The organism is Flavobacterium sp. CSZ, assembly GCF_015350725.1.
Classification (GTDB): Bacteria; Bacteroidota; Bacteroidia; order Flavobacteriales; family Flavobacteriaceae; genus Flavobacterium.
In genome coordinates this window covers 173,014-288,356 of record NZ_JADKPQ010000005.1, presented here as the reverse complement: position 1 = coordinate 288,356, position 115,343 = coordinate 173,014, and the positions used below count along the sequence as shown (strand labels likewise).

At 34.8% G+C, this 115,343-nt stretch carries 99 protein-coding genes, 2 tRNA genes and 2 riboswitches (2 of these 103 only partly in view); of the genes, 54 read left to right on the top strand and 47 right to left on the bottom strand.

Annotation, left to right across the window (positions count from 1 at the left end; genetic code table 11):
- The 6 genes in view from IRZ78_RS08275 to IRZ78_RS08250 are tightly spaced (at most 34 nt apart) and all read right to left on the bottom strand, a layout consistent with a single transcriptional unit that may run on beyond the window.
- On the bottom strand, window positions 1-1,089 hold the 5' portion of the coding sequence (locus IRZ78_RS08275; protein ID WP_194616065.1) for a quinol:cytochrome C oxidoreductase. 306 nt of this gene lie to the left of the window's left edge; only the first 1,089 of its 1,395 coding nucleotides appear in the window; the start codon lies at window positions 1,087-1,089; its stop codon lies off the left edge, out of view.
- 27 nt (window positions 1,090-1,116) lie between these two features.
- Window positions 1,117-1,662 (bottom strand): cytochrome c, encoded by a 546-nt coding sequence (locus IRZ78_RS08270; RefSeq protein ID WP_065448004.1) that lies wholly within the window; start codon window positions 1,660-1,662, stop codon window positions 1,117-1,119.
- Between the two features lie 8 nt (window positions 1,663-1,670).
- Window positions 1,671-2,195, bottom strand: a complete 525-nt coding sequence (locus IRZ78_RS08265; RefSeq protein WP_056245298.1) for a DUF3341 domain-containing protein — start codon at window positions 2,193-2,195, stop codon at window positions 1,671-1,673.
- On the bottom strand, window positions 2,188-3,588 hold the full coding sequence (gene nrfD / locus IRZ78_RS08260; RefSeq protein ID WP_055096849.1) for an NrfD/PsrC family molybdoenzyme membrane anchor subunit: 1,401 nt from the start codon (window positions 3,586-3,588) through the stop codon (window positions 2,188-2,190). Before nrfD ends, IRZ78_RS08265 begins: the two co-directional genes overlap by 8 nt.
- A 34-nt stretch (window positions 3,589-3,622) precedes the next feature.
- Window positions 3,623-6,688 carry a TAT-variant-translocated molybdopterin oxidoreductase gene (locus IRZ78_RS08255; RefSeq protein ID WP_194616064.1) on the bottom strand — a complete coding sequence of 1,022 codons (3,066 nt, stop codon included), beginning with the start codon at window positions 6,686-6,688 and terminating at the stop codon, window positions 3,623-3,625.
- Between the two features lie 32 nt (window positions 6,689-6,720).
- On the bottom strand, window positions 6,721-8,052 hold the full coding sequence (locus tag IRZ78_RS08250) for a c-type cytochrome (RefSeq protein ID WP_194616063.1): 1,332 nt from the start codon (window positions 8,050-8,052) through the stop codon (window positions 6,721-6,723).
- 219 nt (window positions 8,053-8,271) lie between these two features.
- On the opposite strand from IRZ78_RS08250, the gene IRZ78_RS08245 reads away from it, so the two are divergent.
- Window positions 8,272-8,661, top strand: a complete 390-nt coding sequence (locus IRZ78_RS08245; RefSeq protein ID WP_194616062.1) for an SPOR domain-containing protein — start codon at window positions 8,272-8,274, stop codon at window positions 8,659-8,661.
- Between the two features lie 288 nt (window positions 8,662-8,949).
- Here IRZ78_RS08245 and IRZ78_RS08240 read toward each other — a convergent pair whose 3' ends face one another.
- From IRZ78_RS08240 to rimP, 4 genes are all read right to left on the bottom strand, one after another.
- Entirely contained in the window at window positions 8,950-9,459 is a 510-nt protein-coding gene (locus IRZ78_RS08240) for a DUF4920 domain-containing protein (protein ID WP_194616061.1), read from the bottom strand.
- A gap of 155 nt (window positions 9,460-9,614) precedes the next feature.
- Window positions 9,615-12,500, bottom strand: a complete 2,886-nt coding sequence (gene infB / locus IRZ78_RS08235) for a translation initiation factor IF-2 (protein WP_194616060.1) — start codon at window positions 12,498-12,500, stop codon at window positions 9,615-9,617.
- Between the two features lie 48 nt (window positions 12,501-12,548).
- On the bottom strand, window positions 12,549-13,796 hold the full coding sequence (nusA, locus tag IRZ78_RS08230; RefSeq protein WP_041516381.1) for a transcription termination factor NusA: 1,248 nt from the start codon (window positions 13,794-13,796) through the stop codon (window positions 12,549-12,551).
- Window positions 13,797-13,809: 13 nt separating this feature from the next.
- Window positions 13,810-14,274 carry a ribosome assembly cofactor RimP gene (rimP, locus tag IRZ78_RS08225; protein ID WP_194616059.1) on the bottom strand — a complete coding sequence of 155 codons (465 nt, stop codon included), beginning with the start codon at window positions 14,272-14,274 and terminating at the stop codon, window positions 13,810-13,812.
- Between the two features lie 175 nt (window positions 14,275-14,449).
- Here rimP and IRZ78_RS08220 point away from each other — a divergent pair, with 175 nt between their 5' ends.
- The 3 genes from IRZ78_RS08220 to IRZ78_RS08210 all read left to right on the top strand — a co-directional run bounded on the left by IRZ78_RS08220 (window position 14,450) and on the right by IRZ78_RS08210 (window position 17,746).
- Window positions 14,450-15,274: a universal stress protein gene (locus IRZ78_RS08220; protein WP_194616058.1), complete on the top strand. Its 825-nt coding sequence runs from the start codon at window positions 14,450-14,452 to the stop codon at window positions 15,272-15,274.
- A gap of 185 nt (window positions 15,275-15,459) precedes the next feature.
- Entirely contained in the window at window positions 15,460-16,875 is a 1,416-nt protein-coding gene (locus tag IRZ78_RS08215) for an aldehyde dehydrogenase family protein (RefSeq protein WP_194616057.1), read from the top strand.
- Between the two features lie 64 nt (window positions 16,876-16,939).
- On the top strand, window positions 16,940-17,746 hold the full coding sequence (locus IRZ78_RS08210) for an AraC family transcriptional regulator (RefSeq protein ID WP_194616056.1): 807 nt from the start codon (window positions 16,940-16,942) through the stop codon (window positions 17,744-17,746).
- A 290-nt stretch (window positions 17,747-18,036) separates the two neighbouring features.
- On the opposite strand, the gene IRZ78_RS08205 is transcribed toward IRZ78_RS08210, so the two are convergent.
- Both IRZ78_RS08205 and IRZ78_RS08200 read right to left on the bottom strand, forming a co-directional pair.
- Window positions 18,037-18,107: transfer RNA gene (locus tag IRZ78_RS08205), tRNA-Gln, on the bottom strand.
- 96 nt (window positions 18,108-18,203) lie between these two features.
- A tRNA-Gln gene (locus IRZ78_RS08200) sits at window positions 18,204-18,274 on the bottom strand.
- A 245-nt stretch (window positions 18,275-18,519) separates the two neighbouring features.
- Between IRZ78_RS08200 and IRZ78_RS08195 the strand changes: the two genes are divergently transcribed.
- A complete protein-coding gene (locus IRZ78_RS08195) occupies window positions 18,520-21,798 on the top strand; it encodes a DUF2723 domain-containing protein (RefSeq protein WP_194616055.1) in 3,279 nt (1,092 codons plus the stop codon).
- A 95-nt stretch (window positions 21,799-21,893) separates the two neighbouring features.
- Window positions 21,894-22,529, top strand: coding sequence for a polysaccharide deacetylase family protein (locus tag IRZ78_RS08190; RefSeq protein ID WP_194616054.1), 636 nt, complete (start codon window positions 21,894-21,896; stop codon window positions 22,527-22,529).
- 25 nt (window positions 22,530-22,554) lie between these two features.
- On the opposite strand, the gene IRZ78_RS08185 is transcribed toward IRZ78_RS08190, so the two are convergent.
- The 7 genes from IRZ78_RS08185 to IRZ78_RS08155 form a co-directional block, all read right to left on the bottom strand.
- A complete protein-coding gene (locus IRZ78_RS08185; RefSeq protein ID WP_026728605.1) occupies window positions 22,555-22,857 on the bottom strand; it encodes a thioredoxin family protein in 303 nt (100 codons plus the stop codon).
- 74 nt (window positions 22,858-22,931) lie between these two features.
- Window positions 22,932-24,167, bottom strand: coding sequence for a metallophosphoesterase (locus IRZ78_RS08180; protein WP_194616053.1), 1,236 nt, complete (start codon window positions 24,165-24,167; stop codon window positions 22,932-22,934).
- 172 nt (window positions 24,168-24,339) lie between these two features.
- On the bottom strand, window positions 24,340-24,528 hold the full coding sequence (locus IRZ78_RS08175; protein WP_065448131.1) for a hypothetical protein: 189 nt from the start codon (window positions 24,526-24,528) through the stop codon (window positions 24,340-24,342).
- Between the two features lie 106 nt (window positions 24,529-24,634).
- A complete protein-coding gene (locus IRZ78_RS08170) occupies window positions 24,635-25,972 on the bottom strand; it encodes a HAMP domain-containing sensor histidine kinase (protein WP_229029125.1) in 1,338 nt (445 codons plus the stop codon).
- 10 nt (window positions 25,973-25,982) lie between these two features.
- Window positions 25,983-26,657, bottom strand: a complete 675-nt coding sequence (locus tag IRZ78_RS08165) for a response regulator transcription factor (RefSeq protein WP_194616052.1) — start codon at window positions 26,655-26,657, stop codon at window positions 25,983-25,985.
- 189 nt (window positions 26,658-26,846) lie between these two features.
- On the bottom strand, window positions 26,847-27,029 hold the full coding sequence (locus IRZ78_RS08160; protein ID WP_194616051.1) for a hypothetical protein: 183 nt from the start codon (window positions 27,027-27,029) through the stop codon (window positions 26,847-26,849).
- Between the two features lie 50 nt (window positions 27,030-27,079).
- Window positions 27,080-27,277: a hypothetical protein gene (locus IRZ78_RS08155; RefSeq protein WP_194616050.1), complete on the bottom strand. Its 198-nt coding sequence runs from the start codon at window positions 27,275-27,277 to the stop codon at window positions 27,080-27,082.
- A 327-nt stretch (window positions 27,278-27,604) separates the two neighbouring features.
- Between IRZ78_RS08155 and polA the strand changes: the two genes are divergently transcribed.
- Window positions 27,605-30,451, top strand: a complete 2,847-nt coding sequence (gene polA / locus IRZ78_RS08150) for a DNA polymerase I (RefSeq protein ID WP_194616049.1) — start codon at window positions 27,605-27,607, stop codon at window positions 30,449-30,451.
- A gap of 290 nt (window positions 30,452-30,741) precedes the next feature.
- On the opposite strand, the gene IRZ78_RS08145 is transcribed toward polA, so the two are convergent.
- Complete coding sequence (locus IRZ78_RS08145) at window positions 30,742-31,767, bottom strand: LacI family DNA-binding transcriptional regulator (RefSeq protein ID WP_194616048.1); 1,026 nt, start codon at window positions 31,765-31,767, stop codon at window positions 30,742-30,744.
- 195 nt (window positions 31,768-31,962) lie between these two features.
- Here IRZ78_RS08145 and IRZ78_RS08140 point away from each other — a divergent pair, with 195 nt between their 5' ends.
- The 6 genes from IRZ78_RS08140 to tsf all read left to right on the top strand — a co-directional run bounded on the left by IRZ78_RS08140 (window position 31,963) and on the right by tsf (window position 36,650).
- Window positions 31,963-32,709, top strand: a complete 747-nt coding sequence (locus IRZ78_RS08140; protein WP_194616047.1) for a ferritin-like domain-containing protein — start codon at window positions 31,963-31,965, stop codon at window positions 32,707-32,709.
- Window positions 32,710-32,735: 26 nt separating this feature from the next.
- Window positions 32,736-33,548 (top strand): ferritin-like domain-containing protein, encoded by an 813-nt coding sequence (locus tag IRZ78_RS08135; protein WP_194616046.1) that lies wholly within the window; start codon window positions 32,736-32,738, stop codon window positions 33,546-33,548.
- Between the two features lie 193 nt (window positions 33,549-33,741).
- Window positions 33,742-34,197, top strand: coding sequence for a 50S ribosomal protein L13 (gene rplM / locus IRZ78_RS08130; RefSeq protein ID WP_007808911.1), 456 nt, complete (start codon window positions 33,742-33,744; stop codon window positions 34,195-34,197).
- On the top strand, window positions 34,197-34,583 hold the full coding sequence (gene rpsI / locus IRZ78_RS08125; protein WP_099710716.1) for a 30S ribosomal protein S9: 387 nt from the start codon (window positions 34,197-34,199) through the stop codon (window positions 34,581-34,583). The genes rplM and rpsI overlap by 1 nt, the downstream gene beginning before the upstream one ends.
- 176 nt (window positions 34,584-34,759) lie before the next feature.
- Complete coding sequence (gene rpsB, locus IRZ78_RS08120; RefSeq protein ID WP_194616045.1) at window positions 34,760-35,551, top strand: 30S ribosomal protein S2; 792 nt, start codon at window positions 34,760-34,762, stop codon at window positions 35,549-35,551.
- 136 nt (window positions 35,552-35,687) lie between these two features.
- Window positions 35,688-36,650, top strand: coding sequence for a translation elongation factor Ts (gene tsf / locus IRZ78_RS08115; protein ID WP_173964136.1), 963 nt, complete (start codon window positions 35,688-35,690; stop codon window positions 36,648-36,650).
- A gap of 453 nt (window positions 36,651-37,103) precedes the next feature.
- Here tsf and IRZ78_RS08110 read toward each other — a convergent pair whose 3' ends face one another.
- Window positions 37,104-39,221 carry a M3 family metallopeptidase gene (locus tag IRZ78_RS08110; protein ID WP_194616044.1) on the bottom strand — a complete coding sequence of 706 codons (2,118 nt, stop codon included), beginning with the start codon at window positions 39,219-39,221 and terminating at the stop codon, window positions 37,104-37,106.
- Between the two features lie 175 nt (window positions 39,222-39,396).
- Here IRZ78_RS08110 and IRZ78_RS08105 point away from each other — a divergent pair, with 175 nt between their 5' ends.
- From IRZ78_RS08105 to IRZ78_RS08055, 11 genes are all read left to right on the top strand, one after another.
- Window positions 39,397-40,059 (top strand): queuosine precursor transporter, encoded by a 663-nt coding sequence (locus IRZ78_RS08105; protein WP_194616072.1) that lies wholly within the window; start codon window positions 39,397-39,399, stop codon window positions 40,057-40,059.
- Window positions 40,060-40,073: 14 nt separating this feature from the next.
- Window positions 40,074-40,751 carry a hypothetical protein gene (locus tag IRZ78_RS08100; RefSeq protein ID WP_194616043.1) on the top strand — a complete coding sequence of 226 codons (678 nt, stop codon included), beginning with the start codon at window positions 40,074-40,076 and terminating at the stop codon, window positions 40,749-40,751.
- Window positions 40,751-41,323 (top strand): DNA-3-methyladenine glycosylase I, encoded by a 573-nt coding sequence (locus IRZ78_RS08095; protein ID WP_194616042.1) that lies wholly within the window; start codon window positions 40,751-40,753, stop codon window positions 41,321-41,323. The genes IRZ78_RS08100 and IRZ78_RS08095 overlap by 1 nt, the downstream gene beginning before the upstream one ends.
- A 109-nt stretch (window positions 41,324-41,432) precedes the next feature.
- Window positions 41,433-41,530, top strand: a riboswitch (TPP riboswitch).
- A 65-nt stretch (window positions 41,531-41,595) separates the two neighbouring features.
- On the top strand, window positions 41,596-41,802 hold the full coding sequence (gene thiS / locus IRZ78_RS08090; RefSeq protein WP_194616041.1) for a sulfur carrier protein ThiS: 207 nt from the start codon (window positions 41,596-41,598) through the stop codon (window positions 41,800-41,802).
- A gap of 261 nt (window positions 41,803-42,063) precedes the next feature.
- Window positions 42,064-43,887, top strand: coding sequence for a phosphomethylpyrimidine synthase ThiC (gene thiC, locus IRZ78_RS08085; RefSeq protein WP_194616040.1), 1,824 nt, complete (start codon window positions 42,064-42,066; stop codon window positions 43,885-43,887).
- 43 nt (window positions 43,888-43,930) lie between these two features.
- Window positions 43,931-44,521, top strand: coding sequence for a thiamine phosphate synthase (locus tag IRZ78_RS08080; protein WP_194616039.1), 591 nt, complete (start codon window positions 43,931-43,933; stop codon window positions 44,519-44,521).
- Entirely contained in the window at window positions 44,488-45,243 is a 756-nt protein-coding gene (locus IRZ78_RS08075) for a hydroxymethylpyrimidine/phosphomethylpyrimidine kinase (RefSeq protein ID WP_194616038.1), read from the top strand. The genes IRZ78_RS08080 and IRZ78_RS08075 overlap by 34 nt, the downstream gene beginning before the upstream one ends.
- Window positions 45,233-45,871, top strand: a complete 639-nt coding sequence (locus tag IRZ78_RS08070) for a thiamine phosphate synthase (RefSeq protein ID WP_194616037.1) — start codon at window positions 45,233-45,235, stop codon at window positions 45,869-45,871. The genes IRZ78_RS08075 and IRZ78_RS08070 overlap by 11 nt, the downstream gene beginning before the upstream one ends.
- Entirely contained in the window at window positions 45,852-46,628 is a 777-nt protein-coding gene (locus IRZ78_RS08065) for a thiazole synthase (RefSeq protein WP_305069340.1), read from the top strand. Before IRZ78_RS08070 ends, IRZ78_RS08065 begins: the two co-directional genes overlap by 20 nt.
- 120 nt (window positions 46,629-46,748) lie before the next feature.
- On the top strand, window positions 46,749-47,861 hold the full coding sequence (gene thiH / locus IRZ78_RS08060; RefSeq protein WP_194616036.1) for a 2-iminoacetate synthase ThiH: 1,113 nt from the start codon (window positions 46,749-46,751) through the stop codon (window positions 47,859-47,861).
- Window positions 47,862-47,931: 70 nt separating this feature from the next.
- On the top strand, window positions 47,932-48,642 hold the full coding sequence (locus IRZ78_RS08055) for a HesA/MoeB/ThiF family protein (RefSeq protein ID WP_194616035.1): 711 nt from the start codon (window positions 47,932-47,934) through the stop codon (window positions 48,640-48,642).
- Here IRZ78_RS08055 and IRZ78_RS08050 read toward each other — a convergent pair.
- The 4 genes from IRZ78_RS08050 to IRZ78_RS08035 all read right to left on the bottom strand — a co-directional run bounded on the left by IRZ78_RS08050 (window position 48,639) and on the right by IRZ78_RS08035 (window position 51,526).
- Window positions 48,639-49,433, bottom strand: coding sequence for an MOSC N-terminal beta barrel domain-containing protein (locus IRZ78_RS08050; RefSeq protein ID WP_194616034.1), 795 nt, complete (start codon window positions 49,431-49,433; stop codon window positions 48,639-48,641). The genes IRZ78_RS08055 and IRZ78_RS08050 overlap by 4 nt on opposite strands.
- Complete coding sequence (aat, locus tag IRZ78_RS08045) at window positions 49,433-50,074, bottom strand: leucyl/phenylalanyl-tRNA--protein transferase (RefSeq protein WP_194616033.1); 642 nt, start codon at window positions 50,072-50,074, stop codon at window positions 49,433-49,435. Before aat ends, IRZ78_RS08050 begins: the two co-directional genes overlap by 1 nt.
- Window positions 50,075-50,247: 173 nt before the next feature.
- The gene (locus IRZ78_RS08040; protein WP_121322382.1) at window positions 50,248-50,619 is read right to left on the bottom strand and encodes a DUF3127 domain-containing protein; all 372 of its coding nucleotides are present in this window, start codon (window positions 50,617-50,619) and stop codon (window positions 50,248-50,250) included.
- Between the two features lie 31 nt (window positions 50,620-50,650).
- Window positions 50,651-51,526: a flavin reductase family protein gene (locus IRZ78_RS08035; protein ID WP_194616032.1), complete on the bottom strand. Its 876-nt coding sequence runs from the start codon at window positions 51,524-51,526 to the stop codon at window positions 50,651-50,653.
- 161 nt (window positions 51,527-51,687) lie between these two features.
- Here IRZ78_RS08035 and IRZ78_RS08030 point away from each other — a divergent pair, with 161 nt between their 5' ends.
- On the top strand, window positions 51,688-52,836 hold the full coding sequence (locus IRZ78_RS08030) for a HAMP domain-containing sensor histidine kinase (RefSeq protein ID WP_194616031.1): 1,149 nt from the start codon (window positions 51,688-51,690) through the stop codon (window positions 52,834-52,836).
- On the opposite strand, the gene IRZ78_RS08025 is transcribed toward IRZ78_RS08030, so the two are convergent.
- From IRZ78_RS08025 to greA, 3 genes are all read right to left on the bottom strand, one after another.
- Window positions 52,833-53,984: a transglutaminase domain-containing protein gene (locus IRZ78_RS08025; protein WP_194616030.1), complete on the bottom strand. Its 1,152-nt coding sequence runs from the start codon at window positions 53,982-53,984 to the stop codon at window positions 52,833-52,835. The genes IRZ78_RS08030 and IRZ78_RS08025 overlap by 4 nt on opposite strands.
- 73 nt (window positions 53,985-54,057) lie before the next feature.
- Window positions 54,058-54,447 (bottom strand): HIT family protein, encoded by a 390-nt coding sequence (locus tag IRZ78_RS08020; RefSeq protein WP_194616029.1) that lies wholly within the window; start codon window positions 54,445-54,447, stop codon window positions 54,058-54,060.
- A 73-nt stretch (window positions 54,448-54,520) separates the two neighbouring features.
- Window positions 54,521-54,997, bottom strand: a complete 477-nt coding sequence (greA, locus tag IRZ78_RS08015) for a transcription elongation factor GreA (protein WP_065448058.1) — start codon at window positions 54,995-54,997, stop codon at window positions 54,521-54,523.
- 155 nt (window positions 54,998-55,152) lie between these two features.
- On the opposite strand from greA, the gene IRZ78_RS08010 reads away from it, so the two are divergent.
- The gene (locus IRZ78_RS08010) at window positions 55,153-55,566 is read left to right on the top strand and encodes a hypothetical protein (RefSeq protein WP_194616028.1); all 414 of its coding nucleotides are present in this window, start codon (window positions 55,153-55,155) and stop codon (window positions 55,564-55,566) included.
- Window positions 55,567-55,619: 53 nt separating this feature from the next.
- Here the strand turns inward: IRZ78_RS08010 and IRZ78_RS08005 are convergent, their stop codons facing one another.
- The 5 genes from IRZ78_RS08005 to IRZ78_RS07985 form a co-directional block, all read right to left on the bottom strand.
- Window positions 55,620-57,809: a TonB-dependent receptor gene (locus IRZ78_RS08005; RefSeq protein ID WP_194616027.1), complete on the bottom strand. Its 2,190-nt coding sequence runs from the start codon at window positions 57,807-57,809 to the stop codon at window positions 55,620-55,622.
- 80 nt (window positions 57,810-57,889) lie between these two features.
- Window positions 57,890-57,984, bottom strand: a riboswitch (TPP riboswitch).
- Window positions 57,985-58,136: 152 nt separating this feature from the next.
- On the bottom strand, window positions 58,137-58,541 hold the full coding sequence (arfB, locus tag IRZ78_RS08000; RefSeq protein WP_194616026.1) for an alternative ribosome rescue aminoacyl-tRNA hydrolase ArfB: 405 nt from the start codon (window positions 58,539-58,541) through the stop codon (window positions 58,137-58,139).
- A complete protein-coding gene (locus IRZ78_RS07995) occupies window positions 58,541-60,655 on the bottom strand; it encodes a DUF4301 family protein (RefSeq protein WP_194616025.1) in 2,115 nt (704 codons plus the stop codon). The genes arfB and IRZ78_RS07995 overlap by 1 nt, the downstream gene beginning before the upstream one ends.
- Window positions 60,616-61,239, bottom strand: coding sequence for a nicotinamide riboside transporter PnuC (gene pnuC / locus IRZ78_RS07990; protein ID WP_194616024.1), 624 nt, complete (start codon window positions 61,237-61,239; stop codon window positions 60,616-60,618). The genes IRZ78_RS07995 and pnuC overlap by 40 nt, the downstream gene beginning before the upstream one ends.
- A gap of 28 nt (window positions 61,240-61,267) precedes the next feature.
- Window positions 61,268-61,996: a geranylgeranylglyceryl/heptaprenylglyceryl phosphate synthase gene (locus tag IRZ78_RS07985; RefSeq protein WP_194616023.1), complete on the bottom strand. Its 729-nt coding sequence runs from the start codon at window positions 61,994-61,996 to the stop codon at window positions 61,268-61,270.
- An 82-nt stretch (window positions 61,997-62,078) separates the two neighbouring features.
- On the opposite strand from IRZ78_RS07985, the gene IRZ78_RS07980 reads away from it, so the two are divergent.
- The 3 genes from IRZ78_RS07980 to IRZ78_RS07970 all read left to right on the top strand — a co-directional run bounded on the left by IRZ78_RS07980 (window position 62,079) and on the right by IRZ78_RS07970 (window position 63,456).
- Window positions 62,079-62,675, top strand: a complete 597-nt coding sequence (locus IRZ78_RS07980) for a Crp/Fnr family transcriptional regulator (protein WP_194616022.1) — start codon at window positions 62,079-62,081, stop codon at window positions 62,673-62,675.
- A gap of 80 nt (window positions 62,676-62,755) precedes the next feature.
- Entirely contained in the window at window positions 62,756-63,043 is a 288-nt protein-coding gene (locus IRZ78_RS07975; protein ID WP_194616021.1) for a hypothetical protein, read from the top strand.
- Window positions 63,040-63,456, top strand: a complete 417-nt coding sequence (locus IRZ78_RS07970) for a group III truncated hemoglobin (protein ID WP_194616020.1) — start codon at window positions 63,040-63,042, stop codon at window positions 63,454-63,456. Before IRZ78_RS07975 ends, IRZ78_RS07970 begins: the two co-directional genes overlap by 4 nt.
- A 101-nt stretch (window positions 63,457-63,557) precedes the next feature.
- Here IRZ78_RS07970 and IRZ78_RS07965 read toward each other — a convergent pair whose 3' ends face one another.
- Window positions 63,558-64,208, bottom strand: coding sequence for a 4'-phosphopantetheinyl transferase superfamily protein (locus IRZ78_RS07965; RefSeq protein ID WP_194616019.1), 651 nt, complete (start codon window positions 64,206-64,208; stop codon window positions 63,558-63,560).
- Window positions 64,209-64,528: 320 nt separating this feature from the next.
- Between IRZ78_RS07965 and ahcY the strand changes: the two genes are divergently transcribed.
- The 12 genes from ahcY (at window position 64,529) to IRZ78_RS07905 (ending at window position 75,014) form a co-directional block, all read left to right on the top strand.
- Window positions 64,529-65,845, top strand: coding sequence for an adenosylhomocysteinase (gene ahcY, locus IRZ78_RS07960; protein WP_065448069.1), 1,317 nt, complete (start codon window positions 64,529-64,531; stop codon window positions 65,843-65,845).
- 233 nt (window positions 65,846-66,078) lie between these two features.
- A complete protein-coding gene (locus IRZ78_RS07955; RefSeq protein ID WP_194616018.1) occupies window positions 66,079-68,397 on the top strand; it encodes a patatin-like phospholipase family protein in 2,319 nt (772 codons plus the stop codon).
- Between the two features lie 280 nt (window positions 68,398-68,677).
- Window positions 68,678-69,253, top strand: coding sequence for a hypothetical protein (locus tag IRZ78_RS07950; RefSeq protein WP_194616017.1), 576 nt, complete (start codon window positions 68,678-68,680; stop codon window positions 69,251-69,253).
- Window positions 69,254-69,257: 4 nt separating this feature from the next.
- Complete coding sequence (locus IRZ78_RS07945; RefSeq protein ID WP_194616016.1) at window positions 69,258-69,542, top strand: hypothetical protein; 285 nt, start codon at window positions 69,258-69,260, stop codon at window positions 69,540-69,542.
- Between the two features lie 6 nt (window positions 69,543-69,548).
- Window positions 69,549-70,187, top strand: a complete 639-nt coding sequence (locus IRZ78_RS07940) for a hypothetical protein (RefSeq protein ID WP_194616015.1) — start codon at window positions 69,549-69,551, stop codon at window positions 70,185-70,187.
- A gap of 90 nt (window positions 70,188-70,277) precedes the next feature.
- The gene (locus tag IRZ78_RS07935) at window positions 70,278-71,120 is read left to right on the top strand and encodes a hypothetical protein (protein WP_194616014.1); all 843 of its coding nucleotides are present in this window, start codon (window positions 70,278-70,280) and stop codon (window positions 71,118-71,120) included.
- A gap of 91 nt (window positions 71,121-71,211) precedes the next feature.
- Entirely contained in the window at window positions 71,212-71,544 is a 333-nt protein-coding gene (locus IRZ78_RS07930; protein WP_194616013.1) for an SMR family transporter, read from the top strand.
- Between the two features lie 109 nt (window positions 71,545-71,653).
- On the top strand, window positions 71,654-72,118 hold the full coding sequence (locus tag IRZ78_RS07925) for a GNAT family N-acetyltransferase (protein ID WP_194616012.1): 465 nt from the start codon (window positions 71,654-71,656) through the stop codon (window positions 72,116-72,118).
- A gap of 132 nt (window positions 72,119-72,250) precedes the next feature.
- Window positions 72,251-73,096 carry a methylated-DNA--[protein]-cysteine S-methyltransferase gene (locus tag IRZ78_RS07920; protein ID WP_194616011.1) on the top strand — a complete coding sequence of 282 codons (846 nt, stop codon included), beginning with the start codon at window positions 72,251-72,253 and terminating at the stop codon, window positions 73,094-73,096.
- Between the two features lie 81 nt (window positions 73,097-73,177).
- Window positions 73,178-73,891: a 2OG-Fe(II) oxygenase gene (locus IRZ78_RS07915; protein ID WP_194616010.1), complete on the top strand. Its 714-nt coding sequence runs from the start codon at window positions 73,178-73,180 to the stop codon at window positions 73,889-73,891.
- Between the two features lie 279 nt (window positions 73,892-74,170).
- On the top strand, window positions 74,171-74,416 hold the full coding sequence (locus IRZ78_RS07910; RefSeq protein WP_194616009.1) for an Ada metal-binding domain-containing protein: 246 nt from the start codon (window positions 74,171-74,173) through the stop codon (window positions 74,414-74,416).
- Entirely contained in the window at window positions 74,403-75,014 is a 612-nt protein-coding gene (locus IRZ78_RS07905; RefSeq protein ID WP_194616008.1) for an alpha-ketoglutarate-dependent dioxygenase AlkB, read from the top strand. Before IRZ78_RS07910 ends, IRZ78_RS07905 begins: the two co-directional genes overlap by 14 nt.
- Before the next feature lie 94 nt (window positions 75,015-75,108).
- Here the strand turns inward: IRZ78_RS07905 and IRZ78_RS07900 are convergent, their stop codons facing one another.
- Window positions 75,109-75,864, bottom strand: a complete 756-nt coding sequence (locus tag IRZ78_RS07900; RefSeq protein ID WP_194616007.1) for an NUDIX domain-containing protein — start codon at window positions 75,862-75,864, stop codon at window positions 75,109-75,111.
- Window positions 75,865-76,249: 385 nt separating this feature from the next.
- Here IRZ78_RS07900 and IRZ78_RS07895 point away from each other — a divergent pair, with 385 nt between their 5' ends.
- On the top strand, window positions 76,250-76,468 hold the full coding sequence (locus tag IRZ78_RS07895; protein ID WP_228520404.1) for a hypothetical protein: 219 nt from the start codon (window positions 76,250-76,252) through the stop codon (window positions 76,466-76,468).
- A gap of 363 nt (window positions 76,469-76,831) precedes the next feature.
- Window positions 76,832-78,853 carry a DUF3857 domain-containing protein gene (locus IRZ78_RS07890; protein ID WP_194616005.1) on the top strand — a complete coding sequence of 674 codons (2,022 nt, stop codon included), beginning with the start codon at window positions 76,832-76,834 and terminating at the stop codon, window positions 78,851-78,853.
- Window positions 78,854-78,905: 52 nt separating this feature from the next.
- Here IRZ78_RS07890 and IRZ78_RS07885 read toward each other — a convergent pair whose 3' ends face one another.
- From IRZ78_RS07885 to IRZ78_RS07845, 9 genes are all read right to left on the bottom strand, one after another.
- Window positions 78,906-81,131: a glycoside hydrolase family 3 N-terminal domain-containing protein gene (locus IRZ78_RS07885; RefSeq protein WP_194616004.1), complete on the bottom strand. Its 2,226-nt coding sequence runs from the start codon at window positions 81,129-81,131 to the stop codon at window positions 78,906-78,908.
- Window positions 81,132-81,145: 14 nt separating this feature from the next.
- Window positions 81,146-82,570 carry a glycoside hydrolase family 30 beta sandwich domain-containing protein gene (locus IRZ78_RS07880; protein ID WP_194616003.1) on the bottom strand — a complete coding sequence of 475 codons (1,425 nt, stop codon included), beginning with the start codon at window positions 82,568-82,570 and terminating at the stop codon, window positions 81,146-81,148.
- Between the two features lies 1 nt (window position 82,571).
- On the bottom strand, window positions 82,572-83,411 hold the full coding sequence (locus IRZ78_RS07875; RefSeq protein ID WP_194616002.1) for an endonuclease/exonuclease/phosphatase family protein: 840 nt from the start codon (window positions 83,409-83,411) through the stop codon (window positions 82,572-82,574).
- Between the two features lie 203 nt (window positions 83,412-83,614).
- Window positions 83,615-85,087: a glycoside hydrolase family 30 beta sandwich domain-containing protein gene (locus tag IRZ78_RS07870; RefSeq protein ID WP_194616001.1), complete on the bottom strand. Its 1,473-nt coding sequence runs from the start codon at window positions 85,085-85,087 to the stop codon at window positions 83,615-83,617.
- Window positions 85,088-85,109: 22 nt separating this feature from the next.
- A complete protein-coding gene (locus tag IRZ78_RS07865) occupies window positions 85,110-86,576 on the bottom strand; it encodes a glycoside hydrolase family 30 protein (protein WP_194616000.1) in 1,467 nt (488 codons plus the stop codon).
- Between the two features lie 88 nt (window positions 86,577-86,664).
- On the bottom strand, window positions 86,665-88,119 hold the full coding sequence (locus tag IRZ78_RS07860) for a glycoside hydrolase family 30 protein (protein ID WP_194615999.1): 1,455 nt from the start codon (window positions 88,117-88,119) through the stop codon (window positions 86,665-86,667).
- A gap of 150 nt (window positions 88,120-88,269) precedes the next feature.
- Window positions 88,270-89,160: a hypothetical protein gene (locus tag IRZ78_RS07855; RefSeq protein ID WP_194615998.1), complete on the bottom strand. Its 891-nt coding sequence runs from the start codon at window positions 89,158-89,160 to the stop codon at window positions 88,270-88,272.
- An 11-nt stretch (window positions 89,161-89,171) separates the two neighbouring features.
- Entirely contained in the window at window positions 89,172-90,692 is a 1,521-nt protein-coding gene (locus IRZ78_RS07850; protein ID WP_194615997.1) for a RagB/SusD family nutrient uptake outer membrane protein, read from the bottom strand.
- Between the two features lie 15 nt (window positions 90,693-90,707).
- A complete protein-coding gene (locus IRZ78_RS07845; protein WP_194615996.1) occupies window positions 90,708-93,869 on the bottom strand; it encodes a TonB-dependent receptor in 3,162 nt (1,053 codons plus the stop codon).
- 345 nt (window positions 93,870-94,214) lie between these two features.
- On the opposite strand from IRZ78_RS07845, the gene IRZ78_RS07840 reads away from it, so the two are divergent.
- Window positions 94,215-97,085, top strand: coding sequence for a triple tyrosine motif-containing protein (locus IRZ78_RS07840; RefSeq protein ID WP_194615995.1), 2,871 nt, complete (start codon window positions 94,215-94,217; stop codon window positions 97,083-97,085).
- Window positions 97,086-97,122: 37 nt separating this feature from the next.
- On the opposite strand, the gene murF is transcribed toward IRZ78_RS07840, so the two are convergent.
- Together murF and gldJ are read right to left on the bottom strand one after the other, a co-directional pair.
- Complete coding sequence (murF, locus tag IRZ78_RS07835; protein WP_194615994.1) at window positions 97,123-98,409, bottom strand: UDP-N-acetylmuramoyl-tripeptide--D-alanyl-D-alanine ligase; 1,287 nt, start codon at window positions 98,407-98,409, stop codon at window positions 97,123-97,125.
- A 109-nt stretch (window positions 98,410-98,518) separates the two neighbouring features.
- Window positions 98,519-100,204 carry a gliding motility lipoprotein GldJ gene (gldJ, locus tag IRZ78_RS07830; RefSeq protein ID WP_194615993.1) on the bottom strand — a complete coding sequence of 562 codons (1,686 nt, stop codon included), beginning with the start codon at window positions 100,202-100,204 and terminating at the stop codon, window positions 98,519-98,521.
- Window positions 100,205-100,417: 213 nt separating this feature from the next.
- Here gldJ and porU point away from each other — a divergent pair, with 213 nt between their 5' ends.
- The 8 genes from porU (at window position 100,418) to IRZ78_RS07790 (ending at window position 112,769) form a co-directional block, all read left to right on the top strand.
- On the top strand, window positions 100,418-104,257 hold the full coding sequence (gene porU, locus IRZ78_RS07825; RefSeq protein WP_194615992.1) for a type IX secretion system sortase PorU: 3,840 nt from the start codon (window positions 100,418-100,420) through the stop codon (window positions 104,255-104,257).
- 40 nt (window positions 104,258-104,297) lie between these two features.
- Window positions 104,298-105,503: a type IX secretion system outer membrane channel protein PorV gene (gene porV, locus IRZ78_RS07820; protein ID WP_194615991.1), complete on the top strand. Its 1,206-nt coding sequence runs from the start codon at window positions 104,298-104,300 to the stop codon at window positions 105,501-105,503.
- Between the two features lie 77 nt (window positions 105,504-105,580).
- Window positions 105,581-106,063, top strand: a complete 483-nt coding sequence (cdd, locus tag IRZ78_RS07815; RefSeq protein WP_194615990.1) for a cytidine deaminase — start codon at window positions 105,581-105,583, stop codon at window positions 106,061-106,063.
- 158 nt (window positions 106,064-106,221) lie between these two features.
- Complete coding sequence (gene pdhA / locus IRZ78_RS07810) at window positions 106,222-107,220, top strand: pyruvate dehydrogenase (acetyl-transferring) E1 component subunit alpha (protein WP_173969782.1); 999 nt, start codon at window positions 106,222-106,224, stop codon at window positions 107,218-107,220.
- 6 nt (window positions 107,221-107,226) lie between these two features.
- Entirely contained in the window at window positions 107,227-108,864 is a 1,638-nt protein-coding gene (locus tag IRZ78_RS07805; protein WP_194615989.1) for a pyruvate dehydrogenase complex dihydrolipoamide acetyltransferase, read from the top strand.
- A 114-nt stretch (window positions 108,865-108,978) separates the two neighbouring features.
- Entirely contained in the window at window positions 108,979-110,826 is a 1,848-nt protein-coding gene (locus tag IRZ78_RS07800; protein ID WP_194615988.1) for a hydrolase/aminopeptidase, read from the top strand.
- Between the two features lie 432 nt (window positions 110,827-111,258).
- The gene (locus IRZ78_RS07795) at window positions 111,259-111,810 is read left to right on the top strand and encodes a carboxymuconolactone decarboxylase family protein (RefSeq protein ID WP_194615987.1); all 552 of its coding nucleotides are present in this window, start codon (window positions 111,259-111,261) and stop codon (window positions 111,808-111,810) included.
- An 80-nt stretch (window positions 111,811-111,890) separates the two neighbouring features.
- Window positions 111,891-112,769 carry a helix-turn-helix domain-containing protein gene (locus IRZ78_RS07790; protein ID WP_194615986.1) on the top strand — a complete coding sequence of 293 codons (879 nt, stop codon included), beginning with the start codon at window positions 111,891-111,893 and terminating at the stop codon, window positions 112,767-112,769.
- Here the strand turns inward: IRZ78_RS07790 and IRZ78_RS07785 are convergent.
- Window positions 112,766-114,010, bottom strand: coding sequence for a glycosyltransferase (locus IRZ78_RS07785; RefSeq protein WP_194615985.1), 1,245 nt, complete (start codon window positions 114,008-114,010; stop codon window positions 112,766-112,768). The genes IRZ78_RS07790 and IRZ78_RS07785 overlap by 4 nt on opposite strands.
- Window positions 114,011-114,124: 114 nt before the next feature.
- Between IRZ78_RS07785 and IRZ78_RS07780 the strand changes: the two genes are divergently transcribed.
- The gene (locus tag IRZ78_RS07780; RefSeq protein ID WP_065448101.1) at window positions 114,125-114,706 is read left to right on the top strand and encodes a tRNA-(ms[2]io[6]A)-hydroxylase; all 582 of its coding nucleotides are present in this window, start codon (window positions 114,125-114,127) and stop codon (window positions 114,704-114,706) included.
- A 40-nt stretch (window positions 114,707-114,746) separates the two neighbouring features.
- A protein-coding gene (locus tag IRZ78_RS07775) for an AsmA-like C-terminal region-containing protein (RefSeq protein WP_194615984.1) crosses the window boundary here: on the top strand, window positions 114,747-115,343 show its 5' portion. The gene runs 2,166 nt beyond the window's last position; the window shows 597 of its 2,763 coding nt (coding positions 1-597); it begins with the start codon at window positions 114,747-114,749; the stop codon falls past the right edge of the window.

The window sequence follows — 115,343 nt, the reverse complement described above, 5'->3', positions numbered from 1 at the left end:
GAATGGCAGATTGTATAATTGAATTCTTGTTACAAAATATGTTACCTCTTCAGGAATATTAGCATACCATATTAACATGAATTGAGAGAACCATAAATAAGTCCAGAAAACACTGATACCAAACATAAATTTTGCTAAATCGTGAATATGGCTTGTATTTACATATTCTAAATATCCTTTAGATTTTAAATATACAGTAACTAATGCGATTGCAGTAATACCACTTACAAAGAAAGATGCGAATACATACCATCCAAATAAAGTACTGAACCAGTGTGGATCGATTGACATAATCCAGTCCCAAGACATGATAGACTCAGAAACGATAAAGAATACTAAAAAACCAGCGGTTAACTTAAAGTTCTTTTTGTAGTATAGATCATCATTTGCTTCATCCTGAGCTAAACAATTTTTTCTAGATTGGTAACGGTACAAATTCCATCCTACTAAAAAGATAGCAGCTCTAATAATCCAGAAAGTAAAGTTTAAATAACCTGCTTTTCCTGCAATAATTTTATCATAGTTTGCACTTGTTGGATCCGTAACACCTTCACCTAACCATACAAATATGTGATTAAAGTGTAATCCACAAAGAATTAAAATAATAAAGAAAATAAGAGAACCTATTGGTAAATAAGCTGTTATTCCCTGCATAACTCTAAACAAAACCGGAGACCAACCTGCCTGAGCAACTTGTTGAATAGCATAAAATGCTAAAGTTCCCATAGAAAGAAGCAAGAAGAAAATACATGCAACATATAAAGCTGACCAAGGCTTATTTTGCAATTGGTGCAATACATGTGTTAAATGTTTTTCGTGCTCATCAGTAGCGTTAACCTTTGCATGCTCGCCACCTTTGTGCGAATCATGTGAAGCTTCAGCAGCTTCGTGATGTCCGGCTTCTTGATGTGAAGTTTCTGCTGTTGCTTCATGTGCAGCACCATGAGATCCATGTGCGTCTGCAGCTAGAATTTTCTCAACTTCTTGAATATCTTTAGGAGCAGTTAAAAAACCATATCCAATTCCTAATATACCAAGGGCCATTAGGATGATAGAAAAAGTTTTTAATTTACTTGAAAATGTATACATATCTATTACGATCAGTTTGTTCAACAATTATAATTGGCTTTTTAGTTTTAGAACATAGTCAGCAACTAACCAACGTTCGTGGGCACTTAATTGATTTGCATGTGAACCCATTGCATTTAAACCATAAGTTTCAACGTGAAAGATACTTCCTTCAGTGATTTCTCTGTCTTTATAGCTAGGTACTCCAAGAAATTTTTCTCTTTCAACCAATTTACCTTTACCGTTTCCAGTTGCACCATGACAACTGATACAGTAAATTTCGAAAAGTTCTTTTCCTTTTCCGGAATTTCTTTCGATAGAATCCAAAGGTGATTTTAAATTAGCTTTAGCCAATTCATAACCAGCAGTTGAATTTTCATATTCATAAGGCTCAAAACCTCTATTGATACTTCCTTCTGCAGGAAGTTGTCCTTCTTTTCCACCCTTAAATATTTTTGCCTCCGAATATGGCTCATATGCCAAAGATTCATACATATTAGGGAAATACTGATAGTTTGGTGCCGAAGTATTGTGGCATGATGAAACTAAAATAGTTATACCAACTAAAAGTGTTATTTTATATATCCTTTTCATAGCTACAATTAATTCTTTTCAATTACTTTAACTTCAACAGCTCCTGTACCTTCAAAGAAAGAAACTAGTTCTGCTTCGTTATCATTTACGGCAACTTCCATTAAAAAATGGTCATCTGTTGTTCTTACATCAGGATTCTCAGCTTGTTTGAATGGCCATAATCTACTTCTCATATAAAAAGTAATAACCATTAAGTGAGCAGCAAAAAATACTGTCATTTCAAACATAATCGGAACAAATGCTGGCATGTTCTGAATGAAGCTAAAACTTGGTTTACCTCCAATATCTTGTGGCCAGTCATGAATCATGATATAACTCATCATGGTTGTTGCAACAGAAATACCAACACATCCGTATAAGAAAGCACAAATTGCTAATCTTGTTGGTGCTAAACCCATAGCTTTATCCAATCCGTGAACTGGGAATGGAGTAAAAACCTCTTCAATATGATGATGAGCAGCTCTGGTTTTCTTTACTGCATCCATCAAAATATCATCGTCATTATAAATGGCGTATATTACTTTATTACTCATGATGTGTATCTTTATTTGCTCTTTCTCTAATGTAATTATCTCCTGTTCCTTTCAAAATTGTTTTAACCTCTGCCTGAGCAATTACAGGGAATGTTCTAGAGTATAATAAAAACAATACGAAGAAGAAACCAATCGTTCCGATGAAAATTCCAATATCAACAAATGTTGGTGAGAACATTGTCCAAGAAGATGGAAGGTAATCTCTATGTAAAGAAGTAACAATAATTACGAATCTTTCAAACCACATTCCGATGTTTACTACAATCGAAATAATAAATGAAAACATGATACTTGTTCTTAATTTCTTGAACCACATAAATTGTGGAGAGAAAACGTTACAAGTCATCATCGACCAATATGCCCACCAGTAAGGTCCGGTAGCTCTGTTCAAGAACGCATATTGCTCATATTCTACACCTGAATACCAAGCTACGAATAACTCAGTGATATATGCTACCCCTACGATAGAACCTGTAATCATAATTACAATGTTCATTAACTCGATATGTTGTAGTGTAATATACGCCTCAAGGTTAGAAACTTTTCTCATAACGATCAACAAGGTATTTACCATTGCAAATCCTGAGAATACCGCTCCCGCAACGAAGTACGGAGGGAAGATTGTTGTATGCCATCCCGGGATTACAGAAGTAGCAAAGTCCATCGATACAATCGTGTGTACAGAAAGTACAAGAGGAGTAGCCAAACCAGCTAATACTAAAGATACTTCTTCAAAACGCTGCCAGTCTTTAGCTCTACCACTCCATCCAAAACTTAGGATAGAATATACTCGTTTATTAAAAGGTGTTATTGCTCTATCACGTAGCATTGCAAAGTCAGGTAATAAACCAGTCCACCAGAAAACCAATGATACTGAAAGGTAGGTTGAAATCGCGAAAACGTCCCAAAGCAATGGTGAGTTAAAGTTTACCCATAATGATCCAAATTGATTTGGAATAGGTAAAACCCAGTATGCTAACCATGGACGTCCCATGTGAATAATTGGAAATAAACCTGCCTGAACTACCGAGAAGATAGTCATAGCTTCTGCAGAACGGTTAATTGCCATTCTCCAACGTTGACGGAAAAGTAATAATACCGCAGAAATTAATGTTCCGGCGTGACCAATACCAACCCACCAAACGAAGTTCGTGATATCCCAGGCCCAACCAACTGTTTTATTTAATCCCCATGTTCCAATACCGGTAGATACGGTGTAAATAATACAACCTAACCCCCAAAGGAAGGCTATTAATGCGATTGAAAATACAATCCACCAATGTTTGTTTGCTGGCCCTTCAACAGGGGCAGCTACATCTACAGTTACATCGTGATAAGATTTATCACCTATAACTAAAGGTTTTCTAATGGGTGCTTCGTAGTGAGACGACATAATCCTTTATATGTTTCTTAATTAATAATTTATTCTAAGTATTTCTAACTTTAACATGGTAAACCACATTAGGTTTTGTTCCAACATGCTCTAATAAGTGGTATGATCTATCATCAGCCGCCAATTTAGCAACTTTACTTTCAGCATCATTAACATCACCAAATATCATTGCTCCAGAAGAACAAGCATTTGAACAAGCTGTTTGGAATTCTCCATCAGCAACCGGACGACCTTCATTTTTTGCTTTCAATTTAGTCGCCTGTGTCATTTGAATACACATAGAACATTTTTCCATAACTCCACGAGAACGAACGTTTACGTCTGGGTTTAATACCATACGACCTAAATCATCATTCATGTGGTAATCGAATTCACTGTTTTTGTTGTACAAGAACCAGTTGAAACGACGTACTTTATACGGACAGTTGTTTGCACAATAACGAGTACCAACACATCTGTTGTATGCCATGTGGTTTTGACCTTCACGACCGTGAGATGTTGCAGCAACCGGACAAACTGTCTCACATGGTGCGTGATTACAGTGTTGACACATTACTGGTTGGAAAGAAACTTGTGGATTATCTCCAGGTTTTTCCATTTCGTTAAATGTAGACAATGAACTAGATAAACCAGCTATATTATCTTTTCTTTCGTTATCTCCTTCAAAAGTACTTTCAGAAGAGTAATATCTGTCAATACGCAACCAGTGCATATCACGACTTCTTCTTACCTCTGCTTTACCTACAACTGGCACGTTGTTTTCCGCGTGACAAGCAATAACACATGCTCCACAACCTGTACAAGCGTTTAAGTCAATAGAAAGGTTAAAGTGATGTCCTGTAGTACGATCAAATGATTCCCACAAATCAACAGTTGTAGCTTTTACTTCTTCGTGATCTAAAGATACCATTGGTTGTTCGTTCCAGTGTTCAGCATCTTTAGTATTAAAAATCTCAAGAGAAGTTTCTTTAATAATATCTCCTCTACCCATTAATGTTTTCTGTCCCTGAACACAAGCAAACTCATGAACACCATTTGCTTTCGCAATAGTAACAGATTGAACACTATTGAAGTTTTTATATAATGAGTAAGCATTTAAACCTACTACCATTTCTTCTTTTAAAGCAGCCTTACGACCGTAACCTAATGCTAAACCAACTGTACCAACAGCTTGTCCTGGCTGCACAATTACAGGAACGTTCTCTAATTTTAAACCATCAGCAGTAGTAATTGTAGCATAACTTCCGTTTAAACCTCCGTTTGCAACAATTTCATTTGATAAGTTATATTTTTTAGCATCAGCATTCGAAACTGTAACATAGTTATCCCAAGAAACTCTTGTGATTGGATCAGGAAACTCTTGCAACCAAGGATTGTTTGCTTGTTGACCGTCACCCATACCTGTTTTAGTATACAATACTAATTCGAAATCTCCAGCAGATTTTGATTTTGCAACAGCACTTGCAGCAGCAGCATAATCAACAGATCCAGCAGATAAAGCAGATGAACCAATAACAAAAACACCATCATGTAAAACTTTGTTCCAAGATGAACCTACGATAATTGAAGCTGAATTAGCTTTGATATAATCATAGAAATTTCCAGGAGTTCCGTTTAATGATAATAAAACGTCTTGAAATTGTTTTGTGTTAAAGATAGGACGAATAGTTGGCTGAGTCAAACTATAAGTTCCTTTTGTAATTACAACATCTCCCCAAGCCTCTAAATAATGAGGTGCCGGAGCAGCAATTGTAGTTATAGATGCCGTTTCATCTTCTTTTAAAGAAAACGCAACTGACGTTTTTACTTTTTTCAATCCAGATACAAAAGAAGCTGAATCAGCTAAAGTATAAACCGGATTAATTCCGCTCATGATTAAAGTATGAACACTTCCAGCATTCATATCTTTTACCAATTGAGACACAACCGCATTAGATCCTTTTCTAATTTGTCTTGTACCTGCAGTATTAAAAGCTTCACTCGCCAATACCTGATTGATCGCTAAAACTAATAATTGAGCATTTTTATCTTCAAGACCTGAAACTAATACTCCTTTAGCACCAGCAAGTTTTAACTGTTGAGCAGCTTTAACTACTTCTGGTTTAAACTTAGCATCTAAAGAATTAGCTACAGAAGATCCTGTAATTATATTATAAATTTGAACTAAAGCTTGTTTTTGATCAGCACTACTCATAGGAATACGCTTATCAGCAGCAGCTCCAGACAATGTCATGTTTGATTCTAACTGAAAGTGACGAGACATTTTCTTAGATCCAGTAGGCCCGGCAGGAATTCTTCCCTGAGCATATCCTGAATCATATCCACCACCTTGCCAGTCTCCTAAGAAATCAGCACCAACAGAAACGATTAAAGAAGCTTTTGAAAAATCATAATCAACAAGCGCTCTTTCTCCGTAAACTGTTTCGAATGCATCCAACGCTTCTGATGAAGAAACTGCATCATAAACAACATGTTTTGCATTAGGATTTTTAGCAATGAATTCACCAATTAATTTTTCAGTAGATGGACTCGCCAAAGTATTTGTCAACAATACCACTTGTCCGCCTTTTGCTTTTGCTTCAGCAAGACTTGATTTTATTCTCAAATCAACAGCAGACCAGCTACCATTTTTTCCGTCCAATTTAGGCTCTTTCAAACGCATACTGTCATACAATGACAGGATAGACGCATGAATTCTAGCATTGGCTGAAAACTTAGATCCAGAAATAGTATTGTTATCAATTTTAATTGGACGACCCTCACGAGTTTTTACTAATAAGTTAGCAAAATCAAAACCATCAAAAACAGTAGTTGCATAATAATCTGCAACACCAGGAATGATTTGTTCTGGTTGTAAAACATATGGTATAGACTTGTGAACAGGACCTTCGCAGGCAGCAAGCGTAACCGCTGCAGTACTAAATCCTACGTACTTTAAAAAGTCACGACGTGAAGTTCCAGATGAAGCTAAAGCATCTGCATTTCCTAAGAATTCTTCAGTAGGAATTTCTTCAACAAATTCGTTATTTCTAAGCGCCTCAACAATAGAACTATTCTCTAGTTCTTCAACACTTTTCCAGTATTTTTTGTTTGATGACATTGTATATAAATATTAAAATCTTAATAATTCGATTAATAGTGGCATTTACCGCATTCTAAACCTCCCATTTGCGCTGCAGTCAATTTTTCTACACCGTATTTTTTAGAAAGTTCAGCATGAATTTTATCATAGTAAGCATTACCTTCCATCTTAACATCAGTTTTTCTATGGCAATCAATACACCATCCCATTGTTAATTTAGAATATTGCTTCATGATCTCAAATTCCTGCACTGGACCGTGACAAGTTTGACATTCAACTCCTGCAACATTAACGTGTTGTGAGTGGTTGAAGTAAACAAAATCAGGAAGATTATGAATACGAACCCATTTTACAGGCTGCGTTTTTCCAGTATACTCCTGTTTAGCTTTATCCCAGCCAACAGCATCGTATAATTTTTGGATTTGAGCATCGTAAAATGCTTTGCTGTACTCAGGAGTAGCAGTAGTTTCAGCAACTTCAGAAATATTTTTATGACAGTTCATACAAACATTCAAAGATGGAATACCAGCACTTTTACTCACACGAGCAGCAGAGTGACAATATTTACAATTGATTTCGTTATCACCAGCGTGAATTTTATGAGAATAGTGAATTGGCTGAATTGGCTCATAATTTTGATCAACACCTACTTGCATTAAGTACGCATACACAAAATAACCACTTGCCAAAAGCAAGAATATAGAAGTAACTAAAACCAGGAATTGGTTTTTAGCAAAAGCTTTCCAGATTGGAGTCCTAGCTTCTTTTGGAGCAACTACAATACCATTATTACTTGCTACTTTCGTTAACACTTTGTTCACCATGAACAACATAACTACCAAGATAGCCATTACAAGAGCAAGAGCTCCTAAAATAATGTTATTTGAAATTCCGCCACCTTCAACATTAGTTCCAGGAGGAGTAGCCGCACCAGGAGCACCTGCAGCAGGCTCAGCTTTCACTTCAGAAGTATAAGCAATAATGTTGTCAATATCACCTGTTGATAATTGAGGAAAAGAAGTCATTACTGACTTGTTGTGCTCTTCAAATAATTTAACAGCAACAGGATCCCCTGATTTAATCATTTCAGAGCTGTTATGCACCCACTTGTAAATCCATGCCATATCATGTTTGGCAGCAACCCCTCTTAGGGCCGGACCTGTTGACTTAGCATCTAATTTGTGACATGCAGCGCAATTTGCATTAAAAAGTTCTTTCCCTTTTACTGGATCACCACCTGCAGCAGCAGCCGGAGCAGCAGCTTCAGGCGCCGCCGGAGCAGCAGCTTCTTGAGCAAATGAAGTTAGGGAGAAAATTAACGTTAGCGATAAGCTAAGTAATAATTTTCTTGAGATCGAATTATGGTTACCCACCTTTTTCATATAGTATAATAATTATCTACTAATTTTTGGTATGATTTTTTCTATAACAAATCAACGAAAAACTAATACCTTCTTTTAAAACTTGCACAAAAATACGACTTATGAACTATTCTCAAAACCTTAAAATACTCTTAAATATCAATTTATATCAATTCTAAATAATATTAAAATTTTATATACAAACTTTAAATAGTAATTTCGCATAAAAACCATCACATTATGAGAATTTTAACCCCTTCAAAAAGAGTTTTCTTAACATTAACAATGATCACTTTAGCATATAATATTCATGCTCAAGACCAAAATTTAATAGTAAATCAAGATCCTAAATTTGAGCAATTATTGAGTGATAAAAGAAAAATTAACACGTCAATAAATACAAATGACACTTACAAAATTCAAATCTTTAGCGGCAAAAGCGAAGAAGCAAAGAAAACGTTATCGGATTTTAAAAGAGAATTTAACACTATAGACGGAACAATAATTTTCAATACACCAAATTATAAGGTAATGGTAGGGAATTTTAAAACGCGAATAGAAGCAGAACGCAATTTGGCAGAGATCAAAAAAAGATATAAAAGCGTTTTTTTAATCAAACCTGGCAAGTAAAAAGCAATTATCAAACACACAAAAAGCGAGATTTTATCTCGCTTTTTTATTTGCCTAATGGCAAACAAACACACCTTTTTATCAGAAAAAAACTGAAGCAAATATTCTACATACACTGTATAGATAAAATTAACTCAAATATTCCCCACACGAGTTAAAACACCCCAGGTAACCTTGCTGTGATATCTAGTAAATTCACGTTCAAAAATTAAAAAAAAAAGTTCTCTAAACCCAAGTTTTACCAATAAAAAAAGCTCCAATTTTCATTGAAGCTTTAAATATAACTGACTAGTTCACCACTTTTATTCCATTTGCCAAGAATCTTATTTCTTCTTTCGGAACCGTAATGGCATCTATCTCTGATTTCGCTTTTTTAGCATCTTTAGCATAATGCTTAAGCTCCTCTACAGACGTTATTTCTTTCTCGGCATTACCTTCTAAGACAACATTTTTTCCTTTTAATGCAGTAGGCACAAAAAAGGCGTAATCTTTCATTTTTACAAAAAAGGAAGTCCCATCCTCTGTTTTAAGAGTCACCCAACATCCTTTTTTCGGGCAAACATCGGTCACCATTCCTTTTACAGTAACATTTTCCGCCTTTTTCTCTTGCTGTAATTTACCTTCTAATTCCTTAACTGAAATCGCCTTTACTTCAGCTATTTTAGACACATCAGCGCCATAATAATCCCCAACTACAGCATTACCTGATGGCGGTCCTTTTTTCTCTACAGCTTCCTGAGAAAAAGACTGACTCGAAATACTTATAAAAATAACAACAGTGTACAATAATCGTTTCATATAAAAATAGTTTTATCAAAAATAACATTAAAATTTGAAACAATTCAAACACTTCTTTTTAATTATAAATTAACCCGGAATATCATTTCACAAAAAAAACAACCACAAAAAAAGTCCCAATTTTCATTGGGACTTTAAAATATAATTATTGAATATTATTTCAATTTCTTTTTGATTGCAACTTCATGGTATGCTTCAATAACATCTCTTTCTTCGATATCATTATAACCTTTGATCTGAATACCACAATCGTATCCTTTAGAAACTTCTTTAACATCATCTTTGAAACGTTTCAATGCAACAAGCTCTCCTGTATGCACCACTACTCCTTCTCTGATAACTCTAATTTTAGAACTTCTCATGATTTTACCATCCATCACCATACAACCAGCGATTGAACCTACTTTAGAAATTTTGAAGATCTCACGGATCTCAGCAGTTCCTAAAATCTCTTCTTTCATCTCTGGAGCTAACATTCCTTCCATCGCATCCTTCAAGTCATCGATAGCAGCGTAGATAATAGAGTAGTAACGGATATCGATTTCTTCTTTATCTGCAAGTTGTCTGGCATTTCCAGCAGGACGAACGTTAAATCCGATAATGATCGCATCAGAAGCAGAAGCCAACATAACGTCAGTTTCAGTAATTGCTCCAACACCTTTATGGATAATATTAATTTGAACTTCTTCTGTAGAAAGTTTAGAGAACGAATCTGATAATGCTTCAACAGATCCATCAACGTCTCCTTTAAGGATCACGTTTAATTCTTTAAACTGACCAAGTGCAATACGACGACCAATTTCATCAAGTGTAATATGACGTTGTGTACGTACAGATTGTTCACGCATTAATTGAGAACGTTTCGATGCAATTTGTTTTGCTTCTTTTTCATCTTCAAATACATTGAACTTATCACCTGCAGTTGCAGCACCATCTAAACCTAACACTGATACCGGAGTCGAAGGACCTGCTTCAAGAACAGTATGCCCTCTTTCATCATGCATAGCTTTAATCTTACCATGATGTTTACCCGCCAACATATAATCTCCAATTTTCAATGTTCCTTGTTGAACTAAAATTGTAGAAACATATCCTTTTCCTTTATCAAGGAAAGCCTCAACTACAGTTCCCTGAGCCGCTTTATTTGGATTTGCTTTTAAGTCTAAGATTTCAGCTTCTAATAAAACTTTTTCTAATAACTCTTTTACTCCTGTTCCTACTTTTGCAGAAATATCATGTGACTGAATTTTTCCACCCCAATCTTCAACAAGTAAATTCATACTAGCCAAACGCTCTTTAATTTTTTCAACATTAGCATTTGGTTTATCAATTTTATTGATAGCAAATATAATTGGTACTCCCGCAGCTTGTGCGTGAGAAATTGCTTCTTTTGTTTGTGGCATGATATCATCATCCGCAGCAACAACGATAATAGCAATATCGGTAACCTGAGCTCCACGTGCACGCATCGCGGTAAACGCCTCGTGACCCGGTGTATCTAAGAATGCGATTTTTTGACCATTGTCTAAAGTTACTCCATAAGCTCCAATGTGCTGTGTAATACCTCCAGACTCACCTGCGATAACATTTTCTTTACGGATATAATCCAGTAAAGATGTTTTACCGTGATCGACGTGACCCATTACAGTAACAATCGGTGCTCTAACTACTAAATCTTCTTCTTTATCTTCGATTACTTCAATAGCATCTTCGATATCAACTGTAATAAACTCAACTTCGTAACCAAATTCATCTGCTACAATAGTTAATGTTTCAGCATCTAAACGTTGGTTCATGGTAACCATGATTCCAAGAGACATACAAGTTCCAATTACTTTAGTAATCGGCACATCCATCATGATCGCAATTTCACCTACAGTAACAAACTCAGTAACTTTAATAGTTTTACTTCCTTCGTCAATTGCTCTTTGCTCTTCATCAGATTTCTGACGGTGCGTATCTCTTTTATCTCTTCTGTATTTAGCAGCTTTTGATTTTCCACCTTTACCCTGAAGCTTTTCAAGAGTCTCTCTAATTTGGTTTTTTACTTCCTCTTCAGTAGGCTCAACTTTAGCAACAATTGCAGGACGGTTTCCTTTTACAAAACCTGGTCTTGCACTTCTGTTTGCATTAAAACCTCCACCACCAGTATTTGGTGTAATTTTATTAGGATTTGGAGTTCCCGGCGCATGACCTGTAGCAGGTTTTGGCGCACCCGGAGTTCCCGGTTTAGGAGCAATTCTTTTACGCTTATTTTTATTAGCGTTATTTCCGGCTCCCGGAGCTCCTGGTTTATTAGGAGTTATCTTTGGATCTTCTTTCTTTTTCTTAGGCTTATTAAATTGAGATAAATCAATTGTCTGACCTGTAAGAGTAGTTCCAGATAATTTTTGATATTGTGTAGTGATAGTTTCCTCCGCAGTTGCAGGGTCAGTTGAAACAACTGGTTCCTGAGCTACTTTTGAAGTTTCTGCTTTCACTTCTTTAACTTCTTTTTTCTCTGTAATAATAGGCTTTTCTACCTTTTTCTCTTCAGAAACAACAGGAACCACTGGCTCAGGCTGTACAATTTCTTTCTGAACAGGTTTTTCTGGTTGAGTTGGAGCAACAACAACTTTTGGTTCTTCTACCTTAACTGGTTCTTCAGCAGGAGGAGAAACAACAGTAGGTTTCTTCGGATTTAAATCAATTTTACCAACCTGCACAGGTCCGGTTACAACAGCTCTCGCTTTTATAATCTCTTGTTGCTTTTGGCGTTCCTCGTCTTGTCTGCGTTTGTCTTCAATTTCCTTTTCACGTTCTACACGCAAAGCTTCTTTTTCTTTTCTTTTCTCTTCACCAACTTCTTTAGAAGCTTCTTTATTCCCCTTATCGCCCGCAAATTGGCTTTGTAGGATATTAAATTCGCTATCAGAAATTTTCGCATTTGGATTTGCATCAATAGCAATCCCCTTATCTTTTAGATAATCAACAGCTCTTTCTAACGAAATATTTAATTCCCTTAAAACCTTGTTTATTCTTATTACTCTCTCTTCAGACATATAACCTTTTTATTATTACCTTTTTCGTTGTGTTGTTAGAGCAGATAACTAGCTATCAAACTCTTCTTTTAGTATTTTCATAACATCAAGAATCGTTTCCTCTTCTAAATCTGTTCTTCTTACTAAATCTTCTACTTCTTGCTTCAAGATACTTCTAGCTGTATCTAAACCAATTTTTGCAAATTCTTCGATAACCCAGCCTTCAATTTCATCTGAAAACTCAGTTAATTCAACGTCATCATCTTCGCCACTAGCAACATCACCTTCTCTGATAACATCTAGCTCGTAGCCAGTTAGCTGACCCGCTAATTTTATATTATGACCACCTCTACCAATTGCTTTAGAAACTTCTTCTAATTTCAAGAAAACTTCAGCTCTTTTATTTTCTTCATCAATTTTGATTGAAGAAACTTTTGCAGGGCTTAATGCTCTTGTAATAAACAATTGAATATTACTTGTATAGTTGATTACGTCGATATTTTCGTTTCCTAACTCACGAACAATTCCGTGAATACGAGATCCTTTCATACCCACACAAGCTCCAACAGGATCAATTCTATCATCATAAGAATCTACCGCTACTTTTGCCTTTTCACCTGGAATACGCACTACATTTTTAACGGTAATCAAACCGTCAAATACTTCAGGAATTTCTTGTTCAAATAATTTCTCCAAAAACTTCTCAGAAGTTCTCGACATGATAATTTGAGGTTTATTTCCTTTTAATTCAACGCTTTCAATGATTCCACGAACGTTATCTCCTTTACGAAAAAAGTCAGATGGAATTTGTTTTTCTTTTGGAAGCACAATTTCATTCCCTTCATCATCGACCAAAATTACAACTCTTGGGCGAACATGGTGCACTTCGGCAGTATAAATATCACCAATAATATCTTTAAATTGTTTATAAAGATTAGTATTATCGTGTTCGTGAATTTTAGATATAAGATTTTGGCGTAAAGCTAAAATAGCTCTTCTTCCTAAATCAATCAATTTAACCTCTTCAGAAACTTCTTCTCCAATTTCAAAATCCGCTTCGATCATTCTTGCTTCAGTCAAAGTAATTTCTTCGTTCTCAAAATCAAGATCTTCGTCAGCAACAATTACTCTTCGTCTCCATATCTCCATATCTCCTTTATCAGGATTTATGATAATATCGAAGTTATCATCAGAACCGTATTTTTTCTTTAATGCATTTCTAAACACGTCCTCTAAAATTGCCATAAGCGTTACACGATCAATAAGTTTATTATCTTTAAACTCTGAGAATGAATCGATTAATGCTAAATTTTCCATGCGAATTCTTTAATTAAAATGTTACTGTAACAATTGCCTCTTTAATTTCTGTATAAGGTATTTGTTGCTCTTTTTGAACTGTTTCTTTTCCTTTTCCTACTTTTTTCGGTTCTCTTGCCTTCCAAGACAAAATTATAAAAACATCGTTAGCTTCTACTAATTCTGCTTCAATTTTTTCATTATTTGTAGTAACAATCAATGTTCTACCAATATTTTTCATGTATTGTCTTGTCATTTTCAATGGCGATCCTACTCCAACCGATGCTACTTCAAGCGAAAAATCCTGTTCTTCACGATCCAGATTATTCTCGATTGCACGACTAATGTCAATACAATCCTGCAACGCCACTCCATTATCCCCGTCTAAACCTACACTAATCTTGAAAGAGTCTGAGATAGCCAGATCAATCAAAAAGATTGAGGGCTTTTCTAAAAGAGCCTCTGCTATTAATCCGTTTACTTTTTCTTTAAATGTCATAATTTTATAAAAAGAGGGGACACTTAGTCCCCTCATTATTTAGATTTTAATAAATAACGGTGCAAATATAGTGTTTTTTTTATAAATCAAAATAAATAGATTGCTCTAAAAATATTTCTTATCTTTATTATAGCATTAAAACAACAGAATTTCACATTACTTAACCCAAAAAACTATGAAACGAATTCTAGTACCTACCGACTTCTCTGAACATGCAGAAAATGCCTTAAAAGTCGCTGCACAAATTGCCAAAAAAAACAATTCTGAAATTATCGTTTTACACATGCTTGAACTGCCAAGCCAAATGAACGATGCTGTATTAGGAGGAGCAAGTATTCCTGAAACGATGCTTTTTATGAAAAAAGCCAACGAAATGCTTGACGAAGTCTCATCAAGACCGTATTTAGACGGCATTTCGATCACCGAAATTGTAAAAATGGACAAACCCATCCATGGTATCTCACAAGTCAGCAAAGATTATGACATAGATTTAATTGTTATGGGATCGCACGGCTCATCTGGAATTGAAGAATTACTAATTGGTTCTAACACCGAAAAAGTAGTTCGTAACTCAGAAATCCCGGTTTTAGTGATCAAAAAAGACATCACAAATTTTAATGCATCAAATATTGTTTTCGCGTCAGATTTTTCTCATGAAATCAAAAAACCCTTTGAAAAATTCGTAAACCTGAGCAAACTTTTTGAAGCAAAAATACATCTGGTTACAATTTGCACACCCAACAGTTTTAAACCAACTCATGCAGCAGAAAAAGCCATGACTGATTTTACATCCGAATATAACCTAACCAATTATCAAACACATATTTACAACGACACCAATATCGAAAAAGGAATCATTAATTTCTCCAACAGCATAAACGCAGATATTATTGGAATGTGCACCCACGGAAGAACCGGTTTCGCTCACTTTTTTAACGGAAGCATCAGCGAAGGCTTAGTAAATCACGCCGTAAGACCCGTAATAACATTTAAAATTTAAAAATTAACATATCTCACCCAGGAGCCTCTCAAATCGAGAGGCTTTTTTTTGCGCACCTACTTCTATTCTTTATAAAAACGACTTTTTTTATGAGCTTTTAAACAAAGTTACTTTGAGCTTTCTAACAAAGTCAACAGCATTCTTAATCCAGATCTTTGTCAAATAAAAATCATAAATAATACAACATGAAAACAATAGACAAGATTTACATTAACGGAGAATTTATTACTCCGGAAGGGACTGAATATTTTAACTTAATAAGCCCTACAACAAACGAACAACTGGGAAAAGTACTTTTGGGAAATCAAAAAGACACACAAAAAGCTATAGCAGCAGCAAAAGAAGCTTTTAAGACTTTTTCTAAAACCACAACAGCAGAAAGAATTCAATACTTACAAAACATTCAGACTTCTATCGAAAAAAGAAAAGAAGAATTTATTAGCGTAATGATTGAAGAGTACGGAGGAACAAAACAATTTGCAACAATTAGCTATGATTATATACTAAAAGGTTTTGAGTCCGTAATCAACTTATTAAACACCTATGATTTCACCAAAACAATGGGGAAATCTGAAGTTCAAATGACACCTCTTGGCGTTGTTGGTATCATTATTCCGTGGAATTCGAGCAATGGTTTTATCTGCAGCAAATTATCCACCGCAATTGCAGCAGGATGTACGACTGTAATAAAACCAAGCGAAATGAGCGCCCAGCAAACACAATTAATTACAGAATGTCTTCACGAAGCAGGATTACCAAAAGGGGTTTTTAATATCGTTAACGGATTAGGCGAAATAGTTGGAGCAGAAATAAGCCGCAATCCCGATATTTCCAAGATCTCATTTACCGGATCCACCAATGTTGGAAAAATTATCGCAAAAGAAGCTGTAAACACTATGAAAAGAGTCACACTGGAGCTTGGCGGAAAATCTCCTAATATCATTCTCGACGATGCTAATTTTTCAGAAGCAATTCCGCTTGCTATCATCTCCGCTTATATGAATAGCGGACAAGCGTGTATTGCCGGAACTAGATTATTAGTTCCTGAAAACCGCCTTGAAGATGTCAAAAAAATAATAAAAGAAGTACTCTCTAACACCATTGTTGGTGATCCAAAAAACGAAACAACAGCAGTTGGACCAATGGTCAGCACAAAACAATACGAACGCGTTCAAAACTACATTCAGACAGGTATTGACGAAGGTGCCGAAGTTTTAATTGGAGGATTAGGAAAGCCTGAAGGATTAGAAAAAGGAAACTTTGTAAAACCAACTGTTTTTGTAAACGTAAACAATCAAATGCGAATTGCAAGAGAAGAAATTTTCGGACCTGTTTTGTCTATTATAACATACAAAACCGAAGAAGAAGCAATAGAAATCGCGAATGACACGACATACGGACTACAAGCTTATGTAAGCTCCTCAGATGAAAAAAGAGCGCACAAAGTTGCCTCACAAATAAATGCCGGACGTGTGCAAATAAACGGAATCGGACATGATCCTATGGCTCCGTTTGGAGGATTTAAACAATCCGGAATAGGTAGGGAATTTGGAACAATAGGCCTTGAGGCTTATCTTGAACCAAAAGCATTAATTCGATAAATAATCCCGGATCCGGAAAATCTTCTTTGATAAAGATTTCCGGATCTTTTATTAACTTTACGTTATGACAGCAAAATCAACTACAAAACCTCAAATACTCTATTCCTGCTATTATTCGCGTAGCCGAGAAGGAGAGAATTTTATACCGGAACATGTATTTAGCTACCAAATTTCAGGAGAAATGATCGCTTCCGATAGCAAGAATAATTACATTTCAAAAGAAGGTGATTTTCGTTTTAGCAGAAGAAATCATTTAGCAAAATTCGTCAAAATTCCGCCCGAAGGAGGAGAATTCAAAACAATATCCCTTTTCTTAGATCAGGAAATCTTACGTGAAATAAGTGCCGAATACAATTTCAAAATAAACAAAAGATCCGATTCTGAAGCCATGCTTTCATTAGCTCCAAATCCGCTTTACAAATCTTTTATGAAGTCCCTGATCTCTTATCTTGAAGTTGAACAGGAAAAAAATGAAGCTTTATTTAATTTAAAAATAAAAGAAGCCGTACATCTTTTGCTTAAAGTAAATCCAGAACTGAAAGATATTTTATTCGATTTTAATGAGCCCGGCAAAATTGATCTTGAAGCATTCATGAACAAGAACTTCCATTTTAATGTACACCTTACTCGTTTTGCTTATCTCACAGGTAGAAGTTTAGCTACTTTTAAAAGAGATTTTCAAAAAGTATTTCAGGAAACACCCGGAAAATGGTTACTCAACAAAAGATTACAAGAAGCTTATTATTTAATTAACCAGGGGAAATCGCCATCCGAAGTTTATATTGGAGTAGGCTTTGAAGACTTGTCTCATTTTTCATTTTCATTTAAAAAGAAATTTGGTATTGTTCCGTCTTCTTTATTTTCTAAATAACAATTGAAATAAAATTCCAAATTTAAAAAATGCTTCGCCTGTTCGCTATCGCTATCGGGTCAAATTCCACACTGTATGAATTTAGAAACCATCACAATCCTTGTCTCCAAGTTTAAAACCTCAGACTACAGATAAAACACAATTTTACAATATTTACCTATTCCCTATCTATTCCAGAATTTGAAATTTGAAATTTAGGATTTGGAATTTTCAAAATTGGGATTTTAAAAATTGGGATTTTAAAAAAATTTATCCCATAAAAAAAGCCTCTCAATTGAGAGGCTTTTATGTTGGTCTACAAGGACTCGAACCTTGAAAGACTGCACCAAAAACAGTTGTGTTACCATTACACCATAGACCAGTAAGAATGCTTACGCGAATGCAAATTTAAAGCTTTTTTTAGTTTGCACAACTTTTTTTTGAATAAAAAAGCCTCTCGGTTGAGAGGCTTTTTATGTTGGTCTACAAGGACTCGAACCTTGAAAGACTGCACCAAAAACAGTTGTGTTACCATTACACCATAGACCAGCGTTGCTGTTAAGCGAGTGCAAATTTAGAGCTTTTTTTAGTTTGCACAAACTTTTTCAGTAAAAAAAATCATTTTTTTTCATTTTTCTTTCTCTTCAACTCATAATGATTTCACAAGTATTTCACAAACAACGCATTACTTCAAACAAATACTTTTGTAGAATTTTATGTTAATGCTCTTCTCTTTCAACAAAAAAACATTTTCTTTGTAAGATAGAAAATACACATAATTATAACACCTAAATATGGCACAATTCAATTTCAATAAATGGAATACAATTATTGGTTGGTTTGCATTTGCAATCGCTTTAACTACCTATACATTAACTGTTGAACCAACGATGAGCTTCTGGGATTGTGGCGAATATATTGCCACAGCAGCTAAACTAGAAGTTGGTCACCCACCAGGGGCTCCTTTATTCCAGATGATGGGCGCATTTTTTGCCATGTTTGCTATAGATGCACAACATGTCGCTGTAATGGTAAATATGATGTCTGTTTTCTCAAGTGCTTTCACTATCCTTTTTATGTTTTGGTCTTCATCTATGATTTTAAAAAAGATTATAGAACGCTTTTCAGAAATTAATCAAAACAATTCTATTGTAATATTAGGAAGTTCTTTTGTCGGAGCCCTAGCCTATACTTTCTCTGATAGTTTCTGGTTTAATGCCGTTGAAGCCGAAGTTTATGCCATGGCTTCTTTATTGATTGCATTACTTTTCTGGCTTGGTCTTCGTTGGGAGCAAGACATGGATAAACCAAAAGGAAACAAATGGTTGTTAGTGATATCACTAGTTGTAGGACTTTCATTTGGAGTTCACTTTATGGCTTTACTAACCATTCCTTCAATAGGTTTTCTTTACTACTTTAAACATTACGAAAAAGTTACCATCAAAAACTTTCTTATCGCCAATGTAGTGGTAATTGGTATTTTATTATTCATCTTCAAATTGCTTTTACCATTAACTATGGAAGCATTTGCAGATACTGAGGTTTTCATGGTAAACAGCATTGGATTACCATTTAACTCAGGAACTTTATTTGTAGCATTAGTTTTAATTGCATTCTTTTATTTTGGATTAAAATACACCAAACAAAAAGGATTAGTTTTCTACAACACTATAATTCTTTGCATCTTATTTATCTTTATAGGTTTCTCAACCTGGATGATGTTACCGGTTCGTGCTAATGCAAATCCTGTAATTAACGAGAACAAACCATCAGATGCTGCCGAAGTTTTAGCATACTACAATCGTGAACAATATGGTGTAAATCCTTTATTTTACGGACCTCAATACACAGAAGTTTTTGCAGGACTTGATGCGAAAAACCCGTACTCAGACAAAAAACCTAACTACGAAAGAGATTATAAAACCGGTAAATATATTATTACCAATAATTATAAAAACGCTAGTCAAAATTCAGACGACAATCAAAAAGCGATTTTGCCAAGAATGTGGAGTACTGAAACAGGACACATTCAAAACTATATCAGTTTTACAAATCCTCCTAAATTCAAAATAAATCCTAACTACGATTACGAACAGGATTTAGGAAAATACGGAATTGACGCAAGCCAATTAAGCGAAGAGGAATACAATAAAGCTACGGCACAATTGCGTAATGAAGTTGAAAAAACAATTTCTGAATTCAGAAATGCATATGCTCAAAAACAAATTGACAACGAAGGTTACGTTAAATTCTTAAAAAGCTATGGCGATTATTTAATTATCGAAAAACCAACTACTGTGGATAACTTCAGTTTCATGTTCGAATACCAATTTGGATATATGTACTGGAGATATTTAATGTGGAATTTCGTCGGGCGCCAAAGTGATGTTCAGGGGAAATACGACAATCTTGACGGAAACTGGATTAGCGGAATCAAAGCCCTTGATTCTTTACACCTTGGTTCTCAAGACAATTTACCATCAGACGTTTTAAACAACAAAGGAAGAAACGTTTATTTCTTCTTACCATTTATTTTAGGCCTTATTGGATTAATGTATCATGCCAACAAAGACCTTAAGAGTTTTTATGTGCTTCTGGCGTTATTCTTATTTACAGGAATTGCATTAAAAATATACCTGAACGAAAGACCTTTTGAACCTCGAGAAAGAGATTATGCTCTTGTAGGATCTTTTTATGTATTTGCGATCTGGATAGGCTTTGGAGTTTATTCACTCTATGAAACCATTCAAAAATACATTGCTCCTAAAATTGCAGGCCCGGTTATCATCGCCGCAAGTTTATTAGCAGCTCCTGTTTTAATGGCAGCTCAAAACTGGGATGATCACGACAGATCAGGAAAATATACTGCTGTTGCAATGGCAAAAGCTTATTTGAATTCTTGTGATAAAAACGCTATTTTATTTACTATTGGAGACAACGACACGTTCCCGTTATGGTATGCACAGGAAATTGAAGGCATTAGAACCGATGTGAAAATCGTAAATACGAGTTTATTTATGACAGATTGGTATATTGATCAAATGAAAGCTAAAGCATACGAGTCTGATCCTTTACCGATATCTTTCACACACGATCAATATGTAGGAGATAATTTAGATTATGTTGCTCATATTCCTAAAATTGAAACACGTTGGAACATCACTGATTTTATTGATTTTATCAAGAATCCAAAATCTACTGTAGGTTTACAAAACGGACAAACAATTCATTTTTATCCAACAAATAAAATCAGAATTAACGTTGATAAAGATGCCATCATCAAAAATAAAGTTGTCAATCCTAAATACAACGATTCAATCGTTCCTTACATGGACATTGACATTAAAGGAAGTGCTTTATACAAAAACCGCTTAATGATGCTGGATATCTTAGCGAATAACAACTGGAAAAGACCAATTTATTTTAGTGGAGGTGCTTTTGACGATGAAGATTATTTATGGCTCAAAGATTATCTGCAACTAGACGGAATGGTGTACAAATTAGTTCCTATTAGAAACAAACCTTCGAAAGATGGCGGACCAATGGATATGGGACAAATCGACGCTGATAAAATGTACGACATTGTAATGAAATGGGATTGGGGAAATAGCAATGGTAACATTTACCATGATCCTGAAACCAGAAGAAACAGTATTACATACCGTACAAACTTGTCACGTTTGATGAACCAACTTATTGCAGAAGGCAAAATTGATAAAGCAAAAAACATTATCAACCTGGCAATAACAAAAATGCCGTTGGATAAATTTGGATATTACTCATTAGTCGAACCATTTGCAGGAGGATATTATAAAGTGGGCGAAACGGCAAAAGCACATGATTTGCTTAATAAACTAGTTCAGAAATACAAAGAAGAACTAAACTATTATGCCACCTTAACACCTAACGACCAAACTGACCTAGCTATTGATATCATTACAGATATTGAGCGTTACAGAAGCTTATTACAAGTGATGAAAGAAAATAAAGATCTTGCTTTCTATGAGAAACACAAAGTAACATTTAATACTTATGTAAATGTTTTTGAACGTTTTGGAAGAGAAAAAGAATAATAATATACGAAAAACATAGCAATTAAAAAAATGCAGCGCGATTTGATAAATAGCGCTGCATTTTTTATTTTTACATATCTGTAAAACAAATTAAAATGAGCTTTTATTGGGTAAAAACAAATTCATTCATAAAAAGGGTATTTTCTAAGTACTGTTGGGACATTCCAAACAACGAAAAGAAAATATACCTCACCTTTGATGATGGCCCAACTCCGGAGATTACGGACTGGGTTTTATCTGAATTGAAAAAGTTTGATGCAAAGGCTACTTTCTTTTGCATAGGAAAAAACATAAAAGCCAATTTAGCTTTATTTGAAAAACTACTCACAGACGGACATGCTATAGGAAACCACACCATGAACCATGTAAATGGATGGAAAAGCAACAATGACGATTATATTGAAAACGTTAAGAATTGTGCTGCTGTTTTAGAAGAAGAAAAAACATGCAACATGATATTTCGCCCGCCTTACGGGAAGATTAAAAAAGCACAATCTAAAATTCTAAGAAAACTGGGCTACAAGATTATTATGTGGGACGTTTTGAGCGCTGATTTTGACCAGAGCATTACTCCTGAAAAATGCCTTGAAAACGTTACTAAAAATGTAAAATCAGGAAGTGTAATTGTATTTCACGACAGCATAAAAGCTTCGCCTAATTTAAAATTTGCCCTACCTAAAACGTTACACTTTTTAAAGGAAAACGGCTATACATTTGATATTATTCACTAAATAACATCAAACAAAAAGTAGTATTTTATTGATTGAATTGTTCCTGGACAATTCCGATAATGGTATTTGCATCAAGTTCGCCTGATTGTCTCCAGATCATTTGCCCTTCTTTATAAATCATTAAAGTAGGTAATCCTTTTATACGTAAGGCTTCTGCTAATTCCTGATTTTTATCTACATCAATTTTAATCACTTTGGCTTTATCGCCTAGTGCAGCCGCAACATCCTTAATAACAGGATGCATCGATACAGATGATTCGTTCCAATCGGTGTAAAAATCAATTAACACCGGAACCTGAGCATTTATAAGTTCTCCAAATTTTGACATAAAACCAAAAATTTAATTCTTTTTTATTCTGTTAAAAAGAGATAATTATATACAAATGTAGCATTTTTAACGAATTAAGCCACATTGTTCCCTTTTTTTAGTTCAATCACTGTTATTTCAGGCATGATACCTACTCGTCCCGGATAAGCATGAAAACCAAATCCGCGATTTACATAAACGTATCGGCCAAGGTTTTCGTATAATCCTGCCCATTGTTTATAGATGTACTGCGCCAGACTCCATTTAAAATATCCCGGAATCTCAATTCCAAACTGCATACCATGTGTATGGCCTGCCAAAGTCAAATGAAAGTTTTTAGGATGATTTTTAATCTCATATTCCCAATGACTCGGATCATGACTCATTAACACTTTAAAATCGTCCTGATGTACGTTTTGAGACGCTTTGTTTAAATCTCCTGCCTTTTTAAAATTATGCCCCCAATTCTCTACTCCAATAAGTGCAATTTTATCATCGCCTTTTTGAATATAAGTATGCTCGTTAAGCAAAAGTTCAAATCCTATTTGTCCGTAAAGATTCTTAATTTCTTTAAAGTTTTCATCTTTTTCTTTTTCAGAAGGCCAGGTTACATATTCTCCGTAATCATGATTCCCTAAAACTGAAAACTTCCCATATTTATACTCTTTTATTCTGTTGAAAGTCCCTAACCACGGATGCATTTCTTTAGCATGAGTATTTACAATATCTCCGGTAAATAAAATCATATCCGCTTCCTGCTCATTAATCAAATCAATAGCATAATTTATTTTATCCGGATTATCAAAACTTCCGCTGTGAACATCTGAAATCTGAGTAATTTTAAATCCATCAAAAGCATCCGGCAAATCAGGAAAATAAATCGTCTGCCTGAAAACCTTAAAATTATATTTACCTTCAAAAATTCCGTAAATCAGCGATAAAAAAGGAACGGCAGCCAAACCTAATGCTATCTGACTAACAAACTTTCGCCTGTTTGGCATCATCTCCGAACGAGGTGTGTTATACATGAAATAATTCAGGATGCTTGCCCCTATTCTAAAAATATCTTCTCCAAACATCACAAGTGTCAAAACTATTTTTGGCACATAAACCAATAACATCAACCCCATTGTAAACATGGTTTGCTTGGTTTGCCCAACAGAACGATCAAATTGCGAAAAAGAGTAAATGATAAAAATTAAAAGCAGTAAACTTATAATTTGATAACTAATCAAAACCCATCTTAGTTTAACTAAAGTACGAAAGGCCTGATAAGAATAGAACTCAATAAATAAAAAAAGAGCACATAGAATTATAAAACGAATGATCATTATTAATAGTTTTAAGCAAAGTAACAAAGAATGAAATTTCTATTGCTTTTTATTATCAAAAATTTAACTCAAATAACAAAAAGCTGATAGATTTCTCTACCAGCTTTTTCTCTACCAAATTTTTTAAAACCTTTATAATCCACAACACGGTTTACATCAAACCAGTATTGTTTTATTTTTTAGCTTCTGGCTTTGCTGCCTCTGCTTTTACTTCCGCTTTTTTTGCTTTTTTGTCTGCTTTTTTCTCTTTTTTAGGAGCTTTTGCTTCTTTTGCCGGAGTTGTTTGCGCTGGAGTTGTTTGAGCACTTACCATTGCAGTTGTTCCTAAAACAGCTACTGCTAACATTACTAATTTTTTCATGATTGAAGTTTTTATGATTATTATTATTTTCATTTATTATACCTCAAAGATATATACGCTAAATGAAGACAAAATGAAGATTGAACGACTTTGAAAAAATTAACGTTTAATTATGTTTTAAAACTTCCGGAAACAACAACATAAAGGTTGTACCTTCATTTAGAGCAGAAGAAACTTTTATCTCGATATGATGAAAAGAAGCAATACTATCAGCAATTGCAAGCCCTAACCCCTGACCTTCCTGATCTGAACTAATTCTGGCAAACCTGTTGAATATATTTTCGATTTGAACCATATTCATCCCGATACCGGAATCTGCAATCGAAATAAAATAACGATTTTCTAAAAAACCATCTGTAACTATAATGCTTCCGTTGGGTTTATTGTATTTTATTGCATTGGTTACCAGATTATAAATCAAAATATGAATCAGTGTTTTATTTCCTGTAAAGAAAAAATCATGTTCCATCTTGTTTAGAAACTGAATTTCCCTATCATCAATTCGATCTTGTAAATCCTCCTGAAGATCTGCAATGATCTCATGAAAATTTACATCTTCATTTGCCTCGTACTGATTGTTTTCGATTCGCGAAATCAACAATAAGTTATTGATGATTTTTTTTAGCATATCTAAAGTTCTTAAAGAACCCGCGATTTTATCGAAAGCATTATCATCAAGAGAATCATTTTGAAGCAAATTCTCGAACTTATTTTTAAGCAAAGCAATAGGCGTAAGCAACTCATGAGAGACATTCGAAATGAATTGTTTTTCTTTTTTAAAAAGCTCCGCAATACGATCCATCATCTGGTTTAAAACAAAATCGAGTTCCCTAAAATCCCTCGATCTCGCTTTTATTGGCGTATGATCAAAAGCTTCAGGTTCGTTGACACGCCTTATCTTGGTATCAATAATTTTATAGAAGGGCTTCAGTAAATATTCGATATAAAAAGTATCTGCCAAAAAAGTAATCAGCAGGATAACTACAAAGACAATTATAATAAAAAACCGAATAATAAATGTAAGGTCATTTATTTCTGCAAGACTGCTCCCTATTTCTAAATTATACCCCTGATTGCCAAAAGTAAAATGATATTGTAAAATTCTATATTCATTCTCCTCACCTTCTATAACGCGATATTCATTAGTAAAAACAGCTTTCTTTTTGGCAATTTTTACCGGCGATTTCGAAAGCACCAAAAACTCACTATGTAAGGTAGAAAATTGCGAATAGGTTTCGGTAGAATCATCTGAGTTTTCGATAAAATCATTTATCTCATTTTGATCTAAATGCTGTATGAATTTTTGTTTTTTCTCCAGCAACCCGTTATTAATATGCCTGTAAACAACATTTTCGACCAGGATGGGCAACATTAGCCACAAAACTAAAATCACCAACAATCTTGTTAGCGCATTAAAAATAGCCAATTGATGCTTTATCTTCACAATATTTTATTTACTCATTAATACGATAGCCAACATTTCTAACAGTTTCGAACCAATCGATAGCAGTATGTTTGTCGAGTTTTTTTCGAAGATTTCGAACATGAACATCAATAAAATTAGAATCTGAATTGACCTCCAGGATGTCTCCCCAAATATGTTCTGTAAGTTGTAATCTGGTAATTACGCGATTTTTATTCAATACTAAATACTGAAAAATATCAAATTCTTTTTTAGTAAGACTGATAGGAACATTATCGTAACTCACTTTATAATCCTGAAGCTGCAGCAAAAAACCGTGAATACTTAAACTGTTTACAGTAAAACCATGAATTCTGCGAATTACAGCAAATAATCTCGCGCTAAGTTCTGTCAAGGCAAAAGGTTTAGTCAAATAATCATCGGCTCCTAAATGCAGGCCATTTATTCTGTCATCTAACTCGCCCCTGGCCGTAAGTACAATAACAGCTATTTTCGATTTTGTTTTTCGAACCGTTTGCAAAACCTCAAATCCATCTCCATCAGGCAAACCAAGATCAAGAAGCATCGCATCATAATCGTTACTATTTACTTCTTCGAGAGCATCGCTGCAATTATGAGCAATCTTGCATACGTAACCTACGTTGCACAAAAAATCATAAACTTCGACCGCAAGTTCCTTATTATCTTCAACAATTAGAATATTCATAATACAGCGTTTAAGCGCAAATAAATTTAAGCAATTCTAAAAAACATTATTGCGCATTATTAAAAAATTAACGAATCAAAAAAAGCTGATAAATTTCTTTACCAGCTTTCTCCATCTGCATTCTCATAATCATTACTTCTGTTTTGCCTCCTTTACAATTCTTTGAAAGCAAAACAAAAACAACTTTTATTATTTCACCTTAGCTGTCTCTGCTTTAGGAGCTTCTGCTTTTGCTTTTTTATCAGCTTTGTTTTTGTGGTGTTTTGTAGCTTTAACTTCTTTTGCAGGGGCTGCCTGAGTTGGAGCTGTTTGAGCACTTACCATTGCAGTTGTTCCTAAAACTGCTACTAATAACATCAATAAATTTTTCATGATTTCTAAATTTTAAATTAATTAACCTTTTATTTTACAATAACCTTTTCTTATTTTTTTACTTTAGCAGTCTCTACTTTAGTCGCCTCGCTTTTTTCTGATTTCACTTTTTTATCAGATTTGGCTTTTGGGTGTTTTGTAGCTTTAACTTCTTTTGCAGGAGCTGCTTTAACATCTTTTGCAGGAAAAGCACTTACCATGACACTTGTGCCTAAAACTGCTACTAATAACATCAATAAATTTCTCATGATTTCTACTATTTAAAAATTAATACCTTTTATTTTACAGATCAAATGTACCCCTGTAATATGAAGACAAAATGAAGAAATCCCTGATCATAATTATTTTAACTTGACATTAACTATTTGGGGTTTTTCTACCATATAAGTGATATAAGCTCATTTAATTTTATCACCGAAATGTTAGACACGCTGCTGTGCGTCTCTGCAATGCTTTGCATCTTTACGCAGCGTACGCTGGTAAAATGAACTTATATCACTTATATGGTAAAAAATTTCTTTTTTGATTAATTTTTGAGACCCAATTGTTTATTTTTACACACTAATATTTTTTTTATGTCAACTCAAAAACGTCTTTTTCTTCTCGATGCTTACGCTTTAATATTTCGTGGTTATTATGCCTTTATAAAGAATCCGCGAATCAACTCAAAAGGAATGGATACATCAGCGATTATGGGTTTCATGAATTCGCTTTTGGATGTTATTAAACGTGAAAAACCAGATCATTTGGCCGTTGCTTTTGATAAAGGCGGAAGTCATGTAAGAACTGAAATGTTTACCGAGTATAAAGCCAATCGCGATGCTACTCCGGAAGCGATAAAAATTGCGATACCTTATATTCAGGATTTATTAAGAGCAATGCATATTCCTATTATAGAAATAGAAGGCTGTGAGGCCGATGATTTGATTGGAACAATTGCCAAACAAGCCGAAAAAGAAAACTACAAAGTTTTTATGGTGACTCCTGATAAGGATTTCGCACAATTAGTTTCTGAAAATATATTCATGTACAAACCAGCCCGTATGGGGAATGGTATCGAAATTTGGGGAGTTCCTGAAGTTTTGGCAAAATTTGAAATCGAAAAACCGGAACAGGTAATCGATTTTCTGGGAATGATGGGAGATGCTGTCGATAACATTCCGGGATTGCCAGGAGTTGGTGAAGTAACTGCCAAAAAGTTCCTGAAAGAATTTGGGTCGATGGAAAACCTTCTTGAAAATACACATTTACTGAAAGGTAAAATGAAAGAGAATATCGAGGCCAATAAAGAAAAAGGAATTTTATCTAAAAAACTAGCTACTATTATATGTGACTGCGATGTTGTTTTTAATGAAAACGACTACGAACTTTCACGTCCTGATATTGAAAGAACTGACGCTATTTTTCAGGAATTGGAATTTAGAAGAATGGCCGAACAATTTGATAATTTATTTAAAGTAGGCGGCGGAAACGAACTGGCAAATGCAGGTCAGCCATCGGATGCTAAATTGTATAAAAAACCACAACCTAAAAATGAGGATCAGTTTGATCTTTTTGGAGGTGGTGCCACTACAGATGAAATTACAGAAGAAAGAACTTCATTTTACAATACTTTAGAAAACACACCTCACTCCTATCAAGCTGTAGAAGGCGATTTAGGAATTAAATTATTGATCCAAAATTTACAAAAACAGACTGCTGTTTGTTTTGATACCGAAACTACTGGTTTAGATGCTTTGCATGCTGAATTGGTCGGAATGTCTTTTGCTTATGAAAAAGGAAAAGCATTTTACGTTCCGTTTCCGGAAAGTCAGGAAGAAGCTCAGACTTTAGTAGATAAATTCAAGCCATTTTTCGAGAACGAAAACATCGAAAAAATTGGTCAAAACTTAAAATACGACTTAAAGATTCTTTCTAATTATGGCGTTGTTGTAAAAGGAAAACTTTTCGACACCATGATTGCGCATTATCTGATCAATCCGGATATGCGTCATAATATGGATATTCTAGCAGAAACGTATTTGAAATACTCTCCAAAATCAATTGAAACTTTAATTGGTAAAAAAGGAAAAAATCAAATTACGATGCGAGACGTAGCTCTTGAAGAAATCAAAGAATACGCTGCCGAAGATGCTGATATTACATTACAACTAAAAGAACTTTTTACTGCCGAATTAGACAAAACCGAAACTAAAAAGTTATTCGACGAAATCGAGATTCCGTTAGTAAGTGTTCTGGCCGATATGGAAACAGAAGGAATTCGTTTAGATGTGGAGTTTTTAAGCATAATGTCTAAAGAAATGGACATTGAGATTAAATCTCTGGAAGAAAAAATATACGAAACCGCAGGAGAAAAATTCAACCTTGCCTCTCCAAAACAATTAGGAGATATCTTATTTGATAAATTAAAAATTGGCGGAGCAAAACAAAAGAAAACCAAAACCGGTCAATATGCGACCGGCGAAGAAGTCTTAACGTATTTAGCCAACGACAATCCAATTGTAAAACAAATTCTGGATTGGCGCCAGATGGTAAAACTACAAAGCACTTATATTTTGGCTTTGCCGGAACAAGTAGACAAAAAGACCTTACGCGTTCATACCGATTATATGCAAACTGTTGCAGCAACAGGACGTTTAAGTTCTAATAATCCGAACTTACAGAACATCCCAATTCGTACCGAAAGAGGCCGTCAGATTCGTAAAGCTTTTGTTGCCCGCGATGAAAACCATACTTTAATCTCTGCCGATTACTCGCAAATAGAATTAAGAATTATTGCTGCCTTAAGTGGCGAAGAAAATATGATTGCCGCTTTCCAGAACGGAGAAGACATTCATAAAGCTACGGCTGCAAAAGTATTTGATGTGCCGTTAGACGAAGTTTCACGCGAACAAAGAAGTAATGCCAAAACCGTAAACTTTGGTATTATATATGGTGTTTCTGCTTTCGGATTAAGCAACCAGACTTCATTATCGCGTAGCGAAAGTGCTGCATTGATCGAAGCGTATTATAAAACATACCCGAGATTAAGATCTTATATTAATGAACAAATTGAATTTGCCCGCGAAAATGGTTACGTACAAACGATCTTAGGCCGTCGCCGATATTTAAAAGATATCAACTCAGCAAATGCAGTAGTGAGAAGTGCTGCCGAAAGAAATGCCGTAAACGCACCAATTCAGGGAAGTGCTGCCGATGTCATTAAAATAGCTATGATCAACATTCATAAAAAACTAAAAGAAGAAAACTGGAAATCAAGAATGCTACTTCAGGTTCATGATGAGCTTGTGTTCGATGTTCACAACGATGAACTCGAGAAAATTCAGCCTATGATCAAACACGAAATGGAAAATGCTTTTATGATGAGTGTTCCTTTAGATGTTGAACTTGGTTTGGGTAAAGACTGGTTGGAAGCGCATTAATAATTTTAGATTTTTTGATTGTAGATTTTAGATTTTCTGAATCAGTAAACAATTATTCATCAAGAAACACCCGATCTTGTCATTTCGACAAAGAAGACCCGAGCGATAGCGAACAGGCGAAGCAAATCTTCCCAAGTAACTCCGCAACGAGAATCCAATCTTTATCGAGCTTCTCGCGAAGATTTCTCCTTCGTCGAAATGATAAAAATGGCGAAATTCACAAATAATATATAAAAAAAGGACTATTCAAAAGAACAGTCCTTTTTTTTATAACCTATATATTAGTATACTTATTTTTTTCTAGTCGATTCTCTTTCTTTCAACTTCGTCTTAATAACGATAGTTTCGTAATCAGAAGTTTCTTCTTCAGACTCTTCTAAACGTTTGATCAATTGCTTAGCAGCAACTTCTCCAATTTCAATTCCGTGTTGACTTACAGTTGTCAAACTTGGCGATAAACGTCTTGAAGCTAAAATTCCATCGGCAAAACCTATAATCGAAATATCTTCAGGAACTCTATATCCTTTTTTCAAACTCACACGCAATGCGGCAACTGAATCATTTTCATCCAAAGCAAAAATGGCATCAACTTTATTATCAAAAATGGCATCAATTCTGGCTTTCATATCATCTTCAGAATCTGTACGAAGAATAATTTTCTCGTTTACCGGAATATTATTATCAGCCAAAGCTTTCAAATATCCATCAGCTCTTAATTTTCCAACACTTAAATTATCGACAGAAGAAATCAAGGCAATATTTTTACATCCTAAATTAATTAAATGCTGAGTTGAGTTTAAAGCTGAATCGAAATCATCAACCACAACTTTATCACATTCTACTTCATCTGCAATACGGTCAAACATTACGATTGGAGTTCCGTCGTTTATAATAGCAGAGAAATGACTATAATCCTGAAGTTTTTGAGCTTCTTGAGAAACTGACAAAATGAATCCGTCAATTGTTCCGTTGCTCAACATTTCAAGTGTATGAATTTCTTTCTCTAAAGATTCATTCGAAATACACGTAATTACATTATATCCTTTTTTATCGGCCACTTTTTCGATACCGCTAAACACCTTAGCAAAAAAGGAGTTTAATATATTAGGTATAATTACACCAATCGTTTTCGTCTTACGATTCTTTAAATTCAGACCAATAACATTCGGTTTATAATTTTTGAGTTTGGCATACTCCTTAATCTTCACCTTCGTTTGCTCACTAATTTCCGGACTGTCATTTAACGCCTTAGAAACCGTAGACACAGAAACACCTAGTTCTTTCGCAATTTGTTTTAGAGTTGCTTTAGCTTTCATTTAAAAATAATTTTATGTAATTAATACAAATATAGTAGAATTACCTAAAATAAAACAAAAAACACCTACCAGTATTTGAATTTGTAAGGTCTTTTTAAAATAATTTTAAAATACTGCGATTTTTCAAAACCGCCTGTCTTAAAATTACGTTAATAACTTAATACATGTTATTAACCTTTTTAAAAAACCTAGATTATGAAAAACGAAGTTAAAATTCATGAAGTTGACCCTTCATTGAATAACAGAAGGAGCTTCCTTAAGCTCAGCGGACTAACATTAGTTACTGCAGGTTTGGTTTTAGCTGGGTGCAGCGACAATGATAATGATAACGATATGGAAGATACATCGTTACCAGGAGTAAAAAATGGTGTCTTTGATTTAGGCTCTGGAGATTTTGGAGTATTAACGTATGCTTATGCTCTTGAACAACTAGAAGCCGACTTTTATACTAAAGTTGTAAATTCTACAAGCTTTAACAGTGCATTTAATGATACCGAACGTCAGGTTCTAACCGACTTGTATCATCATGAAGTAATTCACAGAGATTTTTTTAAAGCTGCTTTATCCGGAGCGCTTCCTGATCCGAGTTCACAATTGCTTCCTACTCTTGCTTTTAATTATGGTTCTCTGAATTTTAATAGCCGTACCGAAGTTCTTGCAACAGCCAAAGCGCTGGAAGATACAGGAGTTGCTGCTTATAACGGAGCCGGAAAACTAATTAAAAGCGCTGATTATTTACTATTAGCAGGGAAAATTGTTTCGGTAGAAGCCCGACATGCAGCCGCTATTAGAAGTTTAATTAATCCTAACTCTAAGGATTTTGCTGGTGATGATATTATAAGTACATCTACTGGTTTGGATGTTGCTAAAGATCCTTCTAAAATTTTACCAATTGCAGGAGGCTTCATTACTACAAAATTTACTGCCAAATATTTACCTTAATCTTAACTAGCTAAAACTTAGAAATTATGAATATTTTAAAATTTATAGAAACGTTTACTGATGACAGCTTAATGAGAAGCACTGGCTCTAGAAGAGATAGTTTTAATCAGTTTGGAAACATAGGAAAAACACTGGCATATGCATCGATCCCTTTTGGACTATCAGCTATGGCCAATAAAGCATTAGCAAAAGATATTACTGCAACACCGGCAACACCTATTGGAGCTTTGCAATTTGCCTTAACCTTAGAATACCTGGAAAACGAATTTTATGCTATGGCTTTAGATTCTGGAGTAATTCCGGCATCAGAAAACGGCGGACGTGATTTAAAAGTTTTTCAACAAATAGCCGCACACGAGTCTAATCATGTTAAATTTTTAATTGCAGGACTGGGAGGACCAGGAAGTACAAACTTCGTTGCTAAACCTACTTTTGATTTTACTGTGGGTGGAACATTTGACCCGTTTGGCAACTATCAAACCTTTTTAGCATTGGCGCAAGCTTTTGAAGATACAGGAGTAAGAGCATACAAAGGACAGGCAGGAAATTTAATTTCTACACCTGATTTATTGACTGCTGCACTACAAATTCACTCTGTAGAGGCACGTCATGCCTCTGAAGTAAGACGACTACGCGGATTAAAAGGATGGATTTCTAATGATGAAAGAGGCGCAGGAATGCCAGCAGCCACACAAGCCGTTTACGCCGGTGAAGGAGTTACGGTACAAGCAGGATTTAACACTGCCGCCGCATTTGGAGCTGCCGCTGGATCAGAAGCTTATGATGAACCACTTACGACACAACAAGTCGTTGACATTGCCAATTTATTTATTGTTTAGCAAAAACAATTCTAAATATTGAACCACCTTCGCGTTATTGTGAAGGTGGTTTTTTTTTATTGTTTTAAATATAAAACTGATGCCCTGATTTTCAGCAGATAAAATATTCTTTTCAGGTATTTGGTTTTAAAATAATTAATTGTACTTTTGCATCCCCTTTATTGGGGATGGAATGTTTAATTAAAATAATATTATGGACGCATTAAGCTACAAGACAATTTCAGCAAGCAAAGCCACTGTTACTAAAGAGTGGATTGTTGTAGATGCTGAAGGTCATAACTTAGGTCGTCTTGCTTCAAAGGTTGCTATGATCTTAAGAGGTAAGTACAAACCAAGTTACACACCGCACGTTGACTGTGGAGATAACGTAATTGTTATCAACTCAGAAAAAATTAACCTTACAGGTACAAAAATGAATGACAAAATTTACATGCGTCATACAGGTTACCCAGGAGGACAAAGAACTTTAACTGCTAAAGTATTGCAATCTAAAAACCCTGCATTATTAGTAGAAAAAGCTGTAAAAGGAATGTTACCTAAAAATAAATTAGGTGCTGAACTTTTTAGAAATCTAAATGTTGTTGTAGGATCTGAGCACAAACAAGGAGCTCAAAAACCTAGAACTGTTAACCTAAACGATCTTAAGTAATGGGAGTTATTCACAAAATCGGTAGAAGAAAAACCGCTGTTGCACGTGTATATGTTTCTGAAGGAACAGGTAAAATCACTGTAAACAAAAAAGAATTCGCAACTTACTTTCCAACTGCAACTTTACAATACAAAGTTTTACAACCATTGTCTATGACAGAAAATGTAAACAACTTTGATGTAAAAGTAAACGTTTACGGAGGTGGTTCAACTGGTCAGGCAGAAGCTGTAAGAATGGCATTAGCACGCGTTATGTGTGAAGTAAATGCTGAAAACAGAGGTATCCTTAAACCAGAAGGTTTATTAACAAGAGATCCAAGAATGGTTGAACGTAAGAAATTCGGTCAGAAGAAAGCTCGTAAGAGATTCCAATTCTCTAAACGTTAATATTACCTGTCTTGTTCAATTAGGACAAGACATGATCAATTATTTATTGAAATTAAAAAACACAGTTGTTGTTGCTCTCCTATCGAGGTAGGAAATAGTTTAGCATCTAAATGTATAAAGCCTGGGAAACCGCCATTTATACATTGCTAATCAACAGAACGTAAACTAGTACAAAAATGGCAAACAAAATAGAAGTAAAAGACTTACTAGAAGCAGGTGTTCACTTTGGACACATGACTAGAAAATGGGACCCAAATATGGCCCCTTACATTTATATGGAGCGTAATGGTATTCACATTATCAATCTATATAAAACTGCAGCTAAAATTGAAGAAGCTAATGAAGCTTTGAAAAAAATCGCTGCATCAGGTAGAAAAATCTTATTCGTAGCTACCAAAAAACAAGCAAAAGACATCGTTGCTGAAAAAGCAAAAGCTGCAAACATGCCTTACATCACTGAAAGATGGCCTGGTGGAATGCTAACTAACTTTGTAACTATCAGAAAGGCAGTTAAAAAAATGTCTTCTATTGATAAAATGAAGAAAGATGGTACTTTCATGACGTTATCTAAAAAAGAGCGTTTGCAAGTTGATCGTCTACGTGCGAAACTAGAGAAAAACTTAGGTTCAATTGCTGACATGTCTAGACTACCAGCTGCATTGTTCGTAGTAGATATCAAAGCTGAACATATCGCAATAAAAGAAGCACAAAAATTAAACATTCCAGTTTTCGCAATGGTTGATACGAATTCTGACCCAAGAGAGGTTGATTACGTTATTCCTGCAAATGATGATGCTTCTAAATCAATTGACAAAATTTTATCTTTAGTTACTGCTGCTGTAATCGACGGTCTTTCTGACAGAGGTTCTGACAAAGAAACTGAAGCTGCAACAGAAGAAGCTACTGCTGCTCCTGCTGTTGAAGCTGCGCCAGCTGTTGAAGCTGCTGCTCCTGCAACTGAAGAATAAATCAAATTTAAATTCCAAATTTTAAATTCTAAAATCCAAAGACAAATTAAAAACGTTATGTTGATAATTTAATAAAATTGGAGTTTAGAATTTAAAAGATGGAATTTTTACTTTTAACATTAAAATTCAAAATATTATGGCAACAATTACTGCTGCAGACGTAAATAAATTAAGACAATCTACAGGTGCCGGAATGATGGACTGTAAAAAAGCTTTAGTTGAGGCTGATGGAGATTTCGATAAAGCTATACAAGTCCTTAGAGAAAAAGGACAAAAAGTTGCTGCTAACCGTTCTGACCGTGAGTCTTCTGAAGGAGCTGCTGTTTCTTTTATCAATGCTGACAATACTAAAGGAGCTATCATCACTTTAAACTGCGAAACTGATTTCGTAGGTAAAAATGAGGCTTTCGTAACTTTAGCTAAAGAATTAGTTGAAAAAGCTATTAACTTCTCTTCTAAAGAAGAATTTTTAGCTTCAGATTTCAACGGAATTACTGTTGCTGAAAAATTAATCGAGCAAACTGGAGTTATCGGAGAAAAAATCGAAATCGGTGGTTTTGAAATTTTAGAAGGTGCTTTCGTTGGATCTTATGTTCACGTTAACAAAATTGCTGCATTAACTGCAATTTCTGCTGCAATTCCTAACGCTGAAGTTTTAACTAAAGATGTTTCTATGCAAGTTGCTTCTATGGGAGCTGATACATTATCTTACAAAGATTTTGATCCTGCTTTCGTTGAATCTGAACTTGCTGCACGTATTGCTGTAATCGAAAAAGATAATGAAGAAGCAAAACGTTTAGGAAAAACTTTAAAAAATGTTCCTAAATACATCTCTTTCTCTCAATTGACTGAAGAAGTTTTAAAACAAGCTGAAGAAGATGCTAAAGCTGAATTAAAAGCTGAAGGTAAACCAGAACAAATTTGGGACAAAATTATCCCAGGAAAAGTTCAGCGTTTTATCTCTGACAATACTACTTTAGATCAAGAGAAAGCTTTGTTAGATCAAAACTTTATCAAAGATGATAGTAAAAAAGTTGGTGATTACGTTAAAGGATTCAACGTTGAAATCACAGGTTTCAAAAGAGTTACTTTAGGTTAATATATTATTTCAATATAAAAAGCCCTGAATATTTATTTATTCAGGGCTTTTTTTTGTTTTAATAATTCTTGTCTTCACTTTGATTTATAAGATTAATCAAGAGGTTGTAATTTAAAGTTTACATCAGAAAAGGACAACTTTGTCAAAGTTTTTTTTACTTGTAAACTTGTCAGACATTGCCCGCGGTTTCATCCACGGGTTGCAATATTATCAAGCCCCGTATTGTGCTCCCGTGGTTGAAACCACGGGCTATATTTGAAGATAGAAATTAAATTGGGCTTTCACAAAAGTTCCTCACACTCTTGGTTTTAAAGTTTAACAAACCCGATAAACTTGCTGCTAAAATCTTTTCAATCCTTAAAATCTGTCTCCCAAAAACCCACCTTCAAACTTCATAAAAAAATCCCCGAATAATTATATTATCCGGGGATTTCAACAAAGAATTTAATCTTATTATTTTTTATCTATAATCGGGAAATTTCTCGCACGCATTAAAGCATCAGACTTAGGAGCTCTTCCTCTGAAGTTCTCATAAGCTTTCTCCTGATCAATAGTATTTCCTACACTGAAAACACTATCATAAAGACGTTTAGCCACTTCTTTATCATAGGGCCCTTTACCTTCTGTAAAAGCTTCATAAGCATCTGCATTGATTACATCAGCCCATAAATAACTATAATACCCAGCCGAATATCCATCTCCTGAGAAAATATGTCCAAATTGAGGAATTCTGTGACGCATTACAATTTCTGAAGGCATATGAAGCGCTTCTAACGTTTCTTTTTCAAATTTGTGAGGATCAATAGGCGTAGTCGTCAAATGCAGCTTCATATCGATCAACGAGCTTGAAATCGTTTCTACAGTAGAGAATCCTTCACCAAAATTAGATGCTTTTTCAATTCTGTCTACCAATGATTGTGGTAATGGTTGATTTGTTTTATAATGTAAAGCAAATTTATTCAATACCTCAGGAGTAGCCAACCAGTGCTCTAATAATTGAGATGGGAACTCTACGTAATCTCTCGCAACAGATGTTCCTGCTAAACTTGGATACGTTACATTAGAACATAATCCGTGAAGTGCATGTCCAAATTCATGAAACAAAGTTGTAGCATCTTCCCAAGAAATTAAAACCGGATCGTTTCCAGTTCCTTTTATAAAATTACAATTATTAGAAACAATTGTAAGAACTTCTCCATCCATTTTTTGTTGATCACGGTAAGCATTCATCCACGCACCAGAACGTTTTCCTGCACGTGCATACGGATCAAAATACCATAATCCTACAACTTTACCAGTTAACTTATTACTTACTTCCCAAACACGAACATCAGGGTGGTAAACAGGAACATTGGTAATTTGTTTGAAACTTAAGTTAAATAATTCTCCAGCAACCCAAAACATACCTTCACGTAAGTTTTCTAATTGCAAGTAAGGCTTAACCTCATTTTGATCTAAATCGTATTTTGCTTTTCTAACTTTCTCAGCATAATAACGGTAATCCCAAGGCTGAATTTTAAATTTACCACCTTCAGCATCAACAATTTTCTGCATCTCAGCAACATCCTGATGTACCTTTTCTACAGCTGGCTCCCAAACCGACATCATCAAATCTATTGTTTTCTTAGGATCTTTTGCCATTTTGTTAGACAAACTCCAGTCAGCAAAAGTAGGGAAACCTAACAAATTAGCTTTTTGAGTACGAAATTGCAAAATAGAAACAAGCGTTGCGTTGTTGTCATTTGCATTGCCATTATCGCCACGTTTTACAAAAATTTCAAATGCTTTTTCTCTTAAATCTCTACGAGTAGAGAACGTTAAAAACGGCTCTATAGACGAACGTGTATTGGCAACACACCCCATAACATCCAGCTTTCTGCTTTTTGCTTCCGCGATTGCAGCATTTTTTACTTCAGCCGGCAAACCGTCAAAATCACTTTCTGTTTTTAATGCTACATATTGATTGTGCTCTTCTGCCAATAAATTTTGACTAAATTTAGTATAAAGACTTGCCAGTTCCTGATTAATTTTAGCAACTTTCTCTTTGTCTTTTTCATTCAGTTTTGCCCCTTCACGAACAAAATCAGTATAATACAACCAAATTAAACGTTGTTGTTCACTGGTTAGCTTTTTACTTTCCTTTGAGTTGTACAACGTTTCTATTCTGGTGAATAATTTTTTATTCTGTAAGACCTTGTCATTAAAAGCAGACAGTTTAGGAGACATTTCTGTTTCAACAGCGTCAAATTCCGGAGTACTTAAAGTAGAACCATAAATTCCGTAAACAGTATAAATTCGGGATATTGTTTTACCTGAACGCTCTAAAGCTGCAATGGTATTATCAAAAGTTGGTGCTTTTGGATTATTTGCAATAGCATCAACCTCGTTTAGTTTTTCCTGAATCGCAAATTGAAGTGCAGGTTTAAAATCTGAAACCTTGTACTCATTAAAAGCAGGAACTCCTCCGTAAGGCCCTGTCCATTTTTTCAACAATGGATTATCTGAATTGTTTTGCGCAGTGGCTGTAAATAAAGTTGTTCCCATGAGAAAAATTGTCATTAATTTTTTCATTATCATTAATTTGATTTAAAATAAAACGTGTTATTGTTTCAAATGTAACCAAAAATCAGCATTCGAAGTAAAATTTTAACTTTCAGATTTACATCACAGTACATTTTATTTCATAATTATCCATTCTCAATTATAAAGAAATAGTTTAAATTTGGCACATCATTTACCACATCACATGTTTAAAACCCGAAAAGAAATTGTTTTTGTAGTCCTTGCAGGCATTTTTATAACCAATGCCGTTGTAGCAGAACTTATTGGAGGAAAATTAATTCAAATTGGCCCATTTGTAATGAGTATTGGTATCCTGCCATGGCCAATCGTTTTTTTAACAACAGATTTAATCAATGAATATTTTGGCGAAAAGGGCGTAAAAAAACTATCATTTATAACAGCATGTTTAATTGCTTATGCCTTTCTAATATTGTTTATGGCTATCGTGATACCGGCCGCAAAAGGAATTAGTCCTGTAAACGACGAACAATTCCAGGCTGTTTTCGGACAAAGTATGTGGATAATCGTAGGTAGTTTAATCGCCTTTATAGCATCTCAGTTAATCGATGTATGGATATTTTGGTTCTTTAAAAAACGAACCGGAGAAAAAAAGATATGGCTAAGAGCAACCGGATCAACTGTAATTTCACAACTATTTGACTCCTTTATTGTACTGGGAATTGCTTTTTGGCTGCCAGGAAAAATCAATTTCGAAACTTTTATATCCTCTGGACTAACAGGTTATATTTTTAAACTTTCGGTTGCTGTTTTGCTAACCCCATTAATTTATCTGGGGCACCATTTGATAAAAAAATATTTAGAAGAAGACCCTACTAACAAAGAATAAGATTACCTTGTAGTATGAAAAAGACAATTGCCATCTTACTTTTTTCAATAGCCTATTTTTTTATAGGCTGTGGTAACGACGCAAAAAAACTATCTAAACAAGAAAAAGCTTATCCTGTAAATAAACTACAACCTGCTTCGACAAAAATCTTTAAGAAATCAGCTCCAAAAGCGGCAGTTCTTCCTAATTCCAAAAAAAAATATAGTACCGACACAAAGAATATATTTGCTGTAAAAGAAGAAAATGACTTAAAGCCGCAAATTCAAAACGAAAAAACAGAAACTACTAACACTTTAGACTTTAGCGAAGAGGCAAATAAAACCTTAATGACCTTTGTTAATTTACGCAAAATACTTTCCGGCAGTAAGATTGGACAAACCTTAACTCAGGAACAACTCACTCAAAAATTCGAAATTCCTGAAGAAGCCGTTAAACTTGTAAAAAGCATTACAAAAACAGATGAAGATGAAATTGCCGTAAAATGGCGTTCTACATGGTTTGTAGAAAAGGTATCTGATGCCAAATTCAAAGACGGTTTAATGAAAATTACTTTCAAAGCCAATAAACTATACACTTCAGGAACTGCAATAGGCATCAAATACGACAAAAAAATCTATAACGAATTGGTCATAATTGGCCGTTCTGCTTATATTCCGGGTGTAAAAGGATATCGCTGGCAAATAGGAAAATAATGGATAACGAAAATAAAATACGATGTGGTTGGTGTTCTGCCAGCGATTTATACAAAAAATACCATGACGAAGAATGGGGCGTTCCCGTTTACGACGACCCATCTTTATTCGAATTCCTAATCCTCGAAACTTTTCAGGCCGGTTTAAGCTGGATCACTATTTTAAACAAAAGAGAAAATTTCAGAGTCGCTTTTGATCATTTCGATTATAAAAAAATAGCCCAATATCCCGAAGAGAAAATAGAATCCCTGTTACAAGATACCGGAATCATTCGCAACAAACTTAAAATCCTCTCAACAGTTACAAACGCACAAGCCTTTATAAAAGTGCAGGAAGAATTTGGAAGTTTCTCTGATTATATCTGGAAATTCACCAACGGAAAACCCATCAATAACAATCCAAAAACCTTAAAAGACGTCCCTGCCACTACTCCACTTTCAGACGAAATTAGTAAAGATCTAAAAAAAAGAGGCTTTAAATTTGTAGGTTCAACCGTGATTTACGCCCACATGCAAGCCACCGGAATGGTCAATGATCATATCGAAGACTGCTTTACCCGCAAGGGGAAGTAGTCGCAGTTTTTAGTCTCAGTCACAGTCTCGGTTTTCAGTTTTTTTCACAACCTCAAACCTGAAACTTGAAATTTTTTTAAACTTCCAAACAAAAAATACATATATTTGCTTCACACTTTAGGGGTGTCTACTAATAAGTAGGCTGAGATTTTACCCTCTGAACCTGATCTAGTTCATACTAGCGTAGGGAAAAGTAAGATGACTTCTGCGCGCATTTTTATGCACAATTGTAGCCATTCCTAAAGTATAACTATATACTAAATTCAAAAGGAATGGAACTAAAAATCAATCAACAAATCAAACAATTCAATACTGAATCGCTAAGCATTCAATCATTGCTCGATCTCGAAATTCCCCACAAACAAAACGGAATCGCCGTTGCCATTAACAATACCGTTGTTCCAAAAATCAACTGGAACCAACATCTCGTGCGCGAAACCGACGAAATTCTAATTATTTCAGCAACACAAGGAGGGTAATACAGCTGCCTAAACGGGCTATCCTTTGCAAGTCCGCAGTCGTAAACCAAAAAAATATAGTCTTAGTAAAGCTTCCGCTGGTCGCTTTCCTAATCCTTATTTTTTACGGTTTTCTCCTTTAGAGGCTTTCCTCTTCTATCCTTGGCAGAAAGAACAAATTCCAAAAATTAAATTCCAAATTCCAATTGACATACAAGTCGTAGACGCACCGCTGTGCGTTTCTACATAACCCATAACCCATAACTTATAACTTCTTTTCCTATGACTACAGAAGAACAAATCTCCAGAACCCCTTTTCCAAACTCCAAGAAAGTATATGTAAAAGGCGAAATTCACCCCATAGAAGTGGCAATGCGCGAAGTAATCCTAAGCGACACCAAACTTTCTAATGGCGGAATCGAAAAAAATCCACCTGTAACAATTTATGACACTTCAGGCCCATACACAGATCCTAATATCGAAATTGACATTCGTAAAGGATTACCAAGATTACGAGAAGAATGGATCTTAAACCGAAATGATGTCGAAATACTAAGCGAAATCACATCAGATTACGGACAAACCCGATTGAAAGACGAAAGTTTAAATCACCTTCGTTTCGAATATTTGCATCAGCCAAAACGAGCCAAAAAAGGAGTAAACGTAACACAATTGTATTACGCCAAACAAGGTATCATAACACCGGAAATGGAATATATAGCGATTCGCGAAAACCAACGCATCGAACTTTTGAACGAACAAACCAAAGCCATGAAATGTCAGCACAGCGGACATAGTTTTGGAGCCAACACACCAAAAAGTAAAATCACCCCGGAATTTGTTCGCAGCGAAGTCGCTTGCGGAAGAGCCATTATCCCAAACAACATCAACCATCCCGAAAGCGAACCCATGATTGTAGGGCGTAACTTTTTAGTAAAAATAAATGCCAATATTGGAAACAGCGCAGTAACGTCAAGCATCGAGGAAGAAGTAGAAAAAGCCGTTTGGGCTTGCCGTTGGGGAGCTGACACCATTATGGATTTATCTACCGGAAAAAACATTCACGAAACCAGAGAATGGATTATTCGTAATTCGCCAGTACCAATAGGGACAGTTCCTATTTATCAGGCATTGGAAAAAGTAAAAGGAATCGCCGAAGATTTAACCTGGGAAGTTTTCCGTGATACCTTAATCGAACAGGCTGAACAAGGGGTTTCGTATTTCACCATTCACGCCGGAGTTTTGTTGCGTTACATTCATTTAACCGCTGACCGCGTTACCGGAATCGTTTCCCGTGGCGGATCGATTATGGCAAAATGGTGTTTATTTCATCATAAAGAAAACTTTTTATACACCCACTTCGAGGAAATTTGCGAAATCATGAAACAATATGATGTAGCCTTTTCTTTAGGAGATGGTTTACGTCCGGGATCTATTGCCGATGCTAACGACGCTGCACAATTCGCCGAATTGGAAACACTTGGTGAACTAACCAAAATCGCCTGGAAACATGATGTTCAGGTTTTCATAGAAGGTCCAGGTCACGTACCAATGCACATGATTAAGGAAAATATGGACAAACAATTAGAACATTGCCATGAAGCGCCATTTTATACATTAGGACCTTTAACGACAGATATTGCACCGGGTTACGATCACATTACATCGGCAATTGGAGCCGCAATGATTGGCTGGTACGGTTGCGCGATGCTGTGCTATGTTACACCAAAAGAACATCTTGGTTTACCTAACAAAAAAGACGTGAAAGACGGTGTAATCACCTATAAAATATCCGCTCATGCTGCCGATTTAGCCAAAGGTCATCCGGGAGCACAATACCGTGACAATGCCTTGAGTAAAGCCCGTTTCGAATTTCGTTGGGAAGATCAGTTTAATTTATCATTAGATCCGGATACAGCACGAGAATTTCACGATGAAACACTTCCTGCAGATGGTGCGAAAGTCGCTCATTTCTGTTCGATGTGCGGACCAAAATTCTGCTCGATGAAAATATCTCAGGAAATTCGTGATGTAGCTGCTGCTGAAAAAGGAATGCAGGAGAAATCAGAGGAATTTATTGAGCAAGGGAAAGAGATTTATATCTAAGGAAGAGGATAGAACAAAGAGAATAGAATAAAGAGGAAAGACTATGATTGTAATTACAAATCCTTCTGCTATTGCAAATGAAATCAGCATTATTGATTCTTTACTGGAAGAAGGATTGTCTTTGCTTCATATCCGGAAACCTGATTTTTCTGCGATCGAAATGGCTCGTTTGATTCATCAGATAAAACTGGAATTTCGTTCTAATCTGGTTTTGCACAATCATCATCAATTAGCCGAAGATTTTGGAATAAAGCGAATTCATTTTTCACAAAAAGACAGGAAAAATAGTTTTTCAATTCGTCAGGATGAAAAGATATTATCAACATCAACGCATTCTATTGAAGATTTCAATTCTTTAGAAAATGATTTTGATTATGCCTTTTTAAGCCCTGTTTTCAAAAGTTTTTCTAAAGCAGATTATCATCCAAAAGAAAACCTTTTTGAAGCTTTAAAACGAAGAACAAATCACAAAACAAAAGTGATCGCTTTAGGCGGAATTGATGCTGAAAACATTGCAAAAACTCTTGAAAACGGTTTTGCTAATGTCGCTCTTTTAGGAACCATCTGGAATAATGAAAACCCGATAAAACAATTCAAATTATGTCAACAAATCGCCCAATCGTACTTAGTATAGCTGGTTTTGACCCCACTGCTGGCGCTGGTGTTTTGGCTGACATCAAAACATTTGAGCAACATCAGGTTACCGGATTTGCCATTACAACGGGGAATACCATTCAGACTGAAAATGAGTTTTTTGAAATTGAATGGACTGATTTAAGTTTTGTTATTCGATCTATTGAAACTTTATTTCAAAACTATAAAATCAAAGCGGTAAAAATTGGAATTGTACCTTCATTAGATTATTTAAACCAAATTCTTTCAGCAATAAAAGGAATGTCTCCAACTACACAAATTGTTTGGGATCCGGTTTTAAAATCAACTACAGCGTTCGAATTCATAAATATGGATGATCAACTGGATTTATATAAAATTCTATCAAAAATTGATTTGATTACACCCAATTATAACGAAGCCCAAATTTTATTTCCAGGTTTTATTTCGAATCAGCTTTCGCTTAAAAATGAAATCCCAACTTCTGTTTTACTAAAAGGGGGGCACAATCCTTCTGAAATTGGAACAGATCGTTTATTGCTGAAAGATGAAGTTATTGATTTACTTCCATCTAATAAAAAATGCTTTGAAAAACACGGTTCCGGCTGTGTATTATCATCTGCAATTACAGCACATTTAGCTTTGAATTACCCCCTAATCAAATCGTGCAAAAATGCTAAAACCTACATTGAAAAATACCTGAGTTCAACTTCAAATCTAATCGGATATCACTATGTACCATAAATTGCAATACATCTCACAAGGAAACACAATCGAAAAACAATTGTACAATATTCATCAGGCGCTGGACGCCGGATGCGATTGGGTGCAAATGCGATTTAAAAACCAAACTACCAAAGATACTTTTGCTTTAGCGGAAGCAGTAAAGTTTTTATGCGAAGAATATCTCGCCAATTTTATTGTAAATGACAATCTCTATCTCGCTCAGCAAATTGCCACTGACGGAGTTCATCTAGGTTTATCAGACATGAAAATTGATGAAGCGCGAGCTATTTTAGGCAATACCAAAATTATTGGAGGAACAGCAAATACTTTTGAAGATATTGAAAATCACGTAAAAAACGGCTGTGATTATATTGGATTAGGTCCATTTCGATTTACCAGTACAAAAGAGAAATTAAGTCCAATTTTAGGCTTATCAGGCTATGTTTCCATTATTGAAAAGATGAAAAACAGGAATCTTAAAACTCCGGTTTATGCCATTGGCGGCATCACTTTAGAAGATATAAATCCTTTAATGGAAACCGGAATTCATGGTATTGCAGTTTCAGGAATGATTACCAATAGTGATCAAAAGAAGAAATTAATTCAACAACTAAACGAAAAGTTATATGCAAACGTCATTGTTTAAAATTGGAGACAAAACCTTAACCTCCCGTTTATTTTTAGGAACCGGGAAATTTGGTTCGAACCTTGAAATGGAAGAAGCTATTTTAGTTTCTGAAAGTGAATTGGTTACCGTGGCCCTAAAACGCATCGATTTAGAAACAGAAACCGATACTATTTTATCGCATTTACAACATCCTAATATTCATTTATTGCCCAATACTTCTGGCGCGAGAAATGCCAAAGAAGCTGTTTTCGCTGCACAATTGGCCAGAGAAGCTTTAGAAACAAACTGGTTAAAGCTAGAAATTCACCCCGATCCTAAATACTTAATGCCGGATCCCATAGAAACCTTAAGAGCAACAGAAGAACTGGCTAAACTTGGTTTCTTCGTTTTGCCGTACATCCATGCTGATCCTGTTTTGTGCAAACATTTAGAAAACGCAGGAACAACCGCTGTGATGCCTTTAGGTTCACCAATTGGCAGTAACAAAGGCCTTAAAACAATAGATTTTCTCGAAATTATAATTGAACAAAGCAACGTTCCCGTAATCGTAGACGCCGGAATTGGATCACCATCTGACGCTGCAAAAGCAATGGAAATTGGCGCTGATGCTGTTTTAGTAAACACCGCAATCGCCGTAGCCGGAAATCCAAAACTAATGGCGGAAGCTTTTAAGGAAGCGGTTATTGCAGGCAGAAAGGCTTTTGAGGCTAGAATTGCTCATCAGCAGAATTATGCTGTAGCTTCTAGTCCTTTAACATCTTTTTTATATGACTAATGTATTTAACCGCAAAGTTCGCTAAGCTTTGCGAACTCTTCGTCAAAAATAAGGAAACCCAAAGCTTATCAAACTTTGCGTAAACCTTAGCGCTCTTTGCGGTAAAAAACCACAATCCAAATGAAAACATTCAAATCTGTTTTTGAACAATACGACTGGAATACTATTCAATCAAAAATATACCAAACCACATCAAAAGATGTAGAACGCTCCTTGGCCAAAACCAAACGAAATCTCGATGATTTCCTAGTTCTGATTTCTCCCGTTGCACAAAATTATCTGGAGCAAATGGCACAGGAATGTCATGAAATCACCAAAAAACGTTTTGGTAAGACGATTCAAATGTATGCACCGCTTTATTTAAGCAATGAATGCCAAAACATTTGTACCTATTGCGGTTTTAGTTTAGACAATAAAATCAAACGTAAAACCCTTTCTGATGCTGAGATTAAAATCGAAGTCGAAGCTTTGAAAAATGTTGGTTTCGATCATGTTTTACTAGTAACCGGAGAAGCCAATTATACCGTAAATATCAATTACTTCCTGAATGCCATTGCTTTGATACGAAAAGAATTTTCGATTATTTCAGTTGAAGTTCAGCCACTTTCTACCGAAGATTACGAGCGTTTGCACAAAGCAGGCGTCTATTCTGTTTTGGTATATCAGGAAACGTATCATCAGGAAGTCTATAAAAAATACCATACCAAAGGCAAAAAATCAAATTTCGATTATAGATTAGAAACCCCTGACAGAATTGGAACGGCGGGAATTCACAAAATAGGTTTAGGCGTTTTATTAGGTTTGGAAGAATGGCGAACAGATAGCTTCTTTAACGCTCTGCATCTGGATTATCTTCAGAAGAAATACTGGCAGACTAAATACTCTGTTTCTTTCCCCAGATTACGTCCTGCCGAAGGCATTATCGAACCCAATTTTATTATGGACGATAAGGATCTAACACAACTTATTTGTGCGTATCGCTTATGGAATGAAGATCTTGAAATCTCGATTTCGACCAGAGAAAATGAAAAATTCAGAAACAACATTATCCCTATTGGAGTGACAAGTATGAGCGCCGGATCTAAAACCAATCCGGGTGGTTATGTGGTTGATCCGCAATCTTTAGAACAATTTGAAATCAGCGATGAACGCTCCGCAAAAGAAATCGCACAAATCATAACAAATTCAGGTTACGAACCAGTTTGGAAAGATTGGGATAAATGTTACGGGTAAGGAAATTTCAAACTACAAATTCCCAATTCCAACAATCTAAAATCTAAAATCAACACTCTAAAATCTAAAGATGAGTATTATACAAGAATTCCTCCGTTATAACAGACAAACCATTCTTCCTGAAATTGGTGACCAAGGTCAGGAAAAACTAAAAAAAGTAAAAGTTTTGGTCATTGGTGCCGGAGGTCTAGGCTGTCCGATTCTGCAATATATTGCGACTGCTGGCGTAGGTCTTATAGGCATTATGGATTTTGATACGATCGAAATTCACAACTTACACCGCCAGATTTTATATACCGAAAGTGAAATTGGTCAACAAAAAGCTCTTGTTGCGAAAAAAGTGGTCTCGGAACTGAATCCTTTAATCGAAGTAATTGCGATCAGAGAAAAACTGACTATTGAAAATGCCGAAAAAATCATTCAACAATATGATATTGTGGTAGATGGTTCAGATAATTTTACAACGCGTTATCTGGTAAATGACACTTGTGTTGCTTTACAAAAACCATTGGTTTACGGAAGTATTCTAAAATTCGAAGGACAAGTCGCTGTCTTCAATCACAACGGAAGTAAAAATTTACGTGATTTATTTCCTGAAATGCCGGATCCAAAAGATGTTCCAAATTGTGATTTGAATGGTGTTTTAGGAACTTTACCCGGAATAATAGGAACTATGATGGCGCACGAAACCCTTAAATTAATTTTAGAATTGCCTACTTTAAAAAATGAATTGGTACTCTTTAATACAATCAATTGGAACTTTACAAAACTGAATTTCTAGAATACAATGTCATCTCCAACACTAATAGTTCCTGAATTCAGACTTACAATATTAGTCCCAAATAAAACAGAATTATCCACCACTCGATATTTACTTAAGGTTTTGAGAGGTTCTTTTTTTAATTTACCATTTTCTGGATCATTATTCACCATAATACACCTTCCGCAGGGTTTTATGTTTTTAAATTGTACTGTTCCAATTTTGAAAGTCGTAAAATCATCTTCTTCATGAGACGTTTGGGTACTGATTACAATATTGGGGCGAAATCTTAAAATGGTGATTTTATCTGTTAATTTTTCATTTAGAAAATCCAAACTCTGACTTCCTATCATTAAATAAGGATAACCATCGGCAAGACTTACATTGAAAGTTTCTTTTAGTCGGGAACTTTCATGTTTACGATCTCCGGGTTTAATGATTTTAACCAGTTTACATTGAAAACCCAAATGTTCAGTGAACCATTTAGAAGTTGATTCGTTCACTTCTATAACTTCACTTTTATCATCCCAAACATTCACCGCTATCGAATTCTCTAAATGTTCATCAATAGAAAATTCATGCTTTTGATCTTGAAATGTAATGCTGATTTTTCCGCCTGAAATCTGTGGATAAAACTGACTCATAATACGATGTTCCCTCTGCGTTATCATTTGATTATCTGCATCAATCAACATCCATCTGCGGTCATTTTCGAATCCCATTTCTTCGGCTAAAGCTGTTTGGCAACTAATTCCCGCTAAGCTTTTTATTGGATAAATATAAATTTCTTTTACACTGTAAACTGCACTCATTATTCCTTATTTTCTATAATAGACATAAATTCTTCACGATCGATTTCGCGGCAACCTAAACTCTCTAAATGAGGATTATAAACCTGACAATCTAAAAGCTTATAATTCTCTTTTTTTAAATAATTTACCAAAGCAATAAAAGCGACTTTTGACGCATTTGATACTTTTGAAAACATACTTTCACCACAAAAAACATGGCCTAAATCGATACCATATAATCCTCCAACCAAAACCTCATCCTGCCAAACCTCAACAGATTTTGCAATTCCCTGTTCATTCAGTTTGCAATACGCATCGATCATTTCGTTTGAAATCCAGGTTCCGTTTTGTCCGTCGCGTTTTATGTTCTGGCAATTCGAAATAACGTCTTTGAAGTTTTTATTCAAAGTAACTTTAAACTGATTCCTGTTCAAGATATTACGCATGCTTTTAGACACAATCAATTCATCCAGAAACAAAACCATTCTTGGATCTGGCGACCACCAAAGAATTGGATCTCCTTCATTAAACCAAGGGAAAATTCCGCTTTTGTAAGCCAATTTCAAGCGCTCCGGATCTAAATCACCGCCTATGGCAAGAATTCCTTCTTCATCAGACTCTGAAACGGGAGGAAAAAATAAATCGTTGAATACGTAGTACATTTTTTAAATTCCAAAATTTTTAAATTCCAAATTCCAATTCTCAACACAATATTGTCCTTGCGGGGAACAAAGCAATGACACACGCTATTATTGTGTAAAAAAAACAAAATTCCAAACCCCAATTGCATATTTCATGAATTGGAATTTGGAATTTATTTTTGAGATTTAAACTTTTAGAAAGGTAAATCGTCCGGTTCGTCTTCGTTTAAATTAGTTGCCGGAGCAAAAGCTTCTGCAGCAGGCATTGCCGGAGTTTGTCCAGGACCTTCTGGCGCTAATCTTTCGATTCTCCAACCTTGAATACTATTGAAATATCTGGTTTCTCCTTGTGGATTAACCCATTCTCTTCCTCTTAAATTGATAGAAACTTTTACGGCCTCACCTTGTTTGTAGCTACTTAATAAATCGCATTTATCTTGCGTAAACTCGATCAGAATATGCTGTGGATACTGCTCATCTGTGGTAACAACCAACTCTCTTTTTTTGAATGCAGCACTCACTTGTTGCTCTGGGTTCACCACTTTTACTTTTCCTGTAACTTCCATCTTCTTTCTATATTAATTATTGTTTCTTTTCTTATTTTTTTGCTAAAAGTACTTTCCATGCCGATGAAATATCATCGTTATTCAAATATTTTTTGGCTTCTAAATGTACCTTTTCCTGATCATCGGAACTTAATACTCCTTTCACCGAAAAGTTTTCTTTCACAAATATACTAACTTCTTCCGTTGTAGGCAAGGCTTCAATGTTGCCTAATTTTCCTAGATCATTTCCGTTAAAAATGGGGCTTTCCCTGATATAATTAGGGATCACATCTACGCCAACGCCTAATGTTGTCAGAGGTTTTGGCACTTCAAAAAGCCCTTGGTTCGATCTTGAATACCAGTTACTTCCCAATCTCGAAACCAGATCAATTTTATGCTGATCGATGACTCCGTTTTCATCTAAAACAGCTTCATGAATATGAATTTTTACGACTTCGCAAAGAATCAAATTCCCCGCTCCGCCCTGATCTCCCAGCGGAATAATCTGCGTAACTTTGCACTCAAACTGCACTGGCGACTCTTTTACACGATACGGTTTAACAAAATCTGACGGAATTTGGGTTAGTCCGGCTTTGATAAATTCGTTGACACCTTCTCCATATTCAGTACTGGCCAATGAGGTTTGCTGCACAATATCATAATTGACTACATTAATTACTACTTCACGAGTTGCCTCTGCATTGATCAACGTATGTTTTACAGTATTATCACGTACACGACGTGCCGGCGAAAAAACTAAAATAGGCGGATTGGCACTGAACACGTTAAAGAAACTAAATGGCGACAAATTCGGGATACCTTTGGCACTAATAGTACTTGCAAATGCAATAGGCCTTGGCCCCACAGCGCTTTGCAAATAACCCTGCAGTTTTGCCGTTGGTATTTCTTTTGGATCGATGCTAATCATAGATTTTTCTTTTTGACCAAATCTCATTTCGGTTACTGCAAAAGTAGATAAATCGTTTATCCCAAAGAAATAGTTTTAGACTTAAAAACAAAAAAACTTTAGCCGTTTATAAAATATTAAATGTGTTTATTTCGTTATATTTATACCTCAAAAAATAATTTATGTCTTTTTCTGAAAGAAGAAATACAACTCGTTGGATTATTATTTTCATTTCCTTTTTAATCATTTCTTTGATTCTCTGGAACACTTATACTTTTTTCCAAATTTTCAAAAATGAAGAGAGACTAAAAATGAATCTTTGGGCCAATGCACAAAAAACACTGGTAAACGCCGATGAAAATACCGACCTCGATTTACCTCTTAACATTTTAAATAACAATACATCGGTTCCTGTTATGCTTACGATGTATAATAAAGTAATCAGCTCTGTAAATGTTCCTGAAGAAGTTCTTGCCGACAAAAAGAAATCAATGTCGTATTTAAAGAACTTAAAAAGTGAAAATGAACCCATAATTATCGAATATGCACCAGGAAAACACCAGGAGGTATATTACGGAAACTCGGCATTACTTAATAAACTCAAATATTATCCCGTTGCATTATTGCTGATCATCTTTTTATTTGGCGCTCTTATTTATAACTTTTACAGAAGTAACAAGATGGCCACTCAAAATAAACTTTGGGCCGGAATGGCAAAGGAAACCGCGCATCAAATCGGGACACCTTTATCTTCATTAATTGGCTGGGTTGAAATATTAAAAACAGAAGAAATAGATCAGTCGATAACTACAGAAATAGAAAAAGACATTGAGAGACTGCAAACTATTACGGATCGTTTTTCTAAAATTGGATCGGTTCCTGTTTTAGAAAAGCATGATATTATTACAGAGACATTACATACTTACGAATACTTGCAATCACGTTTTTCTAAACAAGTTACTTTCTCTTACAATACTCCAAAAGATCCTGTTTTGGTTATGATAAACCCAACGCTGCACAGCTGGACGATTGAAAATTTAGTCAAAAATGCCATTGATGCTATGAAAGGAAAAGGAAGCCTGGATCTTCGAATTGAACAAGATGCGCATCATGTCAAAATAAACGTAAAAGATTCCGGAACCGGGATTGCTAAGAATCAATTTAAAACCATTTTCGAACCAGGATTCACCACAAAAAAACGTGGTTGGGGACTAGGGCTTTCCCTTACCAAAAGAATCGTTGAAGAATATCATGGCGGAAAAATAAAAGTCCTCCATTCTGAAATTGGAAAAGGAACTACATTTCAGATTTCTCTAAATAAAATGGTTTAATTTAACGGAATACCAAACCAACTTACTTTTGTAAACATTGTTTTTCGAGCCAATTTTGACTTGCCTAAATATTTCTCAACAAATAAAAAATGTTCTTCCGATTGGCTAATAGCCTGATTTATTCCAGTTGACAAAGAAGTTATATTAGCTTGATTGCTTTTAGAAACAGTACCTAAGTTATCTAATAATTCTTTACTTTTTAAAAGCTTGTCTTTAGGTGAAGTAATCATTTTTTTTAGTTCATCATCAGAAACATTCGGCTTAAATTGATTGTTTCTAAAGGTGACAAATGTATTGAACTCACCGATACCTTCATTATAAAGACTTACAATTTTATTCACTTTTAAAAATTCAACTTCATTTCTTTTATAAGCCAGTCTATCAAAAATCATTGCATTTTTAACTCCGTTTTTCTCTATTCGATCTGCTGAGCTTACTAATTTTTCAATCTCAGATAAAGAATTGTATTTTTCAATTTCACTATCATAATCAAATTTTACTTTCGATTTATTTACTGCAAAATTGCCTTTATAAAACTCTTCATTTGTTATTGGATAATCTAAAAATTGCCACAAATAATCAAAAGACATGTGCGATGTAATGATTTTTGACGGATTTGTTTTAAAATAATAATTATTTATCTTCTTAACAAATTTACCTGCCGCAATAGAGCCTGATCCCCAGGTTGGATCAAAAACAAACCATTTACCGTCTATTTTTGCCCCACACCAGGCGTGTGATATATAATCTGTAAAACCGTTTTGTTTTGTGTATCCTTCTATAACTACAGATTCTATTCCTGCCTTGTTGGCGATATCATTAAAAACCTCAGCATAATTAATACAAACTCCTTTTTTGTTTTTAAGTGCTTTATTTATTTTATCTTCTTTACTTTCGTTAAAGTTTACTGCAAACATATTTTCTACATCATAACTAATATTCGAGGCTGTCCAATAAAACACAGCTCGTATTTTGTCGTCATCTGTTTTAAAATTATCTTTTATATAATTAGCAATATCCTGGGTTGATTTACCTGAACCAGCGTCAATTTTAGAAATTTGCTTATCTACAACTTCATAATTATTTTTAACTTGCCCTGAGGCTATGATAGAATAAAATGTGATTACTAATACTATATATCTTTTCATGATTAAAATTTTTGCTTAAAAAAAAATCACAATAAAAATTGTGATTTCTTTTTAAAAAAACTTAATATTTTATTTACAAATTTACCTGAATACTTTTAGCCAAAGCTTCAAATTCTTCTTTAGAAAGTGATACTTTATCATGAAAACGCATTTCATCCATATGGTTTAATGGAATTAAATGAACGTGTGCATGAGGCACTTCTAATCCTACAACGGCTATCCCAACTCTTTTGCAGGGAACGGTTTTCTCTAAAGCGGTTGCAATTTTCTTAGAAAACTTCATTAAACCTAAATACAACTCATCATCCATATCAAAAATCTTATCGATTTCTTGTTTCGGAATGCAAAGCGTATGTCCTTTTGCATTTGGATTTACATCTAAAAAAGCCAAATAATTATCATCTTCAGCAATTTTATATGCAGGAATTTCTCCGTTTACTATTTTGGTAAATATTGTACTCATCATTTAATTTTTTAAAAAGCCTTATACTGAGATTGCTTTCGCCCCGGCGAACAGGTCATTCCTGGCAATGACTTTAGTCTCTTGTAATTTCAAGAATTTCAAATTTCAAAACTCCGTTTGGCACTGTAATTTCTGCTACTTCTCCAACAGATTTCCCCAGTAAGCCTTTCCCTATAGGAGATGTTACAGAGATTTTTCCTGTTTTCAAATCGGCTTCACTTTCAGCAACAAGGGTATATTTCATTTCCATTCCGTTGCCCTGGTTCTTAATTTTTACATTAGAAAGTACCAATGCTTTCGAAACATCCAATTGAGATTCGTCTATTAATCTTGCATTAGAATACACTTCTTCCAATTTAGAAATTCTCATTTCTAACAATCCTTGTGCTTCTTTTGCGGCATCATATTCGGCGTTTTCAGATAAATCACCTTTGTCTCTTGCTTCTGCTATATCTTGAGATGCCTTTGGACGCATTACACTTTTTAAATGCTCCAACTCATCTTTTAATTTTTTTAATCCTTCTGCTGTATAATAAGATACTTTACTCATAACTTCGTCGTTTATATAAATACAAAAAATCCCATCGGGACGGGATTTTGTATTACAAATATACTATTATTTTTTATAGTACATAATTATATGTTAATCATATAAAAATCAAATCTAAATAAATTATTTTTGTTTCACTAATTCTTATTAAAATAATGAAAAAATTCTGGCTCTTAATCGTGTTTGTTTCTGTACTTATCTCTTGCAGTGATAATGGCGTAAGTAACAAAAACCCAAACATACCAAGTTATCCTGTTAACCTGACAGTTGATATGAATTTACCGGCGTATTCTAATCTTAAATTTGCAAGTAACGCTGTTATCGTTCCTAATTACGGAGCAAAAGGAATTATTATTTTTAATACCGGAAGTGGCTATAACGCATTTGATGCCGCTTGCCCTAATCAAGCTGTGAATTCATGCATTGCTATGACAATTAATGGTATCAATGCTGTTTGTTCCTGCGATAAAACAGAGTACAGTTTATTTACCGGACTTGGAGGAAAAGAATATCCATTAAAACAATATCGTGTTGAAGTAGGCGGAAGCGTAATTCACGTTTACAATTAATATAAAAAAAGCCTGAAAATTTAAACTTTCAGGCTTTTTTGTTTTTAGGCTTTTTAGAATTTCAATGTGAGTCCGGCCAGGAAATTAATCCCCGCCTGAGGATAATAGTATGGGTAGATATCCCACATGGCTCCGTTTGAAACATATTTTTTATCCAGAATATTATTTACTAAACCGGTAATCATAATCGATTTAAAAACTGATTTTGGTTTTATCTCATAAGACACATTCAAATCGTTTACAAAATAGTCTGCCAGCTTCGCTTCGGGCAATTCGATATTGTTCATGTATTGCTCTCCAACAAACTTTTGCAATAATGAAATATGTAAACTCTCCATCGGGCTGTACACAATAATATTTCCCGCAATTACATTTGGCGAATAAGCAATATCTGTTGTTCCATAGTATTGCCCTTCAACTGCTAAATCAACATTTTTATTGCTGCTTAAAGTAAAGTTTGGTCTAAGAAGGAATTTCTCCGAAAGCTTTATTGTTGCATCTACTTCAAATCCTAAACGATAGCTTTTTTCAGTATTGGCACGAATTGGCGCCCCAACATCATCTAACCTTCCCGTTAAGATCAATTGATCTTTATAACCCATATAGTAGAAATTAGAATTCAGTTGGAATTTCTCTGAATTGAATCTCCATCCTAATTCAAAATCATTTAATTTTTCAGGTTTTACATTTCCACCTTCATAATCGGTTCTGTTGGGTTCACGATTAGCGCGTGCATATGAAAAGTAAAGTGTATTTTTTTCATTGATTTCGTAGTTTAATCCTGCTTTTGGATTGAAGAAATCAAAAGTATCATCGACTATTCCTGTTTCTTTTGAATTTGCCTTGTACTGAACTCTTCTATATTGTAAATCTCCGTAGAAGCTCAATTTTTCCGTAAACTGATAATTGGCTTTTGCGAAAACATTTCCATCCGTTTTTGTGGAATAATCATCATAATAATGATCTCCCAATTCTGACTGTCCAGAGTTTCGGGCCCAAATTACTTTTCCGTAATGATCTCCTTCATATTTGTTCCAGCCTCCGCCAAGAATAACATCCAGTTTTTCTTCTTTGTATTTTACAGAAAAAGTTGTTCCGTAAAAATCATTGTCTAACCATTTCTGACGAATTAAATCTGTTCCCGGAACTAATTCTCCCAAGTCATTTTCAACCATTTTGGTAGGCTGAATTGGTCCGTATCCGGCAATTGGTTCGTTGTATTTATAATTTTCATAAAACCCTAGCCCTTTAGTATAATGAATAGCTAAGTTGCTGCTCCATTTATCAGACCATGATTCACTCCAATGTAACTGATAATGGTTTTGTTTGTAATTATCAGTTTCGTTGTCGTAGAAATGAACATTTCCTGCCTCATCTTTATATTTTCCTGCAGAGTTGTAAGTACGATCTGAATTTAAAGTTTCAGCATCAATTCCGTTCCAGGATTGGTATGTTTTTTCGGTTCCACCAAAAACTAACGCTTTAATTAAAGTCGTTTTTCCAACATAAGTTCCTTGCAGGAAATAAGATTTCAGATCAGAACTACCCCGATCTACATAACCATCAGATTTAATGGTAGACAAACGCCCGGCCAACTCAAAATGATCGTTTAATAAACCTGTACTGAATTTTACCGTATTTTTATTTGAATTGAAACTTCCGTAAGAACTCGAAATTTCTCCCGTTGGCTTTGAAGCATAATTATCTGTAAGCATGTTTAAACTCGCGCCAAAAGCTCCTGAACCATTGGTAGAAGTTCCTACCCCGCGCTGTAACTGAAGACTTTCTACAGAAGACGCAAAATCGGGCATATTTACCCAGAAAGTTCCCTGGCTTTCAGAATCGTTATACGGAATTCCGTTGATGGTTACGTTTACCCTTGTAGCATCGCTTCCGCGGACTCTGATTCCGGTATAGCCTATTCCGCCTCCTGCATCAGAAGTGGTAACAACAGATGGAAGATAGTTCATTAAAACTGGAATATCCTGTCCTAAGTTTCTAAATTTAATTTCTTTTTTATCCATATTACTAAACGTAACCGGAGTTTTTGTCGTAACACGAACTGCCGAAACTAACACATCGTCAAGCTTATTGACTTTGGTTGAATCTTGTACTTGTGCGAAAGAGTAAAGAGAATAGAATAAAGAAAATAGAGTAAAGAAAATAAATTTGGTTCTGCTCACTTTTTGAGCCTTAGAACCTTTACCACTTAGTACCTTAGCACCTAAAAAAAATGTTTTCATTCGTAAAGAATTACGAATAAAAGGGGGAATTATTCTTTGTTAAATTAATAAATGTTTCACGACAAAATATAGTATGCACGCCAAAATTGTCGTTTATTTCCCTTAGCGACATTACTCGCTCAGGTTCGTTGGGTATGATCTCAGCTCGTTATTTAGAGCACCCCTTTGAGACAGTGCAAATGTAGTGTTAAAAATTTCAAAAGTCAAAAGACAATGGCAAAAATCAATTACAATAAATTAAATTCCAAAAAACAATAAATCCAAAAAAACTGAAATTCCAAATTCCAATTGAAAACTACATAAGCGAGCTTTTTGGAATTTGGAATTTTATTCTAAATCTGGTTTTCTTCGAGATTGTTTTCTTTCAGAAATATTCTTTTTGTCTTTGATTCGTTTTTTAATTACCGATTTTGGGATTTTGGTGGCTTTACGAACTTTAGGTACAAACAATCCTTTTTTGATGATTTCCAAAAAACGTTTAATGACAATATCTTTGTTTTTAAGCTGACTTCTGTCTTCATCACAATTTAAAATTAAGATATTTTCTGCGGTTAAACGTGGTGCAATATTCGTTAGCAAAAGCAGCTTCTCTTCTTCAGATAAAGCCTGAGAAGTATTCAAGTAAAAAGTCAAAACTACTTTCGATGATACTTTGTTTACGTTTTGTCCCCCAGCGCCACTACTTCTGACCGCTTTAAAAGTTAACTCTGATATGATTTTTTCGATATCCATTATTGTGGCTGATGTGCTGCTTTTAATAAATCGTTTACTGTTTTTACCGGATTAAAAGTAATCAAGGGTACTGCCACAAAAATAGTCAACCAATTGGCCATTGCGCCATTCCATAAGCCCGGTAATTCGTAGCTCTTAACTATTTTTCCCTCGACACTTTTCTCGACTATAAAACCTGCTTTCTGATCTACAAATTGCAGTAAATCAAACTTTTCATTTTTATAGTTTTTAATTCCGCAAACCAGATCAACCGGATTAAAATGAGTTGCTTCGGCAAGAATTTCCGTTTGTTTTTTGTTGGCCAAATCTACTTGCGAGGTTTCTACAATTTGCAACGAAACAGCTCCTTTATCATTTCTCACCCAAAATGGTCCTCCACCCGGTTCTCCTTCATTTTTTACCATTCCGCAAACGCGAATAGGCCTGTCCAGCAATTCTTTTATTTTATTGACTTTATTCTCGAAAGTGAATTTATTAAAATCATTACTTAACTCAATATTGAGTTTCTGCATTAAAAAAGCAACAATTTCTTCGATGTTTTCTTCTTTTATTTCCTGCTTTTCAATTGCATTTAAATAACCGAAAACTTTTTGCTGCACTTTTATTAAAACACCGGCCAAAGCCTTTTTATACAATGCAATTTTATCAATATGATTTTGAATTACATTGTCAATGTTTTTTATAAAAATAATATCCGAATCGAGTTCTTTTAAATTTTCTATTAATGCGCCATGTCCTCCTGGTCTAAAAACCAAATGATTGTCTTTGTCCCTGATAGGATTATTTTTTGCATCGACACAAATAGAATCGGTGCTTTTGTTTTGGTACGAATAACCAATATCAATTTTAATTTTCGAATCCTGTTCTACTTTTTCTTTTAGTACCTCAACTTCGTTTTCAAATAAAGCCTGATGAATTTCAGAAACCGTAAAATGCAAATTAGAAACCTGATTTGAAGTTGCATAATGTACACATTCGTTCAAATGTTCTTCTATTGGGTTTGCTATATGTGTTTTATAATGATGAAATGGCAAAACTGCTTTTGGTTTGTTTGCAAAATCAAAGTAATCAGAATCTAGTAATATCTTTACGAAATAATAATTTTTATAATCGCGGTCTAAAGTTTCAAAATCAGGATAAACCTCTTTAAGCTTTTGGTCTACTGATTTAAAGAACGGAAACTTATCCATTGCCACAATAAAAATAGACAAATCACTTTCTTTTTTTCTGTTGATATAAGCGTTTATCGTTTCTTTTTTAATATCAAAATCATTTAAAAAAGCGCTTAAAAATTTAAACATTCTGCTTGCCGCGCCTGATGCCGGAACAAACTTTTTTAGTTTTAATGTCTCTTTTTGAAGATCAAAAAAATGAGCCCTTTCTTCAAATTCAGCTTCTGAGAGACTTAAAATCCCGTTATTGATCGTTGCCGGGCTTATTAAGTTGCTTTTTAAAATGCCGTTCTTAAAAATTTCAAGCTGTTTTAGAATTTTATCAAAAGGGATTCCGTGATTGTATATCTGCACAAAATCTGCTGATGAAAAACCATGTTGTTTTGCCACAGACAAATTATCAATAATTGCAGTTGCTTTTGCCAAACGGCTTTCTTTATCACCGGATAGTGTTATAAAGGGCTTTTTGGTATCAATTAGGGTTTGTTTAAAAACAGAGAATACAGATTCCCTCCCGTCAGGAGTATCTCTAATGTCGTCTTTCTCCCAGGGAACATCTATATCTGTAAGGAAAAATAAATCGTAATCATGTTCTAATGCCGCTTCGTTTAAAAGCGGATCACAAAAACCATAATACATTTCAGAGAAAACTTTGGTCACCATCAAATTAGTATCAGAAAACAAATACTTTTTTGCCGAGGCCAATTTTTTATTTTCTAATGCAACCTGTCCATACGCAATAGGCAGCATATCATCGGCAACACAAATGTGTTGGTTCTCTTCCCATTTTTCCTGCAAATAATCACGTGCAAACTCAGGAACCCATTCGGTTTCGTAATATTCTGCAAGTTGTTTTGCCAATGTAGTTTTGCCCGTACTTTCAGGACCAAATAAGGCAATTTTTATGATAGCTGTTTTTTGCTGTCTAAGATTTTTCTCCATTCTAAATAAGCTGAAATAGCCAAAATTGTAAAAATTAAATATTGTAGCGACAACATCCCTAAACCGCGATAGGCGTAAAGAGGTACTACAATAATGTCGCCAATGATCCAAAGTATCCAGTTTTCGATCTTTTTCCTGGCCATGTACCACATTCCTGCAAAAAATATTCCAGACGAAATCATGTCGACATAATTGTCATTTTTGATCTCGTAATCAAAATATTTATAAATTCCGAAAACTACAAAAACAGTTACAAAAAACAGTATAACTCCAATTATTTTTTCATTAACATTTGTTCTCGTAATTGGCAAATTATCTTCTACGGTTCCGCCTTTTGCCCAAACATACCAACCGTAAATACTCATTATAGAGAAATAACCATTAATAATCATATCGCCAATATAACCTGCAACGTATAACAAATAAACCGAAATAACGGTCGCAATTAGTCCTGTTGGGTATACCCAGATATTTTCTTTCTTCGCAAACCAAACACTTAAAATCCCACAAACAAAAACTAAAAATTCCAGGGCAATATGCCAAAGTGGAGCGTTTTTGTAACTTTCAAGAAAAAAATCTATCATTGGGCTGGTTGTTTTTGGTGGTTCTTAATTATGATTCAAAAAAATGACTGTCGTTTTCGAAAGCAGTCCCTATAACGACCAGATCTGCACCGGCAGTATAGGCATTTTGAATTCCTTGCAAATCTACAATTCCTCCTCCAACAATAATAGGAATATTGACATTTTGAGCAATTAACTCTATCATTTCCAGCGGAACCGGTTTCTTTGCTCCACTTCCCGCCTCCAGATAAATCAATTGATTGCCTAACATTTCTCCGGCCTGTGCAGTGGCCAGAACCAAATCAAAATTTTCTCTGTTTAATGGCTTTGTTTTGCTTACTCGTGCTACGGCAGTTTCATTACCGCTTTCGATCAAAATATAACCTGTAGAAATAACTTCAAGGTTCGTTTTTTTAAGAATTGGTGCTGCCTGAACCTGATATTCTATCAAATAATCCGGATTTCTTCCGGATAATAAAGACAAGAACAAAATAGCATCGGCCTGAGGTGAAATTTGCGACGGATTACCCGGAAATATTACAACGGGCAAATTTGTTTTTTGTTTTAATGCTGCAATTAAATCCTCTAAGATTGTAGACTCTACAATACTTCCTCCCACAAAAATATGTGTTGCAGGCGATTGATTGATTTTAAGCAGTAAATGATCTAAATTTTCCCAAACAATTTTATCAGGATCTAAAAGTATGGCCAGTAATTTTTGTCTGTTACTTTTAGCTTCCAGAATTTGCTGGCGTATATTGGGTATTTTTTGTCTCATAACGGGCGTAAAAGTAAAAGTTTTTTAATGTAGAAGAACTATTTTGAATGAATTATATTTGTGTTATAGCTAAAACAAAATTATGATTGCAATTGATCTGTTGGAGAAATATGGCGCATTGAAGAAATCTTTCGATAAAAACCAAATTATTTTTGAAGAAGGCAATCTTCCAACACATTACTATCAGATCATTTCCGGCGAGGTAAAAATGAGCAATTACAATGATGACGGCCGAGAATTTATTCAGGGTATTTTCTATAAAGAGCAATCTTTTGGAGAACCGCCTTTATTTTTAAACCAAAATTATCCTGCCAATGCAATCGCTGCCCAAGATGCAGAAATTCTTGTGCTGCCTAAAAGCAGTTTTATGAAATTGCTCGAAGAAAATGCCAACGTGAGTATTAAAATCATCGAGAATTTAGCGCAGCGTTTGTATTATAAATCGGTTATGGCGGCAGAGATGTCTACGCAGGAACCTGAACACCGTGTCCTTAAATTAATCGATCACGGAATCGCTTACTTTAATTTTCAAAAAGATGAAAACGGTTACCTCATCAATTTTACCAGACAACAGATTGGAGATTTAACCGGTTTGCGTGTAGAAACCGTAATTAGAACCATAAAAGCTCTTGAGAAAAAAGGTGTTCTAAAGATTATAAACAGAAAAGTATACCGATAAAAAAGTTCTTGTTTTATGATTTTAATCATAAATACGAGGTCTAAAGTGCTTGTACCTTTGTTACTCTAAAAACAAATATTATGACACTTTATCAAACAACATTCGAAAATTTCAATAAAAATTATATGGGTTCTGCAGCAATGGCTGTAATTGGTCAAAGCTGTTTAGGCGCCGCTGCAGCGATGTATATTCTTTCTCACGGAACCTCTATTGGTCAAATGATACAATTAGGAATTATTGTATTAGCTTGTATTCTTGCCAACACTTCTATACTTGCACAAATGAAACACAAAGTGGTTTTTAACTTTATCATTACAAGTGCTATTTTAAGTGTTTTACTTATCATCCTGAACAATTTTATCCTATGAGAAAACCAATAGAAAACAGGGATGATATCTCTTGTTTAGTACATCAGTTTTATGCTAAAATAAGAGCCGATGAAGAAATCGGCTTTTATTTTAATACGATGATTAAAGATTGGGATTCGCATCTGGAAAAGCTGACTGATTTTTGGGAAACGAATTTGTTTGCCGTAAAAAAATATAAAGGAAATCCGCATGCGGTGCACAACGAAGTTGATGCTCATTTTGAAAGCAAAATCACTTCGAACGAATTTGGTATTTGGCTGAATTATTGGTTTCAAACCATAGACGAAAATTTTGAAGGCGAAAATGCCGATACGCTAAAAAGACGCGCCAGAAAAATGGGAACTTTTTTGTTTATGAGTATCTTTGAGCATCGTAAGAAGATGAGTGAAGCTTCTTTAGAGCATTTAAATTAAACGCATTTTTTTTCCTTGCGAGGAACTCTTTTTAAATTTTGATTTTATTATAGAAATCGAAATGACAAGATTATCGCCAGTATTGGAATTTCATCCCAAATTTATTTTTCAAAAGAATAAACCAAAGTAAAGTCCTGCCCTGAAGTACTTGACTTGATCTCTTTATAATGCACATCAAAATTTACTACAAGATCATTAAAATACAGGCTGGCCTCTGTTAGGTTTTCGTTTAATGAAAAAGCATTTACCCTGATATGATCTTTGAAACTGATTCCCATTTCGTTTCTGATTTTAAAAATCGCTTCTTTTGCGCCCCAAATTACGGTAAGTTCCTTGATATAATCGGGTGTATTTTGAGTGTTTAAGTAACTGGTTTCACTATCTACAAATTTATCAGCGATTCTTAGGATTTTTTCGCGTTGTAATTCCATGTCGATGCCTACGGTTTCGTCGCTAATGATAATAGCGGCAAAATCGTGCGAATGTGTAATTGAGATATGATTGTGACAATTAAAATAAGGTTTCCCAAATTCGTCATAATGCATTTCGTGATCTGTAAAACCCATTTCCTGTATTAGCATACGAACGCTCAAAAAAGCACGCTGATGCATTTGCGACTTCATTCCGTTTAGTCTTTGCTGCGTTTTATCTTTTAAGACTACCTTGCTCAATAACTCCTCAAAAGATTCGGTTATGTGCCAAATTAAGATTTTGGTAGTTTCGTTGAATTGTATGGTTTCGAATAAAGGCATTCTTTTTTAATTATGAATTATGAGTTTTAAGTTATGAATTATTTTCCGGATTTGAAAACTGAACTTCTTATTTAATGTCTCGTCTTTTTAGACCTGATGGAAACGGCATCCTTTTGTGGTGGGGTCCAGCACAAAAGATATAGTGGACAGCAGGAAATAGCTCCTTATTTTCAAAATCATCTTACAACAAGTAAATTATTTAGCTAAAGTTCAAAAGATTAAGAAATTAAACATTTCACAAATCTTATAGAAAGTAGGTAAAATTAAAAACCTATTCCGTAAATTTGCAAAAATTTTACAATATACAAATATACTATATAATGAGTACTACAACTACGCCTTTTGTGGCTTTCAAAGTAAAAGACATCTCTCTAGCGGCTTGGGGAAGAAAAGAAATTGAATTGGCTGAAGCTGAAATGCCAGGTTTAATGGCTCTTCGCGCTGAATATAAAGACGAACAACCTCTTGCAGGTGCTCGTATCGCTGGATGTTTACACATGACGATCCAGACTGCAGTTTTAATCGAAACTTTAATTGCTCTTGGTGCAGAGGTTACATGGTCTTCTTGTAACATTTTCTCTACTCAGGATCAGGCTGCTGCTGCTATTGCTGCTGCAGGAATTCAGGTTTATGCATGGAAAGGTTTAGATGAGCAATCATTTGACTGGTGTATTGAGCAAACTTTATTCTTTGGCGAAGACAGAAAACCTTTGAACATGATCCTTGATGACGGTGGAGATTTAACTAACATGGTTATTGATCGTTTCCCGGAATTGGTTCCTGGAATCAAAGGATTATCTGAAGAAACTACAACTGGAGTCCACAGACTCTACGAAAGAGTAAAAGCCGGAACTTTACCAATGCCTGCAATCAACATTAATGACTCTGTTACTAAATCTAAATTTGATAACAAATACGGTTGTAAAGAATCTGCTGTAGATGCTGTACGTCGTGCTACTGACTTAATGTTGGCTGGAAAAAGAGTTATTGTTTGCGGATACGGTGATGTTGGAAAAGGAACTGCTGCTTCTTTCAGAGGTGCCGGATCTATTGTAACGGTTACTGAAATCGATCCAATTTGTGCTTTACAAGCTGCAATGGACGGTTACGAAGTTAAAAAATTAAATACTGTAATTGCTACTGCTGATATCATCATTACAACTACAGGAAATAAAGATATCGTTCTTGGAGAGCACTTCGAACAAATGAAAGACAAAACTGTTGTTTGTAACATTGGTCACTTTGACAACGAAATTGATATGGCTTGGTTGAACAAAAACCACGGTGCATCTAAAATCGAAATCAAACCACAAGTTGACAAATACACTATCGCTGGAAAAGATATCATCATTCTTGCTGAAGGTCGTTTGGTAAACCTTGGTTGTGCTACAGGTCACCCAAGTTTTGTGATGAGTAACTCATTTACCAACCAAACTCTTGCTCAAATCGAATTATGGAAAAACAGCGCTGCTTACAACAATGACGTTTATATGTTACCAAAACATTTAGATGAAAAAGTTGCTGCTTTGCACCTTGCTAAATTAGGAGTTGAATTGGAAACTTTACGTGACGATCAGGCTGCTTATATTGGTGTTCCGGTTGAAGGTCCTTTCAAACCAGAGTACTACAGATACTAAATAGATTTTAGATTTTAGTTCCGAAACTTCGGGATTAGATTCTTGAAATTACTAAATATTAGAACCCTTGCAGAAATGTGAGGGTTTTTTATTTCAAAATCCTTTCCTTTATAAGTAAATTGTTTTTTATCCTTAAACACATTTCTTACAAAAAATTATATTTTTAAAAAATAAGTCCTTAATTTTAAAAATAAAATAAGTATCTATTTATCAAATACATAAATGTTATAATCTTGAAAAAAACATCTTATTTGTTCGTCTTCTTATTTTTACTTAGCCTCCCGCACACTATTTTTTCTCAGGAAAAGAAACCCAAAGTCGTTTTGGTCTTAAGTGGTGGTGGCGCAAAAGGTATTGCACATATTCCGCTTTTACAAAAACTAGATTCTTTGCACATTGTACCTGATCTTATTGTTGGGAACAGTATGGGCAGCATTATAGGAGGTTTGTATGCGATGGGCTATTCTGGTGATAGTATCGAGAAATTAACCAAAGATATTAATTGGGATAAACTATTTGGCGGAGGCCAGTCCTTACGATCTGTAAGCGTAGAGGAAAAAAGAGAATTCCAGAGATATTTAGTGGGAATAGGAATTAAAGATAAAAAACTAAACAGCGTTGGCTCCCTTTTAAATGATCAAAACTTAAGAGAATATCTCGCAGAATTAACCTATCCGGTATATAATATTAAAGATTTTGACAGCCTGCCAATACCGTTTAGAGCCATGGCTACTGATTTGGCCGAAGGAAAAGAGGTTATTTTAAGCAAAGGCAATCTTGCTTATGCCATGAGAGCGAGTATGTCATTGCCAGGTATTTTTAAGCCTATGACATACGAAAAAACGGTATTAGTCGACGGAGGGGTACTGAATAATTTTCCCACAGATGTCGCCAAAGAAATGGGTGCCGACTTTATTATTGGCAGTGATGTGGGTGGCGGATTGGAACCAATAGCCAAACTGAACAATCTTATAACTATATTGACTCAAACCAGTATGTTCCCAAGTAATATTAAGAATCCGGCAAACCGAAAACTTTGCAATATCTTAGTAGATCACCTGCCTAACTTACGTTTTTCTACTGCTGATTTTGCAGATAGCGAAGAAATCTATAAAGACGGGAAAATTGCCACAAACGAAAATCTTCCCGCCTTGATTGTATTATCAGAAAAACTAAAAGCATACACACAACGAACTCACGAATTACCAAACATACCCGCAGAATTTATTCTTGACACTATTGTGTACAAAAAAATCAGTCCTGAAAACCTTGCGCTGGTATTAGGAAGAATAAATCTTAAAACACATGTAAAATATACCACCAAAGATTTAATAGCAGGTATCAACCGCGCAATGGGCACGAATCTTTTTGATGAAATTACATACAGCTATTTTATCAAAGATGACAATAAACTAGGAGTAACGATATTTGGACATGAACGTGCCAAAAACCAACTGAACACATCAGTACATTATGACACTTACCGGGGCGTTGGAATCATTTTTAATTACACTGCCAGAAATGTTCTTGCCAGAGCATCCCGGCTTCTTTTAACAGTCGATATTGCAGAACAGCCAAAAGCACGAATCAATTATCAGAAAAATTTTGGAAAAAACCGAGACTGGTGGTGGTCATCTGAACTTTATGGAGCTTTTTTAAGGCAAGAGATTTATTTTAACGGCAAAGCTTCAGATAATGTACTTTATAATGCTGTAGAATTCAGTAATGAGATCAACAGAAATTTAAATTCACTAAAAAGTTATTTTGGCTATGGTTTAAATTATCAATACGCCAATTTAAAACCAAAATACGACAGAGAATACAATCCAAATTCCATCGATATCACGAATTATTCCTTAAACAGCATCGAACTCAACATGCATTATTCCTACAATGATATGGATAAAGTTTTCTTTGCTGAAAACGGAAAAATTATAAAAGCAAATGTAACCCGATCATTGTTATCAGATGTCTACACCTCTTTTAACGCCCCGGATCGAACAAGTATATCCGGTGCAACCAATGGTTATACAAAATTTGGTTTCAGCTTTGAAAAGAGAACCCTCTTAAAAAAGAAAATTACCGGAATCATTGGGTTTGATTCTTATTTTATTTTTGAGGATAAACTCAAAGACAGCCAAATCCCATTTTCGGATTTTGGTTATGCTTCAAAATATTTCTTAGGAGGAAATATACCCAGTTCCGGTAGTAATCGTTTTTCATTTCCCGGCCTACACGAAGACGAACTGAATGTTTCACAATATATGGGCTTAAAACTAGCTTCTCAAATAAACCTTATGGGAAAAATCTATTTAACTCCCCATTTTAATATCTCTACTGTTGGGTTTGAATCTTTTGATAAATACATTAACAAAGCCTTTAGTCCAAAAGGAAATTGGGATGATGGCTTCGACCCTAGCCTTGTAATATCCGGAGGAGCCGCTATTTCTTATCAATCCATTTTAGGCCCTATTCATTTTGATACTTCCTGGATCAATAATATCGACAAAGTGAGATTGTTTTTTAGTGTCGGATTATCATTCAATCCATAGCAACAGTAAATTAGACATTTACGATTCTTCAATCTAAAATCAGAAAATCAAAAATAATTATCAGGGCGTGCCACCATCCTGATAAGAGCGCCAAAATACTGTACGTGTATACGCCCTCTTATCAGGATGGTGTCAGGCTATCCGTGCTACTTCGGTAGCTCACTGCGATCCCCTCCCGCTCACGTAAACCAAGAACATTAATTTAATCAGATATTTTAGACGGTTTTTAAATTTAAACTTTACATTTGAACTTCAAATCCCCAATATCTAAAACCTAATTATGAGAACACGCCTTTTTTTAATCCTAATAATATTGTTGCCTTTTTTTACCAATGCCCAATCTAGTATGCAAAGACAAATGCAGGCTTCGAACGCAATGGTGAGACAGCAAAACCAAATGTTTCTGCAGCAACAACAGCAACAACGTGCTATGGCAAGCATGATGAACAACATCGAAACAAAAGAAACCAAACTAGCCAAAGAAGAAAAAAAACTTAAAAAACTTCAGGAAAAATCAAAACAAAGAGAAGCCGATTTAAAGACAAAAAACGACGCACTAAAAACTCTTGAAATCAACTCCGAGAAAAGCAATAATTCTGACATTCTAAAAGATATCGAAAAGTCTAAAAAAGAAATCGCCAAGTCTGAAGAAAAAATAAGCAAATCGAAAACAGATATCGAAAAGAGTTCGACTAAAATTCAAGATTTACAAAACCAGATACAAGCTGATAAAATCAAAAAAGAAGAATTAGAGAAAAAGCACGAAGAAGAAAAAAAGGCCAAAGAAGAAGAAAAAAGAGTAAAGGAAGAGGAAAAGGCGAAAAAACAAAAAGAAAAGCAAGACAAGAAAAAATAGCACTATGATCGAAAAAGTTGTATGCGAAACGCACGGCACAAAAGACATGTCTTTCTCCTGTATTCATATTTCAATGGCAATAGACCAAAAAGAAAAAGTAGGTTTCTTCTATTCTGAAGCCGAAGAAGATCTCCCACAAATTGCCTGGTGCGGAGCATGTGAACAATGGCTGCTGGATAACGGTGAAGAATGGACAGACGTTTTTCAAACTAATGCCGATTTTAAAATATTATGTGCTGATTGTTTTGATGAGGCAAAAAACAAGGAAACAGAGATTCATCTAAGATAAATAAACATGATTTCTACAAAAAACTTTACATTATTACCCCATAAAAATGCATTACAAAATATCTGTAAAGTAATCTCGGTTTTGGATGCTATTATTTGCCAGGAATGGGAATATCGATATTATTCGTATAATTCTAAATGGGGAGAAGGCGAAGAATTTTGCGAAATGAGAGATGGATCCGGCGATTTAATGAACATTCTTTTTCTTGAAAATCATTGTGTAATAAATGGTTTTGCACACGAATTTCAGCATAACAAAAAAAGTGATCTGACTAAAAATTTACCTGAAATTTATAATGAATTTATATTTGGGGAACCCGTCGCCTCTCTCGGAACTACATTTTGTTTATGGACAAATGAAACCGGAAATTGGCAAGTAGGAATGATTGAAGATTATAATGACAATTCAGCTGAATTACTCGCTATTTTTGACGGAAATCCTCAGACTTACATTGACTGGGCAAGCGAATATTTTGAAGATTCTTATAAAGAAACCGGAATACCATTAAAAACAGTAACCGAAATTTATCAAGGCAAGATATTAACCAAAGAAATGGTTTTATCTATTGTTGACGAAATCGAAGATTGGGGATTATTAGAAGAAGATTTAAAGGAAATAAATTACCCTTATGATTTCAATAAATAAACGTCCTAATACAGTTTATCAAACAGATCATACATTAGCAAAAAAATATAAAAACAAACAATCAAAACCTTACTAATTTAGACCTTAAAAATGAATGTAAAATTACTCATCACAAGTTTATTCCTTCTTCTTACTTCTGTCACTTTCTCTCAAAAAATATCCGTTAGTGAAATAAATGAAAAAAGATCCACATCAGAGAATTCGTTTTACAACGAATGCGAAATTGAACTCAAAATATGGGGAGATGAAATTCGAAAATACAAATTTGTTAAAATCAGTAAAATCACTAAGGCAATCGATGACCAGGGACTTGACCTGATCAATGAAGACAGGACTAATTCCGATTATATTAAAATAGATCAGACCGCTAAAATCAAACTGGAAACCAAAGTTCCATCCCGAAAAGCAAAAACCATTAAAGAACTGAGCGGAGAAGTAAGTCTATACAACCCTAATGTAGCAAATGGGAGTGAAATTAAAATTGCTAATTATCAGAGTAAAACCAATGTAAATCTTGTACCTGGCAAATCCGACATTCAAATCCTTTATCTGACAAAAGAATCTTACGCAAAATATGTCAAAGAGAATAAAGACAAAAAAGCAGAAGAGCTTAAAAAACTACCCGAAGCTGCAAGACAGCTTGCCGAAGGCTTGGTAGGTGCTTTCGACGGCCTTTTTAGCTCTGACGAGACTGATGACTCTAATAAAGTTTACTTTTATGTAAATGGCGATAAAGCTAAATTTGTCGATTTATTTTTTGAAGACGCAACCGGCAAGAAAATAGAACGAAATGGCAGTATGAGCAACAATAACTTGTTTACTTACTATTTTGACGAAAAACCAAATACAAACTGGAAATTGGTAATTAATATCGAGACAGATAAATCAACCAAAAAAGTTCTTTTTAAACTAATGGACATTGAATTGCCATAATTTAAACTCGAATTAATCCGTAAAAAGTATATTATCTTACCTATTCCTCTTTTCACATCAACACAAAGGTTAACTTTGTGAAAAACGTGCTATGAAAAACTTCTTCTTTTTAGGAATCGCTATTATATTTGAGATCATTGCCACTTCTGCTTTAAAAAAATCAGAGCAGTTTACACAGATTATTCCAAGTATCATAACAATTGTAGGGTATTTTGCTGCATTCTACTTTTTAAGTTTTGCTATTAGAACCATCCCGGTTGGTATTGCGTATGCTATTTGGTCCGGAGTTGGGATTGTCCTGATTACTATTATTGGAGCAGTTTTCTTTAAGCAAATCCCGGATTTACCTGCCATTATAGGATTGGCATTGATTATGGTTGGTGTTGTGGTTATAAATGTTTTTTCTAAAACTACGGCGCATTAAATCTATAATAATAAATTGTTTCAAGTTTCAGGTTTCAGGTTGCTTCAGTTCTTAAAAAAATGATACCTTTTTTATCAATTTTCAACTTAGTCATTTTAAAAATAAAACAATGGATTTCAAAAAAGCTACAATTTCAGATTTGACAGAAATGCAGGAAATGTATATCGAAACCATAAAATGGGTTTGCAAAAACGATTACAGCCCTTTAGAGATTGATGCTTGGGTTTCCGGATTAAACAATGTAGAACGCTGGCTAAAAGTTATTCATGCGCAATTTGTTTTATTGGCTCTTATTGATGATAAAATTGTAGGTTACGGGACGCTAAAAGATGGCAATTACATCGACTTTTTCTGTGTTCATAAAGATTTCCAACGACAAGGAATTGCCGATAAAGTATTCAATCAATTAGAAAATGAAGCTAAAAAGGAAAACTCAGAAATCATCACAGCCGACGTAAGCATTACTGCAAAACCATTTTTTGAGAAAAAGGGATTTATCGTAAAAACCAAACAAAAAAATATCCGATTAGGTGTTGAGCTTATCAATTACAAAATGGAGAAAAGTTTGAAGTAACAAAATAATTGTTTCAGGTTTCAGGTTGCTACAGAACCTGAAACTTTAAACAATAAAAACAAAAACACCGCAAGTTTCGGATTTTATACCCGCAAAAACCAATCGATATTTGCATTATAAAATTGAACGAAAATGAACACACAGGAAAACATCAATTATAATCGAATTGCCGATGCGATCGATTATATCAAAGTCAACTTTAAGGATCAGCCTAACTTAGATGAGGTTGCCGAAAAAGTGCATTTAAGTCCGTTTCACTTTCAACGCTTGTTTACCGAATGGGCAGGAACAAGTCCAAAAAAGTTTTTGCAATATATTAGTGTTGAGCACGCCAAGAAAATCCTGAAAGAAAATAATAAAGTCACTTTATCTGATGCTGCTTTTGATACCGGATTATCAGGAACCAGCCGTTTGCATGATTTGTTTGTCAACATCGAAGGAATGACTCCTGCCGAATACAAAAATGGCGGTAAAAACTTAGAAATCAACTTCAGTTTTGCCGAAAGTCCGTTTGGGAATATCATTGTTGCTTCGACCAATAAAGGTGTTTGTTTTATGGCTTTCGCAGAAGATGAACAAACCGGATTCGAAAATTTAAAACACAAATTCCCAAATGCAGCATTCTCCCGAAAACTGGATTTGTCGCAACAAAATGCTTTGTTTATTTTTCAAAACGACTGGAGTAAATTATCTGAAATCAAGCTGCATTTAAAAGGAACCGATTTTCAATTGAAAGTCTGGGAAACGCTGCTAAAAATCCCGATGGGACAACTTTCTACTTATGGAACGATTGCACAACAAATTGAGAAACCAAATGCTTCAAGAGCTGTAGGAACTGCGATTGGCAGTAATCCTGTTGCCTTTTTAATTCCGTGTCATCGTGTGATTCAATCCTCAGGAAGCTTTGGTGGTTATATGTGGGGGAATACCCGTAAAACCGCTATTGTTGGTTGGGAAGGCGCCAAGGTAAATCCATAATAATTGTAAAATCGCAATTTTCAAAATTCCAAATTCCAATGACTAATCATCACTGGAAACTTTACTTAATCTCAAATTATTATGCAAAATATACAATCAAAAATTGCTTCCCTTAATTGGGAAAGCATCACCGAATCTATGCACGAAAATGGGTTCGCCATTATTCCAAATGTACTCGATAACGAACAATGCGAAGATTTAAAATTCGATTATGACAATCCAGCTTTATACCGAAAAACGGTCGTTATGGAACGTTATCGATTTGGTTTGGGCGAATACAAATATTTTAATTATCCATTGCCGGACTTGATTCAAACGATTCGGACATCTATTTATCCTAAACTCGCACCAATTGCAAATGCCTGGATGAAAGCATTGAATATAAACACCATTTTTCCTGAAACGCATGAAAAATTACTGGAACAATGTCACGCCAATAATCAACTTAAAGCAACTGTTTTGATTTTAAAATATGGTAAAAGTGGTTTTAATACCTTACATCAGGATTTGTATGGTGATGTTTATTTCCCTATTCAGATTGTGCTTTTCCTCAATAAACCCAATGAAGATTTTACCGGCGGTGAATTTGTTTTAACCCAACAAACTCCCAGAGCGCAATCGAAAGTAATTGTTTTAAAACCTAAGAAAGGTGATGTATTGATTTTTACGACTAATTTCAGACCCGTAAAAGGTACAAAAGGATATTATCGTGTAAATATGAAACATGGTGTTAGCGAAATTCATTTCGGTGAACGACATACATTGGGAATTATTTTTCATGATGCCCTTTCGTGAATATTTTTTTTCGCCACGAATTCACGAATTAGTTTTAAAATCTATGCGAATAGAATTAGTGTTATTTGTGAATTCGTGGCGAAAAAACTGCAAAATGTTAGACACACTGCAGTGCGTCTGTACAATAAAAAATGGTTATATATAATTCAACACGATAAATTTTCACGCAGATCTAGCAGATCTTAAAATCATTTTAATCCTCTAATCTGTGGCAAAAATTCACACAACCTGTTAGACGCAATGCAATGCGTCTCTACGATAAAAAATATCTCCAGAAAAATGGTACAACACGACAAAATTTCTGATTCAGATCTCCGGAATAAAATTAAAAATACGGAAATTTGCTTTGGAGGAAACCGAAAACTAAAAATCTACGGCACTTTAAAATGTTCGTCAGGAAAAAGAATGAAACGAGAAAACCGGGTTTTCTTTTTATCTGAAAATGACGCCAGTCAAAATGGATTCAGACCTTGCGGACATTGCATGAAAACCGAATATCAAAACTGGAAAAATGGACTTATTTAATCCCGAAACTGACGAAACGACTAACTTACTTCCTAAAAACGGAACCGTAAATTATTATGGCAAATTATTTTCGAGAGAAGCATCTAATCACTATTTGTATGTCCTTTTGAATACCATCGAATGGAAAAATGATGAAGCCATTATCTTCGGGAAATTAATTCTTACGAAGCGAAAAGTTGCCTGGTACGGAGATTCCGGGTTTGAATATACCTATTCGAATACCACTAAAAAAGCACTTCCGTGGACACAGGAACTATTGGAATTAAAAGCTATTATTGAACAGGAAACAGGAGAAACTTTCAACTCTTGTTTATTGAATTTATATCATTCCGGCGATGAAGGAATGGCGTGGCACAGCGATGCCGAAAAGGATTTGAAAAAGAATGGCGCTATTGGTTCGGTAAGTTTTGGTGCTGAAAGAAAGTTTGCTTTCAAACATAAAGAAACAAAAGAAACGGTTTCGTTAATCTTAGAGCACGGCAGTTTATTAGTTATGAAAGACGAGACACAAACCCATTGGCTGCATCGATTGCCGCCAACCAAAACAACATCAAAACCTCGTATAAATTTGACGTTTAGAACTATTGTTTCACAATAAAAATTAATTGAACCCTTAAGAGATTAAGGAAAATTAAGCTTTTAGACTTAATGAATCTTAATGTCTTAATGGTAAAAAAAAATTCGTGTTTTTTTTACCAACCCTGATTCAATCCGTTTTTAAGGACTTCTTCGTATTTATCTTTATCAAAAGTATAAAGGTTTGGCGCTTTGTGTGCTACGTTACTTTTCTTTTCGTCGAGTTTATTAAGGATTCCCATGTTGTTTATTTTACGTAGAAAGTTCCTTCTGTCCAGTTTTTTATCCAAAATGGTTTCATATAATTTTTGCAGCTCTGGAATTGTGAATTTTTCGGGCAATAAATTGTACCCTACCGGCATTAGGTTCAATTCGATTCTAAGCGTATTTAATGCTTTATCGAGAATTGCTGCATGATCTAAAATAAGTTCAGGCACTTCTTTATGGTCAATCCATTCTATAATTTCTTCTTTATTGACAGATTTTGGAATCGTTTTTAAAAAATCGACAAGAGCGTAATAGCCAATTGTAACAAAACGCTGCGTGAGCCATTTTCCTTTTGCTTCTTCGATCTTTAAATATTCTAAAACTTCTTTGCTAAAATGCTGATCGTTGCGTTTTATTTTTCCAAAAGTGGCAAATTGTCTCAAAAATATACCTTCTACTCCGGTTCTTTCATTTAAAACAGTCACCGCTGCGGTATCTATATCCTGATCGATTGGGATAAAACCGCCAGGTAATGACCACTTATTGCTATGCGGAATCTTAATCAATAAAACTTTAAGCTGATTGTCATGAAAACCAAAAATCACACAATCTATCGAAAGTCCGGGTTGATAATTTTGATTATTTTCTATAATGTCTTTTAACATTTAACTTTTATTAATTACAACTTTCGTTTTAGATTGGCTCTGCAATTTAAATCATTTTTATAAAACCGAAACATTTTTATCCAATTCAGCCTTAATAAATCTGAAAAAAACTGTCGCCGGAAAGAAGTGTTAAAATCACAATTTTTTAATTAAAAACAAACAACAAATTAAAAAAATAAGTACATTGCGTCATAATAACACATTACACATTTATTTTGTTGTTTTTTCAACTAATAAATGCCTGAAAAAAGTTATAACTTATTAATTATCAGTTTTAATATTGTAATTTTCACAGCAAGTCACAATACAAAATCTATTTAAGTATAGAACCATTAATGATTAGAATATGAGCATTCCTGATTTAGAAAAACTCAACAAAAAATTTATGAAGAAGATCTATTCTTCTTTTGGATTAGTATCAAAAAATGATCTTTTAGAAGCTTCTATAAAGTATAGCGAAGAGCAGGAAAAAATCTTCAACCAAATGATTGTTGAAACTGATGCAAAAAATAAAAAAGCAAAACGCGAAGCTTTTGACAAAGCATTATTTGCATCTTATAAAGGAATTGGCGCTATGGATTTTATAAATACTGTTTTAAAATAAATCCTGATTCCTGAAACATTGAGAAGATTCTTTTTTGACATATGATGCTTTTAAGATGAATAATCTAATAAATGTGAACCTTGCTACAAGCGAGGTTTTTTCATTTCTACAAAGTCCTCTACAATATAATATTACATTGCCCTGAGGCTTTTTTTTATTTTAATTTTAAGTTTAGTAGTAATAAAAAAAGATATTTTTTTTCGATTTCAATTGTCAATGTCAATAAAATGACGCAATTTTATTAAGAAAAATTAAATTAATTAATTTTAACAATCGTCAAGTAATCTCAAATCCCCACTTTTTGTGACTTCACGAAAAGGAGTTATACTTATATTAATTATTAGAAATATTAAAAACACATCGATGGAAAATCTTATTCAATCAGAGAATTACAAAATTCAAAAGCCAGCAGAATGGGCTACTAATATTAATGACAATCAACTTATTGAATACATTAAAGAATCAGATTTTGCAACTAAACAAATAGATGAAGGACGTGATTATTGCTATTTTTTAGATAAAATTTATTATACCAGTGATGAGGAAAATAGTGAATATGCTTGTGTAGCTTATACGCTGAACGAACCTGCTAATCTTGAAAATGCCTCGGTAATGGATGTTGTAGTCGAAGAAAACGAAACTTACATTATACACAGAATTAGCGTTTTAAGAGAAGGAGTTTTGGTAGATAAAATACCTGACACAAAAATTAAAGTACTGGACAGCGAAAACCAAAGTGACGGCGGTGTTTTAAGCAGCAATAAAAAAATTAATATTACCATAAAAGATTTACGCCTTTATGATGTTCTGATCATGGAAGATTCAAGGATAAAAGTCTTTACAGAACGTGACTTTTTACGCAAAGAATTTTCTAAGTTTGTTTGGGTTAGTCCAAGTACTTATTGGGCTTACGGAAGTTATAATTTTTCTTTCATCAATGATCGCAAGAAAAGAATTGCCTACAAAAAAACATTCTTTAGAGATGAAGACGGAAATGTATTGGCTCCGGAAATTAACTACTTAGAAAAAGGTCAAAGATTTACTATCGAAAAAGAAAACTACATCAATTTTGTAGATACCAATCGTGAAATTGCTCCTTTTATCGATTTTGCTACTGATAGTAACTGGATCGACTTATCGAATTATATTTCTCCTTTATATGAAGAGGTTTATGCTAAATCTTCTCTACAGGAATTTGCTCCTAATCTGGTCGAAAAACTGGATGCCATTACCAACAAAGATGAACAATTGCAGTTTGCGATAGACTATGTGCAAAATCATGTTTACTATGTTTTTAATGCAGATGAAATGAACGGTCACAAACCTCAGGAACCTTCTATCACGTATCAAAACAAACAAGGAGATTGTAAGGCAAAATGTGTTTTACTAAAAGTAATTTTAGATTATATCAAGGTTGATTCGTCTGTGGTTTTGGTTAATTTTAATACAGATCATTACCTGAAATATTACTTGCCATCTTTATTGACTTTTAATCATGTCATTGTAAAAATCGATTATAAAGGTGAAACGTATTTTATTGATGCTACAAGTCGTGATGAATTTGGATTGATTGAAAATCGCGGTTTTATTTACTTCATGCATTATTTGGAGGTAAAGCCAAATCAGGATTTACAAATAAAAAAATCGCATAAATTCCCTTATTATGGTATTAATGAAAAAGCTGATTTTAATGTTCAAAATAATATTGGGCAGCTTTCGTTAACCACAACTTACAAAGGAAACCGCGCCAATTACATGCGCAAGTATTTTAAAAATACTAATAAAAGAGAAATCATTGACAGCTGGAATAATTTCTTCTTTTATACTTTGAACTATAACAATGACCGAAACGGAACTGATGTTCGAAATATATTCAAAGACGCTACAATTGAAACGTTGAGTGATGATAAAAAACTGAACGAATATACTATCCAGTACAAGGCCAATGTTGAAGATCCGTATTATACAGATGCACAAAAGAATCGTTTCTTAATGTATTTTGATCGAAATGTGATTAAAAATAATGCCCGTGACTTCTTGCATACTGATATTGCTTTCTGGCATAATTTTGACAACGAAAAATACGAAATCAATCTTTATACGGATCAAAGAATAGATGTAGAAGAGAAATTTACGGTGCAGGAAAGCACGATTAAAAATCCGTATTTTGATTATACTAGCCGTAAAAAAATCACAAAAAATGGCGCTACCATAAATATTGATTTTACGCCATTGGTGAATTTAGAAATTCCGCCGGCAGATTTTGAAGAATTCAGAAATGCGCATCACGAGGTTGCAGACAGCAATTTTGGACTGGGAATTGACATCATAGAACAAGGTTTTATGAATTTGATGAAGTTTAATTTCAAAAAACTGGTAAAATAATTATAACAAAAAGGGCTTCAAATGAAGCCCTTTTTATTTGTGAATGAATTTCTTAAAGCAATTCAAAATTAGATTTTAATTTGATATCTGCTGATGAAGCTCCAATCATTACTTCGAAATCTCCCGGTTCTGCAACAAATTCTAATTTATCATTGTAGAAAGAAAGTTTCTCTTTGTCGATTGTAAATTCTATTGTTTTAGATTCCCCTGCATTTAATTTTACTTTTTGAAAATCTCTTAGTTCTAAAACAGGTCTTACAACTGATCCAAATTTATCTTTTAAGTACAATTGTACTACTTCTTCTCCGGCTACTTTCCCTACATTCGATAATTGAAATGAAACTTTAATGGTTTCATTATTTTTCATTTTAGTCGAAGATAATTTCAAATCAGAATAATTGAATTTGGTATAACTCAAACCGTATCCGAAAGGAAATTTAGGTGAGTTTTTAAGATCGATATAAGCCGAAACATAATTTTTCGAATCTTCGTCTTTCGCTGGTCTTCCTGTACTGTAGTGATTGTAGTAAATTGGAATCTGCCCTACTTCTCTCGGGAAAGTCATTGGCAATTTCCCAGACGGATTATAATCTCCAAACAAAACATTAGCGATTGCATTTCCAGCCTCAGTTCCTAACCACCAGGTGTATACAATTGCAGGAACGTTATCTGCAGTCCAGTTAAAAATAAGAGGTCTTCCTGCATTTACCAAAACTACAACCGGTTTTCCGGTAGCCTGAATTGCTTTTACTAAATCTTCCTGAACGCCTGGCAAATGAATATCGCTTCGGCTTTTTGCTTCACCGCTCATGTCGCGTCTTTCTCCTATACTCAAAATAACAACATCGGCTTGTTTGGCAGTGGCAACAGCTTCTGCAAAACCATCTTTGTTGTCTCCGTCGACTTCACAGCCTTTGGCATAAAGCAACTTGGTATTTTTACCTACTTTATTTTGTAAACCATCCCATTGCGAAACGATCCATTTATTATAATCAACCTCAGGTAATTCTACAGACCAGAATCCCATGTTTTCTTTGTACTCTTTTACCATTGGCCCGATAAAAGCTATCGTTTTCAGGTTTTTAGAAAGTGGCAAAGTTTCATTTTCATTTTTTAATAAAACGATACTTTTTTGAGCTACATCAAGAGCTGCTTTTCTGTGTTCAGGATTGTTCAAAGCTTTATCAGCTCTTTTTTGATCTGAATATTTGTACGGATCATCAAATAATCCTAATTCGAATTTCTTGCGAAGAATTCTTTTTACTGCATCATCAATTAATTCAACAGGTACTTTTCCTTCTTTAACCAAATCGGCTAAATGATATCTGTAAGCATTACTTTCCATATCCATATCGCTTCCGGCAGTAATTGCAGAACGTGCTGCGGCTTTAAGATCTTTCGAATATCCGTGTGCTACCATTTCGCCAATTGAACCCCAGTCAGAAACTACGAATCCCTGAAAGTTCCATTTTCCTTTTAAGATATCGCGTTGTAAATGTGCATTTCCTGTAGCAGGAATTCCGTTAAGGTCATTGAATGAATTCATAAAAGTAGCTGCTCCTGCATCAAGAGCTGCTTTGAATGGCGGTAAATAGGTTTCCCACAACATTCTTTCACTCATGTCTACTGAGTTGTAATCTCTTCCGCCCACTGCTGCACCATAAGCTGCAAAGTGTTTTACACAAGCCATAACAGAGTTTAAATCTCCCAGTTTATTTCCCTGAAAACCTTTTACTCTCGCGTAAGCAATTTTAGATCCCAGATAAGTATCCTCTCCTGCACCTTCCATAACACGTCCCCAACGAGGATCACGGCTAATGTCTACCATGGGTGCAAATGTCCAGTGAATTCCGCTTGCAGCAGCTTCTGTCGCTGCAACTCTTGCTGCTAATTCAATTGCTTGTAAATCCCAACTTGCAGCCTCGGCCAACGGAAGCGGGAAAGTAGTTTTGTACCCGTGAATAACGTCCTGACCAAACAACAACGGAATTTTAAGACGTGATTGCATTGCCAGTTCCTGATATTGTCTGGTGTATTTTGTACCCACAATATTTAACATAGATCCTACAATTCCGGATTTAATTTCGGCTTGTTTGTTCGGATTAATTGTGATTGGTCCTGTTGCAGAATTATCTCCCGTATATTGATTAAGCTGACCTATTTTTTCTTCGATGGTCATTTTTTTCAATAGAGCATTTACTTTCTGATCTATTGTTTCTTGTTGTGCCATCGCAAAAACCGATACCATCAACAAGGCAAATGTGGTTAATTTCTTCATGAATTTAATTTTGATTACCAAACATAAGTAGCCACAGCACCTGCGTTTAAGGTAGTTGAAAATTGTTTTTGATTGTATTTTATATTAAATGTTTCTGTTGTAGTCCCGTCGTTTTCTACAATTAAAACCGTTTGTCCTGATGGCGTTTTAAAAGCGACATTGTTTAAATTTCCGCTAATATTACTTCCAATTCTTACTGATCCTTCAGGAACAAATTTTGATGCGTGACCTATAATATAATACCCTACTTCTCTTTTTATATTCTGAGCCTGATCGATCATTAATGCTCCTTTACAAGTCGAACATCCGCCTGGTGTAAATGGTTTGTAATACTCATCATTTGCTAATCCCCATGATAATGCATTTACACTCCAGTTACGCATAGAACCAATTACAACATTTTTTACACTCCATTTTAGATCAGATTCGAAACTGCTTTTTGATCCTGTATATTGTTCGGTAAAATACAAATCTTTGTTTGGATATGCATCATGAACCGCAGATAATGCGCTGATATCTCCTTCGTATAAATGAAAAGCAGAACCTGCTACAAAAGGATTCGCTTTTGCATCTTTTAAAATCGTCAAAGGATATTCGGGTTTGTTGCAATTATGATCATAAATCACGATTTTGGTTTTGATTTTAGCTTTCGCGAAAGCGGGACCTAAATGATTGCCAATAAAATCTGCTTGTTGTTCAGCAAGCATTAACAAACTTGGATTGTTTCCCGGATGCAATGGCTCATTTTGAGGTGTAATCGCATCAATAACGATTCCGTGCGATTTCATTGCCTGAATGTATTTTACAAAATACTCAGCATAAACCTGATAGTATTTTGGTTGTAAACTTCCGCCTTTTGAGCTTCCGTTGTCTTTCATCCAAACTGGAGGTGACCACGGTGAACCCATAATTTTTATGTTTGGATTGATGGCTAAAATTTCTTTTAATAAAGGAACAACATCATTTAAATCAGGACCTAAATCAAATTTTTCCAGTTTTAAATCGGTTTCACCTTCTGGTAAATCATCATACGAAAAAACTTTTTCATTCAAATCAGAAGCTCCAATACTAATACGAAGGTAACTTAAACCAATGGCATCATTTTTTCTGGAAAACAATTCCTGAAGCAGGGCTTCTTTTTTTGCTTTATCCAATTTCAGGATTGCCTGAGCGCTTCCTCCTGTCAAAGAAAATCCAAAACCTTCGATGGTTTGAAATTTTTGAGAAGGATTTACCTCAATAGTCTGGTTTGAATTCGTTTCTGTATTAAAAACCAAATCATTTTGCTTTTGAAGTTTTAAAGACTCATCGGTTGTAGTGATCCACGATTCTGCTTTATTAGAAGTGGCTGCTGCATTTTTTGAAGTTCCGCATTTTATCTGAACTGCAATAAGTGGCAGTAAAAGTAAAATTTGAAGTTTTTTGTTGATGTTTTTCATTTTAATCTATTTCTATTAAAACAGGTAAATGATCCGATGGATATTTTAAATCTTTAGAATCACTTAAAACTGCATGTTTTTGAATTTTTAATCCACTGTTTTTTGAAACAAAAATATAATCCAGTAATAATGTTACAGGTTCGTTGTGCTTGAAATCGTTAAACGTTCCCGATGGCCCAAAAGGTTTTTCTTTTGAAACATCTTTGGTATCATCCATTACTTTTTTAATTTCTGCAATTTGTTTTGTATCAGGTTCTGAATTGAAATCTCCCATTAAAAAGGCTGGATATTTCTTTGTATTCAATTCGCTTATTTTTTTCAAAGCAAGCTGTACACCTTTTACCCTTGCTTCTTCGCCCATGTGATCAAGATGAAGATTAAAAACCCAAAATGTTTTTTTAGTTTTTAAATCTTTAAAAAGTCCGTACGTGCAAACTCTGTTACAGGCTGCATCCCAGCCTCTTGAAACTACATTTGGAGTTTCTGATAACCAAAATGTATTTGATTGCTCTACTTTAAAGCGATCTTTTTTATAATAAATCGTACACGCCTCGCCTGTTCCTCCTTCTTCTCTTCCTACTCCAAATTTGTTATAATTGGGCAAAGCCAATGCGATATCAGTTACCTGATTTGGCGTTGCTTCCTGCACTCCAAAAACATCCGGATTGTAAAACTGTATTTGAGAAGTAAAATAATCTTTTCGATTTGGCCATGCATTTTCTCCGTCAGAAGCAACATCTAAACGAATATTATAGGTCATGATTTTTAAATTTTGACCATAAAATGATCCACTTACAAAAAGTAGGAATAATACTAAAATAACTTTGTTTATCTTTTTCATGTTTAAAAAATTTTAATCGGTAAAGCTAATGTTTATATAGCCTTAAAGAAAAAAACCTATTTAAAAGTTATGTTAATTATGTACGTGAGAATAGTTAATATTAAATATATCATCTTAGTTTGCTTAAAATATTTTTTTAGTTTAAAATTCTTACACAATTAATTCCGGTTTTCTGTTTCCAGATAAACTTTAAAGATTTTAAATTATTTCCAGGTATAAGTAGCTACAGATCCTGCTTGCAAAGAAGTGGTTACCCATTTATCATTGAATTTAATATTAAATATTTCAGCCGCTTGTCCGTCATTTTCAACAATTAAAACTTTCGATCCTGATGGCGTAATAAAAGCTACATTTTGCAAATTCCCGCTTATATTACTTGCAATTCGTACTGATCCGGCCGGAATAAATTTAGAAGCGTGCGCTATAATATAATAGGCTACATTACGCTGAAAAGCTTCGTTTGACGTTACTGTTAATGCTCCTTTGCAAGTGTTACATCCGCCTGCTGTGTGAGGTTCGAAAGATCCGTTATTGGCCAAATTCCACTCTAGTGCATTCCTGCTCCAATTGCGCATTGAACCTATTATTACATTTTTAAGATGCCATTTTAAATCTCCTCCAAATTCTCCTGTAGAAGAAGTCCATTGTTCTGTGAAATAAATATTTTTATCCGGATATGCATTATAAACATTTGAAAGTGCACTGATATCTCCGGCATATAAGTGAAATGCTGAACCATCAACAAAAGGATTTGCTGCAGGATCTGCTAAAATTGCTTTTGGGTACTCTGGCTTATCACAATTGTGATCGTATGAAATAATTTTTGTCGTAATATTGGCGGCTTTAAATGCAGGGCCTAAGTTGTTTTTAATGAAATTGGTTTGCTCTAATGCCGACATTTCCATACTTGGATTATTTCCGCCATGAAGAGGCTCGTTTTGAGGTGTTACAGCATCAATAACAATTCCTTCCGCTTTCATTTGCTGAATGTATTTTACAAAATATTTGGCGTACACATCATAGTACTGAGTTTGTAATCTTCCTCCAATAAAACTGTCTTTGTCTTTCATCCAAAGTGGAGCTGACCAGGGCGTTGCTAAAATTAAAATCTTAGGATTAATGGCTAGAATTTCTTTTAAAAGAGCAATTACTCCTGTTTTATCTTTATCTAAACTAAATTTCGCTAAATCTAAATCAGTACTTCCGGTTGGAAGATCATCATAAGTAAAAGGTGATGCATTCAAATCAGAAGCTCCAATACTGATTCTGATATAACTTACGCTAATAGAATTCTCTCCCGAACCAAACAATTCCTGCAAAAGTGCAGTTCTTTTGGCTGCTGTTAATTTATAAATTACATCAGCACTTCCGCCGGTTAAAGTGTATCCAAAACCGTCTACGGTTTGGTATTTCTGAGCAGCATTTACTTCAATATTTGCATATGAATTACTCACAGTACCAAATCCTAAAATTCCGGTTTGTTTTGCTAATAATGCACTTTGGTCTCCTTTTGTCAACCAAAAGTCGACATCGTTGGTTACCACAACAGGAGGGTTTACTACTGGGGGGGGCACCACGGGATCGACGGCATCATTAGACGAAGAGCATTTTGCCTGAGCAAATACTGCGAGTGCTAAGAACAATACTTTTATCGTGTTTTTAAAGTTTAATTTCATTTTATAGTTTTTAGGTCAGCCATTAGTATACAATAGTTTGCATAGCATGGGCCGGGATAGTTATAGTATTTTGCAAATCGTGGTTGATTACGGTATAAACAATCTCCTTGTCTGATTGGTTCATGACAACTGTAATTATTTTGTCATCAGAGTTTTTAAAGGAAGTGCTTATTAAATTCTTATCGCTTATGGTTTGAATAATTCTTTTTGCTCCCGGGCGAATAAATTTCGAAAGATGTCCAATATAATAATACATTGGTGTGTAGATTAGCTCATCTTTTGTAGTATCGGCATGAATGGGTGCAAAACAAAAATTCCCCACATGATTAGGTCCCCCGTTCTGGTCTAAAAGAATGTTCCAGTCTGTCCAGGCAACGGTTCCGTTATTGAAATCGTTGATCATATTAAGTCCGTATCGTTCTGCATTTCCCCAGAACTGAAATTTAGTCGCATCGAATTTTTCTATACAGCCTTCTGTAAAAATTAAATTTTTATCCGGAAATGCTTTGTGAACCTCGCCTACCGATTCAAATTTTGGAGTACCACCGTTCCAGGTTTCGTACCAGTGAAATCCAATTCCCCAGGCATATTTTGATACTTCAGGATCAGAGAAAACCAAATTGGCTCTTGTAGTTAGCATATCACCGCGGTTATGATCCCAAATGATCACTTTTTTATCGCCAAGTCCTTCTTTTTCTAAAGTTGGTCCCAGAAAGTTTTTTACGAAATCTCTTTCCGCTTCGGGAGTATAGATGCACGATTCCCAACGTTGTTTGGCCATTGGCTCGTTCTGGATCGTTAATCCCCAAACCGGAATTCCTTCTTTTTCGTAAGCTTTTATAAATTTAGCATAATAATTTGCCCACGATTGGGCAAACTCAGGCAATAAAACGCCGCCGTGCAAAATATCATTATTGTCTTTCATGAAAGCTGGGGGACTCCATGGGCTAACAAATAAAGTTAATTTCCCGCCGGCTGTTTCAATTGCTTTTTTAATGAGTGGAATTCTGTATTTTCTATCGTGATCGATATTGAAGGTTTTTAAATCTTTGTCACCTTCCTGGACATAAGTATAACTGTCGCTGCTAAAATCGCAACTGTGAATATTTGTTCTTGCAAGGGAATAACCTATTCCTTTATTCTTATTGTAATAAGCAGTAAGAAATTCTTGTTGTTTTTTTGGTGATAGTCTGGCAAAAACTTCAGCACTTGCATCTGTTATAGCCCCACCAATTCCCAGAAAAGTCTGGTCTGTCTTATTAATATCTAATTGTATAGAAACTGTTGAATTTGTTTGTTGTAAAGTTGGTTTTGAAATTAAATTATTAGATAATGATAATCTCAAATTTGTGTTTTCTGCAGTAGTATAAACCTCTATTTTTTTATTTTTTGAGGATGTATGAGCATTTTGCCCAACAACCTTTGATGAAGAACAAATTAATTGTAGAACTGCTATTGGAGCTATTAAAATTCTATTGATGATTTTCATAGTATTTTCAAAAAACGATTTAATTTAAATTAAAAATTGAGGGCTAATTTGGATGATTCAAATTAACCCTCTTTCTACTAACAAAACATTAATACACAAGCGTTTGTATTGCATGTGCAGGAATTTTAACTACTGCCTGTTCAGCTCCTATAATCAACTTATAGTCTATTGCTTTATCTGTTTGGTTCATGACAATTGTAGCCATTGTACCATCAGCATTCAAAAATGATGTACTTAATAAAGCGCTTCTGCTTACTGCTGAACTTACTCTTTTTGCATTTAGGCGAATGAATTTTGAAAAATGCCCAATATAATAGTATGACGGAGTATAAATTAATTCTCCTGTTCTTGTATCAGCATGAATTGGCGCGAAACAAAAATTACCAACATGATTAGGTCCTCCGTTTTGATCCAGAAGAATGTTCCAGTCTGTCCATCCGGCAGTTCCGTTATTAAAATCATTAATCATAGAGATTCCGTATCTTTCTCCGTTACCCCAAAATTGATATTTTGCAGCATCAAATTTTTCAACGCATCCTTCTGTAAACATTAAACCTTTGTCTGGATATGCTTCGTTAACTTTTGCAACATTTTCAAACATTGATGATCCTCCTGACCAGTTTTCATACCAGTGAAATCCCATTCCCCAAACATACTTTGAAGCTTCCGGATCAGAGTAAATTACATTGGCTCTGTAATTCATTAAATCACGATTATGATCCCAGGCGATAATTTTTACATCGCCTAATTTTTCTTTTTTCAATGTTGGACCAAGGAAATTTTTAATAAAATCTCTTTCGGCTTCTGCTGTGTAAATACAAGATTCCCAAGTTTGAACGGCCATTGGTTCATTTTGAGTAGAAGTACCCCAAATAGGAATTCCTTCTTTCTCATAAGCTTTTATAAATTTGGCATAAAAGTTTGCCCAGGTTTGATAATATTCCGGTAGTAGTGTTCCGCCTTTCAGAACATTTCCGTTGCTTTTCATAAAAGCATTTGGAGACCATGGTGCAGCATAGGTCATTAATTTACCACCTGCTGTCTGGATGGCTTGCTTAATCAACGGAATGCGAAATTGTCTATCGTGATCAATAGTAAACGTTTTTAACTCTTTATCTCCTTCTTCGATATAAGAATAGCTTCCACTGCTAAAATCAGAACTTTGTATCGTGGTTCTTAGCAATGAATAGCCTATACCTTTTTGTTTATCATAGTAGGCGTTTAAAAATTCTGTTTGTTTTTCTTTTGAAAGTTTAGCAAATATTTCGGCACTTGCATCTGTAATAGCCCCTCCAATTCCTAGAAAAGTCTGAAACTTTTTTGCGGGTTGCACAAAAACAGCTGTTTCTACTTCGAGAGGTTGCTTAGCAGCTGTAAAAGTAAGATGATCTGTAGAGGTTAATCTTAAATTTGAATTTTCAGCTGTGGTATAAACCGTTATCTTTTTTCCATTGGTTGTAAACTCTTTTTTTGTTTTAGGTTGTTGGGCAAAGGCCGCTAACGAAAACAAAAAACATAGCGCTTTTAAACTATTTTTTTTCATTCTTTTCTAATTTTTTTTAAATTCTAAATTGAAACTTTTTGTGAACTCGTCTTCACTAAAAAAGTTTCCGCCAGCTTACGGACTTAAAAAATAGCCCATACTCATACTGATTATGGGCTATTTACAACCAAACTTAAACTTAACTTAAACTTATTTTCCTCTGAATTCTACTTCAGTAATTTTAATTCCTGTTGGCGTAAATCCGTTACCACCACTTCTGATTACTAAATAGACTTTACCCGTTTCTGAAAATTTCACAACATTACTTACTTTTCCTGCAGCAGTATTTTTCACACATCCTACAAGCGATAGTTTTCCTTCAAATGCTGCTTTTCCACAGCCATCTCCAGAACTTAATCCCATAACTTTGTTGTCTCCATATTCAACTCCTGAAGTTGGAACTGTTTTTCCAGCATATACTTCAAACCAAAAGTCTGGAGATCCGCTTGTTGCAGCTACAAACATATCTATTGTGTATTCTTTATCTTTTACAACATCAATTGCCTGATAGATTCCTTCTTGATTCCATGTAGTTCCACTTGCATTTATCGTTGCAAATCCAGGTGTAAATGTCCATGAAGCCAATCCATTAGTATTAAGGTGTAAATTTGTCCATTGTGCCTGGTCAGCAGCGTCTAAGAAACTACTTCCTTTTACTAAATTTCCTTTTTCAGGATCATTTGCTGCAACAACAAGATCCTGAGTAGTAGCATTAGTTTTTCCACCACGACCTACAGCCGTATGCACTATTTTATATGTTCCTTTATCCGGTAAAGAAATTTCCAATTCCATTTTCCCGTAATATTCAACTTTACCTACTTTCCAGTAAGAAGTCAGAACATTCTTTTTAACTGGTTCCAGTAAGTATGTATTTACTTTTCCTACTACAGGAATAATTGTAAATGAAGCATCAACATTTGGATCTTCAAGTCCGTTGCCAGCACCTGCTGTATCAGGCTCACAACTTACTATTATGGTACCTAATGTTGCCAAAGCCAACATTAGGTATATACTCTTTTTAAAAATTATATTTAAACTCATATGATTTTTATTTAATTGTTATAGTTAGGGTTTTGAACAATTTTAGTGTTTTCTAATTCTTTGAAAGGAATTGGCCAAATTTCGTTTTTGCCAGCCTGGAATCCTTTAGATGCCAATGCAGCAGCCGCTTTTCCTGTTCTCACTAAATCGAACCAACGGTGTCCTTCTCCTGCTAATTCTTTTCTTCTTTCTAATGCAATTGCATCTAAAGAAACCGGAGTTGACCCTAACCCTACACGTGCTCTTACAGCATCAAGTAACGCTTGTGCTCTTGCTCCTGTACCTCCTAATGCTTCAGCTTCCATCAAATAAGTATCTGCCAAACGAATTGCATAAACATCTTGCTTATAATTTAAAGCTGTTGCTCCACTACCTGTAGAAGTATCTGAGTTTAAAGGCATGAATTTTCTAAGGAAATATCCTGTATCATCGTAGTTTGGAGCCCAATCTGCTTGTCCAGCATCTTTCAATGCTTTCATGTCAAGAATCGTAGCATCAAAACGAGGATCTCCTTTTAGAACATCATACAAACTTTGTCTTACGGTATTGAAACTCCATCCTGAAACAAAATCCGGTGCAGTTGAATTAGTAGATCTGTTATATCCTCTAGGTCCTACCATAATACAAACAGAGTTTCCTTCATCTTTTCCTCCACCCCAAAAGCCCCAATCGGCATTACTTTTATCTGTATGAACAATTTCGATAATAGCTTCTGAGTTAAATTTGTTACTTACCTTCCATAAATCAGCGAATTTCTCTACCAATTTATATCCATACATACTTGTTCCTCCAGGAGTACCATTTACATCAGCAAATTCTGCTGCTGATAATGCGTTTTTTCCTTCGTATAAATAGACTTTTCCTAACAATGCTTTTGCTGCTCCCTGAGATAAACGACCCGCTTCCTCTGTCATATTTGTAATTTTAACAGGTAAACCCGGAATCGCTTCTTTTAAATCTTTTTCTATTTGTGCGTATATTGCTTCCGGAGTCGCCTGAACTACATTAAATATATCCGCTGTTTTAATTGGCTCTAATATCAATGGGATATTTCTGAAAGTACGCACTAATTCAAAATAATAATAAGCGCGTAATGCTTTGGTTTCAGCAGCAAATCTTCCTTTTTTAGCTTCATCCATTGGTACTGCCGGTAATTTTTGAAGCAATACGTTTGCTCTAAAAATTCCCTGATAAAAATCTCCCCAAAAACTACCCGGAATTGTAGACTGGCTAAGTGAATAATCTGCAAATGCATGTATTCCGGCACCGTCTGTTGCACCACCACCAGCTGCATTAAAATCATCTGAACCTGCATTTAACATACAGATCATATTTTCAAATCCTTTAGACTGCTTACCAATTATATCATAGACAGCCACTAATCCTGCATAAGCCTGGCTTTCATTTTTGTAATAATTAGCCTCTAGTGAAGTTCCTTTCGGCTCTACAGTTAAAAAATCCTCACTGCATGAAAGGGCAGTAAATAATGCTCCGCAAACAACAAGTGAATATTTTATATTTTTTAGTTTCATGATTCTTGTTTTTTATTAAAATTGTAAATTAACTCCCAACATTACAGTTCTAGCCTGAGGATAAATACCTCTGTCTATACCCATAACGTTTCCTGATGCACTATTTGCTCCAATTTCAGGATCATACCCAGTATACTTAGTAAAAGTGAATAGGTTCTCTCCAGTTAAATACACTCTTGTTTTGTCTAAACCAATTTGACTGATCGTTTTAATTGGCAATGAATAACCAAGCTGAATTGTTTTGATTCTTACGTAATCTCCTTTTTCAAGATAAAAATCAGATGGATTATTAAAGTTTTTGTTTGTATCATCAGATGTTAATCTTGGATAAGTATTTGATGTACCTTCTCCTGTCCAACGACCTAAAGCTTTAGTTTGGTAATTAGAGTTTTCAATATCTAACCTACGTAACCCCTGGAAGATTTTGTTTCCTGCAGCTCCCTGAGTAAAGATCATTAAGTCGAAATTTTTGTAATCTACATTAACTGTAAATCCAAAAGTATATTTTGGTATTGGGCTGCCCAGAAATTTTCTGTCATCTGCAGTAATCTGACCATCACCGTTAACATCTGTCCAACGGAAATCTCCCGGTTTAGCATCTGGTTGAATTAATCCTCCTGAAGCATTTCTATACGCATTAATTTCAGCTTGGTTTTGGAAAATACCTGCTGTTTGAAATCCGTAAAAAGATCCGTAAGGTTGTCCTACTTGTGTTCTTGTAATATCATAAGTCATCGCTTTAAATTGTTCTCCTGTTGCAAGGAAACCAACTCCACGTCCTAAAAACGTTACTTCATTTTTCAGGTAAGATACATTTCCACTTAAACCAAGATTTACCTGCCCTAATTTTTTACGCCATCCTAATTCTAAATCGATACCTTTATTTTGCATGTCAGCAACGTTTCCTGTTGGGTTTCCTGAACCAACATAACCTGGCAATGCAATTTCCTGTAGAATTCCTTTAGTTTTCTTAACGTACCAGTCAAAAGATACATTAAAATCAGAGAAAATTGTAGCATCAAATCCAATGTTAGTTTGGCTTGTTTCTTCCCATTTCAAATCTGGATTTGAAGGTGCATTCGGGCTGTTACCAATAGTTACAGATCCAGATGTACCAATTGTATAGTTACGACCGTCTCCAATAGTTGCCAAATATTTGAAATCTCCAATATTATCATTACCCGTTACACCGTAACCTCCTCTGAATTTTAATTGGTTTACTACTTTATTTTCAATCCAAAATGCTTCTTTTGAAGGAACCCAACCTAACGAGAACGAAGGGAATGTTCCGTATTTATTGTTTGAACCAAATCTTGAAGATCCGTCTCTACGAATAATACCCGTTAATAAGTATTTTTCTTTGAAATCGTAAGTTAATCTTGAGAATAATGAAGTTACTCTATGCTCATTTCCTGTACTAGCGGTAGCATTAATTTGATCTTTTGGAAGGTCAAAGTTAAAAGATGCATCTGTATAACTATCTACTGGTAAGTTAGTATACGTAATTGTAGTACCACTATTTCTATTGTCTACATACGCACCCTGACCTACTAAAACACTAAAGTTATGATCACCTATACTTCTTGTATAAGAAGCAACATTCTCAATATTCCATCCGAAACCTTGATTGGTATTTCTTGAAAGGTTATTAACCTGTGTAATATTTGTCGAGTTCAAATAAGAAACTGGTGTGAAGTTTTCATAACCCCAATACGCTAATTTACCTCCTACAGTAGTTCTAAATTTTAATCCTTTTATTGGCTCAATTTCCAAATAAGCATTTCCAACAAAGTTGTCTGCCCAGTTGTAATTTCCTAATCTTGTTTGTGTATAAGCTAAAGGATTAGACATTTCCTGAGTCACCATAGTAGAAACACCATAAGGATTTCCGTTAGCATCTCTTAAAATTCCTTTACCTTTACCATCAATACCTACAGAATAAGGCGCATTTCCAGCCATATTAGGATCTGTTACAATAGCAGGAGTAATTGGATCTAAGTTAATTGCAGAACTTAATGGTCCTCCAAATTCACTGTTTGTATTTCCTAATCCTACTGTTTTCTCTCTGGAAAAACCTAAAGTCTGACCAAAAGTCATCCATTTAGTTATTTTATGAGTAGAGTTTAAACGAATGTTTTTTCTGTTGTAGTGAGAAATATCTGTTGTTACAATACCTTCCTGATCTAAAAGACCGAAAGAAACATAAAAAGTAGAAACATCATTTCCTCCTGATAAGCTTAACTCTTGTCCAATACGTGCTGCACTGTTATTAAAAATCTCTGATTGCCAATTTGTTCCCGTTCCATATGAACTAGGGTTTGCAAAAGGTAATTGAAAAGTATCTGTTGGAGATTTTTTAACATATCCGTTTGCATACTTTTCATTTCTTAAAGTTGCGTATTGAGTAGCATTTAAAAGATCCAATTTTCTTGCCGGACCAGAAAAACCAGTATAACCATTATAGCTTACACTCATTTTACCTGATTTTCCTTTTTTAGTCGTAACGATAATTACCCCAGCTGCTGCTCTTGCACCATAAATAGCTTGAGAAGCCGCATCTTTTAATACCTCCATAGAGGCAATATCAGACTGGTTCAAGTAACCTATTCCTCCCGCATCAACTACTACACCATCTATAACCCATAACGGATCGTTGTTTCCTAATGTAGTTATACCACGCACACGAATGGTAGATGAAGCTCCAGGTTGCCCTGAACTTGCTGCAACTGTAACCCCTGAAACCCTTCCTTGCAAAGTTTGCTCCACTCTTGTTATAGGTAAATTTTCGATATCCTGAGCTCTTACTTTAGAAATAGCTCCTGTTACAACCGTCTTCTTTTGAGTACCATATCCTACAACAACCACTTCATTTAAAGATTGTGATTCCGGCTTTAATTGAATCGACAGTTTTGTTCTTCCGTTTAAAGCTTCAGTAACTGTAGCATAACCTATAAAAGTAACCGTCAAAACTCCGTTTGAAGGAACTTGTAATTGGAATTTTCCATCAAAATCAGATGCAGTAGACTTTGTAGTACCTTTTAATAGAATTGTTGCGCCTGGAACTGGCATTCCACTTTCATCATTTATTATTCCACTTACTGTGACATCCTGGGCCGCAGCTATAACCGAGAATAACAAAGACGAAACACAAAAAATAAGTAATTTTGTTAATTTCATTTTTCTAAAAATTTTGGTTAATTAATTAGTAATTTGATGCAATAATAATGTTAATTTTTCACTACTCGCAACTAATTTTCACTACAAAAACACATCAAATCAAATTTTATTACATTACAAAAACACATCAAATTTTATATAAAATATTAATTATCAATTAATTAAAATTAAAATTTAAGATGTTATGAAAATGTTAATTATAAAAATAAACACTACACTAGTATGATAATGCTTATTTTTATAAAAAAAACAGCTTCCTATATCGTGATAGTAGAGAAAAAATAAACTTAAACCACTACAAAAGAAATAGTTAACTATTAAAAAATTAAAAAAAATCAAAACCCCATGCAATTGATAAAATCATATTTTATTATAATTTTTTTTACATTATTCTCAATTACACTTTTTGGGCAAGTTAAAAGCATCGGACTTCCTGAGGTAAGAAATTACAAGCGAAATGAATATAAAGGAGGAACACAAAACTGGAATATTGATCAGGATAAAAACGGAAATTTATATTTTGCCAATAATAATGGTCTTTTACAATTCGACGGATCTTCATGGCGAAAATATCCATTACCCAATCTAACTTCTGTGCGATGTTTAAAAATAGATGACTCGGGAAAAATCTTTGTTGGCGGTTATAATGAATTTGGATTTTTTAAACCTGACAATAAGGGAAAACTGGAATATACTTCTCTGTCCAAAAAGGTGGATAAAAACAAAATCAAAATCATCGATTTTATCTGGAAAATTCACTCTTTAAATAATGAGACCATTTTTCAATCCTTCGCACGGGCCTATATTTTAAAAAACGGAAAATTATCGATCTTAAAAGCTCCTAAAAGATTTCAATTTTCATTTGTATTAAATAACAAACTTTACTTTCAGGATGTCGAAAAAGGAATCTTAGAATATCGAAATGACGGATTATATCCATTACTCAATACCACAGCCCTGAATAATACCGAAATATGGGGCATGTATTCTTTATCAAAAGGCAAGACACTTATAATAACGCTTGAAAAAGGATTATTCATTTACGAAAACAATACCATCACACCGTGGGAAACTGAAGCAAATAATTTTGTTAGAAAAAACAACTCATTAGGAGGCGCTATAATAAATAAAAACTTCATTGTTTTAAACTCTGTTTTGGACGGTGTTATCATTTGTGATTTTAATGGTAAAATAATTCAACATCTTAACAGAAAAAAAGGCTTACAAAACAATACTGTCCTAACCTCATTTATTGACAACAAGAACAACTTGTGGCTTGGATTAGACAACGGTATCGCTTTTTTAAACGAAAGTTCTCCATTTACCTACTTCGGATTCAGCTACGACATTAGTACCGTCTATGCCTCGGTAATTCATCAGGGCAACCTATACGTTGCAACCAATCAGGGTGTTTTTTATCATGCCTGGAATAATAGTTTTAAGGAAGATGTTTTTAAACTTGTAGAAGGAACGACTGCGCAGTCATGGAATGTTCAGGTAATAGAAAATCAGCTTATTTGTTCTAATAACAGAGGAGCACTGGCCATACAAGGAGGAAAAGTAACGCATATTATAGATTCTAAAGGATATTTCGGCTTTAAAAGTATGCCCAATCATCCCGGCTTTTTTATTGGTTCCAATTACGACGGATTTGCTATTTTTCAAAAAACAGGAAATGGCCTGATATTCAAAAATCAAATTTCAGGTTTTGATAAATCATCCAATAGTTTTGAGCTTGATGAATCTTACTTATGGCTTAAAAAAGATGAATCTATCTACAAAATGCAGCTTAGCAGTGATCTGACAAGATTTATCTCTATCAAAAAAATAAATCATTTATCTCCGCAATACAAAAACATTGGCAGCCTCCAGAAAATTGATGGAAAAATCTACTTTCAGACCAACAATCACTTTTACAAATTCTCAAAAGAGCAGGATTTGTTTTATGAAGACAAAAAACTGTCGGCATTATTCAAAAACATTCCTATTATAAACGCTTTAAGCGAAGACTCACAATCGAATTTGTGGTATGCCTTTGATGAATCTTTAGGGGTATTAATGAAACAGAATGATCAATACAAAAATGTCGTTGCACCTTTCTCGAACTTAACAGGTAATCTGGTAAATAGTTATTTGTCTGTAAATACAATCGATTCAAAAAATATTTTTATCGGATTAACAGACGGATTAGCTCATTACGATTCTGAGCTGCTCAATAATTTTGTAACCAAGCCCAAGGCATTTATACGAAGTTTTTCATTTCCCGGAGACACGATCGTTTTGGGAAACAATCAGCATAAAACAGAAAATATCCGTATCCCCTACTCTTCCAATCATGTGCGCTTTACATTTTCATCTCCTATATATGAAAATCTTGAAAATGTCGAATTCTCTTATCAATTAGAACCTTTTGATGATAAATGGAGTAACTGGTCTACGATTTCTATTAAAGAATATACCAATTTAAGAGAAGGCGAATATACCATGAAGGTAAAAGTCAGAAACAGTTACGGGATTCAATCTGAACCTTCGACACTTTCTTTTATGGTGTCTCCTCCGTGGTACAGACACTTTCTAGCCTTCATGTTTTATTTTGTATTAATTATGGTAGCGGTATATTTAATTTCGGCCAGGGTAAAAATGAAAATTCGAAAAAATAAATATTACGAAACGATTGAACAGAGAAGACTTTATCTTGAAAAAGAATCTAAAATAAGACAGGAACAATTTGATCTTGAAAAAGAAATCGAGAAACTTAAAAACGATAAGCTTCAGATAAAAATATTAGCAAAAGACAAAGAGTTAGTAAACAATTCTTTGCAGGTCGTGAAGAAAAATAAAATCCTGAACGGAATTATTCATAAACTTAAAGAAATCGACGTTGATGCCCTTGACGATTCGACAAAATTCCAGGTGAGTAAATTGAACAAAAGCATTGTAAAAGAAGTAAACACAGACAAAAGCTGGAAAGATTTAGAAAAACACATCAAAAACGTTCATTTTGAATTTTTGAAAAGGTTAAAAGAAAAATACCCTACAATTTCGCCACGAGAACTCGATCTTTCTACTTATTTATTAATGAATATGTCAACAAAAGAGATCGCCGAAATTATGAATATTTCTACCGGCGGTGTCGAACTGGCACGTTATCGATTACGAAAAAAACTTGGTTTAAATAAAAAGGAAAATTTAATTGGTTTCTTAATGAGTATCTAAAACAAAAAATCCATCAGCCGCCACTGATGGATTTTTGTTATTTAATATATTCCAGTGTGCGCTCTAACGCCATTCCTCTGGATCCTTTTACGAGAATTGTATTTTCGCTAAAATGTCTTGTTTTAAGATAATCAACAAAAGCATCAAAAGTCTCAAAAAACTGAATGTTATCTTTAGCAACCTTATGCTCATAAAATGACTTACCAATCAAATAACACTCTGATTCATTTTGATTTAATAAGGAATCTACAATTAACTTATGCTCCTGCGAACTCTCATCTCCCAACTCAAACATATCACCCAAAATCATCACTTTGTTTTGATTTTCCAGTTGCAGAAAATTAGTTATTGCGACAGCCATACTACTAGGATTTGCATTGTAAGCATCCAGTATAATCTGATTCGAATCGATTCTTAATAATTGTGATCTGTTATTTTCAGGTATGTAGGTTTCAATTGCCTGTTTCATATCCTTTTCGTCGACCTTAAAATAATATCCCATGGCAATAGCCGCATTAATATTATTAGCATTATAAAGCCCAATTAAATGCGATTCGACACTAAAATTATCGTACTCTATAGCAACAAAAGGATTGGCTTTAATACTTTTGATTTTTAAATCAGTAGTATCGTTATTTATTCCAAAAGTAAATGATTTTATTCCGGCAGATCTTTCAATCTGGATAGGATCTTCAAGATTTACAAAAACCAGTTTATCACTTTTTGCAAGATATTGATACATCTCGCTCTTACCTTCAATTACACCCTGAACTCCGCCAAAACCTTCAAGATGAGCTTTCCCGAAATTGGTAATATAACCGTAATCAGGCTGGGCAATTTCACATAAAAACTCAATTTCTTTTTTATGATTGGCTCCCATTTCAACTATACCTATTTCTGTTTCTTTATTAAAAGACAACAAAGTCAAAGGAACACCAATATGATTGTTTAGATTACCTATTGTAGCTTTGGTTTTGTATTTTTTAGAAATAACAACATTAATAAGTTCTTTGGTCGTCGTTTTACCATTACTCCCCGTTAAGGCTATTATAGGCAATTTAAGATAAGTACGATGAAATTTTGCCAGTTCCTGCAAGGTTTCTAAGCTGTTTTCGACAAGAATTGTTCGCTCATCGATAACATAAGATGCATTATCGACAACAACAAATAAAGCACCTAATTCCAGTGCTTTGGCAGCAAAGATATTCGCATCAAAATTTTCACCTTTGATAGCAAAAAACATAGAATCTTTTTCAATTTTTCTTGTATCAATTGAAACCGATTTACATTGCAAAAACAAGTTATGAATGTCCTGAATATTCATTTATAGGATTATTTACATTTATAAAAATAAGCAATAAAAAAAATCCAAATTCCAAAAGCTGAGTAATTCAGTTGGAATTTGGAATTTTTTTTATTGAATTTTCTAGAATTTAGTTTCTAGGCGATTTTCTTTTTTCAGCTTTTGCACCTACCCTAGACATAGCACATCTAAATCCGATGTAATCTGTTGCCATATCCTGAGGAAAATATCTTCTTTGAGCCGGATCTAACCAGTATGCTCTGTCTCTCCAAGAACCACCTTTGTAAACTCTAACATTATCATCGATTAATGTAGTACGTTTACTAGAGTTGTCATATTTTCTAACCATTTGACCTAAACTGTCTGTTGTTACATTGTGCTTAGGAGAATTATACATTGACTGATCCGCTTTTGTTCCTCCTTCAGGATCTCCAAAGTCAAAATATTTAGATGATTGTTTATCACCATCTCTATAGTTGATGTTATCGCTTGTACTGAAGTTCTGTCTTAGGTAAGTTTCATTTTCGTCAACCGGAACCTGAGCAATTTCTCCTGGTAAGTTTGTTGCAACTTTTTTACCGTTACTTAAAGTTTTGTATTGAATGTTATCTTTAGTGATAATTTCAATTTTACCGTCTTTACCAATTTTGTTTTTAGCGTATTGATTTCCTCTAAAGTAGTTAAAATCATTCGCTTCGTTATCAATAATAGGTCTGTAAACATCGGCAACCCATTCGGCTACGTTTCCAGCCATATCGTATAACCCAAAATCGTTAGGCGCATAGCTTTTTACAGCATTTGTAATATCAGCACCATCATCAGACCAACCTGCAATTCCACCGTAATCACCGTTTCCTTGTTTAAAGTTAGCCAATTGATCTCCTTTGTTTTTACGTTTAGATGAACGTGTATAATCTCCGGACCAAGGATATTTCTTTTGTCCTTTATATATATTGTATTCTCTTTGTCCAACATCAGCTGCTGCAGCATATTCCCATTCTGCCTCTGTAGGTAGTCTGTATTCTGGTAAGATGATTCCTGAAGAACGTTGTGCGTAAACATTTTTTTCTTCCGGAACTACACCGTCTTTTCCTGCTTTAGGTCTTTTTCCGTTTGGATTTTTCTTTAAAACAAGTTCTTCATTACCACCGTAAGTAGTACTTGGAGACGCAACATAAGCTTCTGTGTTGAATATACTTTCAGCACTAACATCTTGTGTTTTAGCTCCTTTTTTAAGGTAACCATTTTTCTCTAAAACTGCTTCGTTTACACGGTCAGTTCTCCATTTAGCAAATTCAACAGCCTGGATCCAGTTAACACCAACTACAGGGTAGTTTGCATAAGATGGATGTCTCAAATAGTTATTAGTCATCGTTTCGTTGTATCCTAAACGATTTCTCCATACTAAAGTATCAGGAGATGCTCCTTCGTAAATATTTTTGTAATTTTCTTCTGTTGGAGGGAAAACTTTCTTTAACCACTCCAGGTATTCTAAGTACATACCATTCGTAACTTCGGTTTCATCCATATAGAATGACTGAACGTGCTGTTGGGTAGGTGTGTTATTCCAATCGTGCATAACATCATCTTGTACTTTACCCATAGTAAATGTACCTCCCTCAACAAAAACTAAACCAGGACCAGCCTGTTGTTTTTTCCCTGCATTTCTAGCAGCAGTTCCATTCTGACTATCTACATCCCAACCAGTTGCTCTGGAAGCGTGACTGGAACTCGATTTTTTGCTACAACTAGCCGTGCCCAACATCAATACCATTGACATCATTAATTGCAAGACTACAATTTTGTTTACTTTCATACTCATTCTTAGGTGATAAATTTAGGTGCTGCAATATAATAATTAACATTTAATTAGCAACATCTGTTCTAATAATTTTATTTAGCTGTTTTTTACCAGAAAATAACCTATAGTTACGAACGCAAAAATATACTTTTTATTATTTACTATAACATGAAATACTATATTTTTACTTACTAAAATATTTTTAACACAAATCAGTTTTATCTACCAATGAAACAAGCCTTATTCTTATATCTTTTTTTGATTCCGTTCCTTTCATTTTCTCAGGTAAATGGGAGCTTTACGCTAGATTGGCAAAACAAAAAAGAGATGAGTTTTGGCGAATCAAAAATAAAAATCCCCTACTTTTTAGGAGGCAGTTTTAGGTACGATACTACTAAAAAAAACATAAGCTTATTGCTTCACCTAGGCGAAACTGGTTCCTCAAACAATAATTCCGTTCAAATTACCAACGTTATTTATGAATCTGTTTCAATTGCTGAGCTGGGCGACTTATCACTCGAAAACATCCCGGAAAAACCAAATGAAACGTTAAAAACAACTATTTCCAGAGATCAAAGACAAACTTTCCTGTCGTTATCACCTATAATAAAGGAAGGAAATAGCTTTAAACGAATGAGATCCTTTTCTTATTCAACAAGCAACTCAACATCAGGAAGCAACAGCAATTCATCTTCTTTTAAAAAATCAAATTCTGTTTATAATTCAGTTTTAGCCTCTGGAGACTGGTACCGATTTTATATCGAAAAATCCGGCGTATATAAAATTTCGAAATCTTTCCTACAAAGCCTTGGATTTGATCCGTCAAAAGTAGATCCACGAAGAATTAAGATCTATGGAAATGGAGGAAAAATGCTCCCATTAGCCAATAGCACTTACTATCCCGAGGATTTAACAGAAAATGCGATACAGATTATTGGAGAAAGCGACGGCATTTTTAACAATGAAGATTATATTCTTTTTTATGGTGAAGGAGTAGAAAACTGGAATACTGAAAGCCAAACAAATCTTAATTTATATACTACAAAATCCTATTATTATATTACGGTGGCAGGCGGCGAAGGAAAACGCATTCCTAACTTCAACCAGCCAACAGGAAACAGCACTTTAGAACTAAACACTTTTGACGACTATCAATTTCATGAAATCGACAAAACCAACATTGCTCATTTGGGTCGCCAATGGTTTGGAGAATCATTTGATATTTATCAGGAACAGGAATTCGAATTTAGTTTCCCGAATATCGAAACTTCAGTACCTGTAAAAATAGAAGTAAATACCGCTTCGGCAGCTTTTACCCCAACCTCGTTTGCAGTTGCTGCCAATGGTCAAAATATTGGCACTATTAATTTCCAGGCTTTAGTTTCGAACTCTGAATTAAAGTTTTACACTCAAAAATTAGCTTCGAACACTTCGTTTACCGGTGCCGAAAACATAAAAATAAAACTTACCTATAATAATAATGGTGTTCCAGGATCAAAAGGCTATCTGGATTACATCAATTTAATCGTAAAAAGAAAATTATCAGGCACAGGCAAACAATTTAAATTTCAATACGACTTAGCCGGCGCAACCGGTGGAATAGTAAATTATACCATCAGCAATGCTTCCGGAATTTCTCAAATTTGGGACATTACAGACCTATATAATGTATCAAAAATAGAAAACAGCAATCAGGCAACTTTTAGCTTCAAGGCATCCTTAGGAGAAATTAGAAAATACATTGCAATTGATGCGGCGGATTATTTTACTCCTTTAAAAGAAAACCAATCAAAAATTGCCAATCAAAACCTAAAAGGAACATTATTTAAAAATACTCAAAACAGTTTTCAGGATATCGACTACGTAATTATTACTCCCAGATTTTTAGTTTCCCAAGCCGAAAAACTAGCGAATTTTCATAGAACATATTCTAATTTGAATGTAAAGGTAATTGCATTAGAAAACATCTATCAGGAATTCTCTTCAGGAAAACAAGATATCGCAGCCATTAGAAATTGCATCAGATACATTTATGACAATGCATCATCTCCAGACAAAAAAATAAAATATCTGAATTTATTTGGGGATGCCTCTTTTGACTATAAAGACAGAATTACCAACAATAACAATATTGTACCTATATATCAATCTATAATTAGCAATTCGACCGGAGAAACATCATTTGCATCTGATGACTTTTATGGCTTAATGGACAACAACGAAGGAGTGGTGGTTTCGCCTTTTGGCGGAATTGATATCGCGGTTGGCAGAATGCTGGTATCTGACAATGCTCAGGCAGGTGAAATGGTGAATAAAGTTTTAGAATACCACGATACCAAATCCTATGGAAATTGGCGCAATAATATTGTTATGGTGAGTGATGATTCTGATCAAACTTCAGACGCAACATTACAGTTTTACCAAAACAATCTGGCAGACAACATTTCTACGCAGAAACCTTTTTTGAATGTCGACAAAATCATTTTGGATGCCTACACGCAAGAAGCTTCTGCCGGCGGATCAAGATATCCTAAAGCCAGAACCGATTTATTTAATGCTTTCGAAAAAGGCGCTTTAATTTTTAATTATTTAGGCCACGGTGGCGAAGATGGCCTGGCGAGCGAACGTATCTGGGAAAAATCAGATGGGCAAAATCTAAACAATCAATATAAGTATCCTTTATTTATAACCATTACTTGTGAGTTTTCACGATTTGATGACCCAACAAGACCAACAGCAGGCGAATACACTTTCTGGAATCCTAAAGGAGGAGCAATTTCTATGCTGACAACCATTCGCGCCATAGGACAATTTAATGCCGAAGATTTTAATGACAGCCTAAGCAAAAACCTGCTTTCGTACGGATCGAATCAGTACACCAGTATTGCCGAGGCGCTCCGAATTTCTAAAAACGAGAATCCAAGTTCAGCCAGTAATGTTATTTTTTATATTGGCGATCCTGCTTTAATATTAGCCATTCCAAAACCGAGAATTAATTTAACAAAAGTCAATGATGTTGTGATTTCGCAATCAATTCCGGACTTTAAATCTTTGGCAAAAATTAAAATTTCAGGAGAGATTACCGATGAAAATAACAATCTTCTAAGCAACTATAATGGTGAATTAGCCACTGCAATTTTTGACAAATTAATCACAACAAGTACCCTAAATAATGATGGTTATAGCCCTGCAATGTCATTTAAAATACTGGGAGAAACTATTTTTAGAGGAAATGCATCCGTAACCAATGGCCAGTTCGAATTTAGCTTTGTGGTACCAAGAGATATAAGGGTTCCCGTTGATTATGGGCGAATTAGTTTTTATTCGAAAAAAAATCAGGCTTTAGAAAACCAAACCGGCTACAATACTACCATTAAAATAGGAGGAATAAATGAAAATGCACCTCAGGACAATATAAATCCAAAAGTTAAGTTATATATGAACGATGAAACTTTTGTATCTGGCGGGACTACAAACGAATCGCCATTTTTACTGGCGTTTCTGGAGGATGAAAATGGAATAAATACAGCAAGCGGAATCGGGCATGACATTGTAGCAATTCTGGACGGAGACGTTAGTAATCCCTATATTCTAAATGATTATTATCAAACAAAATTAGACGATTATACTAACGGAAATTTACGTTTCCCTTTAAGAAATTTAGCTCCGGGCATGCATACTATAAGCTTTACAGCATGGGATGTTTACAACAATCCGGTGACAAGCGAAATACAATTTGTAGTTGTTGGAGATGAATCATTAACACTAACTCACGTTCTTAATTACCCTAATCCTTTTTCTACCTATACTCAGTTTTGGTTTTCCCACAACAGACCTTATGAACCATTAGATGTTCAGGTTCAGGTAATGACTATCACAGGAAAAGTAGTCTGGACAAAAAACCAGGTCATTACTACAGAAGGCTTTTTATCGAGAGAGATAACCTGGGACGGAAGAGATGATTTTGGAGACCGGATAGGAAAGGGTGTTTATATTTATAAACTTACGGTCAGATCTAATTTGACAAATAAAAAGGCAGAAAAATACGAAAAGCTTGTCATCTTATAATTATATATATATTTGTATCATAAATACATTAAGTCCCTAAATGAAAAAAATATCACTACTCTTAATTTGTTCTTTTATTCTTTTTAAAGCACAGGCCCAGGACAACCGACCTATTACAACGGGAGTCCCATTTTTATTAGTTGCAGCAGATGCCAGAGCAGCCGGTTTAGCTGATCAGGGTGTAGCCACATCAGCAGATGCATTCTCCCAGCAATGGAATCCTGCAAAATATGCTTTCTCAGTAGATAAGCAAGGTTTCTCTATTAGTTACACTCCTTATTTAACAGACTTAGCCAATGACATTTCATTAGGTCAGGTTACGTACTACAACAAAATCAACGAACGAAGTGCCTTTGCGGGAAGTCTTCGCTATTTTGGTTTTGGAGATATTGAGTTAAGAACAACAGGAGATCCAAGTGAAGCTGCCAGAATAGTATCACCAAACGAATTCGCCTTAGACGGATCTTATTCTTTGAAATTAAGCGAAACATTCTCGATGGCAGTTGCCGCAAGATTCATCAATTCAAACCTAAAAATTGCCTCAGAAGATGTAGATGCTTCTGCTGCCAGTACTTTTGCAGTTGATATTGCAGGATTCTATCAATCTGAGGAAATTGCTTATTCTGACTTTAACGGACGATGGAGAGCAGGTTTCAACATGCAAAACCTTGGTCAGAAAATAAGTTACGACAATGACGACTTAAGCTCAAACTTTCTACCGGCAAACCTAAGAGTTGGTGGTGGTTTTGATTTTATTCTGGACGACTATAATAAAGTTGGACTGAGTGTCGAATTTACCAAACTTTTAGTACCTACTCCTCCGGGACCAGGAACTCCCGTAGATTTAAACGGAGATGGCGATTATAATGATCTGGGAGAAATTTCTCAGGAACAGGCAAATGCTACAAATTACAAAAACTACAATGATATCGGTTGGGTTTCCGGAATTTTTAAATCATTTGGAGATGCTCCGGGTGGTTTTAGCGAAGAACTAAAAGAGATCACTTATAGTGTGGCCGGAGAATATACGTACCAGGATGCTTTTTCTATGAGAGCAGGATACTACCACCAAAGCCCACAAAAAGGAGGCGTTCAGTTTTTCTCTTTAGGAGCAGGTTTCAAATATAATGTAGTAAAACTTGACGTTTCTTACTTATTTTCGGCATCAAAAATTAAAAATCCTTTAGAAAATACACTTCGCTTTTCTTTAACCTTTAACTTTGGCGACAAATACGAAGTTTACTAAACGAATAAAATAATAAAAATAATAACAATCCAAATTTCTACTTTTTAGAGATTTGGATTTTTTTTCCCATAAAAAGAATGAAAGAAATAAGCATTACATCATCATTTACCATTTACAACTCATTAGAAGAACTTTCAAAAGACACAAAGGACTTAATGAGCCAGGCAATTGAAATTCGCAAAAAAGCCTACGCACCTTATTCTCAATTTAGAGTTGGCGCCGCATTATTATTAGACAACGGTAAAATAGTTTTGGGATCAAATCAGGAAAATGCAGCTTACCCATCTGGATTATGCGCAGAAAGAGTTGCCATTTTTTATGCCGGAAGTATGTATCCTGATGCCAAAATCTTAAAAATAGCAATTACAGCAGCTTCAGATACGAATCAGACTACAGCACCAATTCCGCCTTGTGGTTCTTGCCGCCAATCTATTGCCGAATACGAAATAAAGCAAGATACCCCTATAGAAATCTATTTTATGGGCGAAATTGGCGAAGTTTACAAATCTGCATCCCTTAAAAATTTACTTCCTTTTATGTTCGATAAAAAGTTCTTGTAAAAAAAAGCCAAAAAGTCACGTTTAAATTTTACTTCTTAATAGGAATGTCTTATTTTTGCATCCCGACCTTTCGGGCGCAAATTTGTGGGAGGAAACTATTTTGCGTTATAGGCAACAATTGATAACACAAACAAACTTTAGCAAAAGAAAGAATTCAGATGAAAGAAGTTACAAAAGAAGTATATTTAAAGTGGTACGAAGACATGCTACTTTGGAGAAAGTTTGAAGACAAACTTGCAGCATTATACATTCAACAAAAAGTTAGAGGTTTTTTACACCTATATAATGGTCAGGAAGCTGTACTAGCAGGTGCCTTGCACGCTATGGACCTGACTAAAGATAAAATGATTACTGCTTACAGAAACCACGTACAGCCAATTGGTATGGGAGTTGATCCTAGACGAGTAATGGCTGAGCTTTTAGGAAAAGCAACAGGAACTTCTAAAGGTATGGGAGGTTCTATGCACATTTTCTCTAAAGAACACCGTTTTTACGGAGGACACGGAATCGTAGGTGGACAAATTCCGGTAGGAGCTGGTTTAGCTTTTGCTGATAAATATTTTGAAACTGGCGGAGTAACTATGACCTACTTTGGTGATGGTGCTGCAAGACAAGGTTCATTACACGAAGCTTTCAACATGGCTATGCTATGGAAATTGCCAGTTGTATTTATCGTTGAAAACAACGGTTATGCAATGGGAACTTCTGTTGAAAGAACTGCAAACCATACTGATATCTGGAAACTTGGTTTAGGATACGAAATGCCGTGCGGACCAGTTGACGGAATGAATCCTGTAAAAGTTGCTGAAGCAATGACAGAAGCTATTGACAGAGCTCGTCGTGGTGACGGACCAACTTTCCTTGAAATGAAAACATACCGTTACAGAGGACACTCTATGTCTGATGCACAATTATACCGTTCTAAAGAAGAGGTTGAAGAGTACAAAAAAATTGACCCTATTACTCAGGTTTTAGATGTAATTATGGATCAAAAGTACGCTACAGAAGAAGAAATTGAAGTAATTGACCAAAGAGTAAAAGATTTGGTTGAAGAATGTGTGAAATTCGCTGAAGAATCTCCATATCCTGAATTAGAACAATTATACGATGTAGTATACGCACAAGAAGACTATCCATTCACACCTCATAAACTATAATATATTATGGCCATAAAAGTAACAATGCCTCGTTTGAGCGATACTATGACGGAAGGAACGGTAGCGACTTGGTTAAAAAAAGTAGGCGACAAAATTAGCGAAGGAGATATCCTTGCTGAAATCGAAACAGATAAAGCAACAATGGAATTTGAGTCTTTCAACGAAGGAACTCTTTTACATATCGGAATTCAGGCTGGAGAAACTGCTCCAGTTGATTCATTATTAGCCATCATTGGTAACGAAGGAGAAGACATTTCTGCTCTTTTAGCTGGTGGTGATGCTCCTGCTGCTGCAGAAGCTCCAAAAGCTGAAGCCGCTCCTGCTGTTGAAGCAAAAACAGAAACTGCTGCTCCTGCAAAAGCTGCAACTGAATTACCTAAAGGTGTTATAGTAGTAACTATGCCACGTTTGAGTGATACAATGACAGAAGGAACTGTAGCAACCTGGTTGAAAAAAGTAGGTGATGCTGTTGCCGAAGGCGATATCCTTGCTGAAATTGAAACTGACAAAGCTACTATGGAGTTTGAGTCTTTCAATGAAGGAACATTATTATACATTGGTATTCAGGAAGGAAATACCGCACCTGTTGATAGTTTATTAGCTATTATAGGACCTGCAGGAACTGATATTTCTGGAATTGCTGACAATTATACTGCCGGAGGCGCTGCAACTGCAAGTGCTCCTGCAACTGAAGAAAAAGCTGCTCCTGCTGCTGAAAAAGCAACTGAAGCTGTAGCTGAAACTTCAAACGGAGGAAGAATTTTAGCTTCGCCATTAGCGAAAAAAATTGCTTCTGACAAAGGAATCCAATTAACTCAGGTTAAAGGTTCAGGAGAAAACGGACGTATCGTAAAAAGCGATATCGAAAACTTTACTCCAGCTGCACAAGCACAACCAACTGCTGCTGCTCCAAAAGCTGACGCTGCTCCTGCTGCACCAAAAGTATTTGTTCCTGCCGGAGAAGTTTTCACCGAAGAGATCAAAAACTCTCAAATGCGTAAAATTATCGCAAAACGTTTGGCTGAATCATTATTTACTGCACCTCACTACAACTTAGTGATCGAAGTAAGCATGGACGAAGCTATGGGCGCAAGAGCGACAATCAATACTGTTCCGGATACAAAAGTATCTTTCAACGATATGGTAATTAAAGCTTGTGCTTTAGCATTGAAAAAACACCCAAAAATTAACTCTCAGTGGAAAGAAGATGCTATCATCATCAACCACCACGTTAACATTGGTGTTGCTGTAGCTGTTGAAGACGGATTAGTAGTTCCTGTATTGAAATTTACAGATGCTATGAGTTTATCTCAAATTGGAGCTTCAGTAAGAGATCTTGCAGGAAGAGCTAAAAACAAAAAATTAGGACCACAAGAAATGGAAGGAAGTACTTTTACAGTATCTAACCTTGGAATGTTTGGTATTACTGAATTCAATTCGATTATCAACCAACCAAACTCTGCTATCCTTTCTGTAGGTGCAATTGTTGAGAAACCAGTAGTTAAAAACGGTCAGATTGTAGTAGGAAACACAATGATGTTATCATTAGCGTGTGACCACAGAACAATTGATGGTGCAACTGGCGCTCAGTTCTTACAAACATTAAAACAATACATCGAAAGCCCTGTTACAATGTTGGCATAATTTCAATGTTTATCCTGAGCCAAGCTTAAGGTTATTTATAATAAAATCCTGTTTTGTTTATTCAAAACGGGATTTTTTGTTTAATTTTCCTCCACTAATTCAATTCTTCATAAAATGAAAAAATTAATCCTTGCCACTTTATTCCTGACCGTAATTGCGTGTCAGAAAAAGGAACAAACAGAAAAAGCAACTGCTGTTACAGACGAACACAGTTATTCTAAACCAGAACTTGCTGTTGTAAAACACTTAGATCTGGATATAAAAGTCGACTTTGACACTCAGACTATCTCAGGAAAAGCTTCCTGGTTAATTGACAATGTGAGTAAAGGAAACGAAATTATCTTTGACGAAAACACACTTAATATTACCAAAGTAACTTTAGGCGACGACGAAAAAGAAACTAAATTCGAATTAGGAAAAGACGTGGAATTTCACGGAAAACCTCTTCATATTACAATCGAGCCTACTACAACTAAGGTAAACATTTACTACAGCACGACTAAAGAAGCTGTTGCCTTACAATGGCTTAAACCAGAACAAACGGCAGACAAAAAGAAACCATTCCTTTTCTCTCAGGGAGAAAGTGTTTGGTCACGCACCTGGATTCCTTGCCAGGATTCACCTGGAATTCGTTTTACTTACAATGCAAAAGTTACCGTTCCTAAAGATTTATTAGCCGTAATGAGCGCTGTAAATCCACAAAAGAAAAATGATACGGGCGTTTATACTTTCAAACAAGACAAAGCGATTCCTTCTTATTTAATGGCGATTGCTGTTGGAGATATCGAATTTCAATCTATCGACAACAGAACCGGAGTTTACGCAGAACCATCGATGCTAAAAAAATCGGCATGGGAATTTGCTGAACTTGGAAAAATGGTTGTAGCTGCAGAAAAACTTTACGGGCCTTACCGTTGGGGACGTTATGATGTTTTGGTTTTACCGCCAAGTTTTCCTTACGGAGGAATGGAAAATCCAAACCTAACCTTTTTAACTCCGGGAGTTATTGCCGGAGATCGTTCTTTAACGAGCTTATTAGCGCATGAATTAGGCCATAGCTGGAGCGGAAATCTAGTTACAAACGCTACCTGGGATGATATTTGGTTAAACGAAGGTTTTACTACTTATGTAGAACACCGTATTGGCGAAGCAATTTTTGGAAAGAAAGAATTTGAAATGCAAAATGTTATCACCCGCAAAGAATTAGTTGATAATGTAGCAGAATATGGAGAGACAAGCCCGGATACAAGATTAAAAGTAAGTCTTACAGGAAGAAATCCTGACGACGGGATCAGCATGATTCCTTATGTAAAAGGTTATGCTTTTTTAAGAGTAATCGAAAACGCTGTTGGACGTGAGAAATTTGACGTATTCATTAAAAATTATTTCGACGCACACGCTTTTAAATCTATTACAACAGAAGATTTTATTAAATACTATAACGAGAATCTTATAAAAGGAGACAAAGCACTGGCAGATAAAATAAAAGCCGAAGACTGGATTTACAAACCTGGAATTCCATCAAATATTACTTCGGTAAGTTCTGCCGATTTTGATGCTATTGACAAAATCCAAAAAAGCTGGAGAGAAACCGGCGTAAAAGGATTAAGCCAGAAAATTACAACCACCAGCGAAAAACAGTATTTTATAGATCATCTTCCAACGGATATTACGCCAAAAGAAATGGAAGCTATCGATGCAGAATTCAACTTTACAAAAGGCGGTAATTTCATCATCAAACGTCAATGGTTTGTTCAGGCAATAATCCACCAATACAAAGCAGCGAATCCTGCGATTGAGCAGTTTCTAGTTTCAATAAGCAGAACCGGATCTGTAATGATGCTTTATAAAGAAATGGTAAAAACTCCAGAAGGAAAAGTTTGGGCAAACAAAATTTTCGATAAAGCAAAATCAGGTTACCATGCTACGACTATTCAGGCGGTTGAAGGCATTTTGAAATAGTTTTCAGTCGCGGTTTTACAGTCGCAGTCGCAGTTTTCAGTTTATAATCTTACCGAAGACCGAGACTGAAAACTGCAAACTAAAAAATCCCCGGTTACATCTTGTAATCGGGGATTTTTTTTATCCAGTAGGGATTACATATTGGTAGAAAAAAATATTCATTTTGTTCATTTGTCCCGTTAGGAACTACACCAATACGCAATAATAAGTAGTCCCTAACGGGACAAATGGCTATAATACTTGATAATTTCTACCAATATGTAATCGCTACGGGATAAATTACAATCGGGATACTCTTCTATTCAAAAAATAACCTCAGGGAAAATTGTCCATCACATAGCGTAAATCCTCCATGTTCTACAATCTGTAATCGTCGCACCTTTGTAATGTCAAAAGACAACAATTAATAATTAACATAAAAAATTAAATAAAATGACACGATTAACAGCATTAAACCCAGAAGAAGTAACAGGAAAAACTAAAGATTTATTCGACGCTGTACAAGCTAAATTAGGAGTTGTTCCTAACATGATGAGAACAATGGGAAATTCTCCGGCGGTTCTTGAAGGATATTTAAATTTAAGCGGTGCATTGAGCCACGGAAAACTAAGTTCAAAAACCGGAGAACTAATCGCTCTAACAGTTTCAGAAAGCAATTCATGTGAGTATTGTGTAGCTGCCCACACTTTTATTGGCGGAAAATTATTAAAAACTGATGCACAAGTTTTACACGACGCAAGAACAGGAAATTCTACTGATGCAAAAACTGAAGCGATCCTTCAATTTGCTAAAACATTAATTAGTAAAAATGGTCTGGTAAACGATCAGGATGTAAATGCAATTAAAAATGCAGGAGTTTCAGACGCTGAACTTGCAGAAACTGTAGCACATGTTGCATTAAATGTTTTAACCAACTATTTTAACAATACTGCCAATACAGAAATTGATTTTCCGGCAGTTCCTGATTTAGCATTACAAAACTAATTTTTCAAACAAAAACAGTTTATAAAGATAGTTGTGAATTTATTTCATGACTATCTTTATATTTTAAAAAACATAGAATTATGAGCAATCAAAGTGTTTTTACTTTAATCAATCCGCAAACCGGGAACCTTGCTTTTAAGCTGCTTCCGTTTGATGACAATAGCCATTTTGATCATTTGCAACGCAATAATTATTTTTCCCTGATTTGGGTTACCAAAGGAAAAGGCAAAGTAAAAGCTGATTTTGCCGAGCATCAGTTTGAAGAAAACTCGCTCCTCGCCTTTTCACCGTATCAACCTTTTATGCTTTGCGTAAGCGAACCCATTGAAGGAATTGCAATACATTTTCATCCTGATTTTTACTGCATTCATTACCACCAAAAAGAAGTTTCGTGCAATGGTGTTTTGTTTAACAATGTTTATCAGCCGCCTTTTACCATAATTACAGAAGAAGCGGCCTCGACTTTTAAAATGGTTCTGGAGCAGATGAAAATTGAAATGCAAAATTCAGAACTGGCACAATATGAATTATTGATTTCGTACTTAAAAATATTTTTAATCACGGCTTCGAGGCTCAAAAACCAACAATTAGAAGAGATGAAATCGGTTCCGGATTCTAAAGAACCTTTCATTCTTCAAAATCTGAAAGATGCTATCGAACTGAATTTCAAGATCAAACATTCAGCGGGACATTATGCAGAAATGCTGAATATTTCGGCGAAAGCCTTAGCCAAATTATCGAAAAATTACTTCAACAAAACCCTGACAGACTTAATTGCCGAAAGAATTATAATCGAAGCGAAAAGAGAATTGTACATGACCAACAAAACGGTAAAAGAAATCGCTTATGAATTGGGTTATGACGACGAACATTATTTTAGCCGCTTCTTTAAAACCAATGCCGATGTTTCGCCACAATTGTATCGTGAAACTGTAGGATTTGGAAAAATGACAGACTAATTTTTATTTTTAGCCTCGATCCATTTTGACATATACATTGTACTTCTATAAGCATGATGCTGCAACAGACTTCCCATAAAATTATGTAAACGATGACTTTCAGAATCATTTAATAATGAATTGATTGCTGCTATTAATGCCGTAGAATATTTACTCAATTGATAGCATTCGTTGACGATAGCAACTCCATTTTTTTGAGCTTGTATCCAAAGATTTTCGTCGTGATACAATTCGACCGCCTTTTTTGCAAACAATTCAGCATCATCTGTAATAAAACCATTCCATGATAAATTGGCGTGCATGGCTTCAGAACCAATTGTTGTGGTTACACTTGGCGTTCCGCATTGCATGGCTTCTAATAATTTCCCTTTTAATCCTGCTCCAAACCGAATTGGCGCCAGAACAACCCGCGTTTTTTTAACAATTTCATTAGCGTCTGCGGCTCTTCCCATAATAAAAAAACCATTTTTAGACTGATGCAACTGCAGCACTTTTTGGGAAGGATAAGCACCGTAAACTTCTAAAACAGCTTCTGGAAATTGCTTTTTTATTAAAGGCCAAATGGTTTCTTTTAAATACTGAACTGTATTCCAATTGGGTTCATGAAGAAAATTCCCGATGAAAACAAAATTTTTACGCTCTTCAAACAAAGGCAATTTCAATAAATCCAATTCAGACATTTCGTATACCAAAAACGGCAAATAATACAATAAACCTGAATCGATTTTAAAAACATCTTTTAAGATTTTCATTTCAAATTCAGAAATAATAAAAGACAAATCACATCTTAAAATACTGGCAATTTCGCGCTTCGCTACTTCTTCAGACAATAAATCATGAAGCTCACAAACTCTATTTTCTTTAAACGCTTTTTGCCTTGCCGTTCTCAAACAATGCAAATCTTCGGTATCTAATAAACGAATCGCTTTTGGGCAATTTTCAGATACGCGCCATCCAAATTGCTCTTCGATCATAAAACGATCAAACAAAACAACATCAGGATTCAATTCGATAATGAAATCATCAAAACTGGAATTATTGAGTTTAATTGACACTTTCTTCACATCAAATTCAGACAAATCGACCATAAAATCGCTGTCTAAAGCCGGGCTTGCAAATGTAATTTCAAATCCATTTTGCTTAAAAATAGAAATCAACTGCATCATCCTTCCACCTGCTGCAGACGAATTTGGTTCAGGCCAAACAAAGCCAATAATTAAAAGTTTTTTTATGTGATTCATTACAAATTATTTCAAGCTACAAAATAATGCTTTTTTGAGCGCAATCATACAATATTTCCTGATTTTTAGTAATAAAAAACACTAATTTTGCAAGAACTAAAATGCCGGGAAATTATGTTAGGATTAAAATTAGCAACAGACCCTCGTTGGGTAAATATTGTTGAGTCGAATATCGAAGAAATATTAACAGATCACGCTTGGTGCGAACAAAAAGCAGCTTCAAACGCCATTAGTTTAGTTACTTACAATTCTGAACTAGAAGAATTAGTTACGGAAATGCTTGTAATTGCGAGAGAAGAATTAGAGCATTTGCAAATGGTACACGATATCATCAAAAAAAGAGGTTTGACCTTGGGCCGCGAAAGAAAAGATCATTATGTAAATGAACTTTTTAAATTCATGAAAAAAGACGGAAGCCGTAAAGATGCTCTTTGTGATCGTTTATTGTTTTCAGCCATGATCGAAGCGAGAAGCTGCGAACGTTTTAAGGTACTTTCTGAAAATATAAAAGACGAAGAATTAGCTAAATTTTACCGTGATTTAATGATTTCTGAAGCGGGTCATTACACTACTTTTTTAGGATTTGCACGAAAATATACTGACAATATAGATATAGATAAACGCTGGAAAGAATGGATTGAATACGAAGGTTCTATCATCACCAATTATGGTAAAAAAGAAACTGTTCACGGATAAAATTCAATTTAAACCTTACCTATAAATACCACAATTTGTTATGTCTGCAAATAAAACGAAATCTATTTTATTAAAAATAGCCAAATATCTTGGAATAACGTTTGTCGTTATTATAGGATTACTGTTTCTGACCCCTATTATTTTTGCTGACAAAATTAAGGAGCAAATTAAAAAAACTGCTAACGAAAAACTGAGCGCAGAATTGAATTATTCTGATGTCTCGGTTTCGTTTTTTCATCATTTTCCTTCGTTAACTTTAACCTTAAATGATTTAAGCCTTAACGGATCAGCTCCGTATAAAAGCGAAAAATTCATTACCGCAAAAGAGGTTTCTTTTGGAATAAATGTAGCCAGTTTAGTATTTAGTAAAGAGGTAAAAATTGACCAGATTTATTTATCTGATTCGTTTATTAATGTAAAAGTGAATCCAAAAGGAGAAGCCAATTACAATGTTTACAAATCATCAAGTCCGTCAGATCCAAAAGACAGTACTGATGCTGATGCATCGCTAAAACTGGAGAAAATTGAGATCCTGAACAGTAAAATTATTTACGACGATCAGTCGACTAAAGTTCATTTTGATGCTTTTGGTTTTAATTATTTAGGAAAAGGCGATTTAAACAAGGCTGTTTTTGAC

Bases quoted from the DNA above. Each gene is read 5' to 3' on its own strand.
- IRZ78_RS08175 (WP_065448131.1), bottom strand. From the start codon at position 24,528: ATGAAAAAATTAGTAATGTTAGCAGTAGCTGTTTTAGGAACAACTGCA.
- pdhA (WP_173969782.1), top strand. From the start codon at position 106,222: ATGAAAGAAGTTACAAAAGAAGTATATTTAAAGTGGTACGAAGACATG.
- IRZ78_RS08265 (WP_056245298.1), bottom strand. From the start codon at position 2,195: ATGAGTAATAAAGTAATATACGCCATTTATAATGACGATGATATTTTG.
- IRZ78_RS08080 (WP_194616039.1), top strand. From the start codon at position 43,931: ATGATTGTAATTACAAATCCTTCTGCTATTGCAAATGAAATCAGCATT.
- IRZ78_RS07840 (WP_194615995.1), top strand. From the start codon at position 94,215: ATGCAATTGATAAAATCATATTTTATTATAATTTTTTTTACATTATTC.
- IRZ78_RS08160 (WP_194616051.1), bottom strand. From the start codon at position 27,029: ATGAAAAATTTATTGATGTTATTAGTAGCAGTTTTAGGAACAACTGCA.
- IRZ78_RS08100 (WP_194616043.1), top strand. From the start codon at position 40,074: ATGAAAAAGACAATTGCCATCTTACTTTTTTCAATAGCCTATTTTTTT.
- IRZ78_RS08165 (WP_194616052.1), bottom strand. From the start codon at position 26,657: ATGAATATTCTAATTGTTGAAGATAATAAGGAACTTGCGGTCGAAGTT.
- IRZ78_RS08250 (WP_194616063.1), bottom strand. From the start codon at position 8,052: ATGAAAAAGGTGGGTAACCATAATTCGATCTCAAGAAAATTATTACTT.
- porV (WP_194615991.1), top strand. From the start codon at position 104,298: ATGAAAAAAATATCACTACTCTTAATTTGTTCTTTTATTCTTTTTAAA.
- IRZ78_RS08210 (WP_194616056.1), top strand. From the start codon at position 16,940: ATGACAGCAAAATCAACTACAAAACCTCAAATACTCTATTCCTGCTAT.
- IRZ78_RS08020 (WP_194616029.1), bottom strand. From the start codon at position 54,447: ATGAGTACAATATTTACCAAAATAGTAAACGGAGAAATTCCTGCATAT.
- IRZ78_RS08220 (WP_194616058.1), top strand. From the start codon at position 14,450: ATGAAACGAATTCTAGTACCTACCGACTTCTCTGAACATGCAGAAAAT.
- IRZ78_RS08030 (WP_194616031.1), top strand. From the start codon at position 51,688: ATGTCTTTTTCTGAAAGAAGAAATACAACTCGTTGGATTATTATTTTC.
- arfB (WP_194616026.1), bottom strand. From the start codon at position 58,541: ATGGATATCGAAAAAATCATATCAGAGTTAACTTTTAAAGCGGTCAGA.
- rimP (WP_194616059.1), bottom strand. From the start codon at position 14,274: ATGACATTTAAAGAAAAAGTAAACGGATTAATAGCAGAGGCTCTTTTA.
- thiH (WP_194616036.1), top strand. From the start codon at position 46,749: ATGAAAACATTCAAATCTGTTTTTGAACAATACGACTGGAATACTATT.
- thiS (WP_194616041.1), top strand. From the start codon at position 41,596: ATGGAACTAAAAATCAATCAACAAATCAAACAATTCAATACTGAATCG.
- IRZ78_RS07995 (WP_194616025.1), bottom strand. From the start codon at position 60,655: ATGGAGAAAAATCTTAGACAGCAAAAAACAGCTATCATAAAAATTGCC.
- IRZ78_RS07930 (WP_194616013.1), top strand. From the start codon at position 71,212: ATGAAAAACTTCTTCTTTTTAGGAATCGCTATTATATTTGAGATCATT.
- rpsI (WP_099710716.1), top strand. From the start codon at position 34,197: ATGGGAGTTATTCACAAAATCGGTAGAAGAAAAACCGCTGTTGCACGT.
- IRZ78_RS07985 (WP_194616023.1), bottom strand. From the start codon at position 61,996: ATGAGACAAAAAATACCCAATATACGCCAGCAAATTCTGGAAGCTAAA.
- rplM (WP_007808911.1), top strand. From the start codon at position 33,742: ATGGACGCATTAAGCTACAAGACAATTTCAGCAAGCAAAGCCACTGTT.
- IRZ78_RS08145 (WP_194616048.1), bottom strand. From the start codon at position 31,767: ATGAAAGCTAAAGCAACTCTAAAACAAATTGCGAAAGAACTAGGTGTT.
- IRZ78_RS08070 (WP_194616037.1), top strand. From the start codon at position 45,233: ATGTACCATAAATTGCAATACATCTCACAAGGAAACACAATCGAAAAA.
- IRZ78_RS07945 (WP_194616016.1), top strand. From the start codon at position 69,258: ATGATCGAAAAAGTTGTATGCGAAACGCACGGCACAAAAGACATGTCT.
- IRZ78_RS08075 (WP_194616038.1), top strand. From the start codon at position 44,488: ATGTCAACAAATCGCCCAATCGTACTTAGTATAGCTGGTTTTGACCCC.
- aat (WP_194616033.1), bottom strand. From the start codon at position 50,074: ATGTACTACGTATTCAACGATTTATTTTTTCCTCCCGTTTCAGAGTCT.
- IRZ78_RS07790 (WP_194615986.1), top strand. From the start codon at position 111,891: ATGAGCAATCAAAGTGTTTTTACTTTAATCAATCCGCAAACCGGGAAC.
- thiC (WP_194616040.1), top strand. From the start codon at position 42,064: ATGACTACAGAAGAACAAATCTCCAGAACCCCTTTTCCAAACTCCAAG.
- IRZ78_RS08190 (WP_194616054.1), top strand. From the start codon at position 21,894: ATGAGCTTTTATTGGGTAAAAACAAATTCATTCATAAAAAGGGTATTT.
- IRZ78_RS08065 (WP_305069340.1), top strand. From the start codon at position 45,852: ATGCAAACGTCATTGTTTAAAATTGGAGACAAAACCTTAACCTCCCGT.
- IRZ78_RS07885 (WP_194616004.1), bottom strand. From the start codon at position 81,131: ATGAAGAAATTAACCACATTTGCCTTGTTGATGGTATCGGTTTTTGCG.
- IRZ78_RS07935 (WP_194616014.1), top strand. From the start codon at position 70,278: ATGAATGTAAAATTACTCATCACAAGTTTATTCCTTCTTCTTACTTCT.
- IRZ78_RS07910 (WP_194616009.1), top strand. From the start codon at position 74,171: ATGGTACAACACGACAAAATTTCTGATTCAGATCTCCGGAATAAAATT.
- IRZ78_RS08005 (WP_194616027.1), bottom strand. From the start codon at position 57,809: ATGAAAACATTTTTTTTAGGTGCTAAGGTACTAAGTGGTAAAGGTTCT.
- IRZ78_RS07895 (WP_228520404.1), top strand. From the start codon at position 76,250: ATGAAGAAGATCTATTCTTCTTTTGGATTAGTATCAAAAAATGATCTT.
- IRZ78_RS08025 (WP_194616030.1), bottom strand. From the start codon at position 53,984: ATGAAAAGATATATAGTATTAGTAATCACATTTTATTCTATCATAGCC.
- IRZ78_RS07865 (WP_194616000.1), bottom strand. From the start codon at position 86,576: ATGAAAATCATCAATAGAATTTTAATAGCTCCAATAGCAGTTCTACAA.
- cdd (WP_194615990.1), top strand. From the start codon at position 105,581: ATGAAAGAAATAAGCATTACATCATCATTTACCATTTACAACTCATTA.
- IRZ78_RS07785 (WP_194615985.1), bottom strand. From the start codon at position 114,010: ATGAATCACATAAAAAAACTTTTAATTATTGGCTTTGTTTGGCCTGAA.
- IRZ78_RS08180 (WP_194616053.1), bottom strand. From the start codon at position 24,167: ATGATCATTCGTTTTATAATTCTATGTGCTCTTTTTTTATTTATTGAG.
- IRZ78_RS08215 (WP_194616057.1), top strand. From the start codon at position 15,460: ATGAAAACAATAGACAAGATTTACATTAACGGAGAATTTATTACTCCG.
- IRZ78_RS07920 (WP_194616011.1), top strand. From the start codon at position 72,251: ATGAACACACAGGAAAACATCAATTATAATCGAATTGCCGATGCGATC.
- polA (WP_194616049.1), top strand. From the start codon at position 27,605: ATGTCAACTCAAAAACGTCTTTTTCTTCTCGATGCTTACGCTTTAATA.
- IRZ78_RS08255 (WP_194616064.1), bottom strand. From the start codon at position 6,688: ATGTCATCAAACAAAAAATACTGGAAAAGTGTTGAAGAACTAGAGAAT.
- IRZ78_RS07970 (WP_194616020.1), top strand. From the start codon at position 63,040: ATGAGAAAACCAATAGAAAACAGGGATGATATCTCTTGTTTAGTACAT.
- IRZ78_RS08155 (WP_194616050.1), bottom strand. From the start codon at position 27,277: ATGAGAAATTTATTGATGTTATTAGTAGCAGTTTTAGGCACAAGTGTC.
- IRZ78_RS07855 (WP_194615998.1), bottom strand. From the start codon at position 89,160: ATGAGTTTAAATATAATTTTTAAAAAGAGTATATACCTAATGTTGGCT.
- IRZ78_RS07860 (WP_194615999.1), bottom strand. From the start codon at position 88,119: ATGAAAAAAAATAGTTTAAAAGCGCTATGTTTTTTGTTTTCGTTAGCG.
- IRZ78_RS08050 (WP_194616034.1), bottom strand. From the start codon at position 49,433: ATGAGTGCAGTTTACAGTGTAAAAGAAATTTATATTTATCCAATAAAA.
- IRZ78_RS07940 (WP_194616015.1), top strand. From the start codon at position 69,549: ATGATTTCTACAAAAAACTTTACATTATTACCCCATAAAAATGCATTA.
- IRZ78_RS07805 (WP_194615989.1), top strand. From the start codon at position 107,227: ATGGCCATAAAAGTAACAATGCCTCGTTTGAGCGATACTATGACGGAA.
- IRZ78_RS07900 (WP_194616007.1), bottom strand. From the start codon at position 75,864: ATGTTAAAAGACATTATAGAAAATAATCAAAATTATCAACCCGGACTT.
- IRZ78_RS08055 (WP_194616035.1), top strand. From the start codon at position 47,932: ATGAGTATTATACAAGAATTCCTCCGTTATAACAGACAAACCATTCTT.
- pnuC (WP_194616024.1), bottom strand. From the start codon at position 61,239: ATGATAGATTTTTTTCTTGAAAGTTACAAAAACGCTCCACTTTGGCAT.
- IRZ78_RS07875 (WP_194616002.1), bottom strand. From the start codon at position 83,411: ATGAAAAAGATAAACAAAGTTATTTTAGTATTATTCCTACTTTTTGTA.
- nrfD (WP_055096849.1), bottom strand. From the start codon at position 3,588: ATGTCGTCTCACTACGAAGCACCCATTAGAAAACCTTTAGTTATAGGT.
- IRZ78_RS08035 (WP_194616032.1), bottom strand. From the start codon at position 51,526: ATGATTAGCATCGATCCAAAAGAAATACCAACGGCAAAACTGCAGGGT.
- IRZ78_RS07870 (WP_194616001.1), bottom strand. From the start codon at position 85,087: ATGAAATTAAACTTTAAAAACACGATAAAAGTATTGTTCTTAGCACTC.
- murF (WP_194615994.1), bottom strand. From the start codon at position 98,409: ATGAATATTCAGGACATTCATAACTTGTTTTTGCAATGTAAATCGGTT.
- nusA (WP_041516381.1), bottom strand. From the start codon at position 13,796: ATGGAAAATTTAGCATTAATCGATTCATTCTCAGAGTTTAAAGATAAT.
- IRZ78_RS08110 (WP_194616044.1), bottom strand. From the start codon at position 39,221: ATGAAAAAATTAATGACAATTTTTCTCATGGGAACAACTTTATTTACA.
- infB (WP_194616060.1), bottom strand. From the start codon at position 12,500: ATGTCTGAAGAGAGAGTAATAAGAATAAACAAGGTTTTAAGGGAATTA.
- IRZ78_RS07850 (WP_194615997.1), bottom strand. From the start codon at position 90,692: ATGAAACTAAAAAATATAAAATATTCACTTGTTGTTTGCGGAGCATTA.
- IRZ78_RS08140 (WP_194616047.1), top strand. From the start codon at position 31,963: ATGAAAAACGAAGTTAAAATTCATGAAGTTGACCCTTCATTGAATAAC.
- IRZ78_RS07845 (WP_194615996.1), bottom strand. From the start codon at position 93,869: ATGAAATTAACAAAATTACTTATTTTTTGTGTTTCGTCTTTGTTATTC.
- IRZ78_RS08245 (WP_194616062.1), top strand. From the start codon at position 8,272: ATGAGAATTTTAACCCCTTCAAAAAGAGTTTTCTTAACATTAACAATG.
- IRZ78_RS07890 (WP_194616005.1), top strand. From the start codon at position 76,832: ATGGAAAATCTTATTCAATCAGAGAATTACAAAATTCAAAAGCCAGCA.
- IRZ78_RS07880 (WP_194616003.1), bottom strand. From the start codon at position 82,570: ATGAAAAACATCAACAAAAAACTTCAAATTTTACTTTTACTGCCACTT.
- IRZ78_RS07780 (WP_065448101.1), top strand. From the start codon at position 114,125: ATGTTAGGATTAAAATTAGCAACAGACCCTCGTTGGGTAAATATTGTT.
- IRZ78_RS08270 (WP_065448004.1), bottom strand. From the start codon at position 1,662: ATGAAAAGGATATATAAAATAACACTTTTAGTTGGTATAACTATTTTA.
- IRZ78_RS08105 (WP_194616072.1), top strand. From the start codon at position 39,397: ATGTTTAAAACCCGAAAAGAAATTGTTTTTGTAGTCCTTGCAGGCATT.
- IRZ78_RS08240 (WP_194616061.1), bottom strand. From the start codon at position 9,459: ATGAAACGATTATTGTACACTGTTGTTATTTTTATAAGTATTTCGAGT.
- IRZ78_RS07795 (WP_194615987.1), top strand. From the start codon at position 111,259: ATGACACGATTAACAGCATTAAACCCAGAAGAAGTAACAGGAAAAACT.
- porU (WP_194615992.1), top strand. From the start codon at position 100,418: ATGAAACAAGCCTTATTCTTATATCTTTTTTTGATTCCGTTCCTTTCA.
- IRZ78_RS08185 (WP_026728605.1), bottom strand. From the start codon at position 22,857: ATGTCAAAATTTGGAGAACTTATAAATGCTCAGGTTCCGGTGTTAATT.
- greA (WP_065448058.1), bottom strand. From the start codon at position 54,997: ATGAGTAAAGTATCTTATTATACAGCAGAAGGATTAAAAAAATTAAAA.
- tsf (WP_173964136.1), top strand. From the start codon at position 35,688: ATGGCAACAATTACTGCTGCAGACGTAAATAAATTAAGACAATCTACA.
- IRZ78_RS08040 (WP_121322382.1), bottom strand. From the start codon at position 50,619: ATGGAAGTTACAGGAAAAGTAAAAGTGGTGAACCCAGAGCAACAAGTG.
- IRZ78_RS08195 (WP_194616055.1), top strand. From the start codon at position 18,520: ATGGCACAATTCAATTTCAATAAATGGAATACAATTATTGGTTGGTTT.
- IRZ78_RS08095 (WP_194616042.1), top strand. From the start codon at position 40,751: ATGGATAACGAAAATAAAATACGATGTGGTTGGTGTTCTGCCAGCGAT.
- IRZ78_RS07980 (WP_194616022.1), top strand. From the start codon at position 62,079: ATGATTGCAATTGATCTGTTGGAGAAATATGGCGCATTGAAGAAATCT.
- IRZ78_RS07905 (WP_194616008.1), top strand. From the start codon at position 74,403: ATGGACTTATTTAATCCCGAAACTGACGAAACGACTAACTTACTTCCT.
- IRZ78_RS07965 (WP_194616019.1), bottom strand. From the start codon at position 64,208: ATGCCTTTATTCGAAACCATACAATTCAACGAAACTACCAAAATCTTA.
- IRZ78_RS07950 (WP_194616017.1), top strand. From the start codon at position 68,678: ATGAGAACACGCCTTTTTTTAATCCTAATAATATTGTTGCCTTTTTTT.
- IRZ78_RS07925 (WP_194616012.1), top strand. From the start codon at position 71,654: ATGGATTTCAAAAAAGCTACAATTTCAGATTTGACAGAAATGCAGGAA.
- IRZ78_RS07800 (WP_194615988.1), top strand. From the start codon at position 108,979: ATGAAAAAATTAATCCTTGCCACTTTATTCCTGACCGTAATTGCGTGT.
- IRZ78_RS07975 (WP_194616021.1), top strand. From the start codon at position 62,756: ATGACACTTTATCAAACAACATTCGAAAATTTCAATAAAAATTATATG.
- IRZ78_RS07915 (WP_194616010.1), top strand. From the start codon at position 73,178: ATGCAAAATATACAATCAAAAATTGCTTCCCTTAATTGGGAAAGCATC.
- IRZ78_RS08010 (WP_194616028.1), top strand. From the start codon at position 55,153: ATGAAAAAATTCTGGCTCTTAATCGTGTTTGTTTCTGTACTTATCTCT.
- gldJ (WP_194615993.1), bottom strand. From the start codon at position 100,204: ATGAAAGTAAACAAAATTGTAGTCTTGCAATTAATGATGTCAATGGTA.
- IRZ78_RS08135 (WP_194616046.1), top strand. From the start codon at position 32,736: ATGAATATTTTAAAATTTATAGAAACGTTTACTGATGACAGCTTAATG.
- ahcY (WP_065448069.1), top strand. From the start codon at position 64,529: ATGAGTACTACAACTACGCCTTTTGTGGCTTTCAAAGTAAAAGACATC.
- rpsB (WP_194616045.1), top strand. From the start codon at position 34,760: ATGGCAAACAAAATAGAAGTAAAAGACTTACTAGAAGCAGGTGTTCAC.